This window comes from Sphingomonas sp. Sphisp66 (assembly GCF_047324325.1).
GTDB lineage: Bacteria > Pseudomonadota > Alphaproteobacteria > Sphingomonadales > Sphingomonadaceae > Sphingomonas.
This window is the reverse complement of the sequence record NZ_CP168508.1, coordinates 3756028-3867479: the sequence shown is the minus strand read 5'-3', so window position 1 is coordinate 3867479 and position 111452 is coordinate 3756028. Positions and strand designations below refer to the sequence as shown.

Below are 111452 nucleotides of genomic sequence, written 5' to 3'. Positions count from 1 at the left end.
CTCGCCCGGATGCAGGCGCAGCGGCTGCGCGAGGTGCGCGCCGATATCGGCATCTTCGACGATCGCGACAGCGCGATCGCCTGGCTGATGGAGCCCTAGTCGACGCGCACGAATTCCCGGCGCTGGTCGCCGGCGATCGTCGCATAGCCGCCCGGCGTCCGCACCCAGCGGCTCCCGCCGAAATCGAGCCCCTCGGCGGTCGGCTTCACCACGCCTTCGGATACCGGCCCCTTGTCGTTGCGATAGGCGAAGCGGATGCGCGTGCCGTCGGAGCGATAGTCGGTGTCGCCCTGATAGACCTTCGCGCCCTGCACGCTGACTTCGTGATGGTCGCGCACGCCGGTGCCGGTCCGCGTGAAGCAGTGCGTGTCGATGGTGTCGGGCGCCAGCGTCGTCCGCCAGCAATGCCCCACCCAATAGTCGAGCGGTGCCAGCACGTCCTGGGCGGCGAGCAGCAGCGCGAGCGCGATCATCGCCGGCCCCGATAGGCGGGCAGGCCGAGCTTCCAGACGATCGCCGCGCCGCGCAGGCCGAAGCCGGCACAGGCGGCGAGCAGCCCGGCGGCGAACACCGGCAGCCCGGCGAGCGTCAGCACCACCTGCAGCGAGGCGGTGAGCGCCGCGGCGGTGACGTAAAGCTCGGGCCGCATCAGGATCGAGGGCTCGCCCGCCAGCACGTCGCGGATGATGCCGCCCACGCAAGCGGTGACCACGCCCATCACCGCGGCGGGCACCGGCGGGATGCCGTAGCTCAGTGCCTTGGCCGCACCGAACGCGGCATAGGCGGCGAGCCCGAAGGCATCGAGCCAGGCGAGGGTCGTGTCGCTCCACCAGCGCTGCGGGGTGATCCAGACGAGCAGCGCGACGCTCAGCACCAGCGCGGCGACGGTCGCGTCATGCACCCAGAACACCGGCGCGCCGATCAGCAGGTCGCGGATCGTGCCGCCGCCGACGCCGGTGACCAGCGCGAAGAAGGCGGCGGTGACGAAGGTCTGGGCGCGATGCGCGGCGGCGAGCGCGCCGGTGGCGGCGAACACGGCGATGCCGAACAGGTCCAGCCAGGGCAGGATCGGCCCGATGCGGGCGGCGGCGTCTACGGCTTCCATGACCAATGTTTCATGGCGTGACGGCTTGCTGTCAAATGCGCGGCTGGGCATGACTGCGGCCATGCAGCGTACCGAGTCTCCGCTAATCGTCATCGCCATCTGCCTCGCCGCGCTTGCCGGCTTCGTCGATGCGCTGGCCTTCACCAGCCTGGGCGGCTTCTTCGCCTCGTTCATGAGCGGCAACACCACCCGGCTCGGCGTGGGGCTGGGCGCCGACCTGCCCGGCGACGCGGCGGTGGCCGGCAGCCTGGTGATGAGCTTCGTCAGCGGCGTGATCCTGGCCAGCGTGGTGACGCGCTGGCGCCAGGCGCGCTTCCGCGAGAGCCTGATGCTGGTGGTGACGGCGCTGCTCGTCGCCGCCGCAACGCTCGCCAGCCTGATGCCGGGGCCGATCGTGCTGATCTTCCTCGCCATGGCGATGGGCTGCGAGAACGGCATCCTCCACCGCGAGGGCGAAGTGACGGTGGGCGTGACCTATATGACCGGATCCTTGGTCAAGATGGGCCAGAAGCTCGCCGGCGCGCTGATGGGCGATCCCGATCGCTGGGCGTGGACCGCCTATCTGTTCCTGTGGCTGGGCTTCATCGCCGGTGCGGTGATGGGCGCGGCGAGCCATGCCCGCTGGGGCTGGCAGGCGCTGTGGCTCGCGCCGATCGCCAGCGCGGTGCTGGCGTTTGCGCTGCTGCGGATGCGGCCGCGGCTGAGCGGGCCGGTGATGGTGCACTGACCAAGGGCGCGGCAGCCCATGCCGCATTCTGCAATCCGGGCGAAGTCTGGTCGTTCGAGATGCGCGTCCTCCGGCGCACGATGATGGCGGGATAGATCAGGCCGTCATCGCCTTGAGCAATGCGTCGATATCGGCGATGACCATGTTGGCCTCGCCGAGCGCATCCAGCCAGTCGTTCCTGCTCCGCACAATCGCGAGCCAGTTGGTCGCCTGCACGAGCCGGTTGAACAGATCGGTATAGTTGGGACTTTCCACCGACAGGTTTTCCCAGTCTCCCGCCCGGCGCGCCACGGCATTGCAGGCGTTGAGCGTGCCGAACCAGCGGGGAAATACCGCATCGTCGTGCGAGGCATCATCGGTGCGTGCCGCGAGCGTCTGCGCCAGACTGGCCAGCGCGCCCAGCAATTGGGTCTTGCTCGTCATGGTCATCCTTTCGCAAAGGCGATCAGTACCCCGGCCAGTGCATCGAAGGCCGCGGCAACGCGCTTGCGCGTCAATTGAGCCAGGCGAGCACGTTGTCTCGCATCGAGGTTCGGGTTTTCCTCAAGGGCGTTGCGCATCGCGGTGTCGGCGTCGATCAGCGCCTCAAGCGTGCCATCGAGCGCAGGGAAGAGCTTTGCATCGTCGATCTGGGCCGCCGCACGGGCATAATAGTTGCGCACCAACTGCTGGCGTACTTCCGCAGCAGCCGGCGGGCCGGCTTTCCAGGCTGTTTCGATCATTGCCCGGCTGTTGGCGGTGCGCGTGATCGCATCCACCTTGCGCGCGAATTCCCAGATCGAGAGCCTGTTGCGCATGTCGGACATCAGCGTGCCGGCCTTGTCGTTCTTCGCGACGAGCTTGCGAAGGTCCTTGACCTTCTCCGCTTCGGTTCTGAGGGTCTCGAGGAACGTGATCAGCGAAAGCACCGACTTCACCCTGCCGTCGTCGTCCGTTGGAACGCCCAGCGCACCGTCGGTTCCGCTTACTGCGCCGGCCAGCGTAGCGGCGGAGCGAAAGACGGCGAGGGTTTCCAATATGTCGGCGGAAGTGGTGGGGCCGGGCTCCTCGACGATCTCGGTGATCGCGGCAAAATAGGTGCTCAGGCCCTCGAGCATCCTGAGCGTGGGCTGCAGCTCGCGTGCGGGCGGTCCAAGCGGCAGTTCCACCGTCTTGTCCGGGATCGGGGTGGGGCTGCACAGCCATCCCGGAGGCAGTGCCTTGATTTCCACGCCCTTTTTGAGCTCCGGCTCGAACCGCAGATGGGCCGTGTCAGGCCTGCACACTGGATCAAGGCCGACATATTCGAGGTTCATCGCCTCGCGTGCGGCAGCGACCTTGCCGAGATAGTCGCGTGCAGCGGCAACCGCTATCTTGCCCTTGGCTGCGACATCCGTCGCTTCCTCGATGCGTAGCTGATTGAGCGCGCAACCCGCCAGCGCGAGGGGCAAGAGCCAAAGCGACGCCGTGCGCAGAGCATGCTTCATATCCGGGCCCCCAATGTTGGAAGGGTGCACGATTATGAAGGTTGGTCAATGAGAAGCCGCGCCGATCCGGGTGGATCGGCGCGGCTTCTCAATTGCGCAGCGGCACAAGCCCATCCCAAAGGATCGGGCTTAGGCCCTCAGATGTGGATCGGCTTGCCCTGCACGGCCATCGCCGCTTCCTTGAACGCTTCCGAATGGGTCGGGTGGGCGTGGCAGGTATAGGCGATGTCTTCCGAGGTCGCGCCGAATTCCATCGCCTGCGCCGCCTGGGCGATCATCGTGCCGGCGACCGAGGCGATCATCCACACGCCGAGCACGCGGTCCGACTTGGCGTCGGCGATCACCTTCACCCAGCCGTCCGGCTCGTGGTTGGTCTTGGCGCGGCTGTTGCCGACCATCGGGAACTTGCCGATCTTGACCTCGCCACGCTCGCGGGCCTGCTCCTCGGTCAGGCCGACGCCCGAGATTTCGGGCCAGGTGTAGACGACCGACGGGATCACGTCGTGGTTCACGATGCCGGTGAGGCCGGCGATGTTCTCGGCGACCGCGATGCCTTCATCCTCGGCCTTGTGCGCGAGCATCGGGCCGGGGACGACGTCGCCGATCGCCCAGATGCCGGGGACCGCGGTGCGGAAGTCGTGGTCGATCTCGATCTGGCCGCGCTGGTTGGTCGAGAGACCGGCGGCTTCGAGGCCGAGGCCCGACGTGTTCGGACGGCGGCCGATCGACACGAGCACCGCATCGGCTTCGAGCGTCTCGGCGGCACCGCCGGCCGACGGCTCGAGCGTGAGCGTGGCCTTGTCGCCATTGACCTGCACGCCGGTGACCTTGGTGCTCAGCTTCAGGGTCATGCCCTGCTTCTTGAACAGCTTGCCGGCTTCCTTGCGGACTTCGCCGTCCATGCCCGGGAGCAGCTGGTCGAGGAACTCGACCACGGTGACCTTGGCGCCGACGCGGCGCCACACCGAGCCGAGCTCGAGGCCGATCACGCCGCCGCCGATGACGACGAGATGCTCGGGGACCTTGGGCAGCTCGAGCGCGCCGGTGCTGTCGACCACGACCTTCTGGTCGATCTCGACGCCGGGCAGCGGGGTGACCGAGGAGCCGGTGGCGATGACGATGTTCTTGGCGCGGACCTCACGGTCGCCGACCTTGACGCTGTCCTTGCCGGTGAAGGTGGCATGGCCCTTGAGCCACTCGACCTTGTTCTTCTTGAACAGGAACTCGATACCGCCGGTCAGGCCCTTGACCGCGTCGATGCGCTGCGCATGCATCGCTTCGAGGTCGAGCTCGACCGTCGGGGTCTTGATGCCGAGCTTGGCGAGCTTGCCGCTGGTGGCTTCCTCGAACAGCTCGGAAGCATGGAGCAGCGCCTTGGAGGGGATGCAGCCGACGTTGAGGCAGGTGCCGCCCAGCGTCTCGCGGCTCTCGGCGCACGCCGTCTTGAGGCCCAGCTGCGCCGCGCGGATCGCCGCGACATAGCCGCCGGGGCCCGAACCGATCACCAGGACGTCGAAATCATAGTCGGCCATTCTAGTCGCTCCAATTGTGCTCCTGCGGAAGCAGGAGCCCAGGGTTGGAGAGCGCGGCGCCTGTGACTCTGGGCTCCTGCTTGCGCAGGAGCACTAGAGGGGGCGGGCGATCTCTTCCCACAAATCCTTCCACTGCGGGTTAGATCGTTCGATCAGCTCGATCTTCCAAGCCCGCTTCCACTTTTTCATCTGCAGCTCGCGAAGGCGGGCTGCATCCAGATCCTCATATGCCTCGTACCAGACGAGGTGCTTGCAGCCGTGCTGTTTGGTGAAGCCTTCGACGAGTCCGTTTCGATGCAGATACACCCGGCCGGGCAAGTCGCTGGTCACGCCGGTGTAGGTCGTGCCGTTGCGCCCGCTCGCCATGATGTAGACACAGCCGGATTTCGTCGCGCTTCTCCAATTCTGCGCTCCTGCGCAAGCAGGAGCCTGGGGCTGCAAGCGATGTCCTTCGTTACCCTGGGCTCCTGCTTTCGCAGGAGCACAAGGTTGTCATGATCAGAGGTCGATCAGCAGACGGGTCGGGTCCTCGATCGCGTTCTTGAGCGCGACGAGGAAGGTGACTGCCTCGCGGCCATCGACCAGGCGGTGATCGTACGACAGCGCGAGGTACATCATCGGGCGGATGACGATCTGGCCGTCGCGGACCACCGGGCGGTCCTCGATGCGGTGCAGGCCGAGCACGGCCGACTGCGGCGGGTTGATGATCGGGGTCGACATCAACGAGCCGAACACGCCGCCGTTCGAGATGGTGAAGGTGCCGCCCTTCATTTCTTCCATCTTGAGCGTGCCGTCCTTGGCGCGCTTGCCGAAGTCGCCGATCGTCCGCTCGATGCCGGCGACCGACAGGGTCTCGGCGTCGCGGATCACGGGGACGACCAGGCCGTTCGGGGCCGAGACGGCGACCGAGATGTCGCAATAATCGTGATAGACGATCTCATCGCCCTCGATCGAGCCGTTGACGCCCGGGATGTCCTTGAGCGCCATGCAGGCGGCCTTCACGAAGAAGCCCATGAAGCCGAGGCGAACGCCGTGCTTCTTCTCGAACAGGTCCTTGTACTTGGCGCGCGCCTCGATCACCGCGGTCATGTCCACGTCGTTGAACGTGGTGAGCATCGCGGCGGTGTTCTGCGCTTCCTTGAGGCGCTTGGCGACGGTCTGGCGCAGGCGCGTCATCTTGACGCGCTCTTCCTTGCGGCCGCCGGCCGTCGAGGCGGCGGGGGCAGCGGCAGGCGCCGCGGCGGGAGCCGGAGCCGGCTTGTTCTGTGCGGCGGTCAGCACATCGTCCTTGGTAAGGCGGCCATCCTTGCCGGTGCCCTGCACGGTCGACGGATCGACGCCGGTCTCGAGCACGGCGCGGCGGACCGACGGCGAGAGCGCGGCAGCTTCACCCGCGGGCGCGGCAGGCGCCGGAGCAGCAGCGGGGGCCGGAGCCGGTGCAGCAGCAGGGGGCGCTGCGGGTGCCGGAGCAGCGGCGGCGCCACCCTCGGTCACCACGGCGATCACCGCGCCGACCTCGACCGTGTCGCCGACCTTGACGAGCTGATCGCCCATCACGCCCGCGACCGGACTGCCGACCTCGACCGAGACCTTGTCGGTCTCGAGGCTGGCGATCGGCTCGTCGAGCTGCACGGGATCACCCGGGTTCTTCAGCCATTCACCAAGCGTGGCTTCGGTGATCGATTCACCCAGCACCGGGACTTTAACGTCTGCCATTGTCTTTCCTCGTTCCCTGGGGATCTCAGTTGTTGCGGGTCCGGCGAATTTCTTCGCGGACATTGTGGCCGAGCGCATCGGCGATCAGCGCGCCCTGCTCGGCCTGGTGGCGCTTCATCAGGCCGGTGGCGACCGCGGCGGCCGGCGCGCGGCCGGCATAGCGCGGACGCTCGACCTTCGAGCCGGCTTCCTTCAGGCTCGCCTCGATGAACGGCTCGACAAAGGTCCAGTAGCCGTTGTTCTTCGGCTCTTCCTGCGCCCAGATCACTTCCTCGAGGTTGGTCATGCGCGCGATGCGTGCGGCCAGTGCCTCGCCGGGGAAGGGATAGAGCTGCTCGATGCGGACGATCGCGGTGTTCTTGTCACCGGCCGCGTCGCGCGCCTCGATCAGGTCATAGGCGACCTTGCCGGTGCACAGCACCAGGCGCTTGACGTCCTGGTCCGCCGGCGCCGACGGATCGCTGAGGATGCGGCGGAAGTGGCTGTCGCCCAGGAAGTCCTCGGCCTTCGACACCGCCATCTTGTGGCGGAGCAGCGACTTCGGCGTCATCTGCACCAGCGGCTTGCGGAAGGTGCGGTGCATCTGGCGGCGCAGCAGGTGGAAGTAATTCGCCGGCGTCGTGATGTTGACGACCTGCATATTGTCTTCCGCGCAGAGCTGCAGATAGCGCTCCGGACGCGCCGAGCTGTGCTCGGGCCCCTGGCCTTCATAGCCGTGCGGCAGCAGCATCACCAGGCCGTTGGCGCGCAGCCACTTGGCCTCGCCTGCGGCGATGAACTGGTCGATCATGATCTGCGCGCCATTGGCGAAGTCGCCGAACTGCGCTTCCCACAGCACCAGCGTCTTCGGATCGGCGAGCGCATAGCCGTACTCGAAGCCGAGCACGCCGTACTCCGAGAGCGGCGAATCCAGCACTTCGAACGAACCGTGCGGGATCGTCTGGAGCGGGATGTAGCGATGCTCGTCCTTCTGATCGACCCAGACGGCGTGGCGCTGCGAGAAGGTGCCGCGGCCGACGTCCTGGCCGGACAGGCGGACACCATAGCCTTCCGACAGCAGCGCGCCAAAGGCCAGCGCCTCGCCGGTCGCCCAGTCGAAATTCTCGCCGCTGGTGAACATCGCACGCTTGGCATCGAGCACGCGGCCCAGCGTCTTGTGGATCTCCAGCCCTTCCGGAACCTCGGTCAGCGTGCGGCCGAGGCTGTCGAACAGCTTCTTCTCGATGCCGGTGTCTACGCTGCGGCGGGCATTCTCGGCATCGGCCGGGGCCGACAGGCCCGACCAGCGGCCGCCGAACCAGTCCGCCTTGTTGGGCAGGTACGACTTGCCGGCCTCGAATTCGCCCTCGAGCAGCAGGTTGAACTGCTTCGTCTTCTCGTCGACGAAGCCCTGGTCGATCGTGCCCTCGGCGATCAGCTTCTTCGCATAGACGACGCTGACCGACGGATGCTGGCGGATCGCCTTGTACATCAGCGGCTGGGTGAACGAGGGCTCGTCGCCCTCGTTGTGGCCGAAGCGGCGATAGCACCACATGTCGATCACGACGTCGCGCTTGAAGGTCTGGCGGAACTCGACCGCCATCTTGCAGGCGAAGGTGACCGCTTCGGGATCGTCGCCATTGACGTGGAAGATCGGCGCCTGGACGCCCTTGGCGACGTCCGACGGATAAGGCGAGGAGCGCGCGAACTGCGGGCTCGTCGTGAAGCCGATCTGGTTGTTGATGATGAAGTGCAGGCAGCCGCCGGTGTTGTAGCCGCGGATGCCCGAGAAGCCGAGGCACTCCCACACGATGCCCTGGCCGGCGAACGCGGCGTCGCCGTGCAGCAGCACGGGCAGCGAGCCGGTGTGCTGCTCAAGGTCGTTGGCGATCGTCTGGATCGCGCGGGTCTTGCCGAGCACGACCGGATCGGCCGCCTCGAGGTGCGAGGGGTTGGCGACCAGCGACATGTGGACGCTGATGCCGTCGAACTCGCGGTCGGTGCTGGTGCCGAGGTGATACTTCACGTCGCCCGAGCCGCCGACGTCATCCGGGTTGGACGACCCGCCCGAGAATTCGTGGAAGATCGCGCGGTACGGCTTCGACATCACGTTGGTCAGCATGTTCAGCCGGCCGCGGTGCGCCATGCCGTACACGATCTCGCGCACGCCGAGCTGGCCGCCATACTTGATGATGGCTTCCATCGCCGGGATCATCGCTTCGCCGCCGTCGAGGCCGAAGCGCTTGGTGCCGACGTACTTCTTGCCGCAGAACTTCTCCCACTCCTCGGCCTCGATGACCTTGGAGAGGATCGCCTTCTTGCCATCGGCGGTGAACTGGATGGCCTTGTCCTTGCCCTCCATGCGCTCTTGGAGGAAGCGGCGCTCCTCGACGTCGGAGATGTGCATGTACTCGAGGCCGACATTGCCGCAGTAATTGGCCTGCAGGATCGCGACGAGTTCACGCACCGTCGCCTTTTCCAGGCCCAGCGTGCCGCCGAGATAGATCGGACGGTCGAGGTCGGCGGCGGTGAAGCCGTGATATTCCGGGGTCATGTCCGCCGGCAGGTCCTGGCGGGCGAGGCCGAGCGGATCGAGCGTGGCGGCGAGGTGGCCGCGGACCCGGTAGGTGCGGATCAGCAGCATCGCGCGGATCGAATCGCCGGCGGCGCGGGCGATATCGGCTTCCGATGCGGCCGGGCCGGCGGGCTTGGCGGCAGGCGCGGCGCCGCCCTTGGCCGGCTTGGGCGCGGGCTCCATCTGGGTCGGGTCGAGCCCGGCGGTGAGGGCGTCCGTATCGGCGAGCGGCCAGCGCGGGTTCGCCCAGCTGGGGCCGGAGGCGGTGGTTTCGAGGCCTTCGAAGAACTGCTGCCACTGCGGCTCGATACCCGTGGGATCCGCCTTGTAGCGACGGTACAGCGTTTCAACGAAGGCGGGGCTCACCCCACCGGCAACTTGCTCGAAATCCAGGCCCTCATAGCCCATCGTCAATTCCAGTCCGTGTTAGCGCTCCCATTTCCCGAAGGAGATAGGAGCGCGCACCTTGAGTTTCAGCCCTTGAGCACTTCGACCAGCGTGGAGCCGAGCTCCGACGGGCTGGCGGCGACGCGGATGCCCGCCTCTTCCATCTTCGCGATCTTCTCTTCGGCGCCGCCCTGGCCGCCCGAGACGATCGCGCCGGCATGGCCCATGCGGCGGCCCGGAGGCGCCGTGCGGCCCGCGATGAAGCCGGCCATCGGCTTCTTGCGGCCACGCTTGGCCTCGTCGATCAGGAACTGCGCGGCTTCCTCTTCGGCCGAGCCGCCGATTTCGCCGATCATGATCATCGACTGGGTCGCGTCGTCGGCAAGGAACAGCTCGAGCACGTCGATGAAGTTGGTGCCATTGACGGGGTCGCCGCCGATGCCCACCGCGGTGGTCTGGCCGAGGCCGGCATTGGTGGTCTGGAACACCGCCTCATAGGTGAGGGTGCCCGAGCGCGAGACGACGCCCACCGAGCCCTTCGAGAAGATCGAGCCCGGCATGATGCCGATCTTGCACTCGCCCGGGGTCAGCAGGCCGGGGCAGTTCGGGCCGATCAGGCGCGACTTCGAACCCGAAAGGGCGCGCTTCACCTTGACCATGTCGAGCACCGGAATGCCCTCGGTGATGCAGACGATCAGCGGCACTTCGGCGTCGATCGCCTCGAGGATCGAGTCGGCGGCGAAGGGCGGCGGGACATAGATGACCGAGGCGTCGGCACCGGTCTTGGTGACGGCTTCGGCGACGGTGTCGAACACGGGCAGGCCGATATGCTCGGTGCCGCCCTTGCCGGGGGTCACGCCGCCGACCATCTGCGTCCCATAGGCGAGCGCCTGCTGGGTGTGGAAGGTGCCGGTCTCACCGGTCATCCCCTGGGTGATGACCTTGGTGTTCTTGTTGATCAGGATGCTCATGCGTTCACTGGGCTCCAGGCGCTTTGGATTCGGTTAGGGAGGAGGAGCGTAGCACGACCCAGCCGCCATAGGCGGCGGCGGTCATGCGGACACTGTCTCCAGCGGAAGTGGCGACCGACGCGCCGACCGCGCTGGCGGTCGGGCGGGCGGTGAGCGGCACGGTCTCCTCGTTCGGAAGGACGAGCCTGCGTGCGGCGAAATAATCCTCGTCGGACAGCGCGTGCCACAGCACGATGCAACTGTCGCCGATCGGGTTGTGGCTTGGCTGCGCGGTGGGCGCCACCAGATAGAGCTGGCCGCCGGCGATCCGGTAGATGGTGTTGGGCACCTGGGCGGCGGTCGGCACGGGAAGCTTCTCGGCCTCGCCGCGCGTCGCCACGGTGCTGGCGCCGAGCGCACGCTGGGCGCCGGCGGGCAGCGCGGCGAAGGGCGTCGCCTCGGCGATGCTCTTGTTGAGCCGCACCGCGCCGTTGATGCAGGCAGCCTGGAACAGCGGCACCGGCTCGGCCGGGGCGGTCGGGGTGGCTTCCTGGGCCATGGCAACCGACGGAAGCAGGGCAAGGAGCATTGTAAATGCGGAAGCGCGAAGCATCATGGGACTGCCTTCTCCTCCAGCAGATCGATCGCGATGATACCCATGGCGTTCCGGATTCCGCCAATCGATTTGCTGACCGCCACCAGGCGCCCACTGCGCGCTTCAGGCATCCAGACGGCGATGGCGTCCTCGCGCTTGCTGGGCGCGCGTGCCATCCGGACGGTCATGGCATCGACCGTCTCCGCGAACGCCGCGCCACTATAGGATATGGCGCAGGCCGTATGCGGAGAGGCACTATAGGCGGTCTTGAAGCCGATGGTCAGGATCAGATCTGGCTCGGCAGGCGAGAAAAGCAGGGTATCGCGCAGCGCGGGCAGATCGGTGAGTACGCCGCTGATCCGATCATTCGACCACCCGGCTGCATGGGCCAGCGCGACCGTCCCGGGAAAGGCGTTGGCCTGGCTGAGGCACAGGCGCGCAAAATCGTCCGCCATCGCGGTCGCGCCGTCGAACGGGAGCGGTGACGCTCCCGCCAGCGCGGCGGCGATGGCGGCTTGGATCACGCCAGCGAGCCATCGATCGCCTTGCAGGCGACCAGCAGTTCCTTCACCGCGTCGACCGAGACCGTCAGATTGGCCTTGGCTTCGTCGGTCAGGCTGATCTCGATGATCTTCTCGACGCCGTCCTTGCCGATGATGATCGGCACGCCGACGTACAGGTCGTCCACGCCATACTGGCCGGTCAGGTGGGCAGCGGCCGGAAGGACGCGCTTCTGGTCGTAGAGATAGCTCTCCGCCATCGCGATCGCCGAAGTGGCGGGCGCATAGAAGGCCGAGCCGGTCTTGAGCAGGCCGACGATCTCGCCGCCGCCCGAACGGGTACGCGCCACGATCGCGTCGATGCGCTCCTTGGTCGAGAAGCCCATCGCGATCAGGTCGGTGACGGGGATGCCCGAGACGGTCGAATATTCGAGGACCGGGACCATGGTGTCGCCGTGGCCGCCCAGTACGAAGCTGTTCACGTCCTTGACCGAGACCGCGAACTCCTCGGCGAGGAAGTGGCTGAAGCGGGCCGAGTCGAGCACGCCGGCCATGCCCACCACCTTGGTGTGCGGCAGACCCGAAAATTCGCGCAGCGCCCAGACCATCGCGTCGAGCGGGTTGGTGATGCAGATCACGAACGCGTCGGGTGCATGGGCGGCGATGCCCTCACCCACGGCCTTCATGACCTTGAGGTTGATGCCCAGCAGGTCGTCGCGGCTCATGCCCGGCTTGCGGGCGACGCCGGCGGTCACGATGATGACATCGGCGCCCGCAATGTCCGCATAGTCGTTCGAGCCCGTGATCTTGGCGTCGAAGCCTTCGACCGGGCCGCACTGGCTCAGGTCGAGCGCCTTGCCCTGGGGCACGCCTTCGACCACGTCGAACAGGACGATGTCGCCCAGGCCCTTGAGTGCGGCGAGGTGCGCGAGCGTACCGCCGATGTTGCCGGCGCCGATCAGCGCGATCTTCTTGCGGGCCATGGAAACTCCCTATGGGTCTGATTCAACCGGACACCAGCACGCACGTACCGGCGCGCCGGTGAAAGCGGTGGCGGCTTAGGCCCATAATAGGAGAGTCGCAACCCATGAAAAAGCAGGGGCTGCGATTATCTTTGCAACTAATTCGCAACTGCATTAAGGCATTGCGCCACGCTCCGCAAGGGAGGCGCGGCGCCGTTTGCTATCCCGTTGCGCCTGCCCGGTTCAACCTGCCTGCATCAGATCCTGATAGAGCATCAGCGCATTGCCGTCCGGATCGTAGAAGGTGAGCAGCCGGACCATGCCCGGGATGTCCTGGATCGGCCCGTCCTGCCGCACGCCGGCGGTATCGAGCACCTTCTGTGCTGCTTCGATGTCCGTCACCCCGAAGGTCAGCGTCGCGCCGCCACCCTGGACGACGCTCTCGCGCTGGGCGAGGCCGACATTGACGCGCGCCACCGGGCTCTCGAACTCGCACCAGGCGATCTCGTCGACGCGGTAGAGCAGGTTCATGCCCAGCACGTCGCGATACCAGGCGATGCCGGCATCGAGATCGGTGACGTTGATCGCGCAGGTCAGCCCGCCATCATAGCCGAGCGCGGCGCGGGCGGGAGCTTCGAGGGTAGTTGCCATCCGGGTTCTCCAACTCTATGGTTCCGTTTGTATAGTCGATATGAATTTGATGATCGAGTCAATGCCCCCGACCGCGCAACTTTTGCGCACATTGGAGTCCAGTCGCTGGGCAATCCCGGTGCTGGCGCTGCTCCACCGCGAGCAGGGCTCGCGCTTCGCCGTGATGGCCCGCGCCTTCGACCTGTCGCACAACAGTCTGGCGCGTTGCCTGACCTGGCTGAAGGAATGCGGCTGGGTGTTGCCCAATCCCGGCCATGGCCACCCGCTGCGCCCCGAATATGTGCTGAGCGAAGCCGGGCGCCCGGTTGCGGCGCTCTGCGCGCGGATCGAGGAAGCGCGCACACGGCTGAAGCTGGGCGCGGGCGAGCTGCCGCGCTGGTCGCTGCCTTTGGTCGCCGGGCTCGGGACGGACTGGACCCGCTTCGGCGAGCTGCAGGCGCGGATGGCCCCGGTGACGCCGCGCGCGCTGTCGACCACGCTCAAGGCGGTGATCGACGAGGAACTGGTCCGCCGCCGCCTCGAGGACCGCTACCCGCCGCTGCCGCTCTATGCGTTGACGGGCAAGGGGCAGGAGCTGGCGGCGGCGTTGGCCGCCTAGCGCTCCGGCTTCTCCCGCGCGGCATAATCCTCGGCCAGCACGGCGAATGCCTGCTTGCGCTGGCCGGTCTCGGAGATCAGTCCCTTGCGATTCCAGCCCTGCTGATAGACCGGGTGCTGGCGGCGGGGAGAGCGGAAGTCCTTGAGGATCCAGGGGCTCAGCCCGCGCAGGAACGGCACCTTGGCGGCCATCTCCAGCGTGCGGCGATAATATTCGGCCTGATATTCCTCGCTGAACTTGTGCGGGGCGGCGGCGCCGTCGTGATAGCCATAGAGCGCATCTGCGCCGAATTCGGAGAAGATCAGCGGCTTGGTCACCGGGCTGTTCCAGCGGATCGAGGGCAGGTCGGCGAGCGGGTCGTCCGAATACCAGCCATTATAGGTGTTGATCGCCATCACATCGAGGTCGCCGACCAGCGGATCGTCGATCCGCATCTCCTTGCCCTTGCGCGCACTGAGCAGCGCGGCGGTGACCAGCCGGCTGTCGTCGAGCGCGCGGACATCGCCGATCAGCGTGCGCAGGAAGGCGTTGCGGGCGTCGGAGACGGGGGTCTCGTTGGCGACGCTCCACAGCACGATCGCGGCGCGGTTGCGGTCGCGGCGGATATTCTCGGCGATCATCCGGCGCGCGGTGGCGAGCGTATCGGGATTGCCCCAGGCGACGCGCCAATAGACCGGCACTTCGCTCCACACGAGCAGCCCCATCTCATCGGCAAGCCGCGTGGTGCTCTCGTCATGCGGATAGTGCGCCAGCCGCACGAAATTGCCGTGCAGCCCCTGCTTGATCTCGTCGAACAGCGCGCGGGCGGCGGCGGGGCTCATCGCGCGGACGGGATCCTTGCCCAGCTCCTCCTCGTGCATCGAGATGCCGCGCAGGAAGATCGACTTGCCGTTGAGCAGGATCTTGTCGCCCTGCACCTCGATGGTGCGGAAGCCGACACGGTCGGCGAAGCGGTCATCGCCCGTGCTGATCTCGACGTCGTAGAGCATCGGGCTCTCGGGCGACCAGCGCTTGAGGCCGCGCGGCGCGGCTAGGCTGGCGGACCAGTTGCCCTCGCCATCGGTGCGCCCTTCCAGCGTGGCGGCGAGCGCCGGGACGGCGAGCCGGATCGGCGCATTGGCCGATTGCGGGCCGAGCAGATGCGCCGAGACCGCGATGCGCCCGTCCTTGTCCAGCCGCACGAACGCATCGTCGACAAAGGTCTCGGGCACGGTGACCAGGCGGACCGAGCGGGTGATGCCGCCATAGGTCTCCCAGTCGGTCACCGGTGGCGGCACATCGCTGTCGGTACGGGCGGAATCGACGCCGACAGTGATCTGGTTGCTGCCCGGGCGCAGCCGGTCGGTCACGTCAAAGGCGAAGGGGGTGAAGGCGCCGACATGCTTGCCGACCGGCTTGCCGTTGAGAAACACGCTGGCGGCATAGTCGGCGCTGCCGAAGCGCAGATAGACGCGCTTGCCGGGGCCGGCCAGCTTGTAGTCGAAGGTCCGCTGGTACCAGACGAGGCCCTGATAATAGCGCATCTCCGGCGCATGGCCGATCCAGCTGCCGGGGAGATGGGTGACCGGCGAGCGCTGCATGTCGAACTCGAACAGCGCGGTCGGGCGTTTCTCGGCCTCATCAGCCTGGATCTTGTCCTGGTAGCGCGCAGTGCTCTCGCTCGGCGGCCCGCCATGGAAGCCGGCGACGCCGTCGCGATAGGGATCGACCGACCAGTGCCAGGCGCCGTCGAGGCTCTGATTTTCGCGCAGATCGGCGGCGACCAGCGTCTGCGCCGATGCGGCAATGGGTGTCAGCAACGCCGCAAGCGCGAGCCCGATCCAACGCATACACTCTCCCCGTCTTTTGCTTTTGCGGGGAGCCTATCGCTTGTCAGGCCATTCGGCCAGACCAATAAGCCCGGTAAATCGGGATCGGTTGCTTATTGCTCGCCATGCCCTTCGGCGAGGTAGCTGTCCGAGCGCATTTCCATCAACCGGCTGACGGTGCGGTCGAACTCGAACCGGCCATCGCCCTTCTCGTACAGGTCCTGCGGCTCGGCATCGGCGGCGGCGAGCAGCTTGACCTTATGCTCGTACAGCGCGTCGATCAGCGTGACGAAGCGTGCCGCCTCGTTGCGGTTCTCCGGCCCCAGCCTGGGGATGCCGACCAGGATCACGGTGTGGAAGCGCCGGGCGATGGCGAGATAGTCGGCCGCCCCGCGCGCTTCGCCGCACAGCCGCTTGAACGAGAAGACCGCGACGCCCTTCAGGCACTTCGGCACATGCAACTCGCGCCCGCCCTGCACCGGCAGCTCGCAGGTCGGCACGTGCGCGGCGTCTTCCACCGGATAGTCGGTCAGGCGGAAGAATGCGGCGGAGAGCTGCCTGGTTGCCTCGGGGCCGTTCGGCACCAGCCAGGTGTCCATCCGGCCCAGGCGATCGAGGCGATAGTCGGTCGGCCCGTTCAGCGTCAGCACGTCCATCTTCTGCTCGATCAGCTCGATGAAGGGGATGAACAGCTCGCGGTTGAGCCCGTCCTTGTAGAGGTCGCGCGGCGGCCGGTTCGAGGTGGCGACCATGGTGAGGCCGTGCCCCATCATCTCGGTGAACAGGCGCGAGAGGATCATCGCGTCGGCGGGGTTGTTGACCACCATCTCGTCGAAGGCGAGCAGGCGGACATCCTCGGCCATCGCATCGGCGACCGCGACGACGGGATCGCGCGTGTCCTTCTTGCGCTCCTCGTTGAGCCGCTCGTGCACTTCGAGCATGAACTCGTGGAAATGGACCCGGCGCTTCCGGCGGATGTTCACCGTCTCGTAGAACAGGTCCATCAGCATCGACTTGCCACGGCCGACGCTGCCCCAGATGTAGAGCCCGCGCGGCGGCTCAGGCAGCCGGCCGAGGGCGCGCCACAGGATCGAGCCTTTCCTCGGTACCGCCTCCAGCTCGCCGGCCAGCCGGTGGAGCCGTTCGGCGGCGGCGGCCTGCTCCGGATCGGGGCGCAGCTCGCCCGCGGCGACCAAGGCGTTGTACCGATCGATTACACTCGTCATGCCGGCGGAGAACTCTTGCGGATGGTGCCGAGGAAACTCGCGACGGTCACGTCGCCCTGGCGGACGACGCCGCGCAGGAACAGCATGCGGCCGGTTTCGCGGAGCAGATCGACCTCCGCCTCGGTATCGGTTCCGATCGCGCCGCCGGCGATGAACTGGATCGACATGTCGACGGTCGAGGCCGGGCCGGCAAGCACGCCGAGCCCGCGCGCCGCGGCGAACAGCGCCATGTCGATGAAGCCGGCCAGCGCGCCGCCATGGATATGGTCGCGCAGGTTGGAGTGCTGACGCTCGAAGCGGTGGCGGACCAGCGCGGTGCGTTCATCGACGGCCTTCACCGAAAGCGAACCGATGAAGCTGTTGAACCGCCCCTGGTCCAGAATCTGCCAGCGCTTCCAGCCTGGCAGGTCCGGATCGTCCTCGTAGAAGAAATGCTCGGGAGCGGGCGCGCTCAAATCGTGCGCTCTGCTTCCATCTTCTTGATCTCGGCGATCGCCTTGCCGGGGTTCAGGCCCTTCGGGCACACGTTCGAGCAGTTCATGATCGTGTGGCAGCGATAGAGGCGGAACGGATCCTCGAGATTGTCGAGGCGCTCGCCGGTCATCTCGTCGCGCGAGTCGGCCAGCCAGCGATAGGCCTGGAGCAGGATCGCCGGGCCCAGGAACTTGTCGCTGTTCCACCAGTAGCTCGGGCACGAGGTCGAGCAGCAGGCGCACAGGATGCACTCGTACAGGCCGTCGAGCTTCTCGCGCTGCTCGGGCGACTGGAGCCGCTCCTTGCCCGAAGGCGTGGTCGACACGGTCTGCAGCCACGGCTTGATCGAGGCGTACTGCGCATAGAAGTGGGTGAAGTCGGGAACCAGGTCCTTGATCACGTCCATGTGCGGCAGCGGCGTGATGCGGATGTCGCCCTTGATGTCCTCGATCGCGGTGGTGCAGGCGAGGCCGTTGCGCCCGTCCATGTTCATCGAGCACGAGCCGCAAATGCCCTCGCGGCACGAGCGGCGGAAGGTCAGCGAGCTGTCCTGCTCCGACTTGATCTTGATCAGCGCGTCGAGGACCATCGGGCCGCACTCGTCGAGGTCGATCTCGAAAATGTCATAGCGCGGATTCTCGCCCGAATCCGGATCGTAGCGATAGATCTTGAACTTCTTGACGTTCTTCGCGCCCGGGGCCGCCTTGTGCTCCTTGCCCTTGGTGGAGATGCGGCTGTTCTTGGGAAGGCGGAATTCGGCCATCGAGGGGTTCCTTATGCTTGGCCGCGCGATAGCCAATCGCACCGCCCGGCTCAACCTCTCAGATGATGTCGAGCACCAGCCCCAGCGAACGCGCCTCTTCCGCCTCGATATACCAGTTGGCCGGCGCGCGTTCGCTGACCTGCTCGAAGCTTACGGTCGAGCCCGAGACGATGTCGCGAAAGCCCTCTTCCTCGATCCGCACCGATTCCTCGATCTCGTGCAGCTTGGCCTTGAGGCTGGCCACCTGCATGCGGAGCGGGCCGGACAGCGCCAGCGTCGACTGGATCTGCCGCTCATGGATCATCAGCCTTGTGCCGCGGGTGAGGAAGCGCTTGTCGGCGGGGAAGGCGGCCATGAAGGTGGCGCCGGCCGAATAGACCGCGACCTTGCCGAGGAACAGGATCTCGCGCCCCGAATAGTCGCGCAGCAGCCGGATTTCGTCGCCCATCAGCCGGGCGACTTCGGGATCGCCGCCCAGGGTCGAGAGCGAGACCACCAGCGTGCCCTCGCGCGGCGCGGCACCGAGCTGCTCGCGGAAGCTGGCGTACATCGCCTGGTCGACCGGCCCGGACAGCGCGACATGCGGCCGGGCGAGCAGCGGATAGCGAGTCGCCTGGCTGCCGTCGTCCGGCAGTGGCTCGGGAGCGGGGTCATGAGTCACAGGCGCGGTAACTGCCATGGGTGCCGTGGGTTCCGGCGCCGCCGGAAGGGCAGGCGCGGCCGGCCGCGGCGCCAGCGCCCGGCGTTGCGCCTCGCGCTGCTCGATCCAGCGGCGGACCAGAAAGGCGAAGCCCAGGGTGATCAGCAGGCCGAGCCCGACCTGGAGCAGCCGGTTGCGGAAGCCGCCGGGAAGCGCCCTCTGGATCGCCGCGGGGATCTGGTGCTCCAGGTCGCCGGGGATCAGCCGCTCCAGCAGGGTTTCCTGCTCGGCCATCTATCCCCCGCGCTTCAGTGCATCGGTCGCCGGGCGGCCGACCGGCGGCGTATCGGTCTTCGGCATGCGTGCCTCGAGCTGGCTCAGCCAGGTCGCGACATGATCGCCAATGCTCACCTGCGGGTTGGACGGTGGCACGCGCGCAGCGCTTTCCCAGTCGCCGATCATCATCCGCGCCTCGTCCGACGCCTTCTCCAGCGGCTGGCTCTTGCGCAGCGCATGGTTGATCATCGCATCGCCGAAAAAGGTCCAGTCATTGTCCGCCTGGCATCCGAACGAGGTGCGATCGGAAGAGGCGGCGGTGAACAGCGCGGTGTCGGGGCTGGAGAGCGGGCTGACGAAGATGCCCGAATAGCAGGCCGACAGGATCAGCACGCGGTTCTTGATGCCCAACTCGTCGAGCAGTGTCTCGAGCCGCTTCGGGCTCAATATGCCAAAACCCTCGTCGCCGTCATGATAGGCGATGCCCACCTGGGCGCCATGGCTGGTGGTGTAGAGGACGAGGACGTCCTGCTCCTTGTCCATCACCTCGGCGATGCGGGCGAACGCGAGGGTCAGGCTGGTCAGAGATCCGTTCGGCAGCTCGCTTGGCAGGGTGCCGGCGCTGCCGGCTAGGACGATGGTGCGGCCGGCAGCATCGAAGCGGCGCGCCAGCACCTTGCCGGCCTCGCGCGCCTCGCGTCCGAACACCGGATCGCTGTCCAGCGCGACCGAGACCACATAGGCGTCGACCAGCGTCTTGCGCTGCGGCTGGAGCGCGTTGAGCGCGACGTTGAGCTTGCGGCTGTCGGCCAGCATTGCCCTGGCGGAGCGTCCGCGCTGCAGTTCGGGGCCGGGATCGAGCCCTTCGATGCCATCGGTTCCCGAGACCATCCCCGGCCAGCCCGCCTTGTGCTCCGGCGCCTTGTACTGGGCGGCGGCCGGTGTGATGGCGAGCGCGGCAACCGCCGCAAGCATGGCGAACGCGATACGCATGGGCAGGCCAGAACCCCCGGAATTAGTTAACGCCTCACTCTCGCGGGCGCGGGAGCGGTGTCAAGCCATCTGGGGAGTGCCGGGCCTCAATGCCAGATGGCGGTGAGCGGATAGAGCAGGATCAGCCAGATCAGGCAGCCGATCACGATCCGCCGGTCCCGCACCGCGATGGCGAGCAGCGAGACCGGGAAGAACGACCAGGTCAGCACCAGTACCCGGAAGGTGAACATGCCCCTGGTGCCGCCCAGCGCGATGGTCGTCGCCATCAGCGCGACATTGCAGAGCAGCACCGCGGCCAGCACCTTGCGGCGGTGCCGGTCGAAATAGAGGTCGAGATCGCCCCATTCCCCGGGATCGTCGGGGAAGATCAGCGATGCGGCGACATAATAGACGGCGGTCACCAGGAAGCCGCCGAACATCACCGCCCAGTTGAGCGGCAGCAGATCGCGCAGCGCCCAGCCATACATCCAGAAGGACACGACGTCGCAGGAGACGAAGACGCCGAGCGCGATGGTCGCCCAGCCGATCCGCACCTTGTGGCTGGCCTTGAGCGCACGGGAGAGCCCGCCCAGCCCTTCGGCGAGCGCCAGGCCGAGCAGCAGGCCGAAAAAGCTGAAGATGAATTCGAACGCGCTCATGCGGTGCCCCCTGACCCCAGCACTCGCGTGGTTGGAGCGAGGGTGTCAAGCACGTCTGCACGTAAAGCGACACTTGACGCTTTACCTTGTGTGCCATATTTTCGATGCGTGCAGATCGAGTCCATTCGGCACAAGGCGCTCCGCGGCTTCGTCGAGACGGGCAAGCCGAAGGGGCTGAACGCGAATGTCGCCGAGCGGCTTTTGCGGATGATCGCCTATCTGGTCGCGATCGAAAGTGCCGAGGAGCTCTACATCCCACCGAACTGGGGTGCGCATCTGCTCACCGGCGACCGCGCAGGCGCCTGGTCGCTGACCGTGACGAAGAACTGGCGAATGACCTTCCGGATCACGGAAGCGGGCATGATCGCCGACATGGATCTAGAGGATTATCACTGATGGCCATCACCGTCGCTTCCGCCTTCGCGGTCCATCCCGGCGAATGGCTGCGCCACGAGATCGTCGAGGCGCATGGGCTGGGCGTGACCGAAGTGGCGGCACATCTCAGCGTCACCCGCCAGGCGATGAGCGCGCTGCTCAACGGCCGGGCCGGCCTGTCCGCCGAAATGGCGATCCGTTTCGAGAAGGCCTTCGGGGTAAGGGCCGACACGCTGCTCCGCATGCAGAGCGCGCATGAACTGGCGAACGCCCGCGCGCAGGCGGATGCGATCAAGGTCGAGCCGTTCGGGAAGGCGGCTTAAGGGCTCGATACTCAAGCGTGGCTGTTGGCTTGGCCGCTCCCCGGCGGAAGCCCGGGGCCAGGGTTTCTCTGCCGTGTCGCCTGTGGCCCTGGGCCCCGGCTTCCGCCGGGGAGCACGGGTGGGAAGATCGGTGCACGCCAAGAAAAAGGGCCCGCTCGCACCTGGCGAACGGGCCCTTTTCGGAACCAGCTATCGAAGGATCAATAAACCCGCTTCTTCGGCTTGATGTACTCGATCTCGTCGGTGAGCGTGTAGTCGTGGACCGGGCGGTAGTCGATCTCGGTCTTGCCGCCCTTGCCGCCCCAGCCTTCGAAGGTGGCGACGGTGTGCTTCATCCAGTTCTTGTCGTCGCGCTCGGGGAAGTCCTCGTGCATGTGCGCGCCGCGGCTTTCCTTGCGGTTGGCGGCGCACTCGATGGTGACGACGGCCTGGCCGATCAGGTTGTCGAGCTCGAGCGTCTCGACCAGATCGGTGTTCCAGATCAGCGAGCGGTCCTGGATGCCGACGTCCTGGAAGCCCTTGTAGACCTCGCCCATGTGCTTCACGCCCTCGGCGAGTAGCTCGCTGTCGCGGAACACGGCGCAGTGGCGCTGCATCGTCTTCTGCATGTCGGCGCGGATCTGCGCGGTGGGCTTCTCGCCCTTGGCGTTGCGGAAATGGTCGAGGCGGCCCAGCGCGAACTCTTCCGAGCCCTTGGGCAGCTCGTTGTGCTTCATGCCGGGCTTGAGCAGCTCCTTGAGGCGCAGGCCGGTGGCGCGGCCGAACACCACGAGATCGATCAGCGAGTTGGAGCCGAGGCGGTTGGCGCCGTGGACCGAAACGCAGGCTGCTTCGCCGACCGCGAACAGGCCGGGGACGACCGAGTCCGGATCGCCGTCCTTATTGCGGACGACTTCGCCGTGATAATTGGTCGGGATGCCGCCCATATTGTAGTGGACGGTCGGCACCACCGGCAGCGGCTGGCGGGTCAGGTCGACATTGGCGAAGATCTTGCCGGTCTCGGTGATGCCCGGCAGGCGCTCGTGCAGCACCTTGGGATCGATATGGTTGAGGTGAAGGAAGATATGGTCCTTCTCCTTGCCCACGCCGCGGCCCTCGCGGATCTCCATCGCCATCGAGCGCGCGACGACGTCGCGGCTGGCGAGGTCCTTGGCCGAAGGAGCGTAGCGCTCCATGAAGCGCTCGCCCTCGGAGTTGGTCAGATAGCCGCCCTCGCCGCGCGCGCCCTCGGTGATGAGGACGCCGGCGCCGTAGATGCCGGTCGGGTGGAACTGGACGAACTCCATGTCCTGCAGCGCGATGCCCGCGCGCAGCGCCATGCCGTTGCCGTCGCCGGTGCAGGTGTGCGCCGAGGTCGCCGACTGGTAGACGCGGCCGCCGCCGCCGGTTGCCAGCACAACTGCGTGGCTGCGGAAGCGGTGGATTGAGCCGTCTTCCATGCACAGCGCGATCACGCCGCGGCAGGCGCCGTCTTCCATGATCAGGTCGAGCGCGAAATATTCGACGTAGAAGTCGGCGTCATACTTCAGGCTCTGCTGGTAGAGCGCATGGAGCATGGCGTGGCCGGTACGGTCCGCTGCGGCGCAGGTGCGCTGCACGGGCGGGCCTTCGCCCATGTTCTGCATGTGGCCGCCGAACGGACGCTGGTAGATCGTGCCATTGTCGTTGCGGCTGAACGGCACGCCGGCATGCTCGAGCTCATAGACCGCGGCAGGCGCCTCGCGGACCATATACTCGATCGCGTCCTGGTCGCCGAGCCAGTCCGAACCCTTGACGGTGTCGAACATGTGCCACTGCCAGTGATCGGGCGTGTTGTTGCCGAGGCTCGCCGCGATGCCGCCCTGGGCGGCGACGGTGTGCGAGCGGGTGGGGAACACCTTGGTGATGCAGGCGGTCTTCAGCCCGGCCTCGGCGCAGCCCATGGTGGCGCGCAGGCCCGAGCCGCCGGCACCGACGACGACGGCGTCATAGGTGTGGTCGATGATCTTGTACGCGGACATCAGAGCGCGGCTCCCGCCGAGAAGGCGATCTTGAGGATCGAGAAGATGGCGGTCGTGCCGGCCGCCAGCGTGAAGAAGTTGAGCAGGATCATCAGGACGATGTGCGTCTCGTCATGCTGATAGTCCTCGATCACCACCTGCAGGCCGAGGCGGAAGTGATAGAAGGTGCTGAGGACGAGCAGGATCAGCGGCACCGCGACCTGGGTCTGGCCGATCCAGTGGCGGGCGGTCTCGAAGTCATAGGCCGGCAGCAGCGCGACGCTGACCACGAACCAGACCATCAGGACCAGGTTGGAGCCGGCGGTGAGCCGCTGGTGCCACCAGTGATGCGTGCCTTCCTTGGCGGGGCCGAGGCCGCGGACGCGGCCGATGCTGGTGCCGTTACCCATTGGTCTTCCCCCAGATGATGAAGGCCCAGAAGGCCGCGGTGAGGATCACGGCGGCGACATAGGTCAGCGTCGCCGTGGTCTTGTTGGCCTTGAGCTCGAAATTGGCGCCCTGGTCGAGGAACAGGTGGCGGATGCCCGAGCTCATGTGCTGGAAGAAGGACAGGGTCAGGCCGATGCCGAAGATGTAGCCGACCACGTTCAGCGCGCCGGACTGCACCGTGAACACGTCGAGGAACAGCGTGTACGCCGCCGGGCCCGATGCGAGCGCGACCAGCCACCAGACGAACAGGATCGCACCCACGGTCGCCATGCCGCTGCCGGTGACGCGGTGCGTGATCGAGACCGCCATCGACGGGCCCCACTTCCAGATCGATAGATGCGGCGACGTGGGTCGCGCCGTGTTGCGCACATTGGCCAAGATGATGTCCTTCCTCGGTCGGTGCCCGTCTCCTTAGTCCGAGCGTGGCGGGATGCAAGCTGGCACGCGCAACCAGTGCATGCCGGGCGCCGTTGACTAACCCGGCCTTAACCAGTTCGCCCGCATAGGCAGGGCAAGTGGCCATTCGTCCCATGGCCGCACAGGGGACTTTGTCGTGACCAACGCCGTTTCGCCTCAGGATCTGCCGGAGCCCGGCACCGTGGCCGCCCGCATCGACGTGCGTGCGCGCCTGCGCATCTTCGACTTCGAAGGCTCGCTGGTCGCTTCGGGCCGCGCCGCCTGGGAAGCGCTCGAGCCGGAGATCCGTGCGGTCTCCGAGGCTTACTGGCAGCAATGGCTGCGCTGCTTCGCCGACGAGCGCAACTGGGCGCCCGACGACACCCAGAAGATGATCGATGTCGGCGTGGTCTTCCTCAAGAATCGCTTCCTCGAGACCGAGGGCCGCGCCTGGATCGAATCGATCGAGCGCTCGGTCGCCGCGGCCTATGCCTCGGACGTGCCGCCGATGGCGCTGCTGTCGATGATCAGCGCGAGCGACCGGGCGGCGCTCGAGATCCTGATCCGCCGCATGGGCACCGAGGATGCGCGACTCGCCGGGCTGATCGACACGCTGATGCGCCTCTCGGCGCTCGAGGGCGACATCACCGTCGAGATCTACAACATGTACCGCGAGCACAGCGCCCAGGCGGCGCGCGACCGGCTCGCCGAGGATTTCCGCGACTCGATCGGCGGCACCGTCCAGCGCGCCTCGCGCGAAGGCGAGCAGCTCCGCGTCCAGGCCAGCCACACCTCCGCTTCGGCGCGCGGCATGCTGGGCAAGGCATCGGAAGTCGCCGCGGCGGCCGAGCAGTCGGCGGTTGCGATGCGCGAGGCGGCGCAGACCGCAGCTGGCCTGATCCGCGCGATCGAGGACGCGCGTATGGAAGTCGAGGCCGCAGCCGGCATCGCCACGCGTGCTTCGTCGCAGGCGACCGATGCGGTCGGCATGAGCGAAGCACTTTCCGATCATGCCAAGTCGATCGAATCGATCCTCGGCCTGATCCGCGACATTGCTGGCCAGACCAACCTGCTCGCATTGAACGCGACGATCGAGGCGGCCCGTGCCGGTGATGCCGGCCGCGGCTTCGCGGTGGTCGCGCAGGAAGTGAAGAGCCTGGCCAACCAGACCGCCCGCGCCACCGACGACATCGCCGCCAAGATCGCCGCGATCCAGTCGGCGACCAAGTCGACGGTGGAGACCAATGCCTCGATCCGCTCGACGGTGACCGAGGTGCAGGAGAGCGCCAACCGCATCCGCGTCGCGATGGAAGTCCAGGCGCAGACGGTGACCGCGATCACCGCAGCAGTCGACGAGACGGCGCTCGCCGCCGATTCGATGTCCGCCACCATCGGCGCGATCCGCGAGGACACCGAGGCGGTGGCGAGCGAGATCGATCGGGTCGGCCAGGGCTTTGCCGCGCTCGAAGGGCAGCTGGGAAGCCTGAAGGGCAGCGCCAGCGATTTCATCGCCAAGGTCGCGGCCTGAGGGGGAGAGGCAGGATGGTTGCAACGCGCGAACCCGGCCGCTGGAGCGGCGGCATGCGGACGGTGGAGGATCACCGCCGCGAATATGACTGGGACGGCGCGGTGGAGCCCGCCTGCCGCGAGATCGTCGCGCTGATCGGCCACCGCCAGCGCGCGATCGCCGAGGGCTTCTGGAACCACTTCAGGGCGATGCCGGCCAGCCAGGCGATGCGCAAGACCTTCGACGATCCCGCGCTCTATGAAGCGCAGGTCGCGCACGGCGCGCGCTATGGCACGGTCAAGTTCGAGAAGCCGTTCAGCGAGGAATGGGTCGAGATGGTGTGCAGCTATGCCGCCCAGACCTATGCCGCGGGCATCCCGCTGCCGGCGGTGATCGCCGCCTTCTCCTTCGCGCACAGCGAGACGATGCGCGCGCTGCGCGAGGCACTGCCGGGCGATGCCGAGAAGCTCGGCCGGCTCTGCGACATCGTCCAGCGCATGGCGATGGCCGAGGCCGATCTGATGGCCGGTCATCTCGGCGCGCGCGACGCGGCCTATGCCGACCAGGCGCGCCGCGACCGGTCGCTGCAGTTCAAGGCGAGCATCGCCGAATCGATCGAGGGGGCTACCGGCCTCGCCAACCGCATCCGGGTGCAGGCGCAGGGCGCCTCGGGCTCGGCGCGGGGCATGCTGGGCAAGGCGTCGGAAGTCGCCGCGGCGGCCGAGCAGTCGGCGGTTGCGATGCGCGAGGCGGCGCAGACTGCGGCGGGCCTGATCCGCGCGATCGAGGACGCCCGCATGGAAGTGGAAGCCGCTGCCGGCATCGCCACACGTGCCTCCAGCCAGGCGACCGACGCGGTGGGCATGAGCGAAGCACTCAGTGATCACGCCAAGTCGATCGAATCGATCCTCGGGCTGATCCGCGACATTGCCGGCCAGACCAACCTGCTCGCGCTCAATGCGACGATCGAGGCGGCCCGTGCGGGTGATGCCGGCCGCGGCTTCGCGGTGGTCGCGCAGGAAGTGAAGAGCCTGGCCAACCAGACCGCCCGCGCTACCGACGACATCGCCGCCAAGATCGCCGCGATCCAGTCGGCGACCAAGTCGACGGTGGAGACCAATGCCTCGATCCGCTCTACGGTGACCGAGGTGCAGGAAAGCGCCAACCGCATCCGCGTCGCGATGGAAGTCCAGGCGCAGACGGTGACCGCGATCACCGCGGCAGTCGACGAGACGGCGCTCGCCGCCGACTCGATGTCCGCCACGATCGGCGCGATCCGCGAGGACACCAAGTCGGTGACGCACGAGATCGACACGCTCCAGAAGGACGTGGCCGAAGTCGACGACCGCCTCCACAAGCTGCGCACCGCGGCGGACAGCTTCTCGAGCAGCGTCGCGGCCTGACCCCAACGCGTCTTCCCGATCATCCTGAGTAGGGCTGAGCTTGTCGAAGCCCGTATCGAAGGATCCCACCCTTGGGTCCTTCGATACGCCATTTCGACAAGCTCAATGGCTACTCAGGATAGCCGGACAATAGGGTGTCGGGGATGGATGACGTAGCGCAACGAAGGCGCTACGCAGGCGCATGGCCACCCATATCCTCCTCACCGGCGCGAGCCGCGGCATCGGCGCTGCGATTGCCGAGAGCTTCAAGCACGACAAGGTCCGCCTGATCGGCCAGGGCACCCGCAGCGGCATCCCCGCCGACTTCGCCGATCCCAAGGCGCCCGTCGCGCTGTGGAACAAGGCGCTCGACGCGCTCGATGGCCGGATCGACGTGCTGATCAACAATGCCGGCGTGTTCGAGACCAACCCGCTCGACATCGATCATGAAGACTGGGTGGCGAACTGGGAGCGGACGATGCGGGTGAACCTCACCGCTTCGGCCGAGCTCTGCCGCCTCGCCATCTGCCACTGGCAGGCCGAGGGGCGTCCGGGCCGCATCGTCAACATGGCCAGCCGCGCCGCCTATCGCGGCGACAGCCCGGCGCACTGGCACTATGCCGCGTCCAAGGCGGGCATGGTCGGCATGACCAAGAGCATCGCCCGCGGCTATGCCCGCCAAGGCATCCTCGCCTTCGCGATCTGCCCGGGCTTCACCATGACCGGCATGGCCGACGACTATCTCGCCAGCCGCGGCGGCGAGAAGTTGCTGGCCGACATTCCGCTCGGCCGGGTGGCCGACACCGATGAAGTGGCGGTCCTCGCCCGCTTCTGCGCGCTGTCCGCGCCGCCCTCGATGACCGGGGCGGTGCTCGACATCAACGGAGCCAGCTATGTCCGATAGTCCGCCTCCCTATCAGCCGCCGCTCCGCGGCCGGTTGTCGGAGGTGATCCTGCGCGTGCTGGCGGCGATCGGCCTGCTCGCGATGCTCGGCTTCGGGGCCTATCTGCTCGCGCTGACGACGGGCGAGCGCCGCGCGCCGGCGAAGGTGGAGGCGAAGGGTGCCAGGCAGGTCTTCGCCGTCGCCGCGGTCAATCCGCTCCACGGCACCAACCTCACCGAGATACTGATCGCCACCGACGGCTCGATCACGCGCGGCGACGGGTCCTACAGCCGCGCCAGCGCCGACGAGCGCAACGTGATCCTGCTCGACAAGGTGAGCGGCGCCAACCGCAAGCTGCTGCCCGACAACACGCGCCAGATCATCGAGCGCATCTACCTGCCCGCGGCGGCGGGCGCGAGTTCGGACGAGAATGTCCAGCTGGTGGATGCCGCGGGCAACAAGGTCGATCCGCCGCTCGCTTATTATCTGCTGCGGGTCAGCGCCGCCGGCGGCAACGCCGAGGACGTGCTCGTCGGCGACCTCGCCAGCGGGCGCCAGGCCTTTGTCCTCACCGGTATCGACGGCGTCGACAAGGTCTGGATGCAGAGCCCGACGCGCGTCGCGCTGCTGCTGCGCCAGAACCGCAAGCTGGTCTATCGCGCGATCGACATTCCCACGCTCAAGGTCGTGGTCGCGCATCCCGTGGAGATTGATTGATGTCGAGCTGGAAGCTCATCCTGCCCTGTACCCGCGCCGAAGCCGAGGCGATCGACGCCAATGACGAAGCGGTGTTCGAGATCGTGCCCAGCCCGGTGCTGCTTACCAGCGAAGTGATCGCCGACGATCCGCTCGCCTGGCAGCTCGAAGCCTATTTCGAGAGCAAGCCCAACAGCGCGGCCCTGTCCGCGGTGCAGGCGCTGGTACCGAGCTCGAAGGGCACAAAGGCCGTCGCCGAGAAGATCCGCGACGCCGATTGGGTGACGCTCAGCCAGGCCGGGATCGAGCCGGTCCATGCCGGACGCTTCTATGTCCATACCGACACCAACAAGGGCAGGGTGCCCGCCGGTGCCAAGGCCTTCCGCATTGATGCCGGCCTCGCCTTCGGCACCGGCACGCACGAGACGACCTCGGGCTGCCTGCTCGCGCTCGACCGGCTCAAGGCCGAGGGCAAGCGCTTCGAGAGTGTCGTCGATATCGGCACCGGCACCGGGTTGCTGGCCTTCGCCGCGCTCCATCTCTGGCCGCGCGCCTATGCCACCGCGTCGGACATCGATGCCCGCGCGGTCGACGTGACCGGCGACAATGCCGAGATCAACGGCATCCGGCTGGGCGGGCAGCAGGGCGAGCTGGCGCTGGCCGCTGCGGCAGGCGTCGAGCATCCGCTGCTGATCGGCCGCGCGCCCTATGACCTGGTCATCGCCAACATCCTCGCCGGCCCGTTGGTCGAGCTGGCCCCGAGCCTCGGCGCGGTGCTTGCCGAGGGTGGCACGCTGATTCTCGCCGGCCTGCTCAAGGGCCAGGTCGCGACGGTCGCCCAGGCCTATCGCCGCCAGGGCCTCCGCCTCGTCCACCGCGCCGATCGCGGCGACTGGCCGACGCTGACCCTGGCCAAGCGCGTGCGCTACGGCACCGAGCGGGTGACCCGCCTCAGCCGCGGCAAGGGCGAGGCGCCCGGGTTCGGGAGCTGGTAGGGGGCGCTTCTTCGCAGATCGTTCGCGGCGCGTCGATTATTTCAAGAGTCGGGGACTATAAGAGGTTCTGGCCGGAAGGCTCATCTAAATGTGGCGCCCTGCCCTTTTGCCCAGGCGATCGCATCGCGAAGGTCGGAATAGCGCCCTGCGACCTGGTGCCCGTTCCTCAGGACATAGAAATCCGTAGTGCCCAAGAACGAAGTGTCGGCGACACGAACGACTTCGTATTTATCCCTGCTGTCATATAGCACTTCTACGATCGTTCTCTTCAGAGACATGCCGCATCTCCGTCGCCGCGTCTGATCACCTTTTCCGTGATAGTATACGCGATCTTCGCGAGATGCGCGATGCTTCGCGGCACGCCAGTGTAGAGCGTCCGGCGAAGGGTTCGCGAGAATCTGGGCGTAACCGTCCCGGCTCAAGGCAGCCGGGTCCCCGCTTTCGCGGGGACGACGGTGTTATTGCTTGGAAAGGGCATAGTCCTGGGTGCCGCGCGTGATCACGTCATCGCCGGGCAGGATCTCGGCGATGGGGATGTCCGGCTGGCCGAGGATCTCGCCATAGAGCGGCGCGAAGTCGGTCTCCACCGTGGCGCGCAGCAGCGCGTCATAGCTCGGGATGACGAAGTAATTCTGCTGGAAGTCGTCGATCCGATAGTCGGTGCGCATCACCCGCTTCAGGTCGAAGCCGATCCGGTTGGGGCTGTCGCTCTCCAGCGCGAAATGGCTCTCGGCGGACGAGGAGACGATCCCCGCGCCATAGATGCGCAGCCCGTCATCCTCGCGGATCAGCCCGAACTCCACCGTGTACCAGTAGAGCCGGCCGAGCTGCTTGAGCGCGCCCAGCTCGAGCGCGCGGTTGCCGCCGCGGCCATAGGCCTCGAGATAGTCGGCGAACACCGGGTCGGTGAGCATCGGCACATGGCCGAACACGTCGTGGAAGACGTCCGGCTCCTGGATATAGTCGAGCTGGTCGGGCCGGCGGATGAAGTTGCCCGCCACGAAGCGGCGATTGGCCATGTGGTCGAAGAACACGTCGTCGGGCACCAGGCCCGGCACCGCGACCACCTGCCAGCCGGTCAGCTTCATCAGCCGCTCGCTGAGCTCCTCGAAGTTCGGAATGCCCGAGTCGGACAGGCGCAGCGCGTCCAGGCCCTTGAGATAAGCCTTGCTCGCGCGGCCCGGCAGCAGCTTCGCCTGGCGGGCGTAGAGCCTGTCCCAGGTCGCGTGTTCCTCTGCCGTATAGGCCTGCCAGTTCTGCGGTATCGTCCAGTCGGCCGATGCGCCCTCGGGCGGGCGATCGAGCACATGCGTGTCTTGAGCCATGGATATGGCATAGCATGCCATGGTGCGGGTGCGAAATGGGGGTGGCATGCGGATAGTGGGACGGCTGGCCGGGGGGCTGATATTGCTGGTGGTCGCCTATCTCGCCGCGGCGGCGCTGGGCGCGGGGCTCGCGGTCAATGGTGGCCGCGAGCCGCCGGCCGAGGGCGTGCGCATCTATGTCGCCGACAATGGCGTCCACACCGACCTGATCCTGCCGGCTGCCGCCTTTCGCGACATCGCCCGGCCCGAGCATCTGCGCGATCCGCGCTACGGCACCGAGCCATACCTAGCATTCGGCTGGGGCGACCGCGACTTCTACCTGCACACCGCCAGCTGGGGCGACGTCAACGCCTGGCGCGTGGCCAAGGCGATGGTCGGCGCCGGCTCGACCGTGCTGCATGTCGCGCATGTGCCCGAGCCCCGCGCCGGCGGGCCGGTCCGCACGCTGCTGCTGCGGCCCGAGGAATATCGCCGGCTGGTCGAGCATGTCCGCACCAGCTTCGCCGCCGGACCGGTAGTGCGCGGCTATGGCGCGCGCGACGCCTTCTACACCGCCAGGGGCGGTTACAGTGCGATCCGCACCTGTAACGAATGGACCGGCCGGGGCCTGCGCAAGGCGGGTGTGCCGATGGGCATCTGGACGCCGCTGCCCTGGGGGGTGATGCTGTGGCTATGACCCCGCGCACCGCCGCCGATCCGCCGCCCGGCCTCGCCTTCGCGCTTGAGCCCGCGCGCGCAGCGCTCACCCTTGCCGAGCTGACCCGCTTCCGCATCGCCGGCCTGCCCCGGGGCGATGGCCGGCCGGTGCTGGTCTCGCCGGGCCTGTGCAACACCGATCGCTCGAACTTCGTGCTGCGCACCATGCTGCGCCGGCTCGGCTATCGTCCCTATCCCTGGACGCTCGGCCGCAATTTCGGCGTGCGCACCGTCGGCCCCGAATGCGAGAAGCTGATCGCCCGGGTCGAGGCGATCCATGCCGAGACCGGCGAGAAGGTCACGCTGGTCGGCATCTCGCTCGGCGGGGTGATGAGCCGGATCGTCGCGCACCGCCGGCCCGACCTGGTCCGCGCGGTACTGACGATCAGCTCGCCCTTTGCCGGGCCGCCCAGCGCCACCAATGTCTGGCGCCCCTTCCAGCTGCTCACCGGCGAGAAGATCACCGATCCGGTCGTCGCCCGCCGGTTGGAGGAAGCGGTGCGTCCGCTCTCCATGCCCAGCGCCGCGATCTGGAGCCGCAGCGACGGCTTCGTCAACGGCCTGATCTGCCGCGAAGGCGAGGGGGCAGAATGCCGCGCGGTCGAGGTGCGCAGCAGCCATCTCTTCGTCCAGATGAAGCCCCAGGTGCTTCGCGCCGTGGCGGAGATACTGGGCGGCTGGGTCTAGGACGCGACGACCCGCCGCCCCGTCGGCCGCACGGTGGCGCAGGCCGGGGTGCCGTCCTTGCCGGTGCCGTCGACCGTGATCTCCAGCACGCCGCCCTCCGCCGCGCGTGCCAGCAACGCCGGGTCGATGTCATGGATGTCGATCTTCATCCGCCGCGACCAGGGCGAGCCGGGATCGCCTGCCGCCTGGCCGATGCGGATATAGACGAAGCGTCGCTCCGGGCCTTCGCGCCGCACCTGGTCGCCGAAGAATTTCGGGCCCGGCGCCACCCGCAACGGAAAATCGAAGCATAAAGGCTCGCCCGTCCGCGATAGTTTCGGGTCGAGCGGCGAATCGTCCTTCGCCTGCAGGCTGTGCAGCACCCCGGCCACCGGCTGCGCGATGACGATCCGGAAGGGGATGGGAATCTGCTCTGCCTTCGCCATGCCGGCGATCCTAGCAGGCCTGGCCGGCGTCCGTCTCGAACAGCGTGAGGTCGCGCTCGCCGATGCCGAGCCCGGGCCAGGCTGCGCGCCAGTCCTGGATGTGCGGGCTTGCCCAATGCGCCTCCAGCGTCGCGCGGTCCGCCCAATGTTCGGTCACATGGATCAGCCCGGGATCGAGCACGTCCTCGCCATAGCTGTAGTGGAGGCACCCCGCCTCCGCCCGGCTGCCCTCGACCATCGCCGCCATCACCGGCCGCGCAGCCTCCATGCTGGCGCGCGGCACGCGAAAGGTGCCCGTGATGATCAGCATCAGCGGTGTTCGGGGCGCAGCGAAGTGCCCGCGCGGCTGCCGCGCAGCGCGGTGAGATAGCTCAGCGGGTTCAGCCAGCTGCCTTCGCCCGAATAGCTGTGGGTGATGATCTCGGCGCGCCCGCCCAGGCTCTCGACCGGCACCGGCCCGCCCAGGCCCTTCTCCTCGAGCGAGAAGCGGCTGTCGGCGGACTGGTCGCGATTGTCGCCCATCAGGAAGACATGGCCGGCCGGCACCTTGACCGGGCCATAGGTGTCGCGCGGGCTGAGGTACCCGCCCGGCAGATAGGTGTCGCCCAGGTCGATCACGTCATAGCTCGCGCCGTTGGGCAGCGTCTCGCGGAACAGCGGCAGCGCGCAGACCAGCGTGCCGTCCGCCTTCACCTTGCGGAACGGCTGGAGCACGGCCTCGTCGCAGGGCACGTTCGCATCGACGGGAATGTCGGCGGTACCGTCCGCCACCCGCGGCACCGGCTTGCCGTTGAGGATCACCACGCCGTGGCTCACCGCCACCGTGTCGCCCGGCAGGCCGATCACCCGCTTGATCAGGTCCGATCCATCCTCGCGCCGCGCCACCGTGACGATGTCGCCGCGCTCGGGCAGCCGGCCGAGCAGCCGGCCCGGCACCACGTCGCTCCCATGGATCGAGAGCGAGGCATAGGACCAGCCATAGGGATATTTGGAGACGACCAGCCGGTCGCCCTTGAGCAGCGCCGGCATCATCGAGCTGGACGGGATGTAGAAGGGCTTGGCCGCCACGCTCTGGAAGGCGAACACGCCGCCGAACAACAGGCCCCAGGCCAGCACGGTCCGCGCCCAGCCCTGTTTCTGCGGCATCGCGGCCGCATCCTCGACCGCCGCCATTGCTCAGGCCGTCTCGCGGTCGAGCAGCTCGTGCACGTCGAGCCCGAGCAGGGCGATATGCTCCTTCACGCGCGGCCAGTAGCCGGTGAGGAAGCGCTCGCGCTCGGCGATGCGCAGCTTCTCCACGGCGCCCGGCAGCACGAACATGCCGACGCCGCGACGGACTTCGACATAGCCATCGTCCTGGAAGCTCTGATAGGCCTTGGCCACCGTCAGCGGGTTGGCGCCATGCTCGGCGGCAAGCGCACGCACCGACGGAAGCTGATCCCCTGCCCGGTATTGCCCACGCAGGATCGCCGCAGCGATGCTGGCGCGCAGCTTGAGGTAGACCGGGCTGTCCTCGTGCTCTAGCGCTGTCATGCTGCCATAATACACCAATTAGCCTTGGGGTCCATACCCCGGATTCCACCTATGTGCGATTTCGGACAGGTCCGGCCGCGGACGCTCCTCCAGCGGACGCTCGGGCGTGCCGATGAAGACGAAGCCGGCGATCTTCTGCCCCTCGGTGCCGAACAGGTCGCGCACCCCGTCCGAATAGGCGGCCCAGCCGGTCAGCCAGCCCCCGGCAAAGCCCATCGCATGCGCGGCATGGAGCAGGTTCATGCACACGGCGCCGGCGGACAGCTCCTGCTCCCAGACCGGGATCTTGTGCGGCACCACCGGCGCGGAGAGCACCACCACCAGCGCGGGCGCCTGGGTGGCGAACTGGATCGCCGCCTCCTCGTCGCGTGCGGTGCAGTCCGCCTTCTCGCTGCGCAATATCGCGGCGAGCTTCTCGCCCAGCGCCTGGCGCGCGTCGTCGGGCACCGTCACGAAGCGCCAGGGGAAGAGCTTGCCGTGATCGGGGGTGCGCGCCGCGATCGCGATCATTTCGTCGAGCTGCTCGGGGTTGGGCCCGGGGCCGACCAGGTCGCGCGGCTTGCCCGATCGGCGGGTGGTGAGGAGCGAAAGCGGCGAGCTGGTGTCGTTGAAGGCCATGCCGCGCATCTAGGGAGCGAGGCGGGCGCCGCCAACCTCGCGGCCGATCGAAACTGCGCCGCGGCCGATCCGATCGCGTTCCTATTCGCGGCGTGGCAGGCGCCTTCGCCGCGCACAATCGCGCATGCTTTACAGCCGCTTCATTCCCTCTAGTCTGGTTTTCCATGCGCCGAACGTCTGTTCGGATACCGATATCAAAGGGCATTACACCGCATGGTCGACACTCCAACCGCCGATAGTCCGGCAGAGCCGGACATCACCCACGTCAATCCTGCAAGGGAAGCGACGTGGTTCGGGCACCCCCGCCAGCTGGCGCGCATGTTCACCACCGAGATGTGGGAGCGCTTCGGCTATTACGGCATGCGCGCGCTGCTGACGCTCTATCTTACGCAGCATTTCATGTTCGGCGACCGCGAGGCGACCGGCATCTATGGCGGGTTCACCGCGCTGGTTTACCTCACCCCGCTGGTCGGCGGTTACCTGGCCGATCAGTATCTCGGTTCGAAGCGCGCGGTGAAGTTCGGCGCGATCATCATGTCGCTCGGCTATGCGATCCTCTGCTTCGGCGGCCCGACCGCGACGCCGCACGCGACGATCGACGGCCAGCGCTACGAAGTCTCGATCGGGAAGTCGGCGGAGGGCAAGGAAGTCCGCTACGTCATCGACGGGGCGAGGAAGCTCGAGATCAAGGGCAATGACGACGGCAGCGTCGACCTGCTCGATGCCGGAACGCCCGCGCGCAAGATCGCCAAGGGCAGTTTCGAATCCGGCGCGGACCGCAGCCCCTTCTACGTGATGGTGATGCTGATCGCGCTGTCGATGGTCTCGGTGGGCAACGGCTTCTTCAAGCCCAACATCTCCACCATGGTCGGCGAGCTGTACGAGCAGGGCGACCGACGACGCGACAGCGGTTTCACCATCTTCTACATGGGCATCAATCTCGGCTCGCTCTTCTCGCAGATCCTCTGCCCCTGGCTCGCCGTGGCCTATGGCTGGAGCTGGGGCTTCGCGCTCGCCGCGATCGGCATGATGATCTCCTGGGCGCTGATCCAGTTCAACGGCGGCAAGCTCGACGGCTATGGCGAGCCGCCGGCCAAGCCGGGCGTCAACAGCCAGCAATGGATCATCTACGCGGTCGCGCTCTGCGTCGTGCCGCTCTTCTACCTGCTCTACGTCAACCTGATGCACTCGGCCGCCCCGGCCGAGGGTTCGGGCTTCCTCGGCTATGTCGCCTCGCTGCCGCTGATGGGCAAGCTGCTGTTCGGCTCGTTCCTGCTCGGCGTGCCGGCGATCCTGGTCTGGTCGTTCTTCGCGGGCAGCAAGACCGAATTCCAGATGATGCTCGCCGCGATGGTGCTGATCGTCTTCAACGTGGTGTTCTGGACGCTGTTCGAGCAGGCGGGTTCGTCGCTCACCCTGTTCGCCGATCGCAACACCAATCTCTCGGTCTTCGGCCTGTTCAGCATCACCGCCGGCCAGACCCAGTTCTTCAACGCCGCCTTCATCGTGCTGCTCGCGCCGTTCATGTCGATCATGTGGGGCGCGCTGGCCAGGCGCGGGCTCGAACCGTCGATCCCGGTCAAGTTCGGCATCGCGCTGATCGGCGTGGCGGCGGGCTTCCTGCTGCTCGTCTGGGGTGCGCAATATGCCGATACCAACTTCCAGGTGGGCATCTGGTGGCTGGCCGGCCTCTACTTCATCCACTCCTTCGCCGAGCTGTGCATCTCGCCGGTCGGCCTGTCGATGATCACCAAGCTCTCGATCGCGCGCGTGGTCGGGCTGATGATGGGCGTGTGGTTCCTGTCGATCTCGGTGGCGCAGTATTTCGCCGGGGTGATCGCGCAGTTCGCCAGCGTCGACACGGTCGGCGGCCAGGTGACCAACTATGCCGTGAGCCTGAAGGCCTATGTCGACGTGTTCACGACGATCTCGATCGCCGCGATCATCCTCGGCGCGCTCCTGCTCCTGCTGAGCTGGCCGCTGAAATACTGGATGCACGGCGTGAAGTAAGCGCCGCGTCTGCCGCACAAACGAAAAGGGGGAGCGTCGCCGCTCCCCCTTTTTGCGTCTGCTATGTCCGCCGGCTCAGGCGGCGCGGCGCAGCTCGACCTGCTCGTTGGCGGCGGTGCGCGGCGCCTGCACGGCGACCGGCATCGTGATTTCGCGACGCGCGGCGAGGATGAGCGAGATAAGCGAGAACATCGGAAAACCCTTCTGCATGCATTTGCTTGCTGCAATGCAACATAGAGGGAGATGGTTGGGACGTGCGCTTTCTGCAACTGCAATGAATCGAGGTGCGGATTGCAGTTTGTGCAACTGGGCGGGTTAATCGAGGCGGTGCGCCCTTCTTCTCCCCTTCTTGAAAGGGAGGGGCTGGGGGTGGGTGCCGCCGAGGCACTCGGCGGCTTCCGCCAGAATATGCTGGATAGTGCCTTCCGGATTGGAAAGGACCTCGGAATTCCAGAAGCGTATCACCTTCCAGCCCTTGTCTCTGAGATAGGCTGAGCGACGCTCGTCGCGCGTAGCTTGAGTAATATGCTGGCTGCCATCGAACTCGATTCCGAGTTTCGCCTGCCGGCAAGCAAGATCAATGATGAAAGGCGCCACGACGAGTTGTCGAGCAAATGCGGGTCGATAGCGTGAAATTAGGTGCCAGACCGCAAGCTCGGTTTCGGTCGGGTTGTTGCGCTATGCCCTTGCTCGAGCGGTCAGCGCAGGATCGATTCGATGGCGCATCTGGCAAACGTAGCGTGGCTTCGCTTCGCTCGCCAACCCACCCCCAACCCCTCCCTTTCAGGGAGGGGAGTCAGAAGGGAGGCTCCTGCCCCCTACCGCTTCCGCCCGAACCAGATCACGTGCCGCGGCCCCTTGCCGTTGCTGCGCGCGCGCACCGCGACTTCCTCCACTTGGAAGCCGGTGTCCTTCAGCCGCCGGGTGAAGGCATTGTCGGGGGCCGCCGACCATACCGCCAGCACGCCGCCGGGCTTGAGCGCCTCCCACTGCTTCTGCAGCCCGCGCGGGGAATAGAGCCGGTCGTTGGCGTCGCGGGTCAGTCCGTCCGGGCCATTGTCGACATCGAGCAGGATCGCGTCATAGGTTGCGCGTGCCCGGCCGATCACCGCCGCGACATCGTCGATCACCACTTCGACGCGCGGATCGTCGAGGCAGCCCGCGGCCAGCTCGGCCATCGGTCCCTTCGCCCATTGGATGATCTCGGGCACCAGCTCGGCGACGGTAAGCCTGGCGTCCGGCCCCAGCACCGCCTGTGCCGCACGCAGGGTGAAGCCCATGCCGTATCCGCCGATCAGCAGATGCGGCGCCTTCGTGTCCAGCCGCTCGCAGGTCATCGTGGCGAGCGCTTCCTCCGAACCGCTCATCCGGCTCGACATCAGTTCGTTGCGGTCGAGCACGATCATGAAGTCGCGCCCACGGCGGAACAGGCGCAGCGCCTCGCCCCCGCCGGGGACGATCGCAGTGTCGAGGAGTTCGCGGGGAGTCATACGCCCCTTTGGCGCCTCTGGGGTCCGGCTTGCAATGTAGGATTTCGTCTGGTTGCCTTGGCGGGCCGGACGATCACCCGGCCGCTCTTTCCAATGGTTGGAAGAATAGGATCACGCGTGCGCAATCTTGTTGCGCGATGCGGCGCGTTTTCGAGAAACTAGGGAAAATACGCCCGGCAGAAACCCGCTCCTGGGTGCGAACTTTGTGAACTTTGGCGAGTCGCTGCCCACCGCCATGTTGGAAACGAAAACGGCCCGGCATCGCTGCCGGGCCGCTTCGTGTGACAAGCCGGAAAGGCTTACCAGATGTGCACGCGCTGCTCGGGCGCGAGGTAGAGCGCGTCGCCCGGCTGGATGTTGAACGCCTTGTACCAGGCGTCGACATTGCGGACGATGCCGTTGACGCGGAACTTGGCCGGCGAGTGCGGATCGATCAGGGCGTACTGGCGGGCGGTGTCCTCGCGCAGCTTGGTCTGCCAGGCCTGGGCATAGGACAGAAAGAAGCGCTGGTCGCCGGTCAGCCCGCCGATCACCGGGGCCTTGCCATGCTCGGCCTGGTACTTCTGGAACGCGCCATAGGCTGCCTCGACGCCGCCGAGATCGCCGATATTCTCGCCGAGCGTCAGCTTGCCCTGCACCTTGGTGCCGGGCACGGCCTCATAGCCGTCATACTGGGCGACCAGCGCCGCGGTGCGCTCGCCGAACGCCTTCTTGGCGCTGTCGGTCCACCAGTTCTCGAACTTGCCGGTCGGGCCGAACTGGCTGCCCTGGTCGTCGAAGCCGTGGCCCATCTCATGGCCGATGATCGCGCCGATCGCGCCATAGTTCACCGCCGGATCGGCATTTGGATCGAAGAAGGGCGGCTGCAGGATCGCGGCCGGGAAGGTGATCTGGTTCGACAGCGGGTTGTAGTATGCGTTCACCGTCTGCGGGGTCATGTCCCACAAAGTGCGGTCGACCGGCTTGCCGAAGCGCGACAGTTCGAGCTGGTGCTGGAACTCGCCCGAGCGCATCGCATTGCCGAGCAGATCGCCGCGGGCGACCTTGAACGACGAATAGTCGATATACTTGTCCGGGTGGCCGATGCGCGGCTCGAAGGCGGCAAGCTTGGCCAGGGCCTTCTGCTTGGTGGCGTCGTCCATCCAGCTCGAGGCGGTGATGCGGTCCTTGTAGGCGCCGCGCAGGTTCTCGATCAGCTCGGCCATCTGCTTCTCGGCCGCCGGCGGGAAGTACTTGGCGACATAGATCGCGCCGACCGCTTCGCCGAGCGCGCCGTTGACCAGCTGGATGCCGCGCTTCCAGCGCTCGCGCTGCACCTTCACGCCCGACAGGGTCTGCGAATAGAAGCCGAAGCGGGTGTCGTCGAAGGCCTTGGGCAGGAACTGCGCATGATCGCTGACGAAGCGATAGGCGAGATAGTCCTTCCAGGTCTGCAGTGGCGTCGCGGTCATCACCTTGCCGATCGCGGTGACGGCGGTGTTCTGGGTCATCAGCACCGTCGGCGAGCTCTCCAGCCCGGCCGTCTTGAGCATCAGCGCCCAGTTGAAGTCGGGCGCCTTGGCCTTCAGGCCCGCCAGCGTCTGCGGGTCGTTGAGCTTGGCGATGTCGCGGCTCTCGGCCGGCGACCACTGGACCTTGGCCATCGCGGTCTCGACCGCGACGATCGCATCGGCCTTGGCGGCGGCGTTCGGGATGCCGGCCAGCTCCTGGATCTTCTGGACATAGGCGCGATAGGCGGTGCGGAACGCGTCATACTTGGCGCCTTCCAGCAGGTAATAGTCGCGCGGCATGCCCAGGCCGCCCTGGCCGGTCACTGCGGTATAGTGGGTCGGATCGGCGAGGTCGGGGATGATGCCCAGCTCGACCGGCGAGGCATAGCCGGTGGTGGCGAACAGCACCTGCAGCGCGTTCAGGTCCTTCACGCCGTCGATCGTGGCGAGATAGGGCTTGAGCGGCGCGGTGCCGGCCTTCTCGATCGCCGCTTCGTCCATCCAGCTGGCATAGAAGTCGCCGACCTGCTTGCCGCCGGCGCCGTATGCGGCCGGGTTCTTCGCCATGTCGTCGAGGATCGCGCGGACATTCGCCTCGGCCTCGATCGAGAGCTGGGTGCCGAAGCCGGCCGAAGAGCGGTCGGCGGCGATCTCGGTGCGGTCGTTCCAGCCGCCGTTCGCGAAGCTCCAGAAGTCGTCGCCCGGCTTCACGCTGGGCTTCTGCGCGTTCAGGTCGACGCCGAAGCTGCCATAGCGCGGCGCGGGCTTGGCGGTCTGTGCGATTGCCGGCGAAACGGCGACCAGCGCCACGCCCGCGGCGAGACGCACCATGTTGCGAATGTTCATCTGTGTACCCCCGAAACAACTGTATTAGCCGAGTGTATCGCCGGGTAGTAACGCCCGCAACGGGATTCGCGTTACAGTTCGTGTCTGTAGGCGGCGGTGACCGCGGCGCCGAAAGTGGCGAAGATCACCTCCAGCTCGGGGTCTTCGGCCAGCGCCTTGCGGGCCTCGGCCACCGCGATCCTGGTCGCGGCCTCGACCGGATAGCCATAGACGCCACAGCTGATCGCCGGGAAGGCGAGGGTGCGGAAGCCGTTGGCCCGGGCGATCTCGAAGCAGCGGCGATAGCAGCTGGCGAGCAGCTCCGGCTCGCCCTTGCCGCCGCCCTGCCACACCGGGCCGACGGTGTGGATGACGTGCCCGGCGAGCAGGCGGTAGCCCCTGGTCAGCTTGGCGTCGCCCGTCGCGCAGCCACCGAGCGTGCGGCATTCGTCGAGCAGCTCGGGCCCGGCGGCGCGGTGGATCGCACCGTCCACCCCGCCGCCGCCGAGCAGCGACGAGTTGGCGGCGTTGACGATCGCATCCACGGCGAGGGTGGTGATGTCCCCCTCGACGATCCGGATGCGATCCCCGCTCATCCCACCCGGTTCTTCACCAGGTTGTCGACCACGCTCGGGTCGGCGAGCGTCGAGGTGTCGCCCAGCGACGAGACGTCGCCCTCGGCGATCTTGCGCAGGATGCGGCGCATGATCTTGCCCGAACGGGTCTTGGGCAGGCCCGGTGCGAACTGGAGCGCGTCGGGCGTCGCGATCGGGCCGATCTCGGTGCGGACCCATTTGATCAGCTCGGCGCGCAGCGCGTCGTCGGCCTGGCAGTTCGCGTTGAGGGTGACATAGGCATAGATGCCCTGGCCCTTGATGTCGTGCGGCATGCCGACCACCGCGGCCTCGGCGACCTTGGGGTGGAGCACCAGCGCGCTCTCGACCTCGGCGGTGCCCATGCGGTGGCCCGAGACGTTGATCACGTCGTCGACGCGGCCGGTGATCCAGTAATAGCCGTCCTCGTCGCGGCGGCAGCCGTCGCCGGTGAAATACTTGCCGCGATAGGTAGTGAAATAGGTCTGGAAGAAGCGCTCATGATCGCCCCAGACGGTGCGCATCTGCCCCGGCCAGCTGCGCGCGATGACCAGGTTGCCCTCGGTCGCGCCGTGCAGCACCTTGCCGTCGGCATCGACCACCTGCGGATCGACGCCGGGGAAGGGCTTGGTCGCCGAGCCCGGCTTGAGCGCGGTGGCGCCCGGCAGCGGGGTGATCATCTGCCCGCCGGTCTCGGTCTGCCACCAGGTATCGACGATCGGGCAGCGCCCCTCGCCGACCACGTCGTAATACCAGCGCCACGCCTCGGGATTGATCGGCTCGCCGACCGATCCGAGCAGCCGCAGCGACTGGCGCGAGGTGCGGCTGACATAGTCGTCGCCTTCGCGCATCAGCGCGCGCAGCGCGGTCGGGGCAGTGTAGAGGATCTCGACCTTGTGGCGGTCCACCACCTGCCAGATGCGGCTGGCGTCGGGCCAGTTGGGCACGCCCTCATACATCAGGGTGGTACCGCCGTTCGCGAGTGGGCCGTAGACGATATAGCTATGGCCCGTGACCCAGCCGATATCCGCCGCGCACCAGTAGATCTGGCCGGGCCGGTAATCGAACACCAGTTCGTGGGTCAGGCTTGCCCAGAGCAGATAGCCGCCCGAGGAGTGGAGCACGCCCTTGGGCTTGCCGGTCGATCCCGAGGTATAGAGGATGAACAGCGGATCCTCGGCACCCATCGGCTCGGCGGGGCATTCGGCGGGTACTTCCGCGGCAGCCTCGTGATACCAGAGGTCGCGGCCCTCCTGCATCGGGATGTCGCCGCCGGTGGCCTTCACCACGATTACCTTTTCGAGGCAGCGGGTGTGCGCTGCGGCCGCATCGACATTGGTCTTGAGCGGCACCTTCTTGCCGCCGCGCCGGCCTTCGTCGGCGGTGATCACCACGGTGGAATCGCAATCGGTGATCCGGCCCGCCAGCGCTTCCGGCGAGAAGCCGCCGAACACCACCGAATGGATCGCGCCGATCCGGGCGCAGGCGAGCAATGCGAACGCCGCCTCGGGGATCATCGGCATGTAGATGGTGACGCGGTCGCCCTTCTTGACGCCCTGCGCCTTCAGCACATTGGCGAAGCGGCAGACCTCGGCATGGAGCTGGCGATAGGTGATGCGCTTCGGCTCTTCCTCCGGCGCATCGGGCTCCCAGATGATCGCGACGCTGTCGCCGCGCCTGGCCAGATGCCGGTCGATGCAATTGGCCGCGACGTTGAGCTTGCCGTCGGCGAACCAGTTGATCCGGAAGTCGCTCTCGTCGAACGACCAGTCGCCGGCGATCTCCGGGCGCTTGATCCAGTCGAGCCGGCGCGCCTGCTCCAGCCAGAAGCTGCCCGGATCGGCCAGGCTCATGCCGTAGAGCTTCTCATAGCCCGCAGCATCCACCCGAGCGGTGCGCGCCCAGTTCTCGGGCACGGGGTGTACGCTGACGGTATCGCTCATCGTTGCGGCTCCTCGCTCTGATTTGGCGCCTCTCTGCCCAAGCGAAGCCGCCACGCCAAGCGCAGAATGGCTTTCGGCGCACGATCCGGCATGGACCGCGACATATTGCGACAATATTCTTCTGGAACCGAAACGGCTTCGGAAACATCTAGGACCCCATGGCCAATCGTCCATTGACCCTGAGCCTGCTGCTCGCCCTGTCGCTCTCCGCCTGCGCTGTGGGCCCGGACTATCATCCGCGCGCCGCTTCCGAGCTGGGCGTGCCCGATGCCTGGTCGGTCCCCACCGGGCAGAAGGCGCAGGAGGATCTCAGCCAGTGGTGGACCCGCTTCGACGATCCGATGCTCGGCAGCCTGGTGCAGCGCGCCCAGGCGGCGAACCTCGACGTCGCCCAGGCAGTGGTGCGGCTGCGCCAGGCGCGCGAGGCGCTGGTCCAGCAGCGCGCCGACCTGTTCCCCAGCCTCAGCGCCTCGGGCGGCGTGTCGCACAGCGAGCCGCTGCGCGGCGGCACCAGCACCACGACCCTGCCCGACGGCACGGTGACCAGCTTCTCGCAGGGCGGCAACACCAGCTTCTCGCTCGGCCTCGATGCCAACTACCAGGTCGACCTGTTCGGTGGCGTGCGCCGCGGCGTGGAGGGCGCGCGCGCCTCCTATGAAGCGAGCGGGTTCGACTATGCGACGGTGCTGATCTCGGTCGAGGCCGAGACGGCGCGCAACTATGTGCTCGCCCGGGTGGCGCAGGCCCAGATCGCCAATGCGCGCGGCAATCTCGCCATCTCCGACGACAATCTCCAGATCGCCGGCTGGCGGGTGCAGGCCGGCCTCGTCTCGTCGGTCGACCAGGAGCAGGCGCGTGCGAGCCGGGCGCAGATCGCCGCCTCGATCCCGACGCTGGAGGCGAGCTACAACAGCGCAGTGTCGCGCCTCGGCGTGCTCACCGGCCAGGCGCCCGGCGCGCTCAAGGCCGAGATGGAAGCGGTCAGGCCGATCCCCAAGGGGCCGGCGGACGTCGCGGCCGGTATCCCCGCCGACGCGCTGCGCCAGCGGCCCGACGTGCGCGCCGCGGAGCGCAACCTCGCCGCCGCCAGCGCCAATATCGGCGTTGCCACTGCCCAGCTCTATCCGTCGCTGTCGATCGGCGGCAGCATCGATTCGGGCAGCAGCGCGCTCACCTCGATCCTAGACACGATCACCGGGCGGCTGTTCGCCAACATCGCCCAGACGCTCTTCGACGGCGGCCGCCGCGCCAGCCAGGTCCGCTCGGCCGAGGCCGCGGCGGACGGCGCCTTCCTCGCCTATAAGTCGGCGGTGCTGACCAGCCTCGAGGATATCGAGAACGCCATCGTCGCGCTGCAGACCGCCAAGCGCCGGCAGCAGGAATTCGGCGTGGCGCTCGATGCGTCGAACAACCAGGCGATCCTGGCGCGCATGCAATATCGCACCGGCCTCACCGATTTCACCACGCTCAACACGGCCGAGGCCTCGCTCATCTCCGCGCGCAACGGGCTCCTTTCCGCCCGTTCGGACGAAGCGACCGCGCTGATCCAGCTCTACCAGGCGCTGGGCGGCGGCTGGGACGCGAGCAAGACCCCGACCGCACCCACGACAGGCAGCACCGCCAATGGCAACTGATCCCAACCAGAATCTCGACGCCTTTCTCGGCACGCCGCCGCGTCCGTGGTGGCGCCGCTGGCTCAAATGGGGCCTGATCGCGATCGGCGCGCTGCTCGTGGTGTTGCTGCTCTGGCACTTCCTGGGCGGTAAGGAAGAAGTGAAATACGCGACCGACGATGTCGCGCGCGGCAATCTGACCGTCACGGTTTCGGCCACCGGCAAGCTGGCGCCGACCAACCAGGTCACCGTCGGCTCGCAGCTCTCGGGCCAAGTCATCAAGGTGTTGGCGGACGTGAACGACCGCGTCACCGCCGGACAGCCGCTCGCCCTGATCGATCCGTCGCAGTTCGACGACCAGGTCAAGCAGGCCGAGGCGACGCTGGCGGCGAACATCGCCGCGGTCGGCCAGGCGCAGGCGACGGTGCAGCAGAGCAACGCCACGCTGGCCCGCTATCAGGAAGTCAGCCGGCTGTCGGGCGGCAAGGTGCCGGCCAAGACCGAGATGGACACTGCGATCGGCGACCGCAATCGCGCGCTCGCCAATCTCAATGCGGCGAAGGCGAATGTGACCTCGGCGCGCGCCCAGCTTTCCTCGGCGCAGACCCAGCGGACGCGGGCGATCATCCGCTCGCCCGTCACCGGCGTGATCCTCGCCCGCCAGGTCGATCCGGGCCAGACGGTCGCCGCCTCGTTCAACACGCCGACCCTGTTCGTGATCGCGCAGGACCTGTCGCAGATGAAGCTGGAAGTCGCGATCGACGAAGCCGATGTCGGCCAGGTCCGCCAGGGCCAGGACGCGAGCTTCACCGTGGATGCCTTCCCGGGCAAGACCTTCCCGGCCAAGATCACGCGAGTGGAGGTCGGCTCCAACCTGTCGGTGCAGGACGCCAGCTCCTCCTCGTCCACCAGCACCAGCACGACCGCGAACCAGGTGGTTTCCTACGCCGCCGATCTCTCGGTCTCCAATGCGAACGAGCAGCTGCGCCCGGGCATGACCGCGACGGCCGACATCGTGACCATGGCACGCCAGAATGTGCTGCTGGTGCCCAATGCGGCGCTGCGCTTCACGCCGGCGGCGCCGGGTCAGGGCGCCGGCAGCGGCGGCTCGAGTGGCGGCATCGCCGGTGCGCTGGTTCCCAGCCGCCCGCGGCGCGGCGGCAATAGCGGCCAGCAGAAGACCGCGACCGGCGGCGAGCAGGGCGGGCAGCGGACCGTCTATATTCTCGGCGCCGATGGCCAGCCCAAGGCGGTGGACGTGACCACCGGCAGCACCGACGGCACCGTCACCGAGATCACCGGCGGCAACCTGAAGGCCGGCGACAAGGTGATCACCGGCCAGCTCGCCAATGGCGCTTCGGCTACGCGCCGCTCCGGCGGACAGCGCCGTCAGGGCGGCGGCCAGGGCGGATCGGGCGCCGGAGGCCAGCGTGGCGGACAGTGATGCGCCGCTGATCCAGCTCCGGCGGATCATCAAGACCTTCGGCGAAGGCCCTACCGCGTTCCAGGCGCTGAAGGGCGTCGACCTGGAGATCGCGGCGGGCGACTTCATCGCCGTGATGGGCCCGTCGGGCTCGGGCAAGTCGACGACGATGAACATCCTCGGCTGTCTCGACGTGCCGACCTCGGGCGAGTTCCTGTTCAAGGGCGTGCATGTCGAGAAGCTCGAGCGCGACCAGCGCGCGCTGCTCCGGCGGAAATATCTCGGCTTCGTCTTCCAGGGCTTCAACCTGCTCGCGCGCACCTCGGCGCTGGAGAATGTCGAGCTGCCCTTGCTCTATCGCGGCGATCCCAAGGCGCAGCGGCGCGAGGCGGCGATGGCCGCGCTCGACAAGGTCGGGCTGAAGGATTGGTGGGACCATACCCCGGCCGAGCTGTCGGGCGGCCAGCAGCAGCGCGTCGCCATCGCCCGGGCGATCGTCACCAATCCCGACGTGCTGCTCGCCGACGAGCCGACCGGCAATCTCGATTCGGAACGCTCGGTGGAGATCATGGAGCTGCTCACCGATCTCAACAAGAACAGCGGCATCACCGTGCTGATGGTCACCCACGAACCCGACATGGCCGCCTTCGCGCGCACCATCATCCACTTCAAGGACGGGCTGGTCGAGCGGATCGAGACCGGGCACCACCAGGGGGAGAGGGTGGAATGAGCGTTTCGCGCATCCATAAGCCCCTCCCCTTCAGGGGAGGGGTTGGGGGGGGGCATGTGTCTCACCGAGACCGTGGCCCGCGGACAGCCCCCACCCCAAACCCCTCCCCTGAAGGGGAGGGGCTTTAAGCTATGTTCGGCACCACCTTCATCCTCGCGATCCGCTCGATCCTGCGGCACAAGCTGCGCTCGATCCTCACCGCGCTCGGCATCATCATCGGCGTCGCCGCAGTGGTCACCATGGTGACGCTGGGCAAGGCGACCACGGCGGCGGTGCAGCAGCAGATCTCCGCGCTCGGCACCAACATCCTCCAGATCCGTCCGGGCCAGGGCTTCGGCCGCGGCGGCGGCGGCCCGCGTCCGCCCGATTTCAAGCCGGCCGACGTCACTGCGATCCGCGATCAGGTCGCCGGCGTCACGGCGGTCGCGCCCCAGGCGCAGACCACCGCGACGGTGATCTACAACGGCGCCAACTGGTCGACGACGGTAAACGGCACCACCAACGGCTATTTCGAAGTCTCGCCCTGGCCGCTGATCGAGGGGCGGTACTGGACCCGGGCGGAGGAGCAGGCGGGCAAGGCCGTGTGCATCATCGGCACCACGATCCAGACCAACCTGTTCCGCGGCGGCAGCGCGGCGGGCTCGCGCATCCGCGTGAACGGCATTTCCTGCGACGTGATCGGCGTGCTCAAGACCAAGGGCCAGGCCGGATTCGGCGGCGACCAGGACGATGTCGTGATCATGCCGATCAAGCAGGTGCAGCGTCGCTTCACCGGCAGCACCGATATCCGGCTGATGCTGGTCGGCACCGATCCTGCCTATAACAGTGCCCAGATCCAGTCCTCGATCACCGATCTGCTGCGCGAGCGGCGCAACATCAGCGGCGGCAAGCAGGATGACTTCAACATCTTCGACACCGCCCAGATCAGCCAGACGCTGACCGGCACCACCACGCTGCTCACCCAGATCGTCGCGGCGGTGGCGGGGATCAGCCTGGTCGTCGGCGGCATCGGGATCATGAACATCATGCTGGTGTCGGTGACCGAGCGCACGCGCGAGATCGGCATCCGCCTGGCGATCGGCGCGGTGGCCAGCGAGGTGCTGATGCAGTTCCTGGTCGAGGCAGTGGTGCTGTCGATGCTCGGCGGGCTGATCGGGCTGCTGCTGGCGCAGATGGCGGTCGCGCTGATGTCGTGGCTGGGCTCGCTGCCCTTCCTGTTCGACGTGCAGATCAACGTCATCGCCTTCGCGATCTCGGCGATCATCGGCGTGGTGTTCGGCTATTTCCCGGCGCGGCGCGCGGCGAGCCTCAATCCGATTGACGCGCTTCGTCACGAATGAGCGCCGGCGGGCGCTCGGGCAGCCCGTCGGTGCGCAGGCCGTAGAGCTCGCGCAGCGCGCGCAGGTCGTCCTGCGTGTCGACATCGACCAGCTCGGCGGGCGGCGCGATGACGTGGTGGCCGCGCCGGATCAGGTCGCGCGCGCCCTGGTCGCCCTCGAGCCTGAGCAGCTCGTCGAACATGTCGCTGCCGAACAGCGCCGGCGGCATCGGGCGCACCCCGTCGGACGAGGCGACGATCGTCGCCGGCCCGTCGGCAGCGTCGAACATGCGGTGGATGTGCGCGGCGGTGACGCGCGGCATGTCGGCCAGCGCGACCAGCACCGCCTCCACGCCCAATTCCCGGGCGCGCTCCACGCCGAAGCAGAGCGAGCGTGCCTGGCCGAGCGACGGATCGGGGTTCTCGACCACGTCATAGCCGAGCGCGGCGAAGTCGAGCTCGGTCCCCGAGACCACCGCGATCCGCGCGGCGAAGGGGATGCGCTCCAGCGCGGTGACGACATGATAGGCGAGCGGCTTGTCGAGGAACGGCTCGGCGAGCTTGTCGCCGTCGTTGAAGCGGCGCGAACGGCCGGCGGCGAGCAGGATCAGGGCGGTCTGGTCAGGCTTGAGCATGGAATTTCTTCACCATGGCTGCGGCGATGGAAAGGGCGATCTCGGCGGGGCCGATCGCGCCGATGGCGAGCCCGGCGGGCCCCTCGATGCGGGTCAGGTCGGCAGGCGCGATGCCGGCGGCGGCCAGGCGTTCGAGCCGCGCGGCATGGCTCCGGCGCGATCCCAGCGCCGCGACATAGCCGGTCGGGAAGCGCAGCGCGGCAAGCAGCGCGGCATCGTCGATCTTGGGATCATGGCTCAGCGTCACCACGGCGGTGGCGGGATCGGGCTGCAGGGCGGTCACGGCCTCGTCTGGCCAACGGTCGTCTAGCATCACCCCGGGGAAACGCTCGGCGGTCAAAAATCTCCCGCGCGGGTCTATAACATAGGTTAGTATGCCCAGCTCGCGCGCCAGGCCGGCAAGCGTCTGGGCGATCTGCACCGCGCCGATGATCAGCAACCGGCGGGGCGGGTCGTAGCGGTTGAGGAACTCCCCGGAACCTTGCGCGGACACACCGGTGGCGAGGTCGGTCCCGACATCGAAGGCCTCGCCTCGCGCCTGCGCCGCATCGATCGCCTCGAACAGCGCGGGCGGAAAGCCCCGGTCGGAAACCGGCTGGACCAGCACGGAGATCTCGCCGCCACAGGGCAGTCCGACTTCCCAGGCCGCTGCGTCCGCGACGCCGTAGCGCTTCACCATCGCCGGCGCCCCGGCGATCACTTCGGCGGCGACCTGCAGGATGTCGGTCTCGACGCAGCCGCCGGAGACCGATCCCTCGAACCGCCCGTCTTCGTGCACCAGCATGTGGCTGCCCCGCGGCCGCGGCGCCGATCCCCAGGTCGAGACGACGGTGGCCAGCGCCAGCCTTTCGCCCTTCCAGGCGCGGGACGCCGCGAGCACGCTGTCATTATCCGCCATATCGCCTCGCAACCGTCATATCCGCAGCCTAGGCCCAACCCCGTAACGAGTGGAGAGTTTCGTGACGAGATCGCTGATTGCCGCGTTGATGCTGATGGCGCCGGGCGTCGCTCTGGGGCAAGGTCATGCCATGCATGGGAACACCGACGCCATGAAGAACCGGGTAATCGTGATCGCGCACCGCGGTGCTTCGGGCGAACGCCCCGAGCATACGCTGCTCTCCTACCAGCGTGCCATCGAGCAGGGCGCCGACTTCATCGAGCCCGATCTGGTGCCGACCAGGGACGGCGTCCTCGTCGCCCGGCACGAGAACAACATCACCGAGACGACCAACGTCGCCGACCATCCCGAATTCGCCGACCGCAAGGCGACCAAGACGATCGACGGCGAGACGATGACCGGCTGGTTCACCGAGGACTTCACCCTCGCCGAGCTGAAGACGCTGCGCGCCAGGGAACGCCTGCCCAAGCTTCGCCCGGACAACACGAAGTATGACGGTCAGGCCGAGGTCCCGACGCTCGACGAGATCATCGCGCTGGCCAAGCAGGCGTCGAAGCAGACCGGCCGCACGATCGGCATCTATCCCGAGACCAAGCACCCCAGCTATTTCGCCTCGATCGGTCTGCCGCTCGAGCAGCGGCTGGTCGACAAGCTCAAGGCGGCGGGCTGGGACCGTGCCGACGCGCCGGTGTTCATCCAGTCGTTCGAGGTGAACAACCTCAAGAAGCTCAAGGCGATGACCAAGGTCCGGCTTATCCAGCTGATGGCCGGCGCGGGCGGCCCGGCGGACAATGCCCAGCCGAGCTACAAGGCGATGATCACGCCCGAGGGGCTGAAGGCGGTCGCGGCCTATGCGTACGGGATCGGTCCCGAGCGGACGATGATCCAGCCGGCCGCCGGCCCCGCCACCACGCTGATCGCCGACGCGCATGCCGCCGGGCTCAAGCTGCACCCCTGGACGTTTCGGGCGGAGAACTTCTTCCTCCTGCCCAGCTACCGGTCCGGCGCAAATCCGGCCGACCATGGTCGCCTGAAGGACGAGATGCTGTATTTCATCGGGCTTGGCGTGGACGGTTTCTTCACCGATTTCCCCTATATCGGTGTCGAGGCGCGGGATGCTGCTGCAGCGTCGCACGCGCACGCCGGGGGATAAGGTCTTTCTATGCGCAAGTTTCTGCTTCCGATCGTCGTGGCGCTGCCGCTGCTCAGCGGCGGCTGCATCGCCAAGACTGTGGTCGATGTTGCCACCCTGCCGGTGAAAGCCGGCGGCAAGGTGGTCGACTGGACGACGACCAGCCAGGACGAGAGCGACCGCAACTACGGCCGCAAGATGCGCGAGAAGGAAGAGCGCGAGGGCAAGGAGCTGCGCAAGCTCTGCAAGAAGCATCCCGGGGACGAGCGCTGCAATGGCGGTCCGGACAATGGCTTCCGCGCCGATCCGGGCGGCAATCGCTACAACTGATCGCGTCCGGGCGCCTGCGCCCGGTCGTTCTTCCCATAGTCGCGCACCACGGTCGCGATCCTGAGCCGATAGTCGCGGAAGATGTCCGCGCGTCCTTCGGCCTGCGCCAGGCGGTGCGGGCCGAAGCCGCGCCACGCCGCGATCGCCGCCTCGTCGCGCCACCAGGATAGCGAGAGCAGCTTGCCCGGCTCGGCCAGGCTCTCGAACCGCTCGATCCCCAGGAACCCGTCGATCGCGTCCAGCTCGGGGCGGAGCGCGGCGGCGATGTCGAGATAGCGGTCGCTGCGGCCAAGTTCGGGCCAGGCCTCGAACAGCACGGCGATCATGGCCGAACCGGCGGCGCATGGGGCGCGGAGACGCAGCGCAGGAAGATCCGGTCCTCGCGGCGGATGAACTTCTCCCGCGCGGCGAAATCATAATTGGCACGGCCGGCGGGATCGTCGCGCAGCCGGGCACGATAGGCCTCATAGGCGGCCAGCGAGTCGATGTTGTACACGCCGTAAGCAGTGGTGGCGGAGCCCTCGGCGGGGCCGAAATAGCCGATCAGCTCGGCGCCGCAGCGTGGGATCGCCTGGCCCCAGTTGCGGGCATATTCGGCGAAGGCCTCCGCCCCGAAGGGCTCGATCTCGTAGCGGATGAAGCAGGTCAGCATCGGAATTCCTCCTTGGCCTGCCTCTGCCACCGGGGCGCGGCGCGATGCTTCGGCCGGCACCGTAGCATCGACCGCGCCGGACGGGCATGATGCATGCGATGCAGCGCATTTCCGCCTTTGCCGAGACCGCCGCGCTGATGGGCGATCCTGCCCGCGCCAACATGCTGTTCGCGCTGATGGACGGGCGTGCGCTCACCGCGGGCGAGCTGGCGCGCTTCGCCGGCGCCACGCCGCAGACCGCCAGCGGCCATCTCGCCCGGCTGGCCGAAGCCGGGATGATCGTGCCGACGCCGCAGGGCCGCCACCGCTATTTCCGCCTCGCCTCGCCCGCCGTGGCGCAGATGGTCGAGAGCGTGATGGGCGTCGCCGAGGAGCTGTCGCGCCGGCCGCTCCCGCTCACCGGCCCCCGCGTCGCGCGCGGACCTGCTACGACCATCTCGCCGGCCAGCTTGCCGTGGCGATCGCCGGGCGCATGGCCGAGCGCGGCCAGCTGGTGCTAGGCCATGACGGTGCGGCGCTGACCGGTGCCGGCATCGCCCTGCTCGCCGATCTCGGCATCGCCGGCGCGGCGCTCGCGCCCTGCCGCGCCTGTCTCGACTGGAGCGAGCGCCGCCCGCACCTCGCCGGCGCCCCCGCCACCGCGCTCTACCGGCATTTCGTCGCACAGAGCTGGGTGCGGCCCCGCGAGGGCAGCCGCGCGCTCGAAGTCACCCGCGCCGGCGAGGCCGCCCTGTCGCGCTGGTTCGGTATCTCGCTGTAACTACAGCCATTTCGGCGCCATCTGACCGCGAGGCATCCGCCGGCTTGGGCTATGTACCCAGGCTCTAAAGGGGGAAGCTCTACGCGGCGAAGCCCTCGGCATCGATCGCGTAGAGCATTTCCGCCCTGGCCATCGCGGCGGGCATCAGGCCCAAGGCCTCGGGCACGATCTGCGCGACATAGAAGCGCGAAGCCGCCTGCTTCATCTTCAGGAACGCCGGATCGCCCTCGCTGCGCGCTGCCGCACGACCGCTCGCTTCCATCAGCCAGCCGCACACCGCGGTCGAGAGCATGGTCAGGAACGGATAGCTCGCCGCCAGCCGGTCATCCATTTCGCTCGACAGCAGGTTGCGCGCGACTTCCTCGCAGGCGTCGATCAGATTGACCAGCTCGGTATCCTCGGCGTCCTCGCGCATCTGCCCGATCAGGCCGAGCAGCGTGCCGCCATTGTCCATGCTAAGCTTGCGCCCGACCAGATCCGCCGCCTGGATGCCGTTGGTGCCCTCATAGATCGGGGTGATCCGCGCGTCGCGGAAATGCTGGGCCGCGCCGGTCTCCTCGATATAGCCCATGCCGCCATGGACCTGGATGCCGAGGCTGGCGACTTCGTTGCCGAGATCGGTGCCATGCGCCTTGGCGAGCGGGGTCAGCAGCTCGACCCGCTTCTCCGCCTCGGCATCGCCGGCGCGCGCGCGGTCGAGCTGGCCGAACGCATAATAGACCAGCGCGCGCGCCGCCTGGGTCTGCGCCTTCATCCGCAGCAGCATGCGGCGGACATCGGGATGCTCGACGATCGCCACCTGCGCCCCGCCGCGAGTGCCCTGCACGCGCTCCCGGGCATAGGCGACCGCGCGCTGGGTGGCGCGCTCGGCGACCTGCACGCCCTGCAGCCCGACATTCAGCCGCGCATTGTTCATCATCGTGAACATGGCGCGGATGCCGCCCAGCTCGGGGCCGACCAGCTCGCCGATGCAATCGTCGTTATCGCCGAAGCTCAGCACGCAGGTCGGCGAGGCGTGCAGCCCCATCTTGTGCTCGATCGAAACGGTGCGGACGTCGTTGAAGTCGCCCGGCGTGCCGTCGGCGTTCAACCGGTACTTCGGGACCAGGAACAGCGAGATGCCCTTGGTCCCCGCCGGCGCGCCCGGCGTGCGGGCGAGGACGAGATGGACGATGTTCTCGGCCATGTCGTGATCGCCGAAGCTGATGAAGATCTTGGTGCCCTTGATCCGGAAGGTGCCGTCGCCGACCGGCTCGGCGCGGGTCTTGAGCGCGCCGACATCCGAGCCCGCCTGCGGCTCGGTCAGGTTCATCGTGCCGGTCCAGGCACCGGTCGACAGGTGCGGCAGGTAGAGCGCCTGCTGCTCGGGCGTGCCGTGATGCATCAGCGCCTCGACCGCGCCGACCGTCAGGATCGGGGCGAGCGCAAAGCCCATGTTCGCGGTGCCGAGCGTCTCCAGCACCGCGATCGACAGGCTGACCGGCAGCCCCTGGCCGCCATGCTCGGCCGGCGAGCCGATCGTGCCCCAGCCGCCCTCGACATAGGCCTGGTAAGCCTCGGCGAATCCCGCCGGCATCTTCACGCCCTCGGGCGTCCACTTCGGCCCGTTGGTGTCGCCTTCGCGCTCCAGCGGTGCCCATTCGCCGGAGGCGAACTGGCCGGCGCCCTCCAGCACCGCATCGGTCATTTCGGCGGCTTCCGCGCTGATCTCGTCCAGGCGGACGATGGTCTCGAGCACGAAGCGCTGATCGGCGGTGGCGGGGGTGAACATAGGGCCTCTCTTGTGGTCTGGTTTCGCGCCGTATAGCTCGCCCAAAGTGAGCCCGACAAATCCGAGAGTCTTACCCTACGGCATGGCCGCGATCGCCGAGGCCGCGGCGCTGATTCGCGCGGGCGAATGCGTCGCGGTGCCGACCGAGACGGTCTATGGCCTCGCCGCCGACGCCACCGAGTCGCGAGCGGTGTCGGGCATCTATGCCGCCAAGGGGCGGCCGAGCTTCAACCCGCTGATCGTCCATGTCCCCGATCTCGCCGCCGCCGAGCGGATCGCGCTGTTCGACGACCGCGCCCGGGATCTGGCGACGCGCTTCTGGCCGGGGCCGCTCACCCTGGTGCTGCCGGTGCGCCGCGATGCCGGCATCGCATCCTTGGTCACCGCCGGGCTCGACACGATCGCGCTCCGGGTCCCGCGCCACCGCGCAATGCAGGCGCTGCTCGAAGCCTCGGGCAAGCCGCTCGCCGCGCCCTCAGCCAATGCCAGCGGCTCGATCAGTCCCACTCGCGCCGAGCATGTCGCGAAGAGCCTGGCCGGGCGCATCCCGCTGGTGATCGACGACGGCGCCACGCCTGCTGGCGTCGAGTCGACGATCGTGATGGGCGACCGGATCCTGCGCCCCGGCCCGCTGAGCGCGGAAGAACTTTTCCCCGGCGAAGGCCGGGGCCCAGACTTGGAGTCTGAGGCTGGGCCCCGGCCTTCGCCGGGGAAAGAAGACGGCATCACCGCACCGGGCCAGCTCGACAGCCACTACGCGCCCTCGAAACCGGTACGCCTCAATGCGACCGAAGCGCAGGAAGGCGAGTACCTCATTGGCTTCGGCCCGGTCCCAGGCACCGAAACCCTCTCCGCCACCGGCGACCTCACCGAAGCCGCCGCCAACCTGTTCGACGCGCTCCACCGCGCCGATGCCAGCACCGCGCCCGCCATCGCGGTCGCCCCGATCCCCGCCACCGGCATCGGCTTGGCGATCAACGACCGCCTGCGCCGCGCAGCCTTCTAGGCCGCTCTTTCACGCTGTTGGAAAAATAGGATCACGCACACGCAAGAATATTGCGGGATGCGCGGCAGTACCGGGAACCGGGTCGATCTGGGCTCGGCGAAAACCCGCTTCCGGCGTGAACTTCGTGGACTTTGGCGAGCCGCCGCCGCACCCGATGTTGGAACCGAGGCGTTCTAGCGCGCGACGAGCCGCAGCCAGCCGTTCGCGTCGGTCTCGACATCGAGATCGCCATAGTCCGCCCGCGCCGGGTGCGGCGTGTCCATTGTCTCGTGATGCGTCTCGGTGATCATAACCGCCGTGGCGCCCGAGGCATCCGCTGCGGCGAGGCCGGCGGGGCTGTCCTCCCAGACGAGGCAATCGGCGATATCGACACCAAGCCGTTCGGCACCCAGCAGGAAGCAATCAGGCGCGGGCTTGCCGTGCGCGACATCCTCGGCGGTGATGACGATCTCGGGCAGGGGAATGCCGGCCGCTTCGAGCCGGCGCAGCGCCAGCGCCCGCGGCGCCGAGGTGACCAGCGCCCAGCGTCCCGCGGGAATCCGCGAGAGGAACGCAGCCGCGCCCCGGATCTCGGCCAGCCCCTCGGTGTCGTCGATCTCCGCCTGGGTGAGCGCTTCGGTCTCCGCCTCGGCATCGACGCCGGCCGGCGCGAAGCGGCGGATCGTCTCGATCGCGCGGACCCCGTGCAGCGCTGCCATCAGCGGATCGGTCTCGATCCCGTGCCGCGCCGCCCAGGCCCGCCACACGCGGTCGACCACCGCCATCGAGTTCACGAGCGTGCCGTCCATGTCGAACAGGAAGGCGGCGAAGCTGCGGGTGGGGAGACTCATCGAGGTCCCCACACCACAGCAGCGCCGCCGCCGCAACCCGCGCGCCGCTTTACTTCCCACTCCTTCAAGACCTACAAATCTGCGCAGGTCTGGGGGTTGGGGAGAGGCCGGACACAGCAGGAGGGCAACACATGAGCAATGTGCAACGCGGGCTTGCCGAACTGATCGGCACTTTCTGGCTCGTCTTCGGCGGATGCGGCAGCGCGGTGCTGGCCGCGGCGTTCCCGGATGTCGGCATCGGGCTGGCGGGCGTCAGCCTCGCCTTTGGCCTCACCGTGCTGACCATGGCCTATTCGATCGGCCATATCTCGGGCTGCCATCTCAACCCGGCGGTGACCTTCGGGCTATGGGCCGGCGGGCGCTTTCCCGCCAGGGACATCCCGCTCTATGTCATCGCCCAGGTGATCGGCGCGGTGATCGCGGCGGGCCTGCTCTGGTACGTCGCCAGCGGTGCGCCGGGCTATGCCGGCGGTCTCGCCTCCAACGGCTTCGGCGAACATTCGCCCGGCCATTTCTCGTTCGAGGCGGGCATGGTGATCGAGGTCGTGCTGACCTTCATGTTCCTGATGGTGATCATGGGCTCGACCGACAGCCGCGCACCCGCAGGCTTCGCGCCGATCGCGATCGGACTGGCGCTTACGCTGATCCACCTGATCTCGATCCCGGTGACCAACACTTCGGTCAATCCGGCGCGCTCGACCGGGCCGGCGCTGCTCGAAGGCGGCATCGCGCTGCAGCAGCTGCTCTGGTTCTGGATCGCGCCGATCGCCGGCGGGCTGCTCGGCGGCTTCGTCTACAAGGCGCTCGGCGCCGAGGCGGGCAAGCGCCCGCCGATCGAAGGCGAGGCGCTGCCGGCAGAGTGAACGTCATTCCTCCCTCGGCGAAGCCGGGGGAGGGGGACCGCCGCCGAAGGCGGTGGTGGAGGGGGCGGAGCAACGAGCGATGTCGCTCGCGGTCAGCCCCCCTCCACCAGCCTGTGGCTGGTCCCCCTCCCCCGCTTCGCGAGGGAGGATCTAAGTCAGGTCAGGCCGCAGCCCCTTCCTTGCTGCGCGCGGCGAAGCTCTTGCGGAGCTTGCGCAGCTTGGGCGGGATCACCGCCAGGCAGTATGGGTTACGCTGGCCGTCGCCCTGCCAATATTCCTGGTGGTAGTCCTCGGCCGACCACCATTCGCCCAGCGGCTCGATCGCGGTGACGATCGGCTCGGGCCAGTCGGGACGGGCGCGCTCGATCGCGTCGAGCGCCTCGCGCTCCTGCTCGGCCGAATGCGGGAAGATCGCCGAGCGATACTGGGTGCCGATATCGTTGCCCTGCCGGTTGAGCTGGGTCGGATCGTGCGTCGCCAGGAAGATGTCGAGGATCTCGCCGTACGAGATCTGGTCGGTGTCGAAGCTCACCCGGATCGCTTCCGCGTGCCCGGTCTCGCCCGAGCAGACTTCCTTGTAGGTCGGGTTGTCCTTGGTCCCCCCGATATAGCCGCTTTCGACCGACTGGACGCCGATCACATCGTTGAACACGGCCTCGGTGCACCAGAAGCACCCTCCGGCCAGCGTAGCGGTTTCAATGCTCATCGCGAACTCCTTGCTATCGGCGCAAAGATAGGATTGGACGCGCCAAGAACAATGCGGAGTTTGGTATGCGCGAAGGCACGGTGCTGGTTACGGGCGGGGCGGGCTATATCGGCAGCCATGCGGTGCTGGCGCTGCTCGATGCGGGCTGGCAGGTCGTGGTGGTCGACAACCTCGTCACCGGCTTCGACTGGGCCGTCGATCCGCGCGCCAAATTGGTGGTCGCCAACATCGCCGATGACGACAAGGTCAGCGCCGCGATCCGCGAACATGGCGTGATCGCGATCATGCACTTCGCCGGATCGGTGGTGGTGCCGGAGAGCGTGAGTGACCCGCTCAAATATTACCGCAACAACACCGCCGCGAGCCGTTCGCTGATCGAGAGCGCGGTGGCCGAAGGCGTGAAGCACTTCATCTTCTCCTCGACCGCCGCGACCTATGGCATCCCCGAAGTCGTGCCGGTGCGCGAGGACAGCCCGAAGCAGCCGATCAACCCGTACGGCATGTCCAAGCTGATGACCGAGATCATGCTCAAGGACGTCGCCGCCGCGCATCCGATCAACTATGCGGCACTACGCTATTTCAACGTTGCCGGCGCCGATCCGCAGGGCCGCTCGGGCCAGTCGACCGCGGGCGCGACGCACCTGATCAAGATCGCGGCCGAGGCGGCGACGGGCAAGCGCGGCCATGTCTCGGTGTTCGGCACCGATTTCGACACGCCCGACGGCACCGGCGTGCGCGACTATATCCATGTCAGCGATCTTGCCGCGGCGCATGTCGACGCGCTCGACCTGCTCATTGCGAAGCCGACCGAGAACCACACGATGAACGCCGGCTATGGCCGCGGCTTCTCGGTGCTACAGGTGCTCGACGCGGTCGATCGGGTGACCAACCTGACGATCGAGCGCAGGCTGGAGGGGCGCCGTGCGGGCGATCCCGATGCGCTGGTCGCCGACAACAGCGCGATCCTCGCGGCACTGCCCTGGCGGCCGAAGCACGACGATCTCGAAGGCATCGTCAAGGACGCGCTGGCCTGGGAGCGCAAGCTCGCCGAGCGTCAGGGCTGATCCGCCAAAGTACACGAAGTACACGCCAAGAAGCGATTTGAGGCAGTCCCGCGCAACATCCTTGCGTGGGGATTGCCCTATATTTCCAACAACCTGAGGGACTTGCCTAGGATGCGGGCCGGGCACGGCCGAGCATCGCCAGCTCGATCCGCCACCAGAGCATCGCCCAGACTCCGCCGAACGCCCAGCCGGCGACGACGTCGCTCGGCCAGTGGACGCCGAGATAGACACGGCTGACACCCACGGAGAGGGTGAGCGTCAGCGCGACGATCAGTACGAAGGCGCGGATGCGGCGGTCCGGCAGCACCGGGAAGAGCAGGGTGGCGAGGGTCAGGTAGACGATTGCGCTGAGCGCGGCATGGCCGCTCGGGAAGCTCTTGGAGGTCTCTTCCATCAGCCGGCCGGCGAGATCGGGGCGCGAGCGGCTGACCAGTGCCTTGATCGTCTCGACGGTGAGCGAACCGAGCGCGGTCGCGGCGATCAGGAGCAGCGCGGTGCGCAGCCGCCCGGCGAGCCAGAGGAAGATCGCGGTGACAGCGACGAGGAAGGTCAGCACGATGGTGCTGCCGAGCGCGGTCACGTCGCGGACGGCCGAGGGGAGCCAGGCCGGGCCGATCGGATGACCGCCGCTGCGCATCGCCAGCAGGATCGCCTGGTCGATCCGGGCGCCGTCTCCCTCGACCAGTTCATGGCCGAACCAGATCAGCCCGAGCAGGAACAGGGCGAAGCCGGCCGCGGCGAGGATCGGCCAGGGGATTCGGCGGGAGGCGGGCGGGGCTTCGTCGGGCGGGTGCATTGCCATCGGATCGCGTAACGGCGGACGCGATGCAAATATCCGGCTCAACCTCAATTCCGTCATCCCCGCGAAGGCGGGGATCCAGGGTAACAGAGCAATGCCCTTTTGCGACTCTGGATCCCCGCCTTCGCGGGGATGACGATTATGGGTGGGTAGCCGTCGGACTAGATCTGGATGCGGGCCGTCACGCGGATGTCGCGGCCGGGAAGCGGGGCATAGTCCTTGAGCACGCTGGCGGCGCGGCGGGCCTCGACGTCGAAGATGTTGTTCGCCGAGAGCTGCAGGCTGGTGTTCGAGCCTGCGCCCCAGGGCTTCCACGAGACCGAGGCGTTGACGAAGGTGAAGCCGTCGGTCGGCGTCTCGAAGGCCGAGATGCGGGTCTGGTCGAAGACATGCTCGACTTCGCCGCGGATCGTGAAGGCGTCCGAGGTCGCCTCGAGCCCGCCATTGACGCGCAGCGGCGGGATGCGCGGCGCCGGGCCGGTGCCGGTGATCTCGGCATGGACATAGTCGGCGAGCGCGGTTGCGTTGATCGTGAAGGCCTTCACCGTCGCCAGGCGCAGCGAACCCTCGGCCTCGAAGCCGTAATAACGCGCATCGGCCTGATTGTACTGGAAGACCGGCAGGTCGTCCCGCGTCGCCCCGGTCGGCGCGTCGTAGATATAGCCGGTGAACCAGTTGTAGTACGCCGCGGTCGAGAAGGCGAAGCCATCGCCGCCGCCCTTGAGCGTGGCCTCGACGCCCCAGCTCTTCTCGGTGCCGAAGTTCGGGTTGCCGATCTCATAGGCCTGGGTGCCGGCATGCGGGCCGTTGGCGAACAGCTCTTCCGGCGTCGGCGCGCGCTCGGCACGCGAGACATTGACGCCGAAGCGCACGCCGTCGGCAATCGCATAGCTGGCGCCTAGCGAGGCGGAGAAGCTGTCGAAGTTGCGCTTGTACGTCGGATTGCCGATATCGGCGTCGGCCTGGGCGCTCAGGTCGTTATGCTCGAAGCGCGCCGAGGCCTCTGCCTTGAACGCCCCGAGATCGAGCGACTGGAGGGTGAACAGGCCGAACTGCTGCGCCGAGTTCTTGGGCAGGAACTTCTCGTCGCCGACGATATGCATGTCGCGCAGCGAGAACTGGCCGCCGATCAGGCCGTCCCAGCCGCCGCGTGCGCTCTGGACCAGCTCGAGCCGCCCTTCATAGCCCTGGTTGTAGAAGGTGGTGCCGACGGCGCCGTCCTCCTCGATCTCGCTATGCTTGTAGTCGGCCGCGGCCCAGCGGGTACGGAGCTGCTTGAACAGGCCGTCGCCGAAATTGACCTCGCCGCGGATGTCGACGCGGGTCTGCTGGGCGTGGAGGCGGACATTCTCCGCCTCGATCGCCGGATCGAGCGAGTAGCGCACCGGCACGCCGTAGAAGGTGTCGAAATGGCTGACCGAGAAGCCGAGATTGTTGGTGCCGTCGATGATCGCGGCACCGCCGGCAACGTCCCAGGTCTTGCCTGCGGTATTGGGCACCTTGCCCTTGAGGTCGGCCAGTTCCTGGATCTCGGGATCGGCGCTGGCCGCCGCCTGGGCGCGAAGCTCGCGGCTCAGGACATAGCCGCCGGTGCGCTGGTCGCCGGTCTGCGAGAAGCTGCCATCGGCGTGGAGGACGACCTTGCTGGTCAACGGCACGTCCGCGGCACCCGAGACCGAACGCTCATTGGCGGCGCTGCCATAGCTGGCGATGCCGTCGAAATGCACCGCTTCCTCGGGCATGTGGCGCGGGATGCGGCTGTCGATGACGTTGACCACGCCGCCGATCGCCGAGGGGCCGAAGATCAGCGCGGTCGGCCCGCGCAGCACTTCGATGCGGTCGGCGGTGAGCGGGTTGATGATCGGTGCGTGATCGGCCGAGGTGTTCGACACGTCGATGCTGCCGATGCCGTCGGTGAGCAGCGGGGCGCGGGCGCCGATGAAACCGCGCAGCACCGGGCGCGAGGCATTGGGGCCGAAGGAAGTGGCGGAGACGCCCGGCTGCTGGGCCAGCGTGTCGCCGATGGTGGGGCGCAGGTCGCGGGTCAGCTCGTCCTTGGCGAGCACGGCGGTGCCGCCGAGCACATCGGCGGTGTTGCGCGCGCGGGTGCCGGTGACGACGATCTGGGCGCCCGGCTGGTCATGGTCCTGGTCGGCTGCCGGCGCGGTTTCGCTGCTGGCTGCCGGCGCGTCGTTGGTGCTGGCCGGCTTCTCCTCGGCATGGGCGGGGAGGGCGAGCAGGGCAACGGAGGCGAGCAGCAGCGAACGCAACATCAATGAATCTTCCCGAACAAAGGTACTTGCTGCGCCGCGGTAGCTGCGATGATATAAGGTATCAAGTCCGTTTCGGTCATACTTTCGGATAGCTGGCCGCCGGTGCCCGGCGAGAGGCAAGGGGCAAGCCGGCCGTTACGGCATCGCGGCGGATCGTCGCAGTTGCGGAAACCTTGTGATGCCGTCCGCACGGCTAATAAGCGCAGCGCTTCGCGCCTAGATGCCCGGCGAACAGGAGGACATCATGGCGTATCTCGATACCCAGGCACATCTGCTCGAAGGACTCGCCGGCACCGTTTCGGCGGAGGCCGTGCTGAGCCCGCTCGAATTGCGCACGCTGCAGCTTTCGCAGGCGGATGGCCGAGCGTCGCTGCGCGCGCCCCGCCGGATCGAGCGGCTGGGGGCGATGCTGTTCGGTTCGCGCCGGGTGGCGGGCCTCGCCAATGCCCGGCTCGAGGCGCTTCGCCGCTTCGCCATTCTCTACCGGCTCGACGGCAAGCGGATCGATTCGGGCGAATATGCCCGGGCGGAAGCTGCCGGTCTGGACCGCATGATGCTGGATCGTGTGCGGCGGATCATCGATGGCTGGCCGCGCCGGGTCGGTCCGCTGCTGCATGCCGCGTCGCTGCTCGGCGCAGTCGGACTCGCGACTGCCGCCAGTATCACGGCCTATTTCTGGCTCGCCGACCAGCTCGAGCCGGCAGTGGCAGCGATCCTGCTCGGCACGGTCGCGGTGACGCTTGCCCCGCTCTTCGCCGGCCGCCCGCGCGGTGCGCGCGGATAATTTGGTATAGAACCACTGGACCAAATCTGGTCCGTTAAATTGGTATTTAAATTGGCTTGCGCGTAAATTGCGCGACTGGTAGGCATCCTCATCGGCCACAAGAGCCGGTGGGGAGGATCCGTTGCGACTCTGGGCGCTGTCGATGGGGATGCTTGTGGCGGCTGCCAGTCCGGCGGTGGCGCGCGACACCCTTGTCCATGATCAGCAGGAATATGCAGCCGCCGCCAAGACGCTGGCGCCGGGCGACCGCATCGTGCTCGCCAATGGCGAATGGCGCGATTTCGCGGTGCGCTTCTCGGGCCAGGGCAGCGAAGCCAAGCCGATCACGTTGACCGCCGAGACGCCGGGCAAGGTGATCCTGACTGGCGCATCGAGCCTGCGCATGGCGGGCAGCTGGCTGGTCGTCTCGAACCTCGTCTTCAAGGACGGGCACGGCACCGGCGAGGACCTGATTGCCTTTCGCTACGACACCAGGCGCTGGGCCGAGAATTCGCGCCTGACCGGCGTGGTGGTCGATGGTTACGGCGCGCCGACCGCGGCGAAGACCGATCACTGGGTCTCGCTCTATGGGCGGAATAACCGGGTCGATCACTCGCAATTCCTCGGCAAGGCGCATGGCGGCGCGATGATGGTCGTAGTCCGCGCCTCCTATGGCCCGAGCGAGAACCATCACCGCATCGACCATGTTTATTTCGGCCCGCGTCCGCCGCTGGGCGAGAATGGCGGCGAGACGATCCGCATCGGCACCAGCCAGGAATCGCAGAGCGACTCCTTCACGATCGTCGAGGACAATTATTTCGAGCGCTGCGACGGCGAGGTCGAGATCGTCTCGATCAAGTCCGGCAGGAACATCCTGCGGCGCAACACCGTGGTCGAGAGCCAGGGCGCGTTCGTGATGCGCCACGGGCACGGCAATCTGATCGAGGACAATGTGTTCTTCGGCAATGGCGTGAAGCGCACCGGCGGCATCCGGGTGATCAACAAGCACCAGGTGGTACGCAACAATTACATCGAAGGCGTGACCGGCGAGGGGCCGTACAGCGCGATCACGCTGATGAACGGCGTGCCCAATTCGCCGCTCAATCGTTATGTCCAGGTCGAGGATGCGCTGATCGAGCGCAACAGCGTGATCGATGCGAGCACGGTGACGCTCGGCAATGGCGCGGACCAGGAACTGTCGCTCGCGCCGATCTCGACGCGCTTTATCGGCAATTTGTTCGTCAACCAGAAGCGCGGCGATCCCTTTGTCGCCAAGTCGGACATCGCCGGGATCAGCTTCAGCGGCAATGTCATGTCCGTGACCGGACCCGCAGCCCTGCCGATCCCGATGGACCGCCGAGCGGTGACGCTGAAGCGCGCGGCCAACGGCCTGCTCTATCCGACCGACCCGGCACTGGCGAAGGTCGGTGCCGATCGCACGCTCAAGCCCATCACGCGCGAGGAGACGGGTGTCTCCTGGTACGCCAAGCCTGCGGCCTCGCCGCTTCCGGGAAGCAATTGATGACTCGTTTCGCGTTTCTCCTCGCCGGTTCCGCCCTGTTCGCCTCGCCTGCGATGGCGCAGACCGCGCCGGGCACCCAGCCGACCTTGTTCCGCGCGGCCGAGATGGCGGCGACGGCCAAGGAAGCCACCGCCTATCCGCTGTTCAGCGCCGAGCTGAAGCGCGTGCGCCGCGAAGTCGACAAGGCGATCAAGGCGGGCGTGGTGGTGCCGGTGCCGAAGGATCCGGGCGGCGGCTACACGCATGAGCAGCACAAGCGGAACTACACCGCCATCTATGGCGCGGGGCTCCTCTTCCGCATCACCGGCGAGCAGCGCTACGCCGATTTCGCCAAGGCCGAGCTGCTCGAATATGCCAAGCTCTACCCGACGCTCGGTAATCATCCGGCGGCAAGCGACCAGCGCCCGGGCCGCCTCTTCTGGCAGAGCCTCAACGACGCGGTGTGGGCGGTCTATGCCGTGCAGGGCTATGACGCGATCCGGGATTCGCTGAGCGCCGCCGATCGCGCGACGATCGACGACAAGGTGTTCCGCCCGATGGCGAGCTTCCTCTCTGCCGGCCAGGCGGAAGAATTCGACCAGATCCACAACCATGCCACCTGGGCCTGCGCCGCGGTGGGCATGATCGGCTATACGCTGCGCGACAAGGATTTCGTCGAGGTAGCGCTGAAGGGCCTGCACCGCGATGGCAAGTTCGGCTTCCTCGCGCAGATCGACCAGCTCTTCTCACCCGACGGCTATTATGTCGAAGGGCCCTATTATCAGCGCTACGCGATGCTGCCCTTCGTGCTGTTCGCGCGCTTCATCGAGGCGAACCAGCCCGAGCAGAAGATCTTCCAGCATCGGAATGGCGTGCTGCTCAAGGCGATTCGAACCTCGATCCAGACGACCTATGACGGCTTCTTCTTCCCGTTCAACGACGCGATGCCGGACAAGAGCCTGAAGACCGACGAGCTCTATCAGTCGGTGGCGATCGGCTATGAAGTGACCAAGGATCCGGCTTTGCTGTCGATCGCCAAGTGGCAGGGCCGCACCGTGCTGACGCCCGATGGCCTGATCGTCGCCAAGGACCTGGCGGCGGGCAAGGCCCAGCCTTTCCCCTTCGCCTCGCAATTCCTGAGCGACGGGCCGAAGGGCGAGATGGGCGGCCTGGCGATCATGCGCTCGGGGCCGACCGACACCGACCAGGTGCTCGTCGCCAAGAACGCGGCGATGGGCATGGGCCATGGCCATTTCGACAAGCTGAACTGGATCCTCTACGACAACGGCCACGCCATCGTGACCGATTACGGCGCGGCGCGCTTCCTCAATGTCGAGAGCAAGGACGGCGGGCGCTACCTCAAGGAAAACGAGAGCTGGGCGAAGCAGACCGTCGCCCACAACACGCTGGTGGTGAACGAGACCAGCAATTTCGGCGGCAAGTGGAAGGTCGGCGACAAGCTTGCCCCGAAGCAGCTGTTCTGGGCGAGCACGCCGCAGGCAACCGTCAGCACCGCCGAGATGGTCGGGGCCTATCCGGGTGTCCGCTATCGCCGCACGTTGATCCAGCTGCCGGTCGACGGCACCGAGAGCCCGATGGTCGTCGACCTGCTCGACGTGACCGGCGACAAGCCCGCCACCTATGACCTGCCGCTGCATTATGCCGGGCAGATCACCAAGATCGACTTCCCGCTCCAGTCGAACGTTGCGGAGCGGCCGGTGCTGGGCAAGGCCAATGGCTATCAGCACATCTGGGTCGACGCGACCGGCACGCCGGGCGCGGACAAGGGTGCGATCACCTGGATCAACGACAACCGCTTCTACACCTACCGGATGATCGCGCCGGCGGGCGCCAGCGTGATCCTGGGCGAGAGCGGGGCGAACGATCCCAAATTCAACCTGCGCCGCGAGCCGCTGCTGATCGAGCGCGTCGCGGGGGCGACCGGTGCCCAGTTCGTCAACCTGCTCGAGCCGCACGGCAATTACGATGCGGGCGAGGAGAAGACGACCGCGAGCAACAGCCGGGTGAAGGGCTTCACCCATGTCCGCACCGGTGACGCGGACGTGATCACGATCACCCTTGCCGATGGCCGCAGCGTCACGCTCGCCATCGCATTCTCGGCCGATGCCGGGGCGGCGCACTCGGCCACGGTCGATGGCCGGAAGCGCGACTGGAAGGGCCATTTCGCCCGCTTCGACACGGGCAAGGGGAACTGAGCCGATGACCAAGGTCAAAGGCCTTCGCTGGCTCGTCATCGGCCTGATCGGGCTGGTCACGGTGATCAACTATATCGACCGCAACGCGCTCGCCGTGATGTGGCCGGCGGTCTCCAAGGACATCGGCGCGGACAAGGCGGATTATGCGCTGCTCGTGACCATGTTCATGGTCGCCTATGCCTTTGGCCAGTCGCTGTTCGGCAAGCTGCTCGACCGGATCGGCACCCGGATCGGCTTCGTCATCGCGATCGCGGTGTGGTCGGTGTCGATCGGTGCGCATGCGCTGGTCCGCTCGCTCGGCATGCTGATCGGGCTGCGTATCACGCTCGGCGTGTCGGAGGCCGGCAACTGGCCCGGCGCGGTCAAGGCCAACGCCCTGTGGTTTCCGCCGCAGGAGCGCGCCTTCGCCCAGGGCATTTTCAACGCCGGTGCGGCGATCGGCGCGATCATCGCGGCGCCTGCCGTGGCGGCGCTCTACGGTTCGTTCGGCTGGCGGGCGACCTTCGTGCTGGTCGGCGTGCTCGGCTTTGTCTGGCTGATCCCCTGGCTGTTCGTCTACCGCGCCGATCCCGATCGCCATCCCTGGCTGAGCGACGAGGAGCGCGCCCATATCAATGCGCGTCCCGCCACCGCCGACGCGCCGCAGAGCGAAGCGCCGGCACCGGGCATGCTCGAGCTGCTGCGCTATCGCCAGAGCTGGGCGATCCTGCTCAGCCGCTTCTTCCTCGATCCGGTCTGGTGGCTGTTCGTCTCCTGGCTGCCGATCTACCTGGCCGAGACCTTTCATTTCGACGTCAAGCAGATCGGCATGTTCGGCTGGGTGCCGTTCGTCGGCGCGATGCTCGGGAGTCTCGGCGGCGGCTGGTTCTCCGGCGTGCTGATCGCCCGGGGTTGGAACGCGCTCTCGGCGCGCAAGCTCGCCATCGCCATCGGCTGCGTGATCATGCTGCCGGCGCTGCTGCTCACCGCCCAGGCTTCGACACCGCTGAGCGCCGTGCTGCTGATCGCGGTGATCCTGTTCGGCTTCCAAGTGGCGATCAACAACATCCAGACCATGCCGGGCGACTATTTCGCCGGCGGTGCGGTCGGCTCGCTGGCCGGCATCAGCGGCACCGCCGCGGTGGCTGGTACCCTCATCACCACCTGGCTCGTGCCGGTGATGACTGCCCAAAGTTACGCGCCGATCTTCGCGCTGGCCGCGGCGATCGTCCCGCTCGCGCTCCTCTCCATCCTGCTCCTCGGCCGCGGACTTCCGCGCGCCGCGGGCACCATCTCCCCAGAACGGAATCCAGCATGAAATTGAAGGACAAGGTCGCCATCGTAACCGGCGGCGGGCGTGACATCGGCAAGTCGGTCTCGCTGCAGCTTGCCGCGGAAGGCGCCAAGGTCGCGGTCAATTATCGCAGCGACGCCGAGGCGGCCAAGGCGACCGTCGCCGAGATCGAGGCCGCGGGCGGCACCGCGATCCTGGTCCAGGCCGACGTCACCAAGCCGGCCGAAGTCGCGCGGCTGGTCGAGGAGACCACTGCGGCGTTCGGCGAGCGGGTCGACGTGCTGGTCAATGTCGCCGGCGGCATGGTCGCCCGCAAGACGCTGGCCGACATGGACGAGGCGTTCTTCGACCATGTCATGGAGCTCAACCTCAAGTCGACCTTCCTCGTCACCAAGGCGGTGCTGCCGCATCTGGGCGAGGGCAGCGCGATCGTGAACCTGTCGTCGCTCGCCGGGCGCGACGGCGGCGGGCCGGGTGCGTCGATCTACGCCACCGCCAAGGGCGCGTTGATGACCTTCACCCGCAGCCTGGCCAAGGAGCTGGGTCCGCAGGGCATCCGCGTCAACGCGCTGTGCCCGGGCCTGATCGGCACCAGCTTCCACGACACCTTCTCCAAGCCCGAGGGCCGCAAGGCGGTGGCCGGCAACACCCCGCTGCGCCGCGAAGGCCATCCGGACGAAGTCGCCTCGGCCGTCGTCTTCCTCGCTTCGAACGACGCCGCGTTCCTGACCGGCGTGAACATGGACATCAACGGCGGCCTCGCCTTCTCCTGAGGGACGGAAGGCCGCAACCTGGGAGGGATTATGTTCAAGACTGCACTCACGCTGGCGGCCCTGCTCGCCGTACCGGGGGCGGCCTTCGCCCAGACTTCGGAGGCCCAGCCTCCGCTCGAGAAGCGGGAGAAGCGCGTCGATGCGCCGCCGATCTCCGCCTACAAGATCATCCTGGTCGGCGACTCCACCATGGCGCCCGGCAGCGGCTGGGCGTCGGTGTTCTGCGCCTATCACGTCAAGTCGAACGTCGCCTGCCTGAACCTGGGCCGCGGCGGCCGTTCGACCCGCAGCTACCGGGCCGAGGGCTCGTGGAAGATCGCGCTCAGCGAAGCCGCGGCCCAGGGCTATGCCAAGAAATACGTCCTGATCCAGTTCGGCCATAACGACCAGTCGACCAAGGCCGAGCGCTGGACCGATCTCAACACCGACTTCCAGTCGAACCTCAGGCAGATGGTGCTCGACGTGCGCGCCGCCGGCGCCGTGCCGGTGCTGGTCACGCCGCTGTCGCGTCGCGAGTTCCGGGGCGGCAAGCTCAACAACACGCTTGCCGCCTGGGCCGATGCGGTGCGCAAGATCGCGCTCGAGACCAAGGCGCCGGTGATCGAGCTGAACCGCGATAGTGCGAAGGCGGTCGAGCAGCTCGGCGCAGTCGAATCGATGAAGCTGGCCATGGCCGAGCCGCTTCCCGAGGAAGTGGCGGCGGGCAAGGCCGGCACCACGCTGCGCCCGCGCCCGGCCCCGGAATCGCCGCCCGCCTCGACGCTTCCGAAGACCGGCCCGCGCGGCCGGATCGCCCCGAAGTTCGATTACACCCATGTCGGCGAAGGCGGCGCCAAGGTGTTCGCCAAGATCGTCGCCTATGACCTGGCGGTCGCAATCCCCGAATTGAGCAGCCAATTGCTCCCCTGAGCTCCGTCCCTGGAGGTGCGGTTCGAATCCCTCGGCCGCGCCTCCTTTTTTATTCGGCCGCACCGCTCTAACGGAGCGCATGCATCTGACACCCGACATCCTTGCCTTCCTCGTCTCCATGGCGCTGCTCGCCGGCACGATCGACGCGATGGCAGGCGGGGGCGGGCTGATCTCGATCCCCGCTTTGATGGCCGTGGGCATCCCGCCGGTCTCGGCGATCGCCACCAACAAGCTGCAGAGCGCCTGCGGCACCGCCTCGGCGGTGTTCGCCTATGCCCGGGCCGGCCATGTCGACTGGCGCCGCTTCGCGCTGCCGGCGCTCGGCGCCTTCCTCGGCGCGGCGGCGGGAGCGACCACGCTGCAGTTCATCGACCCAAGCTTCCTTGCCGCCTTCGTGCCGGTGCTGCTGATCCTGATGGGGCTCTATTTCCTGCTCGCGCCGAAGATGAGCGAAGCGGACCGGCATGCCCGGATCGGCACGGTGGGGCTGACGCTGATCGTCACCGGCATCGGCTTTTACGACGGCTTCTTCGGGCCGGGCACCGGTTCGTTCCTGACCACCGTGCTGGTCGCGCTCGCCGGGCTCGGGCTGGTGCGGGCGATCGGCAATGCCAAGTTCCTCAACCTCTCGACCAATATCGCCGGGGTGCTGGCGATGGTCGCGGGGGGCAAGATGCTTTGGGGGCTGGCCATCGCGATGGCGGCGGCTAACATTATCGGCAACCAGATCGGCGCCCGGCTGGCGATCCGCTTCGGCGGGCGCGGGGTGCGGCCGCTGCTCGTGCTGCTCTCGGTGGCGCTGACCGCGAAGCTGCTGGCCGATCCGAAGAATCCGATCTGGGGCTGGTTCTGAGCTTCCTATGCCGTCGCCGATTCGACTCGGTCGGCGGCGGCGGAAAGTCACTAAAGTCACGACAGCCAACGGCTTCGCGTGGAGACGCGTTTGCGCAACTTGCCTGCGCGGGGGGTGTCCTATCTTTCCTACGGTTGAAAGAGCGGCCGGGTGGTGGCCCGGCCAGGGGAGTGCAGCAGGCGGAATCCTATTTTGCAAGGCGAGTGCGAGCACCCCGCCCTCCTCGTCACCCCGGCCTTGTGCCGGGGTCCACTGTGCAGCACCGGATGCACTGGAGCCTCTTGCGCATGACTCGCCTCCCGGTGGACCCCGGAACAAGTCCGGGGTGACGATTGGGTTGTTGCGATGCTTCAGCGCTTCACGTCCAGCCCCTCTCCCGAGAAGCCCTCCACATCTGCCCGCCTGAACAGCGCCATGTCCCCCGGCACGCTGTGCTTGAGGCAGGCCAGCGCCAGCCCCAGTTCCGCGGCGCGGGAGACCTCCGTGCCCTCAAGCAGCCCGTGCAGCACGCCCGCCGCGAAGGCATCGCCGCCGCCGATCCGGTCGATAATGCCGGGCATCGCGACCTCGGGCGTCTGGAAGCCGGCCTCGGGCGTGTCGATGCGCGCGGCGAGGCGGTGGCAGTCGCTGGTCTCGACATGGCGGGCGGTGGAGGCGATCCATCTGAGGTTGGGGAAGGCGGCGAACCCGGCCAGCGCCGCCTCGCGCCGCCGCGCCGCGCCGTCGCCCGAGAAAGGCTGGCCGAGCAGCAGCGCCATGTCGCGGTGGTTGGCGAAGAACAGGTCGGCCTGGCGGACCAGTTCGGTGAGAATCGCGCGCGGATCGCTGTCCCAGCTCTGCCACAGCGCCGGCCGGTAATTGCCGTCGAAGGAGATGCGCAGGCCGAGCGCGCGGGCGGCCGCCATCGCATTGTGCGTCGCCAGCGCGAGATCGGGGCCGAGCGCGGGCGTGATGCCCGAGACATGGAGCCATTCGGCGCCGGCAAAGGCCGCGGACCAGTCGAAGCCGGACCAGTCCTGCGTGGCAAAGGCGCTGCGGGCGCGGTCGTAGAGGATCTCCGAGGCGCGCAGCGATCCGCCGGGGGCGAGGAAGTAGAGGCCCTGGCGGCCGGGTGCGCGGAAGCTGCGCGACAGGTCGATGCCGGCAGCGGCAAGCGCGCGCCAGGCACCGTCGCCCAGGCCGTTTGCGGGGATCGCCGAGACCATGGCGGCACGGTGCCCCAGCGAAGCGAGTGCCGCCATCACATTGGCCTCCGCCCCGCCGACATGGAGATCGAGGGCAGACGCCTGGGGCAGCTGGACCTTCCCCTGCGTCGCCAGGCGAGTGAGCACCTCGCCGAAACCGATGATCCGCGCTGGTCCGCGGCTGGCTAGTCCGGTTGCCATCCAATCCTCTCCTCTGGTTTTGCTGCGCTGCATTAATCGGATTGGAGAATTGGTATCAAGATGACATTGACTTCATCCGGACCGGTGGTACCTAGAATTGGTATAAAAAGACGATTGGGGAGGATTCGAATGGCTTTGGGCTCCATCCGTGCGCGCGTGCGCGCCCGCTCGGCGCTGCTCACCGGCGTGTCGATCGCCGCGGCCCTGGCGGCGGTGCCGGCCTGGGCGCAGGACAGCACGCCCGCCCCGGCGGAGACAGCCGCCCCCGAGGCGTCGCAGGAAGACCAGATCGTCGTCACCGCGATCCGCGAGACGATCCAGAGCTCGATCCAGTCCAAGCGCGATTCGGATGCGATCGTCGATTCGGTCTCGGCCAAGGAAATCGGTGACCTGCCCGGCCAGTCGGTCGGCGAAGTGATCGCGACGATCACCGGCGCCTCCATCGACCGCGCCAATTACGGCCCGACCGAAGTCTCGATCCGCGGCCTCGGCTCGGGGCTGAGCATGACCACGCTCAACAAGCGTGAGGCGACCAACGGCTCGGGCGACCGTGCGGTCAATTTCGGCCAGTTCCCCTCCGAGCTGTTCAACGCGATCAAGATCTACAAGACGCAGCAGGCCGACCTGATCGAGGGCGGCGTGGCCGGCCTGATCGAGCTCGAGACGCGCAAGCCGCTCGACCACAAGCGCCGTTCGATCCAGGCGGAGATCAAGGGCAATTTCAATCCCTATCAGGACCGGATCAGCGGCTCGAGCCCGTTCGGCTATCGCGCGACGCTCAGCTATATCGACCAGTTCAACGCCGGCGATCTCGGCAGGATCGGCGTCTCGCTCGGCTATCAGCGCAACGACGTGAACGATCCGGTCGAGCGCTTCTATACCAGCTCGACCTGGTTCACCTGCAACGCGGCGATCGTCTCGACCACCAACTGCACCGAGGTGACGCGCCAGCAGGGCAATTCGGGCACGCCCTATTACCACGCGTCCAACTCGTATCTCTATCGCCAGATGATCACCTCGGACCTGCGCAACGCGGTGTTCGGCGCGCTGCAATGGCAGCCGAGCCCGACGATCGACGTCAATCTCGACCTGCAATATTCGCGGCGCCAGTATAGCGAGACGCGCAACGACTTCGGCACCGCCGAGGGTCGCTACAATCTGCGCAACGTGGTGGTGGGCGACAACCACCAGATGCTCTCGGCCGACGGATCGGCGACGATGCAGACGCTGTCGGGCCTGTTCCAGCGCGACGAGAAATATCTGGGCTTCGGCGGCAATGTCGAATGGAAGCCGAGCGACCGGCTGACCGTGACTGCGGACTTCGGCTATTCGCACACCAAGCGCGTCGACATCACGCGCACCGTGCGGCTGCGCACCGATCCGCTCGACATCTATGGCGTGCGGACCGCGATCAACAACCAGCGCATCCCCTATTCGGTGGACTTCTCCAAGAGCTTCCTGCCGGTCTTCAGCTTCGATCCGCGCTTCGATCCGAACAACTACAACCTGTTCAGCGACGATACCCAGCTGACCCGCTCGCAGGACGGGCGCGAGGACGAGATCTATTCTGGCCGGCTGGACGCCAGCTACAAGCTGGACGGCTTCATCGAGCGGATCGACATCGGCGGCCGCTGGGCGAAGCGGCAGTTCTTCGGCTACAGCAACGACGTGGTGACCCTGTCGGCGCCGCTGGACAAGGACCGCGAGGTCAATCTGGCCTGCCGCACGCCGTTCCCCGAGCGCAACTTCTTCGCCGATTCGCCGAACAAGCAGACGATCAGCTACGCGACCTTCGACGTGCTCTGCCAGTTCCGCGGCTATCTCGGCACCGAGGATCCCGGCCCCAGCGCGGACCTGCGCTCGGTCGACAATCCGGACGTCACCGAAGAGACGCTGGCCGGCTATGCGATGGCCACTTATTCGGGCAGCCTGGGCGGCATTCCGGTGCGCGGCAATTTCGGCGTGCGCGGCGTGCACACCCAGGTGACCGCGGTCGGCCTTCGCGCCGCGCTCAAGGTCATTCCGCGCGCCGGCGGCAACATCTCGCTGGAGGCCGATCCGACCAGCTTCACCGAGACCCGGATCAGTTCGGGCACGATGCGCTGGCTGCCGAGCATCAACGCGATCTTCGACGTCGCGCCGAAGATGCGCGTCCGCACCGGCATCTACCGCGCCATGTCGCGGCCCGCGCCGAGCGCGCTGGGCGCCGGCCGCCGCATCACGCTGGAAGAGGATGCGGGCCAGGGCTTCCCCTCGGTGGACGAAGCGATCGGCACGATCGTCGCCTCGGGCAGCCCGCGGCTGAAGCCGGTGATGTCGTGGAATGCCGACCTGGCGTTTGAGTACTACGCCAACAAGGACACGCTGTTCGCGGCGACCGGCTATTACAAGCGCTTCACCGGCGGCAAGATGCCGATCTCGATCGACGAGACCTTCGTCGTCGACGGGCAGGATTATCTGGTCCCGGTCAGCCAGACCACCAACAGCAACGACAAGACCGACCTGTACGGCGTGGAGATCACCGCCTCGAACCGCTTCAGCTGGCTGCCGCATCCGCTCGACGGGCTGGGCGTGAAGCTGAGCTACAATTACGCCTGGTCGAACTACAAGACGCAGGACATCCGCTACGGCGACATCATCGACAGCGCGACCGGCGACGTGATCCCCGGCCTGATCCCGGCGGCGGGACTGAGCGGCTATTCGAAGCACGTCTTCTCGGCCCAGGCATTCTACGAGATCGGGCCGATCTCGCTGCAGGGCATCTATCGCTACCGCTCGCGCTATTATCAGGCGTTCACCAGCGACAATACCCAGTTGCGCTATGTGGAAGGCAACAACACCTTCGACGTGAACCTGAGCTACAAGATCAACAAGCAGGCGGATATTCGTTTCCAGGCGCTCAACCTCTTCAACGAACCGCGCGTCGAGTATATGCCGGTGGTCGGCAGCACCCGGAACGTCGAATATTACGGGCCGCAATATTTCCTGAGCTTCCGCGTTCGTCTCCGTTAAGGCGGAGCGGAAGCAGGCTGCGGACCAATTGCCTATTCCAAATGGGCGCGGTCTGGGGCATTGACGGGAGCCAGACCAGGAACATCGAGGACCCAATGGCCGAACGCCGTCTCTTCCAGGATATCGCCGAGCGTATCGCGGCGATGATCGCGGAGGGCACTTTCCCTCCCGGCTCGCGCCTGCCCGGCGAGCGCGAGATGGCGGAGCGGCTCGGGGTCAGCCGGGTGACGATCCGCGAGGCGGAGATCGCGCTCCAGGCCCAGGGGCTGGTGCGGATCAAGACCGGCTCGGGCGTCTATGTCTGCGACCGCAACGAGCCGAGCGTCGGCCAGTTGCCGGTGGTGAGCGCGTTCGAGCTGACCGAGGCGCGCTCGCTGTTCGAATCCGAAGCGGCGGCACTGGCCGCGCCGACGATCAGCGACGAGCAGCTCCAGGTGCTCGAATCGCTGGTGGTCGCGATGGACGAGGCCGAGGAGGGCAGCGCGGCGGCGACCGAGGCGGACCGCGCCTTCCACCTGACCATCGCCAGCGCATCGGGCAACCAGGCGATCATGTTCGTGATCAACACCCTGTGGCGGATGCGCACCGAGATCCCGGAGATCTGCGCGCTCCACGCCTCGGTCTGCGGGCATGACGAGGACACGCGCCACGACGAGCATGCCGCGGTGCTCGAGGCGCTCAAGCAGCGCGACTCGGCGGCGGCGCGCACGGCAATGCGCAAGCATTTCAGCCGGCTGCTCGAGGCGATGCTCAAGGCATCGGAAGAGCGCGAGATCATGGAGCTGCGCCGCAAGGCCGAGGCGAGCCGCAACCGCTTCCTGATCAGCGCGCAGCTGAGCTGAGCGCCTAGCTTCCTTCGATTGCTGCAATTTCCACGCGCGCCCGGCACCCGCCGCGGCGCGCATTTGCTTGTGCCGGCGCCGTAAATCGGTCCGGAAATTGGTATGCGAACCAATATGCCAAATATGGACTAACCATTCTATTGACTCCGGATTGAAGCTCTGGCCTTATCCGGCATGATAAGCTGGCGCCCGCGCGTGGTGGGACAAGCCGGCGAGCCGCCAGGGAGAGATGCCGGATGCGGATGCGAAGATAAGCGTGCGCCCTTAGGGGACGCAGCCGGCCGCCTGCCGTGCGCCGCTCCCAGCCGACACCAGAAACAGCCGGCCAGCGACCGGCCTTAGCCATGCGGCACCTGCCGCGATGGGGGGATGACTCATGACCTTTCCGATCCGCGCCCGCAGCCTGCGCACCCGCCTGCTGCTCTCCGCCTGCTTCGTCGCGCTACCGACCGCCGCGCATGCCCAGAACACGACGATCGCCTCGGGCACGACCAAGACGAGCAACACCAACCTCGATGCCGACGACACGCTGACCGTCGAGGCGGGCGGGACGATCCAGGTGACCGGCAACCGCGCGGTGACGATCAACGGCGCCAGCACCGGGACCGGCATCGTCATCACCAACAACGGCACGATCGAAGGCGTGCCGAACTCGGCGACCAATGGCCGCGGGATCAGCGGCACCGGCGGCGCGGCCAGTGGCGGCACGCCCGCGCCGGTCTGGGAGCGGACGCTCACCATCAACAATAGCGGCGTGATCCGCGGCGCCAACGACGCGATCCAGATCACCGCGACCGCCGCCGACACCGGCGTGATCACGATCACCAATTCGGGCACGATCCTCAGTACCGGCGCCACCAATGCCGCGGGCATCGGCCAGGTCGCGCAGGGCGTCGAGGTGACGATCCCGGGTGCGACGCTCAACCTCACCAATGCGGCCGGCGGCTCGATCACCGGCAATGAGGGCGTGCTCACCTCGGCGACTTCGACCATCGTCAATGCCGGCACGATCACCGGCACCGGCGCAGTGGTGCAGACCGGCACCAACAGCAGCGGCGACCCGGTCTACAATGCCAGCCAGGGCGAAGGCATCCGCGCCAATGGCACGCTGACGCTGACCAACGAGGCGGGCGGCGTCATCACCGGCGTCTATGGCGTGATCGGCACCGGCAACACCACGATCGTCAACCGCGGCACGATCAGCGGCGGCGAGGGCGGGCTGACCACCTCGACGCTGACCCGCGAGGCGATCCGCGTCAATCTGAGCGCGACCAGCACGACCAACAGCATCACCCTCGCCGCCGGCAGCGTCACCAGCGCGGGCACCGGCTCCAATGCCAGCGGCGCAGCGGTGACCTTTGGCGGCTCGGCGGCGAATGTCGCCCCGGGCACGGTCAACACCGTCACCATCGAGACCGGCGCGGTGATCAACGGATCGATCACCGCCGCCTCGAGCGTCAACGCCACCGACATCCTCAACCTGACCGGTACCGGCGCGCAGGTGCTGGGCGTGGCGACCGGTTTCGACACGCTCAACGTGCAGGGCGGGACCTGGGGCATCACCAATGGCCAGACGCTGCGGAACGGCGCGACCATCGCGGCCGGTGCGACGCTGCGCTATGACGACAGCGGCAGCTCGGGCGGGTCGGTCGCCGGCGCGATCGTCAACAACGGCACGCTGATCCAGAACCGCACCAGCACGGTGACCAACACCGGCACGATCAGCGGCACCGGCGGGGTGCAGATCGTCAACACCGGCCAGCTCGTGCTGTTCGGCCAGAACAGCTACCAGGGCGACACGCTGGTCAGCAACGGGCGGCTGCGTTCGGGCATGACCGACAACAGCTTCTCGGCCAGTTCGGCGCTGATCGTCACCGATCTCGGCGTGGTCGATATGACCGACACGACTACGACGCTGGTCGACGGGGTTTCTACCAGCACCCCGGTCGCCCGCAACCAGATTGTCGCCAACATCTCGGGCAACGGCTCGATCCGGACCAGCAGCGGCGCCTCGGGCGGGGCGATCCTGACCACCGGCTCGGGTGGCGGCAACACCGAATTCTCGGGCGTGATCAGCGGCCTCGGCGGGCTGACCAAGGTGGGTAGCGGCACGCTGATGCTGTCGGGCGCCAACACCGCGAGCGGCCAGCTCAGCGTCACCGGCGGCACCGTCGCGCTGACCCGCTGGAGCGGCGCGACCAGCGTGACCAACGGCGCGACGCTGACCGGCGCGGCACGCATCTACGGCGTGCTCAGCGTCGGCAACGGTACGCTCGCGCCGGGCAATAACGGCATCGGCACGCTCAATGTCGACGGGCTGGTCCTGTCCGCGGATTCGGTGCTGAACTACGACCTGGCGGCACCCGGCACCGGCGACCGCATCCAGGTCAATGGCGACCTGACCCTCGACGGCACGCTCAACATCAACGATGTCGGCGGCTTCGGCGAGGGCGTCTACCGGCTGGTCAACTACAGCGGCGCGCTGACCGACAATGGCTTGGTGATCGGCGGCGTGCCCGCCGGCGCCAATGCCGGGCTGATGACGATCCAGACCTCGGTCGCGACCCAGGTGAATCTGGTCTATGGCACGCCCGCGGCGACCACGATCCAGTTCTGGGACGGCACCGACAATTCGGGCGACGGCACGGTGCAGGGCGGCAGCGGCAGCTGGACCAACGGCTTCCCCAACTGGACCGACGCGGCGGCGACCGACAATAGCGGCTGGGCCGGCGCGTTCGGCGTGTTCCAGGGCGCGGCGGGCGTGGTCACCGTCGACGATGCGATCCTGTTCACCGGCGCGCAGTTCATGACCGACGGTTACGAGATCGCCGGCGGTAGCGGTACGCTGACCACCAACAGCGCGCTGACCAATATCCGCGTCGATCCGGGCGTGACCGCGACGATCAGCGCGGGCGTGGGCGGGACCGGGGGGCTGCTCAAGAACGATGCCGGCACGCTGATCCTCTCCGGCGCCAACAGCTATGGCGGCAACACCACCATTCTGGGCGGCACCGTCGTGGTGCTGGGCGGCGCGGCGATCCCGGTGACGAGCAGCGTCTCGGTGGCGACGGGCGCCACGCTCGATGTAAGGGCGGACCAGGCGATCGGCGGGCTCACCGGCTCGGGCGCCGTGCTGCTCAGCGGCGGGGCGCTGACCACCGGCGCGCTGGGTGGCAATGACAGCTTCACCGGCACGATCGACGGCGCGGGCGGCCTGATCAAGACCGGCACCGGCACGACGACGCTCGGCGGCGCCAACAGCTATGCCGGCGGCACCAGCGTGCAGGCCGGCACGCTGGCACTGGCGAGCGGCGGCACGCTCGGCCAGGGCGATCTCGACATTACCGGCGCAGGCACGGTCGATCTGGGCGGCCATGCGACCAGCATCGGCGCGCTAAGCGGCGCGGGTACGCTGCAGCTCGGCGCGGGCGGCGCGCTGACCACCAGCAGCACGGCGAACAGCAGCTTCACGGGCACGATCCACGGGGCCGGGGCCAGCCTGACCAAGGCGGGCAGCGGCACGCTGACGCTTGGCGGTATCAATGATTACGGTGCGCTCGACATCGCCGGCGGCCGTGTCGTCGCCGGCACCGCTGGAGCGCTCGGCGGCTCGACGAGCGTCACCGTGAACGGCGGCGCGCTCGAGCTCGGAGCCAGCCAGAGCGTCGCCGCGCTGAACGGCGGCGGCGATGTGGCGCTGAACGGCAATCGCCTGACCATCGGCGGCGGCAGCTATGCCGGCGTCGCGAGCGGCACCGGCGGCATCACCGTGGTCGGCAATGTGACGCTGAGCGGCGCCAATGCTTATGGCGGCAGGACCAGCGTCGCCTCCGGCACGCTGGTGCTCAGCGGCAGCGTCGCTGGCGGCGTCGATGTCGCCAGCGGCGCGACGCTGAACGGCATCGGCAGCGCGGCGGGCACGGTCAACCTTGCCGGCGGGGCGACGCTCGAGATCGGCAGCGGCGCGAGTGCAGGCAATTTCACCACTGGCGGTCTGGCCCTGTCCTCGGGCTCGACGCTCGCCTTCGGGCTTGGCGCGGCAGGGGTGGCCGGTGCGAGCGACCATATCCAGGTCAATGGCGACCTGGTGCTCGACGGCACGCTCAACGTCACCGATATCGGCGGCTTCGGCGTCGGCGTGTACCGCCTGATCGACTATACCGGCGCGCTGACCGACAATGGCCTCGAGCTCGGGACGCTGCCGGCGGGAACCAACCGGACCCGCACCCAGGTGCAGACCGCGATCGGATCGCAGGTCAATCTGGTGGTGGCCGACAGCCTGCCCGAAGTGCAGTTCTGGAATGGCGCCAACAGCAGCTCCAACGGCACGATCGAAGGCGGATCGGGCTCCTGGACCGTCGGGCGCGCCGCCTGGTCCGATGCCAATGGCGCCGGCAATGACAGCTGGGGCGGCCGCTTCGCGGTGTTCCAGGGGGCGGCCGGCACCGTCATCGTGGACGATGCGATCGAATTCTCCGGCATGCAGTTCATGACCGACGGCTATGTGATCGCCGCCGGCACCGGCACGCTGAGCGCGATCGAGGCGCAGACCAACATCCGTGTCGATCCGGGCGTCACCGCGACGATCGCCGCGGGCATCGGCGGCAGCGGCGGGCTGAACAAGCTCGACACCGGCACGCTGATCCTGACCGGTGCCAACAGCTATGCCGGCGCGACGACCGTGGCGGGCGGCACGCTGCGTGCCGGCGGCGTGGGGTCGCTGCCGACCAACACCGCCGTGACGGTGGCGGCGGGCGCGACGCTCGACATCGCAGCGGCGCAGACCATCGCCAGTCTTGCCGGCGCGGGCAGCGTCACCTTGTCGGGCGGCGGGCTGACCACGGGCGGCGACGACAGTAGCACACGCTTCGCCGGCATTATCAGCGGCGAAGGGAGCCTGACCAAGACGGGCAGTGGCACCTTCACCCTGGCCGGCGCGAACAGCTATGCCGGCGGCACCAGCATCCAGGGCGGCACGCTGCGGCTCGACGGCGGCACGATCGGCGGCGGCGACCTCGCGGTCGCGGCAGGCGGGACCTTCGACCTGAACGGCGGCAATGCGAGTGTCGCGGCGCTGGGCGGCGCCGGCAGCATCCTGCTCGGCAGCGGCACGCTGAGCGCGGGCGGCACGGCCGACAGCAGCTTCGGCGGCGTGATCTCGGGCGAGGGCGGGCTGGTGAAGATCGGTAGCGGCAACCTGACGCTGACCGGCGCCAATCTCTACACCGGCCTCACCAGCGTCCGTGGCGGCACGCTGACCATCGGCAGCGGCATACTCCCAACCGGCGGGGCGGTCGCGATCGATGCCGGTGCTGCGCTCGCGCTGACCGGCGCGGTGACGCTCGGCAATCTGGCGGGCGCGGGCAATGTCGCGCTGGCCGCGAACACCCTGACTCTTGCGGCCGGCAACTATGCCGGCGTGATCGCCGGCACCGGCGGCCTCACCAAGACGGGGACAGGCGTGCTGACCCTGACCGGCGCCAACCTCTATTCCGGCGCGACCAATGTGAGCGGCGGCACGCTGGCGATCGGGGCGGGCGGTTCGATCGCCGGCTCTTCGGGTGTCGCTTTGTCGGGTGGCGCGAGCCTCAACATCGCGGCGGCGGCTTCGTCCCAGGTCCTGGCCGGGCTCACCGGCGTGGCGGGTACCAGCGTGGTGCTTGGCGGCAACCAGCTGGTCGTCAACAACGGCACGGCGAACAGCTTTGCCGGCCTGATCAGCGGCGCCGGCAGTCTGGGCAAGTCGGGCGCAGGCACGCTGACGCTGGGCGCGGCCAACACCCATTCCGGCGGCACGGTGGTGGCCGGTGGCACGCTGGTCGCGGGCGTGGCCAATGCCTTCGGTTCGGGCGTGCTCACCGTCACCGCGCCAGGCACGGTCAACCTGGCCAACTTCGCGACCACGGTGGGCGGGCTGGCCGGCGACGGCAACATCGCGCTGGGCAGCGCGGTGCTGACCGTGAACAGCACCGGATCGACGGCCTATTCGGGCGTGCTCTCGGGCAGCGGCCGGCTGATCAAGTCGGGGGCCGGCACGCTGACGCTGAACGGCGCCAACAGCTACACCGGCTCGACCACGATCAACGAGGGCCTGCTGGTGGTCAACGGATCGCTGGCCGGCACGCTGACGATCGGGGCGAACGGGCGGCTCGGCGGATCGGGCCGGACCGGATCGCTGAGCGTCGGCGGCATCGTGGCGCCGGGCAATTCGATCGGCACGCTCAACGTTGCCGGCAGCCTGACCCTGGCGGCGGGATCGACCTATCAGGTCGAAGTGTCGCCGACGGGCATCTCCGACCAGATCATCGCCACCGGTGCGGTGACGATCAATGGCGGCACGGTCTCGGTGCTGACTGGCGGGGCGACCAATTTCCTGCCGCTCACCACCTATACGATCCTCAGCGGATCAAGCGTGACGGGGACGTTCGGTAGCGTCGTCACCGACCTTGCCTTCCTGACGCCGTCGCTGGTCTACAATGCCGCGAACGTGCAGCTGCGGCTGCTGCGCAACGACGTCAGCCTGGGCGCGGTGGCGCAGACCAGCAACCAGGTCGCGGTCGCCGCGGCGGTTAGCGCGCAGAGCTCGGGCGGGGTGTTCGACGCGGTGATCGGGCTCAATGCGGCGGACGCGCGCACCGCCTTCGACCAGCTTTCGGGCGAAGTGTTCACCGCGGGGCTCGCGGTGGCCGGGCGCGACGGGCATGACGCGGCGCGCGAGCTGCTCGCCCGTGCCGATGCGCCGCGCGGCCAGCCGAAGAGCTTCTGGATCGCCGGCGATATCGGCCAGATGAGCGCCGGCGCGCGCAGCGGCCATGCCGAGATCGAGTCGGATCGCCAGACCGTGTCGGCGGGCGTCGAGGTGACCGGCGACACGCTGCGCTACGGCTTCGCCTATCGCTATGCCCGCAACGACATCCGCCTCGATGCGCGGGGCAGCGAGGGCGTGCTGGTGAGCAATTCGGCCTATGCCTATTTCGGCTACACGCTGGGCGGCCTGCGCATCGCCGGCGGTGTCGGCTATGCCAAGCATGCGCTGTCGACCGATCGCCGGGTGGCGTTCGGCGGGCTCTCCAACCGGCTCACGTCGGACGGCGACGGCAAGAGCTTCTCCAGTTTCGGCGAGGCGGCCTGGCTGGTCCCTGTCGGCAAGGCGCTGCAGGTCGGTCCCTATGCCGGCGCCAGCGTGACCTCGGTGCGCTTCGACCGGGTGCGGGAATGGGGCGGCGCGGCGGCTTTGGTCGCCGGCAAGGCGCGCAGCACCACCACGCTCGCCAGCTACGGACTGCGCGGCGCCGCGGTGATCGACGGCATCACGCTGAGCGGCGACATTGGCGGGCGCTCCTATCTCGACGATCCCGAGGCGCGGCGGAACTTTGCCTTTGTCGATACCGGCAACGGATTCGAAGCGGGGTCGGGGCAGTTCGGCAAGACGACCATTAGCGGGCGGTTCGACGCCTCGGCCGCGGTCGGCCGCTTCGTGCTGGGCGTGGGGCTGCGCGGCGAGAGCGGCAGCGGCGGCTCGAGCTACGGCGTGCGGGCCAGCGCCGGTTTCCGTTTCTGATCCAACAAGCGAACCAAGGAGAGAGAAGAATGATCAAGACCGTGAAGATCGCCATGACCGTCGGCGCGCTGCTCCTCTCGGGCCACGCGCTTGCCCAGAAGGCGGGGCAGACTCGCGCCGAGGCGCAGGCGACATCGGCGAAGAAGTTCAGGAACCTCGATGCCGATGGCAACGGCAAGGGCAGCCCGGCCGAGCTGCTCGCCTTCATGACCAAGGCGGCGGAGAAGCGCGGCGAGACGATGGATCAGGCCAAGGTCGATCGCCGGCTCAAGCGGCTCGACACTGACGGCGACGGCAATGTCAGCGCCGCCGAGCTGGCCGCCGAGGATCTCGCAAAGTTCGACAAGGCAGACGTCAACAGGAACGGCGTGATCGACGCCGACGAAGCCGCCCAATGATCGCGTGTCCTCCCCCGACAGCGCATGGCGGGGGAGGGCCCAGTTTCAGCTCAGGCGGAGCGCCGCCTCGGCGACTTCGTCCATCATCTTTTGCGAGTAGCCGGTGTTGTTGAGCACCACGACGCTGCCCTTGCCGTCGAGCCGGTGGCCGAGAACCGAGCGATAGCCTTCGCGGTTGCCGGTGTCCCAGGCGCAGCGGACGGTCTTGCCGCCGATAACCACCTCCCGGACGCGACCGCCCAGTGCGTAATGATCCGATTCCACTTCGATCGTGGTCAGCGCGCGGCGCGAGGCCGGGGTAAGGAAGCTTGTGTCATAGACCAGGTGGGCGAAGCGCATCAGGTCGTGCGCCGTGCCGTAGAAGCCGCCACCCGCCGCGAGATAGTCGGCGGTGGGCGAGGTCCATACGGTGCGCGGCTCGGTCGGGCGATAGGAGGTCGCGCCGCCGAGCTGCTCGAGCCGTATGGCGGGCAGGCGCAGCGGGCCGGTGACCAGCGTGCGGATCAGCGCGGGATAGGGTTCGCCCGACACCGCCTCGAGGATCGCCAGCACCAGGATCCAGTTGGTCAGCGCATAGTCGAAGCGCGCACCGGGCGCGAACACCGGATCGCCCGAGGCGAACAGCTTCACCGCCTCGGCGGCGGGCATCGGCTTGCCGAGCAGACTGGGGTGGGCCTTGACCACCGCGCCGAACTGGTTGGGGATGCCGCTGGCGTTGGAGAGCAGGTGGCGCAGCGTTACCTTCGCGCCGCTGTCCTGGCGATAGGCCGGGAGATAGCGGGCGATCGGCGCGTCGAGCGACAGCGTGCCGCGCTCGACCAGCCGCAGCACCGCGACCGAGGTGATCCGCTTCGAGATCGAGGCGATCGCCATCGGCAGGTCGACGTCGAACGCGAGGCCGGTCTCGACATTGGCGAGGCCCTGGGCGGCGTGGACCTGTACCTGCCCCTTGTGGCCAAGCGCGACCAGCCCGCGAAAGCCCTGCTCGCCGACCCATCTGGCGACCAGCGCATCGAGCCCGGCCTGCTGGACGCCCGCCGCGCGGGCGGCGAGGGGCAGCAGGGCCATGCCGGCCATCATCATGCGGCGATCGATACGCTTCATTCTGCGATACTCCTTGCGAGCCTTGCGCGATCCCGGCGCGCGCGTCAGGAAAGCGCCATGGGGCGTTCCACTCACTCCTGCGATCGACCCTGGCGGGTTGCCACCGCCATTCGGTGAACGCCCGTGCCGCTCGGTGAACGCATCCCTGCGCGCCTGTGCGCACCGCTACTGCTGCTCGCCGGACTGGCCGCGCTGCTGATCGCGGCCTGGCCGTGGCACGCTGCCTCCCCCTCGACCGCGCCGCTCTGGTGGATCTGCCCGTCCCAGGCCGCCTGCCATTGGGGCGACCCGACCCGTGAGCCGCTCGCCGCGCCGGTGACGGTGATGCGGCGCGTCGTGCGGATCGACGACCCGCGGCGGACAGCGGCACTGGCAGTCGAGGTGACTGCGATGGCCAGCGCCGAGGCGCGCTGGAACGGGGTGGCGATCGGCGCCAACGGCAAGGTCGGGCCGGACCGCGCCGGCGAGGTACCCGGACGCTTCGTCGCCAGTTTCCCGGTGCCGTGGGAAGCCATTCGCACCGGGGACAATCTGGTCGAGGTGCGGCTGTCCGCGCATCACCTCTGGGTGCCGGTCGGGCGTCCGGTGCACCGGCTTGCGGTCGGGCCGCCGCAGGAGCCGCTGCGCGGGGTGCTGCGCGCATACCTGCCGACGCTGATCGCACTGGGGCTGCTCGCGGCGACCTTGCTGCTCCAGCTGCTCGTCCGCACCGGCCGCGCGGCGGTGCTGCTCAACGCGGTGGTCCTCGCCCAGGCGATGGCCGAGGCGTCCAAGCTGATCCTCACCTATGCCTATCCCTGGCAGGTGACCCGGTTGTTCGCGGTGGCGCTGCTCGCCGGGATCGCCGCGCTGCTTCTCGCGCGCATCGCGAGCGAACGCCGGAGTCGGGGGCTGCTGGCCCTGACCGCGCTCGCAGTGCTGCTCGCCTGGCTGCTGCCGGCATGGGACGCCAAGACCTTATGGGCGTTGCGGGCCGGGGCGAGCGCGGCGCTGTTGGCCGCCGCCTTCGGGCGCGGGCCGATGCGCGCGGCGCTGGGCGGCTATGCCCTCGCCCTGCTCTGGCTGTCGCTGACCCCGGGCTTCCTCGACTCGACGCACTATCTCCTGGCCGCGGCCCTGTTCGCCGCCATCGCCTTCGCGAAACGCAGCGCGCCCGTCGAGACTCGCGCCGCGCCGCCCGCGCCCAGCCTCGTCACCCTGCCGCACGGCAATGCCCAGCACCGCATCCCGATCGACGACCTGCTCTATGCCCAGGCCGAGGACGATTATTGCCGCGTCCACCTCGCCGACGGGCGCAGCCTGCTGGTGACCGCCAATCTCGGTGCGCTGGTGCGGATGACCGCGCCGCACATGGTGCGGGTGCACCGCAGCTATGCGGTCAACGGCGCCAGGGTCGCGGTGCTGCACCGGGGCGGGCCGCTCGCACTGGCGAACGGCGTGTCGATCCCGGTCGGCCGCACCTATCGCGCGGCGCTCACGGCCTGGGCTCAGTAGATCGCGGGCGGATCGCTCGCCGGGAAGCTTTCCTCCAGCGCCTCGTCCAGCTCGCGGTCGAGTTCCTCGGCGCGTTCGTCGACCGGCAGGCGGCCGGCCAGCCACAGCGCCAGGTTGCGGACATAGGCGCGGACCGATGCCTGGGCCTCGGGCGAGCCGGCCAGGCCGTCGCCCGGCGCCTCGCTCACGAAGCTCGGACAGCCGGTGGCGGGGTCCCAATTATAGTCGGCGAAATGGTGGAAGGTGGATTCGGCCCAGGCCGGTCCGCCGGCTTCCGACGGCTCGAAGGCGACCGCGATGTTGAACGCGCGGCCGGTGACCTTGCTGGTGCCGGTGGCGATCACGCGGGCGGTCCGGTCGTCGGCCGGCACGCCGACCGCGCCTTCGTGCGGATGCGCGGGCAGGAAGCGGATCAGCCCGGTCGGGGCATCGGCGTCGCGCAGCACCGGATGCGGATCGCCATGGATCTCGATCTCCTGGAAGTCGCCGTTCGCGCCCGAATGATAGTTGGGCCAGAGGATGTAGCTCGTTTCCTCGTCGTCGATCACCCGGCGGCTCTCGTCGGGGTCGAGATGCTTGCTGTGGAAGAAATGCGCCGCGCCGACGCCGCCCAGCGTGCAGACCGAGCTGCCCAGGTCCATGTGGTCGCGCGTCACCATCAGGCCGCGCCCGCTCTCGCGGAAGCGGCTGATCGCCTCGCAATCCTCGGGCGTCAGGCCGTCGCCGGTATCGACCGCGAACAGCCAGAGACTGTCATAGTCCGATTCGTCGAGCGTCGAGAGCACCGGATCGGGCGTGCCCGGCGCAGTGCGGTCGCGCGCGGTCACGTCGAACAGCGCCGCGCCGTCCTCGCCGGTCAGCCCGGCGAGATGATCGCGCAGCAGCGAGAAGCGCGAGATGTTCCAGTCATCCGCGACCGTCGGGATCGTGGTCTGGAGGAGAATCTTGATCGGCGACGCCATGCTACACTCCCAAGCTATACCTTCGAATTATCACGCCGGCCCGGAGCGCTCCAGCACTCCTAAAGGGTTACTTGACGCGCATCGGCAGGCCCGCGACGACCAGCATGACCTCGCCGGCGATGGCCGCCACCGCCTGGTTGATCCGGCCGGCGGCATCGCGGAAGCGCCGGGCCAGCGCATTGTCGGGGACGATGCCCAGGCCGGTTTCATTGGCGACGAGGATCAGCTCGCCTTCGAAACGCGCGATCGCCGCGGCAAGGCCGGTCGTTGCTTCCTCCATATCGGCATCGGCGAGCAGCAGGTTGCTGGCCCAGAGCGTCAGGCAATCGACCAGCACCACCGCGCCGGTGCCGCTCGCCGCATCGAGCGCGGCGGCGAGATCGCGCGGCGCGTCGATCGTCTCCCAGCGCGTGTCGCGATCGGCGCGGTGGCGGGCGATGCGCTCGGCCATCTCTTCATCCCAGGCCTCGGCAGTGGCGATGAAGACATGGTGGCCGGCCAGCGCCTCGGCGCGTTGCTGGGCATAGCGGCTCTTGCCCGAGCGGGCGCCGCCCAGGACGAACAGGCGAGTCATGGCTCCTCCTTCGCAAGCGCGAGCAGCGCGCCGATATCGACATGCTCTTCGAGCCGGGCGGCGATCTCGTCGAGTGCGGCATCGACATCGGCGGCATAGTCGCGCCCGCTGCCCGCCACACCGATGCGGGCGAGCAGCGCGGTGCGCGCCTCGGCCGAGGCGAGCAGGCCGTGGAGATAGCTGCCCATCACCGCACCGTCGCGGCTGACCGCGCCTTCCGGACCGAGCCCGTCCAGCTCCGCGAAAGGCCGGGCGGTGTCGGGGCCGCGGGTCTCGCCCATGTGCATCTCATAGCCGGTGACCGGCGCGCCGAGCGCGGTGCCGGCGGCGTGGCGCAATATCTTGGCAGGCGCCAGCTCGGTCTCGACATCGAGCAGGCCAAGCCCCTCGACCCGGCCCGGCGGCCCTTCGATCCCCAGCGGATCGGCGACGCTGCGGCCGAGCATCTGATAGCCGCCACACAGCCCCAGCACCGCGCCGCCACGGCGATGATGCGCGAGGATGTCCACGTCCCAGCCCTGGGCGCGGAGGAAGGCGAGATCTGCGATCGTCGCCTTGGAGCCGGGCAGCACGACCAGCGCGGCGTCGCCCGGGATCGGGGTGCCGGGCGGGATCATGGCCAGTTCGACGCCGGGCTCGAGCTTGAGCGGATCGAGATCGTCGAAATTGGCGATGCGCGGCAGGATCGGGCAGGCGACCAGCTTGCGGCTTTCGCCGCGCGGCGTGGTGCGGTCGAGCACCACCGCATCCTCGCTCGGCAGGCGGACGGTGGCGGGCAGCCAGGGCACCACGCCGAAGCCGCGCCAGCCCGAGCGGGTCTCGATCGCGCGATAGCCGTCCTCGAACAGGGCAGGGTCGCCGCGGAACTTGTTGATCAGGAAGCCGCGGATCATCGCGGCGTCGGCAAGCGTCAGCACCGCGCGGGTGCCGACGATCGCCGCGATCACGCCGCCCCGGTCGATATCGCCGACCAGCACCACGGGGACGTTGGCGGCACGGGCGAAGCCCATGTTGGCGATGTCGCCGGCGCGCAAATTGATCTCGGCGGGCGAGCCGGCGCCTTCGACCACCACCAGGTCGCATGCGTCGCGCAGCCGATGATAGCTCTCCAGCACTTCGCCGAGCAGGCTCCGCCGCGCCTCGCGGAAATTGGCCGAGCCGAGCGTGCCGCGCACCTTGCCATGGACGATCAGCTGCGACGTGCGATCGGCCTGGGGCTTGAGCAGCACCGGGTTCATGTCGGTATGCGGCGGCACGCGGCATGCAATGGCCTGGAGCGCCTGGGCGCGGCCGATCTCGCCGCCGTCCGTGGTCACCGCGGCATTGTTCGACATGTTCTGCGGCTTGAACGGGCGCACGCTCAGCCCGCGATTGGCGAAGGCGCGGCAGAGCCCGGCGACCAGCACCGACTTGCCGACGTCAGATCCGGTGCCCTGCAGCATCAGCGCGCCCATGCGACGGCTCCCGCAAGGATCCAGAGCAGCAGGCAGGCGCGGACATAGAGACGCAGCGCACGGGCGATGTCGTCCGCCTGCGCGTCGCTGCGTCCGTCGCCGATCCAGGGCTTGGCGTGCATCATGCCGTCATAGGCGATCGGGCCGGCCAGGCGCAGCCCCAGCGCGCCGGCCATCGCCGCCTCGGGCCAGCCGGCATTGGGCGAGGCGTGGTTGCGGGAATCGCGCCACAGCGTGCGCCAGCCGCCGGGGCCGGCAAGGCAGAGCAGCAGGCCGGAGAGGCGGGCGGGGACCAGGTTGAGCAGGTCGTCGGTGCGCGCCGCCGCCCAGCCGAATGCGCGCCAGCGGGGCTCGCGGTGGCCGAGCATCGAATCCGCGGTGTTGATCGCCTTGTAGGTCCAGATGCCGGGCAGGCCGAGCAGCAGCAGCCAGAAGAGCGGGGCGACCACGCCGTCGCAGAAGCTCTCGGCCAGGCTTTCGATGGCGGCGCGGGCGATGCCGGGCTCGTCGAGCGATGCGGTGTCGCGGCCGACGATCCTGCCGACGGCGTCGCGGGCGGCGGGAAGGTCGCGGGCCTGCAGGGCCTTGGCGACCGGCCGGACATGGTCGAACAGGCTGCGCTGGGCGAGCGCCGGCCAGGCGATCAGCGCCACCGCCGGCCAGCCCCAGGCGCCGAGCTGGGCGAGCAACAGGGACTGGACGATCCAACCGGTGCCGCCGGTGAGGATGACCAGCAGGAGGATGGTGAGGATGCCGAGCGCGCGCCGGGTGTTGGCCCCGCGCTCGGGGCGGTTCCACAGCGTCTCGCAGGCCCCGATGATCCGGGCGAACAGGCCGACCGGATGGCCGATCCGGCGATAGAGCGCGTCCGGCCAGCCGATCGCAGCATCGAGCGCCAGCGCGGCGAGGGCGACCGGCTCAGCCATGCGCCAGCGCTGCTTCGAGCCGAGCGAGGCCTCCGTCGCCGGGCAGGCCGATGCGGAGCCAGCGCGGCTGCCCGGCGAAGGGGCGGGTGAGGATCGCATGGCCGGCGAGCCGCTCGAACAGGGCCATGCCCTCCGACACCTCGATCAGGCGGAACAGCGGGCAGGCGCCGGTCGGGCGATGGCCGGCGCCGGTGAGGATTGCGTCGAGCGCTTCGGCTTCGGACTGGAGCTGGTCGCGCATCGTCTCGATCCAGGCGCGGTCGCGATAGGCGGCGGTGCCGATGGTGATCGCCGCGGCCGAGACCGGCCAGGCGCCGAGCGCGGCGCGGACCGTATCGAGGATCGGTGCGGGGCCGAGCACGAAGCCGAGCCGCACGCCGGCCAGCCCGAAGAACTTGCCGAAGGAACGGAAGATGACCAGCCGCCGCGCGTCGTCGATGGCACCGGCCAGGCTCAGCGCGGGATCGACATCGGCAAACGCCTCGTCGAGCAGCAGCCAGCCAGCGTCCGCCCGGGCATCGAGCAGCTCGAGCAGCCGGGTGGGCGGAAGGATACGGCCATCCGGGTTGTTGGGATTGGCGAGGATCAGCGTGCCGCTTCCCGCTTCGTCCAGCGCAGTGGGCGTGGCATCGGCGATCATCTCGCCATGGGTACGATAGGTCGGGGCGATATAGCGGGCGGTGCCGCCGATCAGCCCGCCGACCAGCCGCAGCCCGATCTCGGTGCCGGGCACCGCGCAGACATGGCGCGGATCGAGCCCGAAATAGCCGGCGGCCACCGCTTCGAGCGCGGCCAGCGCGTGCGGCTCGGGCAGGCGTTGCCAGTCGATCGCCAGGCCGTCGGTGCCGGGCCAGGGATGCGGGTTGATGCCGGTCGAAAGATCGAGCCAGTCGTCCCCGCCAAACTGGCGCCGCGCCGCCTCCAGGCCGCCGCCATGCCAGGTCCAGCTGGTCATGCGATCCTCGTCACGACCAGCGCGGCGAGCAGCAGGCCGGTCTCGGTCACTTCGATCCCGCCGCCATGGCCGTCGCCGGAGATGCCGCCGAACCTGCGCCACAGCCACGCGGCCCAGCCGAACAGCAGCAGCGGCGTGACGAGCAGGCTCGGCGAGAACCAGGCGGCACCGAGCCCCGCGAGCGTCCACAGGGCAAGGTCGATCGGGCGCACCGCATCGCGGAAGCGCGCGGCGAGGCCGGGATGGAGATCGGGCAGCCAGCGCGTCCAGAGCAGCGGCCCGATCCGCGCGGCGAAGGGGATCAGTGCAATTGCGGGGAATGCGTTGATCGCGACGAGCCCGTGGAGCAGCACCAGCTTGCCGATGAGCTGCACGCCGATCGTCACCGCGCCGAAGCTGCCGACATGCGGATCGGCGAGCACTTCGAGCACGCGCTCGCGGCTCTTGTGCGCGGCCCCGGCGGCATCGGCGATGTCGCCCAGCCCGTCGAGGTGCAGCGCGCCGGTCACTGCGACCCACAGCACCAGCCCGGCCAGCGCGCCGGTCCAGGGATCGATCCGCGTGCCCGCCCAGCAGGCGCCGGCGACGAGCGCGCCGAGGATCAGCCCGACTGCGGGGAACCAGCGCATCGAGGCGGCGAACTCGGCATTGCTCACCGCGATCCGCGGCGTCGGCAGGCGCGTAAGGAACTGGATGGCGACGATCAGGCCCTTCACGGGTAGATCCCGACGATCTGCGCGCTCGGCGTGTCGCCCGGCCAGACGCGCAGCGAGACCAGCACGCCGTATGGCAGATCGAACGCCCAGAGCTGGGGCTGGTCGAAGCCGCAGAGCAAATGGAGTGCCGCACGCATCGCGCCGCCATGGCTGACGACCAGCGTCGATACCGGCGGCAGCGCGTCGAGCGCGTCCGAGACCCGCGCGACCAAAGCCGACCAGCGCTCGCCACCCGGCGGCGGATTGGCGTCGGGGTCCTCCCAGAAGCGGGCGAGCCCGGCGGAATCGACCTGGTCAGGGGCGAGCCCTTCCCAGTCGCCGAAATCGAGCTCGCGCCAGCGCGCGTCGATGGTCGTCGGGCCGACCGCCTCGGCGGCGGCGCGGGCGCGCAGCAGGTCCGAGCTGACGATCCGCTCGACGCCGAGATCCTCCGCCTGTACCGCGCACGCCGCGATCCCCTCGGGCGTCGGCGGGCAATCGGTGCGGCCCATCAGCCGGCCGGGCAGCACCGGGGCGCCGTGGCGCAGCAGGTGGAGCGCGAAGGGCGTCACAACTGGCCGGAGACCTGCGCCTCGGCAAAGGTCGCCATCTGGTCATGTGTCGCCAGCGCCGAGCGGATCACATTGACCGCCACGGCGGCGCCGCTGCCTTCGCCGAGCCGCATGCCGAGCGCCAGCAGCGGCTCCAGCCCGAGCCGGGCCAGCAACCGGGCATGGCCCGGCTCGGCCGAGACATGGCCGGCGATGCAGTGCGCGGTGACGTCGACATTATCGACCGCGAGCGGCGCGATGGCCGCGCTGCTGATGAACCCGTCGAGCACGACCGGAATGCCAAGCTGCCGGGCGCGCAGCACCGCACCGGCGATCGCGGCGATCTCGCGGCCGCCGACGCGGCGCAGCGTCTCGAAGGCGTCGGTGGGCGCATCGGCGTGGAAGGCAAGCGCGCGTTCGACCACCGCGGTCTTGCGGGCGATCCCTTCGGCATCGACGCCAGTGCCCGGGCCGATCCAGTCCGCCGCCGCGCCGCCATAGCTGCGCAGGCAAAGCGCTGCTGCCGCGGTCGAGTTGCCGATGCCCATCTCGCCGACGGTGAGCAGGTCGAGGTCGTCGGTCACCACCGCCACTCCGGCATTGAGCGCGGCGAGGCATTCGGCTTCGGACAGTGCCGGCGCTACGGTGAAGTCGGCGGTCGGCGTGTCGAGGTCGAGCGCGGTCACCTGCAGCTCGAGCCCGGCAGCGCCCGACAGCGCGTTGATCGCGGCGCCGCCGGCCTGGAAGTTGGCGACCATCTGCACGGTCACGCTTGCCGGGAAGGCGCTGACGCCGTGCACGGTGAAACCGTGATTGCCCGCGAAGATCGCGGTGCGCGCGCGTTCGATCCTTGGGCGCGGATTGCCCTGCCAGCCGGCGAGGAAGATCGCGATCTCCTCCAGCCGGCCGAGCGAGCCCGCCGGCTTGGTCAGCTCGGCCTGGCGCGCACGGGCGGCGGCGATGGCGCCTTGGTCAGGCGCGCGCAGATCGGCGAGCGCGGCGCGGAAATCGGCGGGGGAAGCGAAGGTCATTCGGCGACAAATCCAGGAGGCGGGGTGCGGGTGATGAAATGGCCCTTAATCCCCTCGGGCCAGGCAGAGTAGGGCACCCGGCCATGCTCGCTCGCCGCATAGTGCACGGCATAGTCGAGAATGGCGCGCGCGCTGTCCTCGTCCGGGGTGAACCGGCCAAGGACATAGCCGACCTTGTCGGGCGCGCGCAGGTGCAGGGTGCAGAAATCGGTGCAGGCGAACAGGCAGGGCATCTCCTGCACGGCGATCCCGGCATAAAGCGGGTCGCTCGCCTGCACCGCGCGCAGGGCGGCGACCAGCCGGGCGCCGCCGCGCATACCTTCGCCATCGTCGCGCGCAGCGAGCGAATGGCGACAGGTGTTGCAGGCGACGACCGCCGGGCCGTCCTCGACGCGGGTGAGCATCAGGCGGTGGCCAGCCTTCCGCCCGGTGCCGGGACGCCGAGCGCGACCAGTAGCCGGTAGAAGGCGTAGAGCCCGATCAGGATCGCGCCGTTGCGGAGGAACTGGTCGAGCGAATAGCCGGGATGCAGGGTGATCGCCACGCCGCCCAGTACCGCCGCCCAGCACAAGGTGACCAGCTTGCCCGCGACGAACGCTGCGACATAGGCGATGGCCAGCTTCGCGGCGGTCGACTGGACCTTCAGCTGGCCGAGCGCCGCATAGGCACCGATCGCCGACCCCGCCGCAGCGGTGCCGAGCCCGACGCCCCAGAGGAGCGTCTTCGGGTCGTGCGGATAATGGAGGACGAGGAAACCCGCCGCCTGGTTGGCACCCCAGGCGGCCAGCGCCAGTGCGATCCCGTCGCGCCGGCGCATGTGCACCGCCGCCAGCGCGGCGAGCGCCGCGACCGGGGCCGTGCAGGCAAGAGCGAAGCTGGTCGCCATGCTCGCCAAAGTGAGCAGCATGATCCACAGCGTGGAGGCACGTGCCTGCGTCATCTTGTCTTCTCCCATCAGAAGCGCCCGCGGATGCCGGCATAGATGCTGCGGCCCAAAGTGCCGTAGCGATAGGCGGTCATGTACTTCTCGTCGAACAGGTTCTCGGCGCGGGCGAACACGCTGAGATTGTCGCCCGCCTTCAGCTCGGCGCGCAGGTCGACCAGCGTGTAATCGTCGAGCTTGGTCGTGTTCGCGGCGTTGTCGAAGCTGTGCCCGGCCCAGCGCACCGCGGCACCGGTGGTCAGGCCGAACGGGAAGGCATAGCTGATCGAGCCGTTGGCAGTGTTCTGCGGACGGCGCGGCAGCCACTTGCCGAAGGTCGCGGTGCCGGCCGAGCGATCCTCGGCGACGGTCCAGCTGTAATTGCCGTCCAGCGTGAAGCCGCCCAGGTTGAGCGCGCCGGCCGCCTCGATGCCATGCGCCTCGGCACGCGAGACGTTCGAATAATAGCCGAAGCGGTGCACGGTGGGGCTGCCGGGGACGAAGCAGAGCGGCACGGTCGAGGTCGCGGTGCAGCTGTTGAAGATGATCTGGCCGGTGGTCTTGCGCTCGAAATAGGTCGCACCGAAGGTCAGCTTGCGGCCGAACAGCTGTTGCTCGACGCCGGCTTCCCAGCCCTTGGCCTGCTCGGGATCGAGCGCGGTGTTCCCATACTCGCTGAACTGCTGGTAGAGCGACGGCGCCTTGAAGCCCTCGCCATAATTGGCGCGGATGATCGTGCCCCAGGAGGAGCGCCACACGCCGCCGGCCTGGAACAGGGTCTGCCCGCCGAAGCGGCTGTGATCGTCATAGCGGATGCCGCCATTGAGGGTCAGGCCGGTGACCGGCTCGACGCTGAGCTGGGCATAGGCGCTGGTCAGCTCGGCGCTGCCGCGCGCAAAGGCCGGCAGCGGCGTCGCCAGCGACGCGGCGGGCGAGCGGCTGCGGAAATCCGAATTCTCGTTCTCAACGCCGAACACCGCCGAGATCTGCTTCGTGAAGGCGAAGCTGCCCTGGTACTCGAAGCGCTTGTTCTTGCCGTCGGACTCGAAGCTCAGCGGACGGGCGCGGGTGGGGCCGTAGCTGTCGCGATCGGTGTCGGTATAGGCATAGGCGAAGCGGTTGCGGAAACGCCCGTCGAGCAGCGACAGGTTGATGCCGGCATAGCCGACAAACTCTTCGCTGGTCGAATAGTCGCTATTGTCGCCGCTGGTCGAATCGATCTCGGTGCGGCCGTTCGAATAATAGCCGCGGACCTCGACGCTGAGGTTGCTGGTCAGCGTCAGTTCGGCGCGGCCCGAGGCGCTGCTGTTGGTATAGCCGTCGGCTTCCTTGCCGCCGAACTCGGGCGCGATCGCCGAGATGCCGGCGGTGGTGAAGCGCTGGCCGCCGACGCGCCAGGCGAGCGGGCCGGTCTTGCCGCCGATCGCGGCGCGGGCGCTGACCGTCTCGCGCGAGCCGGCCTCGATATCGAAGCTGCCCTCGAGCGGCTTTTCCGGCGCGGTCGTGACGATGTTGACCACGCCGCCGATCGCCTGACTGCCCCACAGGATCGACTGAGGACCGCGCAGCACTTCGATGCGCGCAGTGTCGCCGATCAGCATGTTGGCGAAGTTGTAGCCGCCGCCGGTGGCCGCGGGATCGTTGAGCTTGACGCCGTCGATCACCACCACGGTCTGGTCGGACTCGGCGCCGCGGATGCGCAGCGAGGTGGAAGTGCCATAGCCGCCGTTGCGCGAGATGCTGATGCCGGGCGTGCGGAGCAGGATCTCGGTTGCGCCGACATCCTGGCTGCGGTCGATCGCGGCCTTGTCGAGCACGGTGATCGAGGCGGGGACCTGATCGATGTTCACCGGCGAACGGGTGGCGGTGACCACGATCTGGTCGCTATCCTCGGTCGCGGCGGCATCGGGCGCGGGCGCCTGCTGGGCGAAGGCCGCCGGCGCGGCAGCCAGGGCGGCGAGGGAAACAGAGAGACGGAAAACGGACTTCAGCATTATATTCGACCCAATCGACATGCCGCGTCCGCGCGCGGACGATGCCGGGGCCGGAGAGGGCGCGCGCGACAGCGTCCGCGTGCACACGCGGCCAACCTCGTCGTCGCTCGGGTTAACCCCCGTCCGTCCGGCACACCCTGTCCGCACGAAAGACGACCGCGACGGGCAGGTCTCCTGGCTCGCGGGTCAATGCCGGTCCGGCCGCCTTCTCGGGATCGCTCCCAATGGCATATGGCCGATGGCTCACCGCTTACAGTTGCAGGGGCAGCCGGAGTGTATCCGTTCCCTTTTCATCCCCGTCCCCGGGGAACCTGTCGCGCCGCCTCCCTAATCGTTACGTGGCCGGCTGGCAATCGCTGCAGTGCAGCGCGGGGCTCAAGCGGCCTTGAACCAGACGACCAGCGCGAAGCGTGCCTTGTTGGCGGGCAGGGTGCGGTGGGGCGTGAAGCGATCGAGCAGCAGCACCGTGCCCGCCGGGCATTCGGGCTCGAGGCGTGGCATGCCGGCGATAGCTTCCTCGGTGATGCGAAGGCCGTTGTCGGTCACACTGGCGAGCGGGGCGGGCTGGCGGCCGGGGATGATCTCCAGCCCGCCATTGCCGGGACCGGCATCGCACAAGGGAATCCAGGCGGTGGTCCAGACCTGGCCGCAGGCGACGCCGTCGTCGCGCGCGACGTCGCTGTGCCAGGCGTGGCGATGCTCGGGGAAGCTGGCGATGCTGGCGCGGATGCGGACGACCTTGCCGGCCAGCTCGCGTTCGCTGATCCGCTCGGCCTCGGCGCGCAGGCGCGGATCGTTGGCGATCTCCTGCAGGCGCGGGCCGCGATGCGCATCGGTGCAGATCGCGACGCGGAGCAGGTTCGCCTGGCTGCGGTCGCTCTCATAGATCCGGTCGAGCCGGTCGGCGAGCGGGGCCTCGGGGCAGCTCTTGTCGAAGGGCAGATAGAGCGCGTGCGAGAGCCGGTCGATATGCCCGGCGATGTCCGCCTGGGCGGCCTCGACCAGCGCGCGATCGAACAGCGGCAGCGCGGCGTATCCCTGTTCGCGGTAGAAGGCGGGATCGCTCATCGGCTGCGGCCCAGGGTGGTGATCGTCGGCCAGTCGCCGGTGAGCTCGACCCGGGCGTCGATGCCATAGACCGACTTGAGATTGGCGGGAGTGAGCACTTCGGCGGGCGTGCCTTCGGCGACAACGGTGCCACCGTCGATCAGCACCAGCCGGTCGCAATAGCGCGCGGCCATGGTCAGGTCGTGGAGCACGGCGATCACCAGCCCGCCGGCGCGGGCCTCGGACTGGAGCAGCTCCATCACGTCGATCTGGTGGCCGGGGTCGAGGCTGGCGAGCGGCTCGTCGGCGATGAGGGCGGTTGCCTCCACCGCGAGTGCGCGGGCGAGCAGGACGCGGGCGCGCTCGCCGCCCGAGAGCTCGGTGGCGATGCGGTCGCGCAAGCCCAGGACATCGGCGCGTTCCATCGCCCGCTCGATCGAGGCGGTGTCCGCCTCGCCGATGCGCGACATCGGGGCGAGATGGGGCAGGCGGCCGAGCTCGACCAGCCGCTCCACGGTGAGCGGCCAGTGCAGCGTCTGGCCCTGGGGGAGATAGGCGACGCGCTTGGCCAGCTCGGCGCGGGGCAGGGTCGCGACATCGGAGTCGTCGATTTGGATCAAGCCCTTGTGCGGCACCAAGGCGAGCATCGCGCGGGCGAGGGTCGACTTGCCGGCGCCGTTCGGGCCGACGATGCCGGTCAGGGTTCCGGGGGCGAATGCGGTGCTGGCATCTTGCACCACGATACGGTTTCCGAGCGTGACCGCTACGTTTTCGAGGCGAATGTTCACCACAGGCGTCGCTCCCGCATCAGATGGATCAGGAAGACCGGCACGCCGAGGAAAGCGGTGACGACGCCGAGCTTGAGTTCGTTCCTGGTGTCGATCAGGCGGACGGCGAGATCGGCGAAGGTGAGCAGGGCGGCACCGCCGATCGCCGAGGGCAGCAGGATCGCCGAGGGGCTGCGGTCGGTGAGCGGGCGGACGAGGTGCGGGACGATCAGCCCGACGAACCCGATCGCGCCCGATACCGCCACCGCGCCGCCGACGCCGATCGCGGTGCCGAGCAGCAGGCGGATGCGGGTGCGCTGGATGTCGACGCCGAGCGCCTGCGCGCCGTCCTCGCCGAGCGTCAGCGCATCGAGCGCGCGGCCGTCCCAGAACAGCAGCAGCCCGCCGATGGCGATGCAGGGATAGGCGATCCAGACATGGTCGAACGAGCGGTTCTCCAGGCTGCCGAGCAGCCAGGTCATGATCTCCATCGCCGCGAAGGGATTGGGCGAGAGGTTGAGCGCGAGGCTCACCCCTGCCGTGGCCAATGTGGCGATGGCGATGCCGGCGAGGATCAGGGTGAGCGGGCTCTCGGAACGGCCGGCGAGCACCGACAGGCCGACCAGCGAGAGCAAGGCAGCCAGCACCGACAGCGCCGGGAGCATGATCGGGTGCAGCTCGGCCAGCCCGAAATAGAGCGCGGCGACTGCGCCCAGGGAGGCGGCGTTGGAGGTGCCGAGCACCGCCGGCTCGGCGAGCGGGTTGCGCAGATAGCCTTGCAGCGCCGCGCCGGCGAGACCGAGCATCGCGCCCACGCCGAGCCCCAGCAGCATGCGCGGCAGGCGCAGTTCGAGCAGGATGGTGGAGGCGATCCGGTCGCCATGGCCAGTGAAGGCGGCGACCATCCGGGCGAGCGAGAGATGGACCGGCCCGAACAGGATCGATCCGATCGCGGCGACCAGGGTGAGGGCGAGCAGCCCGGTTATCAGCACGGGGCGGGAAAGGGTCATCGGGCGTGGGTCCGATCCTGAAAACGGGCCAGTTGCTGTGCCATCCCCTCAGCCGCCTGGACATAGGCAGGACTGCCGCACACGGTCCAGGCCTGGGGGATGGAGATGCGGGGGATGTTGGCGATCGCTGGGTGGTGGAGCATCTCGGTGCCCTGGTCGGCGACCCTGTCGGTGGCGCTCTCGACGATGAGATAATCGGGCTGGGCCGCGACCATCTCCTCGAGGCTGAGCTGCGAGAGCGGCGGCTTGTCGAGCTTCGCCGCCAGGTTGACCAGCCCCATGCGCTGCATGAGGTCGTCGATCAGCGTGCCGGTGCCGGTCATGAAGCCGCGGCGCTGATAATAGGCCGCGACCTTGCCACCGCCGGGCTTGCCGAGCCGAGCCAGCGCCGCCTGCATACGCGCGACCAGCGCCTCGCCGCGACCGGGATGGCCGACGGCCACTGCGGTCTGGCGGATCGAGGCATAGATCTGGTCGACCGTGTCGGCGGATTGGAGGTCGAGCAGATTGAAGTGATGGCCCTTGAGCGCGCGCATCGGGGCGCTGCGGCTTGCGGGCATGCCGACGACCAGGTCGGGGTCGATCGCGAGGATCTGCTCGGCGGAGTTCTTGAGTACGGGCAATCCGCGCGCCTTCGCGGCCTCGCCCGACATCTCGGTGTCGGTGGCGTTGCGCGTCACCCCGGCGATCTGGTCGCGGTCGGCCAGCGCGAGGACGAGCTGGTCGGCGCACAGGTTGAGCGAGACGATGCGCCTGGGCTTGGCGGCGGGTGGCGGCCCGGGGACGGGTGTGGTGGCCCATAGCGCTGCGCCGCCAATGGCGAGCAGCGGGAGGGCGAGTGCCGCGATCTTGGCACGGGAGTTCATAGGAATGCTATTTCCTGTTCCCCGGCGAAGGCCGGGGCCCAGTATCGGCGCAAATGGTTAGGCGCGCGCACCTCACGAACGACATTGCAGCTGGGCCCCGGCCTTCGCCGGGGAACAGGTTGCTGGGGATATGGCGCGGGCATCAGAACTCGATCCCCGCCTGCGCCTTGACGTTCTGTTCGCGGAAGGGGTGCTTCACCTGCGCCATCTCGGTGACGAGATCGGCGGCGTCGATCAGCGCCTGGGGGGCGTTGCGGCCGGTGATGATGACGTGCTTCATCTCCGGCTTGGCGGCGAGCGCCTCGAGCACCTCCTCGGTCGGCAGATAGTCATAGCGCAGCACGATGTTGAGTTCGTCGGCGATCACCATCCTGTACTCGGGATCGGCGATCATCCGCTTGACCTCTTCCCAGGCCTCGCGCGCCACGGCGATGTCGCGGGCGCGGTCCTGGGTGTCCCAGGTGAAGCCCTCGCCCATCGGCTTGAATTCGACCAGGTCGGGGAAGCGGTCGAACACCGCCTTCTCGCCGGTGGCCATCGCGCCCTTCACGAACTGGACGATGCCTACCTTCATGCCATGCCCGATCGCGCGCACCGCCATGCCGAGCGCGGCGGAGGTCTTGCCCTTGCCCGGCCCGGTATGGACGATGATCAGGCCCTTCTCGACCGTCTTGGTGGCGATCTTCTTGGCCTGGGCGGCCTGGACCTTCTTCATCCTGGCATTGTGTTCTTCGTCGGTGCGCTGCTTCACGGTCGCTTCCCCCTGCCTGTTCAGAACGCGACGCGCACGCCGCCATAGGCAGCAGCACCCGGGCTCGCGAAGCTGAACACCTCTTCGTACTTCACGTCGAACAGGTTCTCGACCCGCCCGAACACCGAGAGGCGCTCGCTCAGCTTGTACTGGGCGTTGAGGTTGACCAGCGTGAAGGGCTTGAGCGAGACGCGCACCGGCACATAGCTCGGGTCGGTATAGGCGACGTCGTCGATCCGGCCATTGTAGCGCAGGGTCAGCGTGGTCGAGAAGCGCTCGTCCTTGCTGAAGATCGTGGCATTGAAGCTGGCGATGTCGCCGGGGCGGCGGACTTCGATCGTGCCGTCCTCGGTCGCCTTCAGATGGGTGTAGACCGCCTCGATCTGCACTTGGCGGACGGGGCGCAGGCTGGCGGTGACTTCGACGCCGTGCTGCCTGGAGTCAGTCGCGCGATTGGCCGGCGTCGCGGTGAAGTTCGGCGCCGGATAGCTGGTGTAGATCTCGTCCTTGAGCCTGGAATCGAAGTACGTCGCGCCAAGCACGGCCTTGCCGTCCCAGAAGCTCTGGTCGACGCCGATTTCCCAGCCCTGCGACTTCTCCGGCTTCAGGTTCGGATTGCCGATATAGGTGCCGCTCGAATAGCCGTAGAGCTCGTAATAGCCGGGGTTCTTCACGCCGGTGCCATAGGCGGCATGGACGCGCGTGTCCGTCGGCAGGCGATAGCCGGCCTGGACGCGCCAGGTGGTGGTGTCGGCGAAGCGATTATTGTCGTCGTAGCGGATCGAGGCGCCGCCGGTGAAGCCGCCCGCGGTCAGCTCATATTGCCCGACCAGACCGAGATTGTCGGTGTCGCGGCGGCCGCGGAACGCGTCATAGGGCGAGCCGGTCGACGGCGCGATGTTCTGGAACTGCTCGCGCTCCCAGTCGACCGCGCCGGTCAGCCGGTGGCTGATCGCGTCGGTGCCGAAGCGGAAGCTCGACACGAACGATCCCTTGTAGCGTTGGCCCTTGTCGCCATAGTTCATCCCGAAGGCGTTGTAGCCCTTGCGCGTCGTGTCCGAGAACTGGCCCGACAGCGTGTTGGTCCAGCGGCCGTCGAGCGCGGTCAGCTCGGCGCTGAGCAGGCCGTAGAATGCCTCGTTGGTGAAATGGGTGCCGGGGCTGTCGACCGTGTAGCCGAAGCTCGGGCTCGCCGGATTGGCGTCGCTGTCATTGGCTTCGGCATCGGTATAGCTGTAGCGCAGTACGCCGCTGAGCTTGAAGTTCTCGGCCGGGGTCCAGTTGAGCCTGGTGGTCGCGCCGACATTGTCCGAGCCCACATCGCGGCTGCCGCCGCGCGCGGTGGGATAGCCCTTGGTGTGGTACCAGCTGCCCGACACGGCATAGTCGAAATCGCCCGAGACGCCGGCGGCGCGGGCCGCGGTGCTGAGCGTGCCGAACGAGCCGCCCTCGACCCGGGCGCTGTAGCCCGGCGCCTCGCGGCCCGAGAGGGTGATGTAGTTGATCACGCCGCCGATCGCGTCGGACCCGTAGAGCGAGCTCTGCTGGCCGCGCAGCACTTCGACGCGCGCGGCGGGATCGGCGATCAGCGTGCCGAGGTCATATTCGCCATAATAGGGATCGGCCGCCTCGATCCCGTCGATCAGGACGAGGACATGGTTGCTCTCCGAGCCGCGGATGCGGATCTGGGTCTGGCCGCCGATCGCGCCGATCCGGCTGACCGAGACGCCGGGCACGTCGCGCAGCACGTCGGAGACGATGCGGGTCTGGCGCTGGTCGAGCTGCTGGGCGGTGATCACCGTGGCCGAGGCGGGCAGGTCCTTGAGCTCGGTGCCCTTGCCCGAGCGCGAGGCGGTGACGATGATCGTGTCCTGCGGATCGCCGGACTGGTCCGCGGTCTGGGCGAAGGCCGGCGTGGCGGCGATCGCGAGCAGCGAGACGAAACTGGTCTTCAACATGGGTAATCCCCCCGGCGCCCGTGCAACGAGGGCGGGGGCCTGCCGCGAACGGCCGGTGCGAGACGCGAGGCGGGCGCTTGTTCGCCGTCGCGCACGTACCGAAGCGGCCCCGGCCGCTTGGTCGTCGCTCAGACGGAGAGATACCGTGCCCTGGCCATCCCCTGGACCAAAGCAAGAGCGACCGTTGCGCCGGCAGGTCTCCTGGCTCGCGGGTCAGGGCGTGATGCACGGCCTTCCCGGACCGATGGTCCAGTGGCTGCTCCCTCGAATGGGGAGCCAGTGCACCGCGCTCGCCGCTTACAGTTGCAGGGACAGCCGCGGAATTGGACGGAAGGCCCGTCCGCACCGCATTCCCGTTTAAGCCCCTTTCGGGGCACCGGCGCGATCATTTCTGTGCGGCGCGTTAGCCTGCGGCTTGGCGGGAGGGAAGTCCGAAATTCGGGTCCGAAGCGGACCATATTCCCCGCGCCCGGCCCGCGAACCCGGGCCGGCGCATGATATGGTGAGGAGTGCGCTAACCCTCTTCGCCGGGAACCAGACGCCGGGTCCTGCGCTCAAGCCGAGGGCGAAGGTGCGAGTGGAGGGTGCGGGTTGGCGAATATCCTGGTTGCGGACGATGACGACCTGCTCGGCGAGCTGCTGCGCTTCAAGCTCGAAGGCGCCGGGCATCTGGTGACGATCCTAGAGGATGGGGAGTCGGCGCTCGCCGCCGCACGTACCGGCGATTACGACCTGCTCGTGCTGGACGCGATGATGCCGGTGCTCTCCGGGCCCGAAGTGCTGCGCGCGCTGGTCGAGGAGGGATCGGCGCTTCCGGTGGTGATGCTCACCTCGCGCAAGCGCCAGGACGATATCCTTGCCGCGCTCAATGCCGGTGCCCGCGACTATCTGACCAAGCCGTTCATTCCCGACGAGCTGGTCGTGCGGGTGAATGCCATCCTCAAGGCGCAGGATCGTGATGTTGCGGCCACGCGCTGAGGCGCTGGCGCTCGCATTGCTCGCCCCGGTGGCGGCGCATGCCCAGGACGCGCCCCTGGACCGTGCCGCGACGATCGCGGAGGCGCGCGCGGCGATCGGACGGGACGATTTCTCCGCCGCCATCGCAGCGCTGGAGCGCGCGCGGGCGGCGCTTCCCGACGATCCCGAAATCCTGCGGCTGCTCGGCTCGGCCTATGCCTTCGACAAGCGCTACGATGCGGCGATCCCGACGCTCGAGCGGGCGCGGGGGCTGGCGCCGGAGGACCTGGATATCCGCGCGGCGCTGGCGCGGGCCTATCTCTGGTCCGGGCGCAAGGCGGATGCGATGCGCGAAGTCGCGGCGATCGAGCAGCGCGATCCCGGCAATGGCGATGCTGCGGCCATCCGCAAGCAGGCGAGCGAACCGGCGGTTGCGCCCGATGCGCCGCGGGCACGCACCGCCGGCATCACGCTTGCCCAGGCGGTGGCGGGGGTAAGCCTGGCTAGCGGCACCAGGCGCACCTGGTGGACGACGACCGTCGGCGCCTATGCCGAGGTGGCACGGGGGGCGACGCTTTCCGCCGAAGTCGAGCGCGAGGACCGTGAGGTGGCGGTCGATACGCATCTGCTCGCGCGGATCGACTATCGCTTCTCCGCCGGGCTGCGCGGCTATCTGGCGGCCGGGGCGACGCCCGAGGCGAGCTTTCGCGAGAAATGGAGCGTGCGCGGCGGGATCGAGGCGGATGTGCTGCCCAATCTGACGCTCGGCGCCGATGTCCGCCATGCCAGTTACGGCATCGCCAATGTGACTGCGGCCGAACCGCTGGTGCGGCTCCGCGTGCCGGGACTGCGCGGCAGCGCCACGGTGCGGATGATCAATTTGTGGGACGAGACGGGCACGCATCGCAGCGGCTGGTCCGGCCGGCTCGATACCGAGCTGCGCGACGGTTCACTGCTGTTCGCCGGCGCCGCGACCTATCCCGATACCGAGGCGGGGATCACCCGCCGGGTCCGCTCGGCCTATCTGGGCGCGGCGGTGCCGGTCGCCGAGCGAGTCACGCTGCGCGCGACGGGCGAATATGAGCGCCGGACCGCCAGCTATACCCGCCGGAGCCTGACGCTGGGCGTGCAGCTGCGCTTCTGATGGGCATGCCCGTCATCGCCGACCATGTCGCCCGGGTCGCGATCCTCATCGCGGTCTATGGCGCGCTGGCGATGGCGGCGTTGCTGCTGGTGCTGGTGATGCGGCGCGATCGCAAGGAGCGGCGCGCGGCCGCCACCCAGGCCAATGACCGGGCACTGACCCGCGAGATCATGGCGGCGCTGCCGGCGGGCGGCGCGCCGGGGGAGGCCTATGAACGGGCCTCGGCGACGGACCGCCTCGCCGCGATCGCGCATCTCGGCCAGCTGATGCGCGGCGAGGACCGGGCGCGGCTCACTGCCTTTGTCGAAGAGCGGCATCTGCTCGACAAGGTGCTGCACAAGCTCAAGCGGCGGCGGGTGGCGCGGCGAGTGGAGGCGGTGCGCACGCTGGGCGGTGTCGGCGGCGCACAGGCGATCGATGCGCTGCGCGAGACGCTGGAGGCCGATCGCGACGGCACGGCGCGGCTCGAGGCGGCGGCGCAGCTCGCCCAGCTCGGCGCGCTGCCGCCAGTCGGCACGCTGGTCGAGGCGCTGCAGCTGGACCAGGTGGCGGTCACGCCGCTGCATCATGCCCTGTTCCGGGCGCTGGCACCGCAGCGCGCGGAGGAATTGCGCGCGCTGCTCGCCCAGCCGGTGACCCCGGCGATCCGCGCACTGCTCGTCGATGCGCTGGGCTGGACCGAGGATTATTCGGCGCTGCCCGCGCTCGGTGAGGCGGCGGGGGACCCCGATCCCGAGGTGCGGCTCGAGGCGGTCCGGGCCGGCGCGCGCCTCGATCATCCCGCCGCGGCGCCGTGGATCGTCGCGCTGCTCGACGATGGCGACGAGCAGGTGCGCTGCGCGGCGGTGCGGGCCTGCTCGACCATGGGGCTGCGCTCGGCGCTTCCGGCGATCGAGGCGCTGCGTGGCGACCCGTCCGCCTGGGTAAGGCTGAGCGCGCGCGAGGCGGCGGCCGTGCTGCAGGGCGCGGCATGAGCTGGGACCAGATAGCGGAATGGGCAGGCCGCCTCGGCGCCGGGCTGCTGATCTTCGCGGCGACCCTGTGCTTCTTCGTCGTGACCTTGCGCAACCTGCTCTCGACCATCCAGCTGCTGCTTGCCGCGCGCGTGTTCCAGACCCGCATCCGGCCGGCAGCGCGGGCCTATGACCTGTGGTCGCGCTATGCCGACCTCGCGCCCGGCGTGTCGGTGATCGCGCCGTGCTTCAACGAGGAGCTGTCGATCGCGGACAGCGTGCGTGCGCTGCTGGCGCTGGAATATCCCGATTACGAAGTGATCGTCGTCAATGACGGGTCGAAGGACGCGACGCTGGCGACGCTGATCAGCCAGTTCCAGATGGAGCCGGTCGAGCGCGAGCAGCTCGCGGTGCTGCAGAAGACGCGGATCCTCGGCGTCTATGCGTCGCGCATCCATCCCAATCTGCTGCTGGTCGACAAGGAGAATGGGCGCAAGGCCGATGCGGTCAATGCCGGGATCGGCTTCGCGACTGCGCCGCTGACCTGCGTGATCGACGCCGATTCGATCATCGAGCCCGACGGCCTGCTGCGCGCCACCGAGCCGTTCATGCGCGACGATGGCCGGCTGATGGCGGTGGGCGGCGCGATCCGCATCGCCAATGGCTCGATCATCCAGGGCGGCCATGTCCGCGAGATCCGGCTGCCGCCGGGCTGGCTGCCGCGCTTCCAGATCCTCGAATATCTGCGCGCCTTCCTGACCGCGCGGATCGCCAATGCCGAGCTCGGCATGCTGATGCTGATCTCGGGAGCGTTCGGCATCTTCCGGCGCTCGGTGCTGATCGAGATCGGCGGCTATCGCCACGACACGGTGGGCGAGGACCTGGAAGTGGTGACGCGCATCCACCGCCACATGCGCGAGCGCAAGCGCCGCTACCGGATCGGCTTCGTCCCCGAAGTGGTGTGCTGGACCGATGCGCCGTTCGACTGGAAGGGGCTGCGCAACCAGCGCTCGCGCTGGGAGCAGGGCGCGCTCGAGACGCTGGTGCGCCACCGCCGCATGCTGTTCAATCCGCGCTATGGCCGGGTCGGCATTGTGGCATTGCCGCTGATCGTCGTCGAGGACGTGCTCGGCCCGCCCTGCGAGCTGTTCGGCTATCTGGTGATCCCGCTGCTCTATGCGCTGGGCCTGACCAGCGGCACGGTGGTGGTCGCCTTCTTCTCGCTGACCGTGCTGTTCGGCACCGCGCTCAGCCTCGGCACGCTCGCGCTCGAGGAGGTCCAGCTGCGTCGCACGCCCAGTGCCCGCGACCTCTTCACCATCGGGGTCGCCGCGCTCATCGAGAATTTCGGCTATCGCCAGGCCAATCTGGTGTTCCGCCTGCGCGGCGTGTGGCGCTTCCTGCGCAACGACACGACCTGGGCGGCGGCGGGACGCGCCGGCTTCAGCCGGAGCTGAGCGTCGCAGCTCGGACAGGACGACGCGCCCGGCCGGGGGATGGCCGGACGCGCCTGCGGGTTTCGCGATCCTTGCTGTCCGAAGGGAGGACCGCGAAGACCCGTTACTCCGCCGCCTTCTTCACTTCGCCCTTGCCCATCGCGGAGACGAGGGCATTGCCCGAGCCGCTGAAATTGGTGGCGGGCAGGGTCGCGGTCTTGTCGCCGGTCTTGACCAGCACCTGCTGGACGATGCCGCGCGAAGTCGAGCGGACCGACTGGACCGTGCCGATCAGCTTGCCCCGGGCATCGGTGACCGGCATGCCGGCCGAGACCGGGAAGCTGCCGCTGCCATCGGCCGCCGCCGATCCAGCCAGGGCCAGCGTGCCGCTGCCCAGCGACACCGCGCCGTTCGCTGCGCCCGAGGCGGTGCCGGAGACGTCCGGCGTGGCGGGCACCGCATTGCGGGCACGCGAGACCGTGTTGCCGGCGCTATCCCGGGTGGTGCCCACGGCATTGCCGGCGCGGTCGCGCAGGTTCGAGGCCGCATCCCGGGTCCGTCCCACTGCGCTGCCCGCAGTGCTGCGGACCGCATCGGTGCCGATCAGCTGGGCATCGGCGCTGCCGCCGGCATTGCCCGAGGCCGATCCGCTGCCGCCGATCGTCCGGTCGCCGAGACGGGTGCTGTTGGCGATGGTGGAATCGAGCGCGCTGTCGTTCGATGCCTTTACCCGGCCCTTGCGGGCATCGACGTTCCGCTCGCTGCGGGTCGAACCGCGGACGTCGCCGGTCGTGTCGCTGCGGGTGGGCAGGCGGCGCATCGAGCTGTAGAGCGAGCCGTCGAGTGAACCCATGCCCGAGCCGGTGAGGCCGCCGAGCGATCCGCCGAGATTGCCGCCCAGCCCGCCGCCGCCACCGCCGCCGAGCAGCTGGGCCGAAGCCGGCGTGGCCGCGAGCGCAAGGGCGAGGAAGGCGCTGGTGCCGAGGAACCTGATCATGTCCATTCTCCCAAAAATCCACTGACATCGGGAGAACGGTGGCCGGATCGGGTTTAATCCCGGCGGTCGAAAAATTATCGTGCCGGGGTCCGGCAGGCCTCGCAGACTATGCCGCGGCCATAGCTGCGGTCGGCACCGCGCGACCCGGCATCGCGCGCCTCGCGGTCGACCCTGGCGATCGCAGCGCCGAGGCCGGCGGGGTCGGGTGCGGGATAGAAGCGCGCGATCACCGCGGCGACGAAGGGCGTGGCGAAGGAGGTGCCGCGCACCCGCATCGGGCGGCCGTTGCCGGCCATGGCCAGCATGTCCGCACCCGGCGCGGCATAGTCGAGATGGGTGGCGCGTCCCGCCTCGATCAGTGCCCGCCCGCGCCCGTCCACGCCGGTGACCGCGATCACGCCGGGATAGGAAGCGGGATAGGCGGGTGGCGCGGCCGGGCCATTGTTGCCGACCGCCGCGACGATTGCGACGCCGCGCGCCTGCGCCGCGGCGATCACCCGCGCGAGCAGCGGGTTGGCCGGTCCGGTCAGGCTGATCGTCACCACGCTCACCCGGTTCTGCACCATCCAGCCGATCGCCCGGGCGATGGCAGTGGCGTTGCCGCCCGCGGGATCGCTGCCATAGACATCGGCCGAGGCAATCCGCGCGCCGGGCAGTCCGCCGCGTACACTGCCCGCGCCGGCGATCAGCGAGGCGACCGCAGTGCCATGATCATTGGCGCGAGGAGCCCCCGTGGCGAAACCCGCCGACAAGGCCGCGCCCGAGACTCCGCCGTCGATCACGCCGACGATCGTCCTGCTGCCCGGCGCCACCGGGGCCGCGCTGCCCGGAACGCTGCCGCTCTGGGTATGGAGCTGGTCGGCAGTCACTTCCCCCGCGCCGAGCTTGCGGATTTCGCGGATCGCCTGTTTCAGCGAGCGTCCGCGCGGTGCCGCGAGCCGGGCGAAGCCCACACCGAGCACCTCCTGCCGCTCGATCAGGCGATAGCCCTTGGCGGTTGCCGCGGTGAGCAGCGCGTCAGTCGGGTCCTCGACCACCACTTCGCCGGCGCGGGCGGGGAAGCCCTGGGGATCGAGCGCGATCCGGTCGGGGTGCTCGCGGACCAGCGTCGCCGCCGCCGCGCGCCTTGTGTCCTCGAGCTGCCGGGCGATGTCGCCGGTGAGCGTCTCGACATCCTGTCCGACGCGGCCCAGCACGCCGCTGCCGGTGGCCGGTAGCGAAGGCAGCTGGGGCAATAGCTGCGCGTGCGCCGGTGCCGCCGCGATCAGGGCGGCCAGGCCGAGGAGCCACATGCTGCGCATCATCGCGCCTTCCTTGCACATTTTCGCGATCATGTGGATTAAACGGCGCACGCCATCCGTTTCATCCCCGGAAAAGGAATTTGGGCTTGGCGGCATTCGAGGACGACCTGCTGGCGCTGCTGCCGCGATTGCGGCGGTTCGCGCGGGCGCTCGCCCGCAATGCGGCGGATGCCGACGATCTGTGCCAGGTGGCGCTGGAAAAGGCGCTGCGCGCGCGCTCGTCGTGGCAGGCCGGCACCAGGATGGACAGTTGGATGTACCGGATCATGCGAAACAGCTGGATCGATACCGCCCGCAGCCGGGCGCGCGCCGCACAGACCTTCGTCGAGGAAGAGGCCGGCCTGGCCATCGGCGCCGAGGGTGATGCCGAGGCGCGGCTGGTGCAACACGATATCGACGCCGCGATGCATGCGCTGCCCGACGAGCAGCGCGAAGCGGTCGCGCTCGTGCTGGTCGAGGGGCTGGCGTACAAGGAGGCGGCCGAGATACTCGACATCCCGATGGGCACGCTCACCTCGCGGCTGGTGCGCGGACGCCAGGCATTGATGGCGCGGCTGGGGGAAGCGGCATGAGCATCGATCCCGAAACGCTGATGGCCTATGCCGATGGCGAACTCGGCCCGATCGAAGCGAAGCGCGTCGAGCGAGCAATCGCCGCGGATCCGGCGCTGGCGGAGGAAGTCGCGCGCCACCGCGCGCTGCGCGCGGCGCTGGGCGCCCGCTTCGCGCCCGTTGCGGAAGAGCCGATCCCGGGCCGGCTCGCCGCGATGCTCCAGTCGAACGTGATCGCGCTGCCGCAGTCCAAGGCACGGCGGACGGTGCCGGGCTGGGCGCGCTGGGGTGGGGCGGTCGCAGCATCGCTGGTGCTTGGCCTTGCGATCGGTCATGGCCTGCAGGATCCGGGCTATGTGCGCACGCAGGGCGGGCAGCTCTATGCGGCCGGAAAGCTTGCCGGCGCACTCGACACGCAGCTCGCCGCCGATGCTGGCACGGTGCGGATGCCGGTCAGCTTCCGCGACGCGAAGGGCGGCTATTGCCGGGTGTTCACCTCGCCCGTCGCAGACGGCATCGCCTGCCACGGCGCGCAGGGCTGGGCACTCCGCCAGACGCGGCCCGGTTCCACGGGCACCAGAACCGAATATGCCCAGGCCGGTTCCGCTGACCCTGCGCTGATGGCCGCTGCGCAGGAGATGATGGCCGGCGAACCGCTCGATGGCGCGGCGGAGGCCCGCGCGCGGTCCGCGGGCTGGAAGCGCTAGGCCAGGCTGCGGCCGGGGTTCCAGCCGCGCATGCCTTGGTCCGGGCGACGGAGGCGCGTTGACGACAAGCGCAACGCGCCCCGCTGCCGGCCTAGGCGCCTAGCCGGCTCCCGCCGGCCTGGTCCGCGCGAACCATTCGCGCACCGGCACGCCGCCGCGGCCCCAGTCCTCGAGTTCGACTTCCTGGAAGACGACGAAGGTGTCGTCAGGATGCTTGCCCATGACCTGGTGCAGCAGCTCGCTCACGCCCTTGTAGAGCACGGCCTTCTGCGCGTCGGTGGTGCGGTCGGCACCGGGCATTGTTCCCTGACGGGTGACCTGGATCGTGACGATAGGCATGATCATGCTCCTCCGTTCTGGGTCAGTGACCGGCGATCTGGCCGCCATCGACGTGGAGGATCTCACCCGTCACGAACTTGGCATCGTCGAGATAGAGCACGGCCTGGGCGATATCCTCGATCTCGCCCATGCGGCCCATCGGGTGGAGCGCGGCCAGCGTCTCGTGCATCTCGGGCGGATTCATCGGGGTCTTGATGACGCCCGGCGCCACCGCGTTCACCCGGATGCCGCGCGCCGCATATTCGATCGCCAGGCTGCGCGTCGCCGCATCGAGCCCGCCCTTGGTGAGCGAGGCGAGCACCGAGGGGATGCGCGAATCCGCATTGTCGACCAGGGTGGTGGTGATCTGGACGATATGGCCGCTGCCCTGCCTCTCCATCACCCGGATCGCTTCCTGGGTCGTGAAGAAGAAGCCGTCGAGGTTGGTGCGCAGCTTCTGGCGATACTGGTCCTCGTTATAATCGGTGAACGGGCTGGCGATGAAGATGCCGGCATTGTTGACCAGCGTATCGAGGCGGCCGAACCTGCCGACGG

Annotated in this window: 108 protein-coding genes and 2 riboswitches (2 of these 110 only partly in view); of the genes, 42 read left to right on the top strand and 66 right to left on the bottom strand. The window is 68.3% G+C overall.

What is annotated here, in order from left to right; all coding sequences use genetic code 11:
• Positions 1-99, top strand: the final stretch of a protein-coding gene (locus tag ACEN8G_RS17550; RefSeq protein ID WP_413414940.1) for a hypothetical protein. The gene continues 288 nt to the left of window position 1, outside the view; 99 of the gene's 387 nt are visible here — the last part of the coding sequence; the start codon falls outside the window, past its left edge; its stop codon occupies positions 97-99.
• Here ACEN8G_RS17550 and ACEN8G_RS17545 read toward each other — a convergent pair.
• Together ACEN8G_RS17545 and ACEN8G_RS17540 are read right to left on the bottom strand one after the other, a co-directional pair.
• On the bottom strand, positions 96-473 hold the full coding sequence (locus ACEN8G_RS17545; RefSeq protein WP_413414941.1) for a hypothetical protein: 378 nt from the start codon (positions 471-473) through the stop codon (positions 96-98). The genes ACEN8G_RS17550 and ACEN8G_RS17545 overlap by 4 nt on opposite strands.
• Entirely contained in the window at positions 470-1105 is a 636-nt protein-coding gene (locus ACEN8G_RS17540; protein ID WP_413414942.1) for a trimeric intracellular cation channel family protein, read from the bottom strand. The genes ACEN8G_RS17545 and ACEN8G_RS17540 overlap by 4 nt, the downstream gene beginning before the upstream one ends.
• Before the next feature lie 49 nt (positions 1106-1154).
• Between ACEN8G_RS17540 and ACEN8G_RS17535 the strand changes: the two genes are divergently transcribed.
• A complete protein-coding gene (locus tag ACEN8G_RS17535; protein ID WP_413740638.1) occupies positions 1155-1832 on the top strand; it encodes a YoaK family protein in 678 nt (225 codons plus the stop codon).
• 96 nt (positions 1833-1928) lie between these two features.
• Here the strand turns inward: ACEN8G_RS17535 and ACEN8G_RS17530 are convergent, their stop codons facing one another.
• The 11 genes from ACEN8G_RS17530 to ACEN8G_RS17480 form a co-directional block, all read right to left on the bottom strand.
• Positions 1929-2255 carry a hypothetical protein gene (locus ACEN8G_RS17530; RefSeq protein ID WP_413414944.1) on the bottom strand — a complete coding sequence of 109 codons (327 nt, stop codon included), beginning with the start codon at positions 2253-2255 and terminating at the stop codon, positions 1929-1931.
• Between the two features lie 2 nt (positions 2256-2257).
• Positions 2258-3298: a hypothetical protein gene (locus tag ACEN8G_RS17525; RefSeq protein WP_413414945.1), complete on the bottom strand. Its 1041-nt coding sequence runs from the start codon at positions 3296-3298 to the stop codon at positions 2258-2260.
• Between the two features lie 137 nt (positions 3299-3435).
• Complete coding sequence (lpdA, locus tag ACEN8G_RS17520) at positions 3436-4830, bottom strand: dihydrolipoyl dehydrogenase (protein WP_413416692.1); 1395 nt, start codon at positions 4828-4830, stop codon at positions 3436-3438.
• A gap of 93 nt (positions 4831-4923) precedes the next feature.
• Positions 4924-5199 (bottom strand): GIY-YIG nuclease family protein, encoded by a 276-nt coding sequence (locus ACEN8G_RS17515; RefSeq protein ID WP_413416724.1) that lies wholly within the window; start codon positions 5197-5199, stop codon positions 4924-4926.
• A gap of 129 nt (positions 5200-5328) precedes the next feature.
• A complete protein-coding gene (gene odhB, locus ACEN8G_RS17510) occupies positions 5329-6546 on the bottom strand; it encodes a 2-oxoglutarate dehydrogenase complex dihydrolipoyllysine-residue succinyltransferase (RefSeq protein WP_413416694.1) in 1218 nt (405 codons plus the stop codon).
• 25 nt (positions 6547-6571) lie between these two features.
• Entirely contained in the window at positions 6572-9508 is a 2937-nt protein-coding gene (locus ACEN8G_RS17505) for a 2-oxoglutarate dehydrogenase E1 component (RefSeq protein WP_413416696.1), read from the bottom strand.
• A gap of 65 nt (positions 9509-9573) precedes the next feature.
• A complete protein-coding gene (gene sucD / locus ACEN8G_RS17500) occupies positions 9574-10458 on the bottom strand; it encodes a succinate--CoA ligase subunit alpha (RefSeq protein WP_183999614.1) in 885 nt (294 codons plus the stop codon).
• A gap of 4 nt (positions 10459-10462) precedes the next feature.
• Positions 10463-10996 carry a hypothetical protein gene (locus ACEN8G_RS17495; protein ID WP_413416698.1) on the bottom strand — a complete coding sequence of 178 codons (534 nt, stop codon included), beginning with the start codon at positions 10994-10996 and terminating at the stop codon, positions 10463-10465.
• A 53-nt stretch (positions 10997-11049) separates the two neighbouring features.
• Positions 11050-11556 (bottom strand): hypothetical protein, encoded by a 507-nt coding sequence (locus ACEN8G_RS17490; protein ID WP_413416700.1) that lies wholly within the window; start codon positions 11554-11556, stop codon positions 11050-11052.
• Complete coding sequence (gene mdh / locus ACEN8G_RS17485; protein WP_413416702.1) at positions 11553-12515, bottom strand: malate dehydrogenase; 963 nt, start codon at positions 12513-12515, stop codon at positions 11553-11555. Before mdh ends, ACEN8G_RS17490 begins: the two co-directional genes overlap by 4 nt.
• A 222-nt stretch (positions 12516-12737) precedes the next feature.
• Entirely contained in the window at positions 12738-13145 is a 408-nt protein-coding gene (locus ACEN8G_RS17480; RefSeq protein WP_413416704.1) for a VOC family protein, read from the bottom strand.
• Positions 13146-13185: 40 nt separating this feature from the next.
• Here ACEN8G_RS17480 and ACEN8G_RS17475 point away from each other — a divergent pair, with 40 nt between their 5' ends.
• Entirely contained in the window at positions 13186-13743 is a 558-nt protein-coding gene (locus ACEN8G_RS17475) for a winged helix-turn-helix transcriptional regulator (protein ID WP_413740636.1), read from the top strand.
• On the opposite strand, the gene ACEN8G_RS17470 is transcribed toward ACEN8G_RS17475, so the two are convergent.
• The 7 genes from ACEN8G_RS17470 to ACEN8G_RS17440 form a co-directional block, all read right to left on the bottom strand.
• Positions 13740-15572, bottom strand: a complete 1833-nt coding sequence (locus ACEN8G_RS17470; protein ID WP_413416708.1) for a glycoside hydrolase family 2 protein — start codon at positions 15570-15572, stop codon at positions 13740-13742. The genes ACEN8G_RS17475 and ACEN8G_RS17470 overlap by 4 nt on opposite strands.
• Before the next feature lie 92 nt (positions 15573-15664).
• Positions 15665-16777 (bottom strand): cell division protein ZapE, encoded by a 1113-nt coding sequence (gene zapE, locus ACEN8G_RS17465; RefSeq protein WP_413416710.1) that lies wholly within the window; start codon positions 16775-16777, stop codon positions 15665-15667.
• Positions 16774-17232, bottom strand: coding sequence for a PaaI family thioesterase (locus ACEN8G_RS17460; RefSeq protein ID WP_413416712.1), 459 nt, complete (start codon positions 17230-17232; stop codon positions 16774-16776). The genes zapE and ACEN8G_RS17460 overlap by 4 nt, the downstream gene beginning before the upstream one ends.
• Entirely contained in the window at positions 17229-18014 is a 786-nt protein-coding gene (locus ACEN8G_RS17455; protein WP_413416714.1) for a succinate dehydrogenase iron-sulfur subunit, read from the bottom strand. The genes ACEN8G_RS17460 and ACEN8G_RS17455 overlap by 4 nt, the downstream gene beginning before the upstream one ends.
• 58 nt (positions 18015-18072) lie before the next feature.
• Positions 18073-18693 carry an ATP-dependent Clp protease proteolytic subunit gene (locus tag ACEN8G_RS17450; RefSeq protein ID WP_413416726.1) on the bottom strand — a complete coding sequence of 207 codons (621 nt, stop codon included), beginning with the start codon at positions 18691-18693 and terminating at the stop codon, positions 18073-18075.
• Between the two features lie 255 nt (positions 18694-18948).
• Positions 18949-19923 (bottom strand): C13 family peptidase, encoded by a 975-nt coding sequence (locus tag ACEN8G_RS17445; RefSeq protein WP_413416716.1) that lies wholly within the window; start codon positions 19921-19923, stop codon positions 18949-18951.
• 86 nt (positions 19924-20009) lie between these two features.
• On the bottom strand, positions 20010-20561 hold the full coding sequence (locus tag ACEN8G_RS17440; protein ID WP_413416718.1) for a hypothetical protein: 552 nt from the start codon (positions 20559-20561) through the stop codon (positions 20010-20012).
• A gap of 108 nt (positions 20562-20669) precedes the next feature.
• On the opposite strand from ACEN8G_RS17440, the gene ACEN8G_RS17435 reads away from it, so the two are divergent.
• Both ACEN8G_RS17435 and ACEN8G_RS17430 read left to right on the top strand, forming a co-directional pair.
• Complete coding sequence (locus tag ACEN8G_RS17435) at positions 20670-20957, top strand: type II toxin-antitoxin system RelE/ParE family toxin (RefSeq protein ID WP_413416720.1); 288 nt, start codon at positions 20670-20672, stop codon at positions 20955-20957.
• Positions 20957-21259 (top strand): HigA family addiction module antitoxin, encoded by a 303-nt coding sequence (locus ACEN8G_RS17430; RefSeq protein WP_413416722.1) that lies wholly within the window; start codon positions 20957-20959, stop codon positions 21257-21259. The genes ACEN8G_RS17435 and ACEN8G_RS17430 overlap by 1 nt, the downstream gene beginning before the upstream one ends.
• 200 nt (positions 21260-21459) lie before the next feature.
• On the opposite strand, the gene sdhA is transcribed toward ACEN8G_RS17430, so the two are convergent.
• The 3 genes from sdhA to sdhC are packed head-to-tail and all read right to left on the bottom strand — an operon-like array spanning position 21460 to position 24066.
• A complete protein-coding gene (sdhA, locus tag ACEN8G_RS17425) occupies positions 21460-23262 on the bottom strand; it encodes a succinate dehydrogenase flavoprotein subunit (RefSeq protein WP_413417063.1) in 1803 nt (600 codons plus the stop codon).
• Positions 23259-23648 (bottom strand): succinate dehydrogenase, hydrophobic membrane anchor protein, encoded by a 390-nt coding sequence (gene sdhD, locus ACEN8G_RS17420; RefSeq protein ID WP_413417035.1) that lies wholly within the window; start codon positions 23646-23648, stop codon positions 23259-23261. The genes sdhA and sdhD overlap by 4 nt, the downstream gene beginning before the upstream one ends.
• Positions 23641-24066: a succinate dehydrogenase, cytochrome b556 subunit gene (gene sdhC / locus ACEN8G_RS17415; RefSeq protein WP_413417037.1), complete on the bottom strand. Its 426-nt coding sequence runs from the start codon at positions 24064-24066 to the stop codon at positions 23641-23643. Before sdhC ends, sdhD begins: the two co-directional genes overlap by 8 nt.
• Before the next feature lie 202 nt (positions 24067-24268).
• Here sdhC and ACEN8G_RS17410 point away from each other — a divergent pair, with 202 nt between their 5' ends.
• From ACEN8G_RS17410 to ACEN8G_RS17390, 5 genes are all read left to right on the top strand, one after another.
• Entirely contained in the window at positions 24269-25612 is a 1344-nt protein-coding gene (locus ACEN8G_RS17410) for a methyl-accepting chemotaxis protein (RefSeq protein ID WP_413417065.1), read from the top strand.
• Between the two features lie 14 nt (positions 25613-25626).
• A complete protein-coding gene (locus ACEN8G_RS17405) occupies positions 25627-26994 on the top strand; it encodes a methyl-accepting chemotaxis protein (protein WP_413417039.1) in 1368 nt (455 codons plus the stop codon).
• Positions 26995-27175: 181 nt separating this feature from the next.
• Complete coding sequence (locus ACEN8G_RS17400) at positions 27176-27877, top strand: SDR family NAD(P)-dependent oxidoreductase (RefSeq protein ID WP_413417041.1); 702 nt, start codon at positions 27176-27178, stop codon at positions 27875-27877.
• Positions 27867-28574: a hypothetical protein gene (locus ACEN8G_RS17395; RefSeq protein WP_413417043.1), complete on the top strand. Its 708-nt coding sequence runs from the start codon at positions 27867-27869 to the stop codon at positions 28572-28574. Before ACEN8G_RS17400 ends, ACEN8G_RS17395 begins: the two co-directional genes overlap by 11 nt.
• Positions 28574-29548, top strand: coding sequence for a 50S ribosomal protein L11 methyltransferase (locus ACEN8G_RS17390; protein WP_413417045.1), 975 nt, complete (start codon positions 28574-28576; stop codon positions 29546-29548). Before ACEN8G_RS17395 ends, ACEN8G_RS17390 begins: the two co-directional genes overlap by 1 nt.
• Positions 29549-30006: 458 nt before the next feature.
• On the opposite strand, the gene phhA is transcribed toward ACEN8G_RS17390, so the two are convergent.
• Positions 30007-30873 (bottom strand): phenylalanine 4-monooxygenase, encoded by an 867-nt coding sequence (phhA, locus tag ACEN8G_RS17385; protein ID WP_413417047.1) that lies wholly within the window; start codon positions 30871-30873, stop codon positions 30007-30009.
• Between the two features lie 46 nt (positions 30874-30919).
• Between phhA and ACEN8G_RS17380 the strand changes: the two genes are divergently transcribed.
• Together ACEN8G_RS17380 and ACEN8G_RS17375 are read left to right on the top strand one after the other, a co-directional pair.
• Positions 30920-31549 carry a TIGR02117 family protein gene (locus ACEN8G_RS17380; RefSeq protein WP_413417049.1) on the top strand — a complete coding sequence of 210 codons (630 nt, stop codon included), beginning with the start codon at positions 30920-30922 and terminating at the stop codon, positions 31547-31549.
• Positions 31546-32256 (top strand): alpha/beta fold hydrolase, encoded by a 711-nt coding sequence (locus ACEN8G_RS17375; RefSeq protein WP_413417051.1) that lies wholly within the window; start codon positions 31546-31548, stop codon positions 32254-32256. Before ACEN8G_RS17380 ends, ACEN8G_RS17375 begins: the two co-directional genes overlap by 4 nt.
• On the opposite strand, the gene ACEN8G_RS17370 is transcribed toward ACEN8G_RS17375, so the two are convergent.
• From ACEN8G_RS17370 to ACEN8G_RS17350, 5 genes are read right to left on the bottom strand one after another with little or no spacing between them, the layout of a single operon-like run.
• Positions 32253-32681, bottom strand: a complete 429-nt coding sequence (locus ACEN8G_RS17370) for a DUF5990 family protein (RefSeq protein ID WP_413417053.1) — start codon at positions 32679-32681, stop codon at positions 32253-32255. The genes ACEN8G_RS17375 and ACEN8G_RS17370 overlap by 4 nt on opposite strands.
• 10 nt (positions 32682-32691) lie before the next feature.
• A complete protein-coding gene (locus tag ACEN8G_RS17365) occupies positions 32692-32991 on the bottom strand; it encodes a putative quinol monooxygenase (protein WP_413417055.1) in 300 nt (99 codons plus the stop codon).
• Positions 32991-33854 carry a signal peptidase I gene (lepB, locus tag ACEN8G_RS17360; protein WP_413417057.1) on the bottom strand — a complete coding sequence of 288 codons (864 nt, stop codon included), beginning with the start codon at positions 33852-33854 and terminating at the stop codon, positions 32991-32993. Before lepB ends, ACEN8G_RS17365 begins: the two co-directional genes overlap by 1 nt.
• Positions 33855-33857: 3 nt before the next feature.
• Positions 33858-34214, bottom strand: a complete 357-nt coding sequence (locus ACEN8G_RS17355; protein WP_116840148.1) for a GntR family transcriptional regulator — start codon at positions 34212-34214, stop codon at positions 33858-33860.
• A gap of 18 nt (positions 34215-34232) precedes the next feature.
• Positions 34233-34832, bottom strand: a complete 600-nt coding sequence (locus ACEN8G_RS17350; RefSeq protein WP_413417059.1) for a nitroreductase — start codon at positions 34830-34832, stop codon at positions 34233-34235.
• Between the two features lie 213 nt (positions 34833-35045).
• Between ACEN8G_RS17350 and ACEN8G_RS17345 the strand changes: the two genes are divergently transcribed.
• Positions 35046-36842, top strand: a complete 1797-nt coding sequence (locus tag ACEN8G_RS17345) for a peptide MFS transporter (protein WP_413417061.1) — start codon at positions 35046-35048, stop codon at positions 36840-36842.
• A gap of 315 nt (positions 36843-37157) precedes the next feature.
• Here the strand turns inward: ACEN8G_RS17345 and ACEN8G_RS17340 are convergent, their stop codons facing one another.
• The 5 genes from ACEN8G_RS17340 to acs all read right to left on the bottom strand — a co-directional run bounded on the left by ACEN8G_RS17340 (position 37158) and on the right by acs (position 43183).
• Positions 37158-37478 carry an endonuclease domain-containing protein gene (locus ACEN8G_RS17340; RefSeq protein WP_413740800.1) on the bottom strand — a complete coding sequence of 107 codons (321 nt, stop codon included), beginning with the start codon at positions 37476-37478 and terminating at the stop codon, positions 37158-37160.
• Positions 37479-37660: 182 nt separating this feature from the next.
• Positions 37661-38332: a spermidine synthase gene (locus ACEN8G_RS17335; protein WP_413418259.1), complete on the bottom strand. Its 672-nt coding sequence runs from the start codon at positions 38330-38332 to the stop codon at positions 37661-37663.
• A gap of 299 nt (positions 38333-38631) precedes the next feature.
• The gene (locus tag ACEN8G_RS17330; protein WP_413418261.1) at positions 38632-40668 is read right to left on the bottom strand and encodes a M13 family metallopeptidase; all 2037 of its coding nucleotides are present in this window, start codon (positions 40666-40668) and stop codon (positions 38632-38634) included.
• A 71-nt stretch (positions 40669-40739) separates the two neighbouring features.
• A complete protein-coding gene (locus ACEN8G_RS17325) occupies positions 40740-41243 on the bottom strand; it encodes an O-acetyl-ADP-ribose deacetylase (protein WP_413418263.1) in 504 nt (167 codons plus the stop codon).
• Positions 41240-43183, bottom strand: coding sequence for an acetate--CoA ligase (gene acs, locus ACEN8G_RS17320; RefSeq protein ID WP_413418265.1), 1944 nt, complete (start codon positions 43181-43183; stop codon positions 41240-41242). Before acs ends, ACEN8G_RS17325 begins: the two co-directional genes overlap by 4 nt.
• 158 nt (positions 43184-43341) lie before the next feature.
• On the opposite strand from acs, the gene ACEN8G_RS17315 reads away from it, so the two are divergent.
• The 4 genes from ACEN8G_RS17315 to ACEN8G_RS17300 all read left to right on the top strand — a co-directional run bounded on the left by ACEN8G_RS17315 (position 43342) and on the right by ACEN8G_RS17300 (position 48289).
• On the top strand, positions 43342-44817 hold the full coding sequence (locus tag ACEN8G_RS17315; RefSeq protein ID WP_413418267.1) for an efflux transporter outer membrane subunit: 1476 nt from the start codon (positions 43342-43344) through the stop codon (positions 44815-44817).
• A complete protein-coding gene (locus ACEN8G_RS17310; RefSeq protein ID WP_413418269.1) occupies positions 44807-46240 on the top strand; it encodes an efflux RND transporter periplasmic adaptor subunit in 1434 nt (477 codons plus the stop codon). The genes ACEN8G_RS17315 and ACEN8G_RS17310 overlap by 11 nt, the downstream gene beginning before the upstream one ends.
• Positions 46146-46949, top strand: a complete 804-nt coding sequence (locus ACEN8G_RS17305; RefSeq protein ID WP_413418271.1) for an ABC transporter ATP-binding protein — start codon at positions 46146-46148, stop codon at positions 46947-46949. The genes ACEN8G_RS17310 and ACEN8G_RS17305 overlap by 95 nt, the downstream gene beginning before the upstream one ends.
• A 131-nt stretch (positions 46950-47080) precedes the next feature.
• On the top strand, positions 47081-48289 hold the full coding sequence (locus ACEN8G_RS17300; protein WP_307117326.1) for an ABC transporter permease: 1209 nt from the start codon (positions 47081-47083) through the stop codon (positions 48287-48289).
• Here the strand turns inward: ACEN8G_RS17300 and ACEN8G_RS17295 are convergent.
• Positions 48258-48902 carry a nucleotidyltransferase family protein gene (locus ACEN8G_RS17295; protein ID WP_413418525.1) on the bottom strand — a complete coding sequence of 215 codons (645 nt, stop codon included), beginning with the start codon at positions 48900-48902 and terminating at the stop codon, positions 48258-48260. The genes ACEN8G_RS17300 and ACEN8G_RS17295 overlap by 32 nt on opposite strands.
• On the bottom strand, positions 48889-49800 hold the full coding sequence (locus tag ACEN8G_RS17290; protein WP_413418523.1) for an XdhC family protein: 912 nt from the start codon (positions 49798-49800) through the stop codon (positions 48889-48891). The genes ACEN8G_RS17295 and ACEN8G_RS17290 overlap by 14 nt, the downstream gene beginning before the upstream one ends.
• 130 nt (positions 49801-49930) lie before the next feature.
• Here ACEN8G_RS17290 and ACEN8G_RS17285 point away from each other — a divergent pair, with 130 nt between their 5' ends.
• Positions 49931-50953, top strand: coding sequence for a glycerophosphodiester phosphodiesterase (locus ACEN8G_RS17285; RefSeq protein WP_413418527.1), 1023 nt, complete (start codon positions 49931-49933; stop codon positions 50951-50953).
• A gap of 9 nt (positions 50954-50962) precedes the next feature.
• Positions 50963-51262 carry a hypothetical protein gene (locus tag ACEN8G_RS17280; protein ID WP_413418521.1) on the top strand — a complete coding sequence of 100 codons (300 nt, stop codon included), beginning with the start codon at positions 50963-50965 and terminating at the stop codon, positions 51260-51262.
• Here ACEN8G_RS17280 and ACEN8G_RS17275 read toward each other — a convergent pair.
• Positions 51253-51588, bottom strand: a complete 336-nt coding sequence (locus ACEN8G_RS17275) for an antibiotic biosynthesis monooxygenase family protein (RefSeq protein WP_413418519.1) — start codon at positions 51586-51588, stop codon at positions 51253-51255. The genes ACEN8G_RS17280 and ACEN8G_RS17275 overlap by 10 nt on opposite strands.
• Positions 51585-51914: an NIPSNAP family protein gene (locus ACEN8G_RS17270; protein ID WP_413418517.1), complete on the bottom strand. Its 330-nt coding sequence runs from the start codon at positions 51912-51914 to the stop codon at positions 51585-51587. Before ACEN8G_RS17270 ends, ACEN8G_RS17275 begins: the two co-directional genes overlap by 4 nt.
• Before the next feature lie 98 nt (positions 51915-52012).
• Here ACEN8G_RS17270 and ACEN8G_RS17265 point away from each other — a divergent pair, with 98 nt between their 5' ends.
• Positions 52013-52414 (top strand): ArsR/SmtB family transcription factor, encoded by a 402-nt coding sequence (locus ACEN8G_RS17265; protein ID WP_413740635.1) that lies wholly within the window; start codon positions 52013-52015, stop codon positions 52412-52414.
• Complete coding sequence (locus ACEN8G_RS17260; protein ID WP_413740634.1) at positions 52387-52674, top strand: hypothetical protein; 288 nt, start codon at positions 52387-52389, stop codon at positions 52672-52674. The genes ACEN8G_RS17265 and ACEN8G_RS17260 overlap by 28 nt, the downstream gene beginning before the upstream one ends.
• 79 nt (positions 52675-52753) lie before the next feature.
• Here ACEN8G_RS17260 and ACEN8G_RS17255 read toward each other — a convergent pair whose 3' ends face one another.
• Complete coding sequence (locus ACEN8G_RS17255; RefSeq protein ID WP_413418513.1) at positions 52754-54445, bottom strand: acyl-CoA dehydrogenase; 1692 nt, start codon at positions 54443-54445, stop codon at positions 52754-52756.
• A gap of 82 nt (positions 54446-54527) precedes the next feature.
• On the opposite strand from ACEN8G_RS17255, the gene ACEN8G_RS17250 reads away from it, so the two are divergent.
• A complete protein-coding gene (locus tag ACEN8G_RS17250; protein WP_413740633.1) occupies positions 54528-55451 on the top strand; it encodes an L-threonylcarbamoyladenylate synthase in 924 nt (307 codons plus the stop codon).
• 173 nt (positions 55452-55624) lie between these two features.
• Here the strand turns inward: ACEN8G_RS17250 and ACEN8G_RS17245 are convergent, their stop codons facing one another.
• Positions 55625-56281, bottom strand: coding sequence for an HAD-IA family hydrolase (locus ACEN8G_RS17245; RefSeq protein ID WP_413419345.1), 657 nt, complete (start codon positions 56279-56281; stop codon positions 55625-55627).
• Positions 56282-56412: 131 nt separating this feature from the next.
• Between ACEN8G_RS17245 and aqpZ the strand changes: the two genes are divergently transcribed.
• Positions 56413-57144 (top strand): aquaporin Z, encoded by a 732-nt coding sequence (gene aqpZ / locus ACEN8G_RS17240; RefSeq protein WP_413419343.1) that lies wholly within the window; start codon positions 56413-56415, stop codon positions 57142-57144.
• 160 nt (positions 57145-57304) lie between these two features.
• Here aqpZ and msrA read toward each other — a convergent pair whose 3' ends face one another.
• A complete protein-coding gene (gene msrA / locus ACEN8G_RS17235; protein ID WP_413414596.1) occupies positions 57305-57850 on the bottom strand; it encodes a peptide-methionine (S)-S-oxide reductase MsrA in 546 nt (181 codons plus the stop codon).
• A gap of 65 nt (positions 57851-57915) precedes the next feature.
• Between msrA and galE the strand changes: the two genes are divergently transcribed.
• The gene (galE, locus tag ACEN8G_RS17230) at positions 57916-58914 is read left to right on the top strand and encodes a UDP-glucose 4-epimerase GalE (RefSeq protein ID WP_413414595.1); all 999 of its coding nucleotides are present in this window, start codon (positions 57916-57918) and stop codon (positions 58912-58914) included.
• Positions 58915-59020: 106 nt separating this feature from the next.
• Here the strand turns inward: galE and ACEN8G_RS17225 are convergent, their stop codons facing one another.
• Both ACEN8G_RS17225 and ACEN8G_RS17220 read right to left on the bottom strand, forming a co-directional pair.
• Entirely contained in the window at positions 59021-59710 is a 690-nt protein-coding gene (locus ACEN8G_RS17225; RefSeq protein ID WP_413414594.1) for a phosphatase PAP2 family protein, read from the bottom strand.
• A 164-nt stretch (positions 59711-59874) separates the two neighbouring features.
• Positions 59875-61986, bottom strand: a complete 2112-nt coding sequence (locus ACEN8G_RS17220) for a TonB-dependent receptor (RefSeq protein WP_413414593.1) — start codon at positions 61984-61986, stop codon at positions 59875-59877.
• Between the two features lie 244 nt (positions 61987-62230).
• Here ACEN8G_RS17220 and ACEN8G_RS17215 point away from each other — a divergent pair, with 244 nt between their 5' ends.
• The 7 genes from ACEN8G_RS17215 to ACEN8G_RS17185 all read left to right on the top strand — a co-directional run bounded on the left by ACEN8G_RS17215 (position 62231) and on the right by ACEN8G_RS17185 (position 70274).
• Positions 62231-62770: a hypothetical protein gene (locus ACEN8G_RS17215; RefSeq protein ID WP_413414592.1), complete on the top strand. Its 540-nt coding sequence runs from the start codon at positions 62231-62233 to the stop codon at positions 62768-62770.
• A 142-nt stretch (positions 62771-62912) separates the two neighbouring features.
• Positions 62913-64271: a polysaccharide lyase 6 family protein gene (locus ACEN8G_RS17210; protein WP_413414591.1), complete on the top strand. Its 1359-nt coding sequence runs from the start codon at positions 62913-62915 to the stop codon at positions 64269-64271.
• Positions 64271-66466 carry an alginate lyase family protein gene (locus ACEN8G_RS17205; protein ID WP_413414590.1) on the top strand — a complete coding sequence of 732 codons (2196 nt, stop codon included), beginning with the start codon at positions 64271-64273 and terminating at the stop codon, positions 66464-66466. Before ACEN8G_RS17210 ends, ACEN8G_RS17205 begins: the two co-directional genes overlap by 1 nt.
• A gap of 4 nt (positions 66467-66470) precedes the next feature.
• The gene (locus ACEN8G_RS17200) at positions 66471-67763 is read left to right on the top strand and encodes an MFS transporter (protein WP_413414589.1); all 1293 of its coding nucleotides are present in this window, start codon (positions 66471-66473) and stop codon (positions 67761-67763) included.
• The gene (locus ACEN8G_RS17195) at positions 67760-68512 is read left to right on the top strand and encodes an SDR family NAD(P)-dependent oxidoreductase (protein WP_413414588.1); all 753 of its coding nucleotides are present in this window, start codon (positions 67760-67762) and stop codon (positions 68510-68512) included. Before ACEN8G_RS17200 ends, ACEN8G_RS17195 begins: the two co-directional genes overlap by 4 nt.
• A gap of 30 nt (positions 68513-68542) precedes the next feature.
• Complete coding sequence (locus ACEN8G_RS17190) at positions 68543-69421, top strand: rhamnogalacturonan acetylesterase (RefSeq protein WP_413414587.1); 879 nt, start codon at positions 68543-68545, stop codon at positions 69419-69421.
• A gap of 79 nt (positions 69422-69500) precedes the next feature.
• On the top strand, positions 69501-70274 hold the full coding sequence (locus ACEN8G_RS17185) for a TSUP family transporter (protein WP_413414586.1): 774 nt from the start codon (positions 69501-69503) through the stop codon (positions 70272-70274).
• Positions 70275-70624: 350 nt separating this feature from the next.
• Here the strand turns inward: ACEN8G_RS17185 and ACEN8G_RS17180 are convergent, their stop codons facing one another.
• Positions 70625-71659 carry a PfkB family carbohydrate kinase gene (locus tag ACEN8G_RS17180; RefSeq protein ID WP_413414585.1) on the bottom strand — a complete coding sequence of 345 codons (1035 nt, stop codon included), beginning with the start codon at positions 71657-71659 and terminating at the stop codon, positions 70625-70627.
• Positions 71660-71788: 129 nt separating this feature from the next.
• Between ACEN8G_RS17180 and ACEN8G_RS17175 the strand changes: the two genes are divergently transcribed.
• From ACEN8G_RS17175 to ACEN8G_RS17160, 4 genes are all read left to right on the top strand, one after another.
• Positions 71789-74671, top strand: a complete 2883-nt coding sequence (locus ACEN8G_RS17175; RefSeq protein WP_413414584.1) for a TonB-dependent receptor — start codon at positions 71789-71791, stop codon at positions 74669-74671.
• A 95-nt stretch (positions 74672-74766) separates the two neighbouring features.
• Positions 74767-75513, top strand: coding sequence for a FadR/GntR family transcriptional regulator (locus ACEN8G_RS17170; protein ID WP_307117350.1), 747 nt, complete (start codon positions 74767-74769; stop codon positions 75511-75513).
• A 376-nt stretch (positions 75514-75889) separates the two neighbouring features.
• Complete coding sequence (locus ACEN8G_RS17165) at positions 75890-83074, top strand: autotransporter-associated beta strand repeat-containing protein (protein WP_413414583.1); 7185 nt, start codon at positions 75890-75892, stop codon at positions 83072-83074.
• Positions 83075-83103: 29 nt separating this feature from the next.
• Entirely contained in the window at positions 83104-83472 is a 369-nt protein-coding gene (locus ACEN8G_RS17160) for an EF-hand domain-containing protein (protein ID WP_413414582.1), read from the top strand.
• A 45-nt stretch (positions 83473-83517) separates the two neighbouring features.
• Here ACEN8G_RS17160 and ACEN8G_RS17155 read toward each other — a convergent pair whose 3' ends face one another.
• Entirely contained in the window at positions 83518-84576 is a 1059-nt protein-coding gene (locus ACEN8G_RS17155) for a serine hydrolase domain-containing protein (RefSeq protein WP_413414581.1), read from the bottom strand.
• 123 nt (positions 84577-84699) lie between these two features.
• Between ACEN8G_RS17155 and ACEN8G_RS17150 the strand changes: the two genes are divergently transcribed.
• Positions 84700-86070 (top strand): LytR/AlgR family response regulator transcription factor, encoded by a 1371-nt coding sequence (locus ACEN8G_RS17150; protein WP_413414580.1) that lies wholly within the window; start codon positions 84700-84702, stop codon positions 86068-86070.
• Here the strand turns inward: ACEN8G_RS17150 and ACEN8G_RS17145 are convergent.
• The 17 genes from ACEN8G_RS17145 to ACEN8G_RS17065 all read right to left on the bottom strand — a co-directional run bounded on the left by ACEN8G_RS17145 (position 86064) and on the right by ACEN8G_RS17065 (position 102533).
• On the bottom strand, positions 86064-87032 hold the full coding sequence (locus ACEN8G_RS17145) for a hypothetical protein (protein WP_413414579.1): 969 nt from the start codon (positions 87030-87032) through the stop codon (positions 86064-86066). The two genes, ACEN8G_RS17150 and ACEN8G_RS17145, sit on opposite strands and share 7 nt — an antisense overlap.
• Positions 87033-87099: 67 nt before the next feature.
• Positions 87100-87606, bottom strand: coding sequence for a bifunctional adenosylcobinamide kinase/adenosylcobinamide-phosphate guanylyltransferase (cobU, locus tag ACEN8G_RS17140; protein ID WP_413414578.1), 507 nt, complete (start codon positions 87604-87606; stop codon positions 87100-87102).
• Entirely contained in the window at positions 87603-89060 is a 1458-nt protein-coding gene (locus ACEN8G_RS17135; RefSeq protein ID WP_413414577.1) for a cobyric acid synthase, read from the bottom strand. Before ACEN8G_RS17135 ends, cobU begins: the two co-directional genes overlap by 4 nt.
• Entirely contained in the window at positions 89048-89986 is a 939-nt protein-coding gene (gene cbiB / locus ACEN8G_RS17130) for an adenosylcobinamide-phosphate synthase CbiB (RefSeq protein WP_413414576.1), read from the bottom strand. The genes ACEN8G_RS17135 and cbiB overlap by 13 nt, the downstream gene beginning before the upstream one ends.
• Positions 89979-90941, bottom strand: a complete 963-nt coding sequence (locus ACEN8G_RS17125; protein WP_413414575.1) for an aminotransferase class I/II-fold pyridoxal phosphate-dependent enzyme — start codon at positions 90939-90941, stop codon at positions 89979-89981. Before ACEN8G_RS17125 ends, cbiB begins: the two co-directional genes overlap by 8 nt.
• Complete coding sequence (locus ACEN8G_RS17120) at positions 90938-91657, bottom strand: adenosylcobinamide-GDP ribazoletransferase (protein WP_413414574.1); 720 nt, start codon at positions 91655-91657, stop codon at positions 90938-90940. The genes ACEN8G_RS17125 and ACEN8G_RS17120 overlap by 4 nt, the downstream gene beginning before the upstream one ends.
• Entirely contained in the window at positions 91654-92208 is a 555-nt protein-coding gene (locus tag ACEN8G_RS17115; RefSeq protein WP_413414573.1) for a histidine phosphatase family protein, read from the bottom strand. Before ACEN8G_RS17115 ends, ACEN8G_RS17120 begins: the two co-directional genes overlap by 4 nt.
• A complete protein-coding gene (gene cobT / locus ACEN8G_RS17110; protein WP_413414572.1) occupies positions 92205-93218 on the bottom strand; it encodes a nicotinate-nucleotide--dimethylbenzimidazole phosphoribosyltransferase in 1014 nt (337 codons plus the stop codon). The genes ACEN8G_RS17115 and cobT overlap by 4 nt, the downstream gene beginning before the upstream one ends.
• Complete coding sequence (locus tag ACEN8G_RS17105) at positions 93215-93622, bottom strand: DUF1636 domain-containing protein (protein WP_413414571.1); 408 nt, start codon at positions 93620-93622, stop codon at positions 93215-93217. Before ACEN8G_RS17105 ends, cobT begins: the two co-directional genes overlap by 4 nt.
• Positions 93622-94158 (bottom strand): hypothetical protein, encoded by a 537-nt coding sequence (locus ACEN8G_RS17100; protein ID WP_413414570.1) that lies wholly within the window; start codon positions 94156-94158, stop codon positions 93622-93624. Before ACEN8G_RS17100 ends, ACEN8G_RS17105 begins: the two co-directional genes overlap by 1 nt.
• 14 nt (positions 94159-94172) lie before the next feature.
• Entirely contained in the window at positions 94173-96134 is a 1962-nt protein-coding gene (locus tag ACEN8G_RS17095; protein WP_413414569.1) for a TonB-dependent receptor plug domain-containing protein, read from the bottom strand.
• Positions 96135-96280: 146 nt separating this feature from the next.
• A riboswitch (cobalamin riboswitch) is annotated at positions 96281-96464 on the bottom strand.
• 45 nt (positions 96465-96509) lie between these two features.
• On the bottom strand, positions 96510-97202 hold the full coding sequence (locus tag ACEN8G_RS17090) for a phytanoyl-CoA dioxygenase family protein (protein WP_413414568.1): 693 nt from the start codon (positions 97200-97202) through the stop codon (positions 96510-96512).
• On the bottom strand, positions 97199-97972 hold the full coding sequence (locus ACEN8G_RS17085) for an ABC transporter ATP-binding protein (protein ID WP_413414567.1): 774 nt from the start codon (positions 97970-97972) through the stop codon (positions 97199-97201). Before ACEN8G_RS17085 ends, ACEN8G_RS17090 begins: the two co-directional genes overlap by 4 nt.
• A complete protein-coding gene (locus tag ACEN8G_RS17080; protein ID WP_413414566.1) occupies positions 97966-98958 on the bottom strand; it encodes a FecCD family ABC transporter permease in 993 nt (330 codons plus the stop codon). The genes ACEN8G_RS17085 and ACEN8G_RS17080 overlap by 7 nt, the downstream gene beginning before the upstream one ends.
• Complete coding sequence (locus ACEN8G_RS17075; protein WP_413414565.1) at positions 98955-99824, bottom strand: ABC transporter substrate-binding protein; 870 nt, start codon at positions 99822-99824, stop codon at positions 98955-98957. Before ACEN8G_RS17075 ends, ACEN8G_RS17080 begins: the two co-directional genes overlap by 4 nt.
• Before the next feature lie 142 nt (positions 99825-99966).
• Complete coding sequence (gene cobO, locus ACEN8G_RS17070; protein WP_413414564.1) at positions 99967-100575, bottom strand: cob(I)yrinic acid a,c-diamide adenosyltransferase; 609 nt, start codon at positions 100573-100575, stop codon at positions 99967-99969.
• A gap of 20 nt (positions 100576-100595) precedes the next feature.
• Positions 100596-102533: a TonB-dependent receptor plug domain-containing protein gene (locus ACEN8G_RS17065; protein ID WP_413414563.1), complete on the bottom strand. Its 1938-nt coding sequence runs from the start codon at positions 102531-102533 to the stop codon at positions 100596-100598.
• Positions 102534-102706: 173 nt separating this feature from the next.
• Positions 102707-102929: riboswitch (cobalamin riboswitch) on the bottom strand.
• 195 nt (positions 102930-103124) lie between these two features.
• Here ACEN8G_RS17065 and ACEN8G_RS17060 point away from each other — a divergent pair.
• The 4 genes from ACEN8G_RS17060 to ACEN8G_RS17045 are packed head-to-tail and all read left to right on the top strand — an operon-like array spanning position 103125 to position 107044.
• Positions 103125-103511 (top strand): response regulator transcription factor, encoded by a 387-nt coding sequence (locus ACEN8G_RS17060; RefSeq protein ID WP_413414562.1) that lies wholly within the window; start codon positions 103125-103127, stop codon positions 103509-103511.
• Entirely contained in the window at positions 103492-104634 is a 1143-nt protein-coding gene (locus tag ACEN8G_RS17055; RefSeq protein WP_413414561.1) for a YaiO family outer membrane beta-barrel protein, read from the top strand. The genes ACEN8G_RS17060 and ACEN8G_RS17055 overlap by 20 nt, the downstream gene beginning before the upstream one ends.
• Before the next feature lie 5 nt (positions 104635-104639).
• Entirely contained in the window at positions 104640-105608 is a 969-nt protein-coding gene (locus tag ACEN8G_RS17050; RefSeq protein WP_413414560.1) for a HEAT repeat domain-containing protein, read from the top strand.
• On the top strand, positions 105605-107044 hold the full coding sequence (locus tag ACEN8G_RS17045; protein ID WP_413414559.1) for a glycosyltransferase: 1440 nt from the start codon (positions 105605-105607) through the stop codon (positions 107042-107044). The genes ACEN8G_RS17050 and ACEN8G_RS17045 overlap by 4 nt, the downstream gene beginning before the upstream one ends.
• Positions 107045-107147: 103 nt before the next feature.
• Here the strand turns inward: ACEN8G_RS17045 and ACEN8G_RS17040 are convergent, their stop codons facing one another.
• Positions 107148-108020, bottom strand: a complete 873-nt coding sequence (locus ACEN8G_RS17040; protein ID WP_413414558.1) for a hypothetical protein — start codon at positions 108018-108020, stop codon at positions 107148-107150.
• Between the two features lie 74 nt (positions 108021-108094).
• The gene (locus tag ACEN8G_RS17035) at positions 108095-109324 is read right to left on the bottom strand and encodes a S8 family serine peptidase (RefSeq protein ID WP_413414557.1); all 1230 of its coding nucleotides are present in this window, start codon (positions 109322-109324) and stop codon (positions 108095-108097) included.
• A gap of 83 nt (positions 109325-109407) precedes the next feature.
• Here ACEN8G_RS17035 and ACEN8G_RS17030 point away from each other — a divergent pair, with 83 nt between their 5' ends.
• Together ACEN8G_RS17030 and ACEN8G_RS17025 are read left to right on the top strand one after the other, a co-directional pair.
• Positions 109408-109893 carry an RNA polymerase sigma factor gene (locus ACEN8G_RS17030; protein WP_413414556.1) on the top strand — a complete coding sequence of 162 codons (486 nt, stop codon included), beginning with the start codon at positions 109408-109410 and terminating at the stop codon, positions 109891-109893.
• The gene (locus ACEN8G_RS17025) at positions 109890-110579 is read left to right on the top strand and encodes an anti-sigma factor family protein (protein ID WP_413414555.1); all 690 of its coding nucleotides are present in this window, start codon (positions 109890-109892) and stop codon (positions 110577-110579) included. Before ACEN8G_RS17030 ends, ACEN8G_RS17025 begins: the two co-directional genes overlap by 4 nt.
• Before the next feature lie 99 nt (positions 110580-110678).
• Here ACEN8G_RS17025 and ACEN8G_RS17020 read toward each other — a convergent pair whose 3' ends face one another.
• Together ACEN8G_RS17020 and ACEN8G_RS17015 are read right to left on the bottom strand one after the other, a co-directional pair.
• Complete coding sequence (locus tag ACEN8G_RS17020) at positions 110679-110918, bottom strand: tautomerase family protein (RefSeq protein WP_413414554.1); 240 nt, start codon at positions 110916-110918, stop codon at positions 110679-110681.
• Positions 110919-110940: 22 nt separating this feature from the next.
• Positions 110941-111452, bottom strand: partial view of an SDR family NAD(P)-dependent oxidoreductase gene (locus tag ACEN8G_RS17015; protein WP_413414553.1) — the 3' portion only. The gene runs 199 nt beyond the window's last position; 512 of the gene's 711 nt are visible here — the last part of the coding sequence; its start codon lies beyond the right edge, outside the window — the gene reads right to left on this strand; its stop codon occupies positions 110941-110943.

Bases quoted from the DNA above. Each gene is read 5' to 3' on its own strand.
- ACEN8G_RS17355 (WP_116840148.1), bottom strand. From the start codon at position 34,214: ATGACAGCGCTAGAGCACGAGGACAGCCCGGTCTACCTCAAGCTGCGC.
- ACEN8G_RS17215 (WP_413414592.1), top strand. From the start codon at position 62,231: ATGGCGTATCTCGATACCCAGGCACATCTGCTCGAAGGACTCGCCGGC.
- cobT (WP_413414572.1), bottom strand. From the start codon at position 93,218: ATGACCTTCGCTTCCCCCGCCGATTTCCGCGCCGCGCTCGCCGATCTG.
- galE (WP_413414595.1), top strand. From the start codon at position 57,916: ATGCGCGAAGGCACGGTGCTGGTTACGGGCGGGGCGGGCTATATCGGC.
- ACEN8G_RS17020 (WP_413414554.1), bottom strand. From the start codon at position 110,918: ATGCCTATCGTCACGATCCAGGTCACCCGTCAGGGAACAATGCCCGGT.
- ACEN8G_RS17290 (WP_413418523.1), bottom strand. From the start codon at position 49,800: ATGGCGGATAATGACAGCGTGCTCGCGGCGTCCCGCGCCTGGAAGGGC.
- ACEN8G_RS17280 (WP_413418521.1), top strand. From the start codon at position 50,963: ATGCGCAAGTTTCTGCTTCCGATCGTCGTGGCGCTGCCGCTGCTCAGC.
- ACEN8G_RS17035 (WP_413414557.1), bottom strand. From the start codon at position 109,324: ATGATGCGCAGCATGTGGCTCCTCGGCCTGGCCGCCCTGATCGCGGCG.
- ACEN8G_RS17300 (WP_307117326.1), top strand. From the start codon at position 47,081: ATGTTCGGCACCACCTTCATCCTCGCGATCCGCTCGATCCTGCGGCAC.
- ACEN8G_RS17105 (WP_413414571.1), bottom strand. From the start codon at position 93,622: ATGCTCACCCGCGTCGAGGACGGCCCGGCGGTCGTCGCCTGCAACACC.
- ACEN8G_RS17470 (WP_413416708.1), bottom strand. From the start codon at position 15,572: ATGCGTTGGATCGGGCTCGCGCTTGCGGCGTTGCTGACACCCATTGCC.
- ACEN8G_RS17405 (WP_413417039.1), top strand. From the start codon at position 25,627: ATGGTTGCAACGCGCGAACCCGGCCGCTGGAGCGGCGGCATGCGGACG.
- ACEN8G_RS17225 (WP_413414594.1), bottom strand. From the start codon at position 59,710: ATGCACCCGCCCGACGAAGCCCCGCCCGCCTCCCGCCGAATCCCCTGG.
- ACEN8G_RS17265 (WP_413740635.1), top strand. From the start codon at position 52,013: ATGCAGCGCATTTCCGCCTTTGCCGAGACCGCCGCGCTGATGGGCGAT.
- lpdA (WP_413416692.1), bottom strand. From the start codon at position 4,830: ATGGCCGACTATGATTTCGACGTCCTGGTGATCGGTTCGGGCCCCGGC.
- ACEN8G_RS17075 (WP_413414565.1), bottom strand. From the start codon at position 99,824: ATGAACTCCCGTGCCAAGATCGCGGCACTCGCCCTCCCGCTGCTCGCC.
- sdhD (WP_413417035.1), bottom strand. From the start codon at position 23,648: ATGGGTAACGGCACCAGCATCGGCCGCGTCCGCGGCCTCGGCCCCGCC.
- ACEN8G_RS17540 (WP_413414942.1), bottom strand. From the start codon at position 1,105: ATGGAAGCCGTAGACGCCGCCGCCCGCATCGGGCCGATCCTGCCCTGG.
- ACEN8G_RS17270 (WP_413418517.1), bottom strand. From the start codon at position 51,914: ATGCTGACCTGCTTCATCCGCTACGAGATCGAGCCCTTCGGGGCGGAG.
- ACEN8G_RS17220 (WP_413414593.1), bottom strand. From the start codon at position 61,986: ATGTTGCGTTCGCTGCTGCTCGCCTCCGTTGCCCTGCTCGCCCTCCCC.
- cbiB (WP_413414576.1), bottom strand. From the start codon at position 89,986: ATGGCTGAGCCGGTCGCCCTCGCCGCGCTGGCGCTCGATGCTGCGATC.
- lepB (WP_413417057.1), bottom strand. From the start codon at position 33,854: ATGGCGGCGGTCGAGGATGCGGCCGCGATGCCGCAGAAACAGGGCTGG.
- ACEN8G_RS17050 (WP_413414560.1), top strand. From the start codon at position 104,640: ATGCCCGTCATCGCCGACCATGTCGCCCGGGTCGCGATCCTCATCGCG.
- ACEN8G_RS17480 (WP_413416704.1), bottom strand. From the start codon at position 13,145: ATGGCAACTACCCTCGAAGCTCCCGCCCGCGCCGCGCTCGGCTATGAT.
- ACEN8G_RS17310 (WP_413418269.1), top strand. From the start codon at position 44,807: ATGGCAACTGATCCCAACCAGAATCTCGACGCCTTTCTCGGCACGCCG.
- ACEN8G_RS17185 (WP_413414586.1), top strand. From the start codon at position 69,501: ATGCATCTGACACCCGACATCCTTGCCTTCCTCGTCTCCATGGCGCTG.
- ACEN8G_RS17260 (WP_413740634.1), top strand. From the start codon at position 52,387: ATGGCCGAGCGCGGCCAGCTGGTGCTAGGCCATGACGGTGCGGCGCTG.
- phhA (WP_413417047.1), bottom strand. From the start codon at position 30,873: ATGGCTCAAGACACGCATGTGCTCGATCGCCCGCCCGAGGGCGCATCG.
- sucD (WP_183999614.1), bottom strand. From the start codon at position 10,458: ATGAGCATCCTGATCAACAAGAACACCAAGGTCATCACCCAGGGGATG.
- ACEN8G_RS17330 (WP_413418261.1), bottom strand. From the start codon at position 40,668: ATGAACATTCGCAACATGGTGCGTCTCGCCGCGGGCGTGGCGCTGGTC.
- zapE (WP_413416710.1), bottom strand. From the start codon at position 16,777: ATGACGAGTGTAATCGATCGGTACAACGCCTTGGTCGCCGCGGGCGAG.
- ACEN8G_RS17315 (WP_413418267.1), top strand. From the start codon at position 43,342: ATGGCCAATCGTCCATTGACCCTGAGCCTGCTGCTCGCCCTGTCGCTC.
- mdh (WP_413416702.1), bottom strand. From the start codon at position 12,515: ATGGCCCGCAAGAAGATCGCGCTGATCGGCGCCGGCAACATCGGCGGT.
- ACEN8G_RS17325 (WP_413418263.1), bottom strand. From the start codon at position 41,243: ATGAGCGGGGATCGCATCCGGATCGTCGAGGGGGACATCACCACCCTC.
- ACEN8G_RS17205 (WP_413414590.1), top strand. From the start codon at position 64,271: ATGACTCGTTTCGCGTTTCTCCTCGCCGGTTCCGCCCTGTTCGCCTCG.
- acs (WP_413418265.1), bottom strand. From the start codon at position 43,183: ATGAGCGATACCGTCAGCGTACACCCCGTGCCCGAGAACTGGGCGCGC.
- ACEN8G_RS17190 (WP_413414587.1), top strand. From the start codon at position 68,543: ATGTTCAAGACTGCACTCACGCTGGCGGCCCTGCTCGCCGTACCGGGG.
- ACEN8G_RS17045 (WP_413414559.1), top strand. From the start codon at position 105,605: ATGAGCTGGGACCAGATAGCGGAATGGGCAGGCCGCCTCGGCGCCGGG.
- ACEN8G_RS17025 (WP_413414555.1), top strand. From the start codon at position 109,890: ATGAGCATCGATCCCGAAACGCTGATGGCCTATGCCGATGGCGAACTC.
- ACEN8G_RS17430 (WP_413416722.1), top strand. From the start codon at position 20,957: ATGGCCATCACCGTCGCTTCCGCCTTCGCGGTCCATCCCGGCGAATGG.
- ACEN8G_RS17440 (WP_413416718.1), bottom strand. From the start codon at position 20,561: ATGAGCGCGTTCGAATTCATCTTCAGCTTTTTCGGCCTGCTGCTCGGC.
- ACEN8G_RS17055 (WP_413414561.1), top strand. From the start codon at position 103,492: ATGTTGCGGCCACGCGCTGAGGCGCTGGCGCTCGCATTGCTCGCCCCG.
- ACEN8G_RS17525 (WP_413414945.1), bottom strand. From the start codon at position 3,298: ATGAAGCATGCTCTGCGCACGGCGTCGCTTTGGCTCTTGCCCCTCGCG.
- ACEN8G_RS17335 (WP_413418259.1), bottom strand. From the start codon at position 38,332: ATGACTCCCCGCGAACTCCTCGACACTGCGATCGTCCCCGGCGGGGGC.
- ACEN8G_RS17165 (WP_413414583.1), top strand. From the start codon at position 75,890: ATGACCTTTCCGATCCGCGCCCGCAGCCTGCGCACCCGCCTGCTGCTC.
- ACEN8G_RS17475 (WP_413740636.1), top strand. From the start codon at position 13,186: ATGAATTTGATGATCGAGTCAATGCCCCCGACCGCGCAACTTTTGCGC.
- ACEN8G_RS17375 (WP_413417051.1), top strand. From the start codon at position 31,546: ATGACCCCGCGCACCGCCGCCGATCCGCCGCCCGGCCTCGCCTTCGCG.
- ACEN8G_RS17180 (WP_413414585.1), bottom strand. From the start codon at position 71,659: ATGGCAACCGGACTAGCCAGCCGCGGACCAGCGCGGATCATCGGTTTC.
- ACEN8G_RS17350 (WP_413417059.1), bottom strand. From the start codon at position 34,832: ATGGCCTTCAACGACACCAGCTCGCCGCTTTCGCTCCTCACCACCCGC.
- ACEN8G_RS17250 (WP_413740633.1), top strand. From the start codon at position 54,528: ATGGCCGCGATCGCCGAGGCCGCGGCGCTGATTCGCGCGGGCGAATGC.
- ACEN8G_RS17255 (WP_413418513.1), bottom strand. From the start codon at position 54,445: ATGTTCACCCCCGCCACCGCCGATCAGCGCTTCGTGCTCGAGACCATC.
- ACEN8G_RS17245 (WP_413419345.1), bottom strand. From the start codon at position 56,281: ATGAGTCTCCCCACCCGCAGCTTCGCCGCCTTCCTGTTCGACATGGAC.
- ACEN8G_RS17295 (WP_413418525.1), bottom strand. From the start codon at position 48,902: ATGCTCAAGCCTGACCAGACCGCCCTGATCCTGCTCGCCGCCGGCCGT.
- ACEN8G_RS17175 (WP_413414584.1), top strand. From the start codon at position 71,789: ATGGCTTTGGGCTCCATCCGTGCGCGCGTGCGCGCCCGCTCGGCGCTG.
- ACEN8G_RS17275 (WP_413418519.1), bottom strand. From the start codon at position 51,588: ATGATCGCCGTGCTGTTCGAGGCCTGGCCCGAACTTGGCCGCAGCGAC.
- ACEN8G_RS17370 (WP_413417053.1), bottom strand. From the start codon at position 32,681: ATGGCGAAGGCAGAGCAGATTCCCATCCCCTTCCGGATCGTCATCGCG.
- ACEN8G_RS17305 (WP_413418271.1), top strand. From the start codon at position 46,146: ATGGCGCTTCGGCTACGCGCCGCTCCGGCGGACAGCGCCGTCAGGGCG.
- ACEN8G_RS17495 (WP_413416698.1), bottom strand. From the start codon at position 10,996: ATGGCCCAGGAAGCCACCCCGACCGCCCCGGCCGAGCCGGTGCCGCTG.
- ACEN8G_RS17090 (WP_413414568.1), bottom strand. From the start codon at position 97,202: ATGAGCGATCCCGCCTTCTACCGCGAACAGGGATACGCCGCGCTGCCG.
- ACEN8G_RS17100 (WP_413414570.1), bottom strand. From the start codon at position 94,158: ATGACGCAGGCACGTGCCTCCACGCTGTGGATCATGCTGCTCACTTTG.
- ACEN8G_RS17390 (WP_413417045.1), top strand. From the start codon at position 28,574: ATGTCGAGCTGGAAGCTCATCCTGCCCTGTACCCGCGCCGAAGCCGAG.
- ACEN8G_RS17095 (WP_413414569.1), bottom strand. From the start codon at position 96,134: ATGCTGAAGTCCGTTTTCCGTCTCTCTGTTTCCCTCGCCGCCCTGGCT.
- ACEN8G_RS17155 (WP_413414581.1), bottom strand. From the start codon at position 84,576: ATGAAGCGTATCGATCGCCGCATGATGATGGCCGGCATGGCCCTGCTG.
- ACEN8G_RS17285 (WP_413418527.1), top strand. From the start codon at position 49,931: ATGCATGGGAACACCGACGCCATGAAGAACCGGGTAATCGTGATCGCG.
- ACEN8G_RS17210 (WP_413414591.1), top strand. From the start codon at position 62,913: ATGGGGATGCTTGTGGCGGCTGCCAGTCCGGCGGTGGCGCGCGACACC.
- cobU (WP_413414578.1), bottom strand. From the start codon at position 87,606: ATGACTCGCCTGTTCGTCCTGGGCGGCGCCCGCTCGGGCAAGAGCCGC.
- ACEN8G_RS17080 (WP_413414566.1), bottom strand. From the start codon at position 98,958: ATGACCCTTTCCCGCCCCGTGCTGATAACCGGGCTGCTCGCCCTCACC.
- ACEN8G_RS17365 (WP_413417055.1), bottom strand. From the start codon at position 32,991: ATGCTGATCATCACGGGCACCTTTCGCGTGCCGCGCGCCAGCATGGAG.
- ACEN8G_RS17345 (WP_413417061.1), top strand. From the start codon at position 35,046: ATGGTCGACACTCCAACCGCCGATAGTCCGGCAGAGCCGGACATCACC.
- msrA (WP_413414596.1), bottom strand. From the start codon at position 57,850: ATGAGCATTGAAACCGCTACGCTGGCCGGAGGGTGCTTCTGGTGCACC.
- ACEN8G_RS17395 (WP_413417043.1), top strand. From the start codon at position 27,867: ATGTCCGATAGTCCGCCTCCCTATCAGCCGCCGCTCCGCGGCCGGTTG.
- ACEN8G_RS17065 (WP_413414563.1), bottom strand. From the start codon at position 102,533: ATGTTGAAGACCAGTTTCGTCTCGCTGCTCGCGATCGCCGCCACGCCG.
- ACEN8G_RS17135 (WP_413414577.1), bottom strand. From the start codon at position 89,060: ATGGGCGCGCTGATGCTGCAGGGCACCGGATCTGACGTCGGCAAGTCG.
- ACEN8G_RS17400 (WP_413417041.1), top strand. From the start codon at position 27,176: ATGGCCACCCATATCCTCCTCACCGGCGCGAGCCGCGGCATCGGCGCT.
- ACEN8G_RS17040 (WP_413414558.1), bottom strand. From the start codon at position 108,020: ATGATCAGGTTCCTCGGCACCAGCGCCTTCCTCGCCCTTGCGCTCGCG.
- ACEN8G_RS17545 (WP_413414941.1), bottom strand. From the start codon at position 473: ATGATCGCGCTCGCGCTGCTGCTCGCCGCCCAGGACGTGCTGGCACCG.
- ACEN8G_RS17125 (WP_413414575.1), bottom strand. From the start codon at position 90,941: ATGACCAGCTGGACCTGGCATGGCGGCGGCCTGGAGGCGGCGCGGCGC.
- odhB (WP_413416694.1), bottom strand. From the start codon at position 6,546: ATGGCAGACGTTAAAGTCCCGGTGCTGGGTGAATCGATCACCGAAGCC.
- ACEN8G_RS17145 (WP_413414579.1), bottom strand. From the start codon at position 87,032: ATGGCGTCGCCGATCAAGATTCTCCTCCAGACCACGATCCCGACGGTC.
- ACEN8G_RS17450 (WP_413416726.1), bottom strand. From the start codon at position 18,693: ATGGCAGTTACCGCGCCTGTGACTCATGACCCCGCTCCCGAGCCACTG.
- ACEN8G_RS17505 (WP_413416696.1), bottom strand. From the start codon at position 9,508: ATGGGCTATGAGGGCCTGGATTTCGAGCAAGTTGCCGGTGGGGTGAGC.
- ACEN8G_RS17530 (WP_413414944.1), bottom strand. From the start codon at position 2,255: ATGACGAGCAAGACCCAATTGCTGGGCGCGCTGGCCAGTCTGGCGCAG.
- ACEN8G_RS17170 (WP_307117350.1), top strand. From the start codon at position 74,767: ATGGCCGAACGCCGTCTCTTCCAGGATATCGCCGAGCGTATCGCGGCG.
- ACEN8G_RS17535 (WP_413740638.1), top strand. From the start codon at position 1,155: ATGACTGCGGCCATGCAGCGTACCGAGTCTCCGCTAATCGTCATCGCC.
- ACEN8G_RS17195 (WP_413414588.1), top strand. From the start codon at position 67,760: ATGAAATTGAAGGACAAGGTCGCCATCGTAACCGGCGGCGGGCGTGAC.
- ACEN8G_RS17455 (WP_413416714.1), bottom strand. From the start codon at position 18,014: ATGGCCGAATTCCGCCTTCCCAAGAACAGCCGCATCTCCACCAAGGGC.
- ACEN8G_RS17160 (WP_413414582.1), top strand. From the start codon at position 83,104: ATGATCAAGACCGTGAAGATCGCCATGACCGTCGGCGCGCTGCTCCTC.
- ACEN8G_RS17445 (WP_413416716.1), bottom strand. From the start codon at position 19,923: ATGCGTATCGCGTTCGCCATGCTTGCGGCGGTTGCCGCGCTCGCCATC.
- ACEN8G_RS17200 (WP_413414589.1), top strand. From the start codon at position 66,471: ATGACCAAGGTCAAAGGCCTTCGCTGGCTCGTCATCGGCCTGATCGGG.
- aqpZ (WP_413419343.1), top strand. From the start codon at position 56,413: ATGAGCAATGTGCAACGCGGGCTTGCCGAACTGATCGGCACTTTCTGG.
- ACEN8G_RS17380 (WP_413417049.1), top strand. From the start codon at position 30,920: ATGCGGATAGTGGGACGGCTGGCCGGGGGGCTGATATTGCTGGTGGTC.